This is a genomic window from Sphingomonas sp. CFBP 8760 (assembly GCF_014841615.1).
Classification (GTDB): domain Bacteria; phylum Pseudomonadota; class Alphaproteobacteria; order Sphingomonadales; family Sphingomonadaceae; genus Sphingomonas.
In genome coordinates this window covers 57,672-170,550 of the sequence record NZ_JACYUG010000004.1, presented here as the reverse complement: position 1 = coordinate 170,550, position 112,879 = coordinate 57,672, and the positions used below count along the sequence as shown (strand labels likewise).

The 112,879-nt window shown below is 68.6% G+C and carries 110 protein-coding genes and 1 riboswitch (2 of these 111 only partly in view); of the genes, 46 read left to right on the top strand and 64 right to left on the bottom strand.

Annotated features, from left to right (window positions below):
* Together IFT82_RS07205 and IFT82_RS07200 are read left to right on the top strand one after the other, a co-directional pair.
* On the top strand, positions 1–397 hold the 3' portion of the coding sequence (locus IFT82_RS07205; protein WP_192125653.1) for a DUF1489 family protein. 20 nt of this gene lie to the left of the window's left edge; only the last 397 of its 417 coding nucleotides appear in the window; the start codon falls outside the window, past its left edge; the stop codon is at positions 395–397.
* A gap of 140 nt (positions 398–537) precedes the next feature.
* Positions 538–852, top strand: a complete 315-nt coding sequence (locus tag IFT82_RS07200; protein ID WP_192125652.1) for a hypothetical protein — start codon at positions 538–540, stop codon at positions 850–852.
* 114 nt (positions 853–966) lie between these two features.
* Here the strand turns inward: IFT82_RS07200 and IFT82_RS20790 are convergent, their stop codons facing one another.
* Complete coding sequence (locus tag IFT82_RS20790) at positions 967–2,493, bottom strand: esterase-like activity of phytase family protein (protein ID WP_192125651.1); 1,527 nt, start codon at positions 2,491–2,493, stop codon at positions 967–969.
* 131 nt (positions 2,494–2,624) lie between these two features.
* A complete protein-coding gene (locus tag IFT82_RS07190) occupies positions 2,625–3,494 on the bottom strand; it encodes a 3-hydroxybutyryl-CoA dehydrogenase (protein ID WP_192125650.1) in 870 nt (289 codons plus the stop codon).
* 109 nt (positions 3,495–3,603) lie between these two features.
* On the opposite strand from IFT82_RS07190, the gene IFT82_RS07185 reads away from it, so the two are divergent.
* Positions 3,604–4,680 (top strand): DUF1176 domain-containing protein, encoded by a 1,077-nt coding sequence (locus tag IFT82_RS07185; protein WP_207105748.1) that lies wholly within the window; start codon positions 3,604–3,606, stop codon positions 4,678–4,680.
* A gap of 128 nt (positions 4,681–4,808) precedes the next feature.
* Here the strand turns inward: IFT82_RS07185 and IFT82_RS07180 are convergent, their stop codons facing one another.
* Positions 4,809–6,290, bottom strand: coding sequence for a M23 family metallopeptidase (locus IFT82_RS07180; protein WP_192125648.1), 1,482 nt, complete (start codon positions 6,288–6,290; stop codon positions 4,809–4,811).
* Between the two features lie 205 nt (positions 6,291–6,495).
* On the opposite strand from IFT82_RS07180, the gene IFT82_RS07175 reads away from it, so the two are divergent.
* The 5 genes from IFT82_RS07175 to IFT82_RS07155 all read left to right on the top strand — a co-directional run bounded on the left by IFT82_RS07175 (position 6,496) and on the right by IFT82_RS07155 (position 11,641).
* Complete coding sequence (locus tag IFT82_RS07175) at positions 6,496–9,009, top strand: helicase-related protein (protein ID WP_192125647.1); 2,514 nt, start codon at positions 6,496–6,498, stop codon at positions 9,007–9,009.
* Positions 9,006–9,314 (top strand): S4 domain-containing protein, encoded by a 309-nt coding sequence (locus IFT82_RS07170; protein ID WP_244646573.1) that lies wholly within the window; start codon positions 9,006–9,008, stop codon positions 9,312–9,314. The genes IFT82_RS07175 and IFT82_RS07170 overlap by 4 nt, the downstream gene beginning before the upstream one ends.
* Before the next feature lie 52 nt (positions 9,315–9,366).
* Positions 9,367–9,708 (top strand): ferredoxin FdxA, encoded by a 342-nt coding sequence (gene fdxA / locus IFT82_RS07165; protein ID WP_192125646.1) that lies wholly within the window; start codon positions 9,367–9,369, stop codon positions 9,706–9,708.
* Positions 9,709–9,907: 199 nt separating this feature from the next.
* Positions 9,908–10,441 (top strand): CarD family transcriptional regulator, encoded by a 534-nt coding sequence (locus IFT82_RS07160; RefSeq protein ID WP_192125645.1) that lies wholly within the window; start codon positions 9,908–9,910, stop codon positions 10,439–10,441.
* Positions 10,442–10,900: 459 nt separating this feature from the next.
* On the top strand, positions 10,901–11,641 hold the full coding sequence (locus IFT82_RS07155) for a head GIN domain-containing protein (RefSeq protein ID WP_192125644.1): 741 nt from the start codon (positions 10,901–10,903) through the stop codon (positions 11,639–11,641).
* Positions 11,642–11,719: 78 nt separating this feature from the next.
* Here the strand turns inward: IFT82_RS07155 and IFT82_RS07150 are convergent, their stop codons facing one another.
* The 4 genes from IFT82_RS07150 to IFT82_RS07135 are packed head-to-tail and all read right to left on the bottom strand — an operon-like array spanning position 11,720 to position 14,945.
* Positions 11,720–12,382 (bottom strand): 3-oxoacid CoA-transferase subunit B, encoded by a 663-nt coding sequence (locus IFT82_RS07150; protein WP_192125783.1) that lies wholly within the window; start codon positions 12,380–12,382, stop codon positions 11,720–11,722.
* The gene (locus IFT82_RS07145; protein ID WP_192125643.1) at positions 12,382–13,092 is read right to left on the bottom strand and encodes a CoA transferase subunit A; all 711 of its coding nucleotides are present in this window, start codon (positions 13,090–13,092) and stop codon (positions 12,382–12,384) included. Before IFT82_RS07145 ends, IFT82_RS07150 begins: the two co-directional genes overlap by 1 nt.
* A 30-nt stretch (positions 13,093–13,122) precedes the next feature.
* Positions 13,123–13,944: an ATP-binding cassette domain-containing protein gene (locus IFT82_RS07140; RefSeq protein WP_192125642.1), complete on the bottom strand. Its 822-nt coding sequence runs from the start codon at positions 13,942–13,944 to the stop codon at positions 13,123–13,125.
* On the bottom strand, positions 13,938–14,945 hold the full coding sequence (locus IFT82_RS07135) for a FecCD family ABC transporter permease (protein ID WP_342355069.1): 1,008 nt from the start codon (positions 14,943–14,945) through the stop codon (positions 13,938–13,940). Before IFT82_RS07135 ends, IFT82_RS07140 begins: the two co-directional genes overlap by 7 nt.
* Positions 14,946–15,149: 204 nt before the next feature.
* Here IFT82_RS07135 and IFT82_RS07130 point away from each other — a divergent pair, with 204 nt between their 5' ends.
* Entirely contained in the window at positions 15,150–16,019 is an 870-nt protein-coding gene (locus tag IFT82_RS07130; protein ID WP_192125641.1) for an ABC transporter substrate-binding protein, read from the top strand.
* On the opposite strand, the gene IFT82_RS07125 is transcribed toward IFT82_RS07130, so the two are convergent.
* Positions 16,003–17,958, bottom strand: a complete 1,956-nt coding sequence (locus IFT82_RS07125; RefSeq protein WP_192125640.1) for a TonB-dependent receptor plug domain-containing protein — start codon at positions 17,956–17,958, stop codon at positions 16,003–16,005. The genes IFT82_RS07130 and IFT82_RS07125 overlap by 17 nt on opposite strands.
* 199 nt (positions 17,959–18,157) lie before the next feature.
* Positions 18,158–18,380, bottom strand: a riboswitch (cobalamin riboswitch).
* Between the two features lie 257 nt (positions 18,381–18,637).
* Complete coding sequence (locus IFT82_RS07120) at positions 18,638–19,138, bottom strand: MucR family transcriptional regulator (protein ID WP_192125639.1); 501 nt, start codon at positions 19,136–19,138, stop codon at positions 18,638–18,640.
* A gap of 238 nt (positions 19,139–19,376) precedes the next feature.
* Between IFT82_RS07120 and IFT82_RS07115 the strand changes: the two genes are divergently transcribed.
* On the top strand, positions 19,377–20,282 hold the full coding sequence (locus tag IFT82_RS07115; RefSeq protein ID WP_207105747.1) for a hypothetical protein: 906 nt from the start codon (positions 19,377–19,379) through the stop codon (positions 20,280–20,282).
* A 71-nt stretch (positions 20,283–20,353) separates the two neighbouring features.
* Here IFT82_RS07115 and IFT82_RS07110 read toward each other — a convergent pair whose 3' ends face one another.
* Positions 20,354–21,688: a NupC/NupG family nucleoside CNT transporter gene (locus IFT82_RS07110; RefSeq protein ID WP_192125637.1), complete on the bottom strand. Its 1,335-nt coding sequence runs from the start codon at positions 21,686–21,688 to the stop codon at positions 20,354–20,356.
* 125 nt (positions 21,689–21,813) lie between these two features.
* Between IFT82_RS07110 and IFT82_RS07105 the strand changes: the two genes are divergently transcribed.
* A complete protein-coding gene (locus IFT82_RS07105; RefSeq protein WP_192125636.1) occupies positions 21,814–22,488 on the top strand; it encodes a queuosine precursor transporter in 675 nt (224 codons plus the stop codon).
* A 173-nt stretch (positions 22,489–22,661) separates the two neighbouring features.
* Here the strand turns inward: IFT82_RS07105 and IFT82_RS07100 are convergent, their stop codons facing one another.
* The 3 genes from IFT82_RS07100 to IFT82_RS07095 form a co-directional block, all read right to left on the bottom strand.
* On the bottom strand, positions 22,662–23,228 hold the full coding sequence (locus IFT82_RS07100; protein WP_207105746.1) for a hypothetical protein: 567 nt from the start codon (positions 23,226–23,228) through the stop codon (positions 22,662–22,664).
* A gap of 26 nt (positions 23,229–23,254) precedes the next feature.
* Positions 23,255–23,425, bottom strand: a complete 171-nt coding sequence (locus IFT82_RS20540) for a hypothetical protein (protein WP_207105745.1) — start codon at positions 23,423–23,425, stop codon at positions 23,255–23,257.
* 74 nt (positions 23,426–23,499) lie between these two features.
* Complete coding sequence (locus tag IFT82_RS07095) at positions 23,500–24,096, bottom strand: NADPH-dependent FMN reductase (RefSeq protein ID WP_192125634.1); 597 nt, start codon at positions 24,094–24,096, stop codon at positions 23,500–23,502.
* 131 nt (positions 24,097–24,227) lie between these two features.
* On the opposite strand from IFT82_RS07095, the gene IFT82_RS07090 reads away from it, so the two are divergent.
* Complete coding sequence (locus tag IFT82_RS07090) at positions 24,228–26,339, top strand: transglycosylase domain-containing protein (protein ID WP_192125633.1); 2,112 nt, start codon at positions 24,228–24,230, stop codon at positions 26,337–26,339.
* Positions 26,340–26,496: 157 nt separating this feature from the next.
* Here the strand turns inward: IFT82_RS07090 and modC are convergent, their stop codons facing one another.
* The 3 genes from modC to modA are packed head-to-tail and all read right to left on the bottom strand — an operon-like array spanning position 26,497 to position 28,738.
* Positions 26,497–27,276 carry a molybdenum ABC transporter ATP-binding protein gene (gene modC / locus IFT82_RS07085; RefSeq protein WP_244646572.1) on the bottom strand — a complete coding sequence of 260 codons (780 nt, stop codon included), beginning with the start codon at positions 27,274–27,276 and terminating at the stop codon, positions 26,497–26,499.
* Positions 27,276–27,953 (bottom strand): molybdate ABC transporter permease subunit, encoded by a 678-nt coding sequence (gene modB / locus IFT82_RS07080; protein ID WP_342355068.1) that lies wholly within the window; start codon positions 27,951–27,953, stop codon positions 27,276–27,278. Before modB ends, modC begins: the two co-directional genes overlap by 1 nt.
* Positions 27,954–27,955: 2 nt before the next feature.
* On the bottom strand, positions 27,956–28,738 hold the full coding sequence (modA, locus tag IFT82_RS07075; RefSeq protein WP_244646571.1) for a molybdate ABC transporter substrate-binding protein: 783 nt from the start codon (positions 28,736–28,738) through the stop codon (positions 27,956–27,958).
* A 101-nt stretch (positions 28,739–28,839) separates the two neighbouring features.
* Between modA and IFT82_RS07070 the strand changes: the two genes are divergently transcribed.
* Positions 28,840–29,937 (top strand): beta-N-acetylglucosaminidase domain-containing protein, encoded by a 1,098-nt coding sequence (locus tag IFT82_RS07070; protein WP_244646570.1) that lies wholly within the window; start codon positions 28,840–28,842, stop codon positions 29,935–29,937.
* A 192-nt stretch (positions 29,938–30,129) separates the two neighbouring features.
* Positions 30,130–30,786, top strand: a complete 657-nt coding sequence (locus IFT82_RS20785) for a PEPxxWA-CTERM sorting domain-containing protein (protein ID WP_244646569.1) — start codon at positions 30,130–30,132, stop codon at positions 30,784–30,786.
* Between the two features lie 77 nt (positions 30,787–30,863).
* Here IFT82_RS20785 and IFT82_RS07060 read toward each other — a convergent pair whose 3' ends face one another.
* The 6 genes from IFT82_RS07060 to IFT82_RS07035 all read right to left on the bottom strand — a co-directional run bounded on the left by IFT82_RS07060 (position 30,864) and on the right by IFT82_RS07035 (position 38,284).
* Positions 30,864–31,601, bottom strand: coding sequence for a helix-turn-helix domain-containing protein (locus tag IFT82_RS07060; protein ID WP_192125632.1), 738 nt, complete (start codon positions 31,599–31,601; stop codon positions 30,864–30,866).
* 229 nt (positions 31,602–31,830) lie between these two features.
* Complete coding sequence (locus IFT82_RS07055; RefSeq protein WP_199860364.1) at positions 31,831–32,316, bottom strand: hypothetical protein; 486 nt, start codon at positions 32,314–32,316, stop codon at positions 31,831–31,833.
* Positions 32,317–32,369: 53 nt separating this feature from the next.
* Positions 32,370–33,521 carry an acyl-CoA desaturase gene (locus IFT82_RS07050; RefSeq protein WP_192125631.1) on the bottom strand — a complete coding sequence of 384 codons (1,152 nt, stop codon included), beginning with the start codon at positions 33,519–33,521 and terminating at the stop codon, positions 32,370–32,372.
* A gap of 50 nt (positions 33,522–33,571) precedes the next feature.
* Positions 33,572–36,571, bottom strand: coding sequence for a PAS domain-containing protein (locus IFT82_RS07045; protein ID WP_192125630.1), 3,000 nt, complete (start codon positions 36,569–36,571; stop codon positions 33,572–33,574).
* 234 nt (positions 36,572–36,805) lie between these two features.
* Positions 36,806–37,636, bottom strand: coding sequence for a pyrimidine utilization protein D (rutD, locus tag IFT82_RS07040; RefSeq protein WP_244646568.1), 831 nt, complete (start codon positions 37,634–37,636; stop codon positions 36,806–36,808).
* A gap of 60 nt (positions 37,637–37,696) precedes the next feature.
* Positions 37,697–38,284, bottom strand: a complete 588-nt coding sequence (locus tag IFT82_RS07035; protein WP_342355073.1) for a TetR/AcrR family transcriptional regulator — start codon at positions 38,282–38,284, stop codon at positions 37,697–37,699.
* A gap of 189 nt (positions 38,285–38,473) precedes the next feature.
* Here IFT82_RS07035 and IFT82_RS07030 point away from each other — a divergent pair, with 189 nt between their 5' ends.
* Genes IFT82_RS07030 through IFT82_RS07020 form a run of 3 tightly spaced genes read left to right on the top strand, consistent with a single transcriptional unit; the run spans position 38,474 to position 44,435 of the window.
* Positions 38,474–39,655, top strand: coding sequence for an efflux RND transporter periplasmic adaptor subunit (locus tag IFT82_RS07030; protein ID WP_446740946.1), 1,182 nt, complete (start codon positions 38,474–38,476; stop codon positions 39,653–39,655).
* 6 nt (positions 39,656–39,661) lie between these two features.
* Entirely contained in the window at positions 39,662–42,880 is a 3,219-nt protein-coding gene (locus IFT82_RS07025; RefSeq protein WP_192125628.1) for an efflux RND transporter permease subunit, read from the top strand.
* Positions 42,852–44,435 carry an efflux transporter outer membrane subunit gene (locus tag IFT82_RS07020; protein ID WP_192125627.1) on the top strand — a complete coding sequence of 528 codons (1,584 nt, stop codon included), beginning with the start codon at positions 42,852–42,854 and terminating at the stop codon, positions 44,433–44,435. Before IFT82_RS07025 ends, IFT82_RS07020 begins: the two co-directional genes overlap by 29 nt.
* Before the next feature lie 12 nt (positions 44,436–44,447).
* On the opposite strand, the gene IFT82_RS07015 is transcribed toward IFT82_RS07020, so the two are convergent.
* Both IFT82_RS07015 and IFT82_RS07010 read right to left on the bottom strand, forming a co-directional pair.
* Complete coding sequence (locus tag IFT82_RS07015; protein WP_199860363.1) at positions 44,448–46,742, bottom strand: TonB-dependent receptor; 2,295 nt, start codon at positions 46,740–46,742, stop codon at positions 44,448–44,450.
* 144 nt (positions 46,743–46,886) lie between these two features.
* Positions 46,887–47,516: a hypothetical protein gene (locus tag IFT82_RS07010; protein ID WP_244646567.1), complete on the bottom strand. Its 630-nt coding sequence runs from the start codon at positions 47,514–47,516 to the stop codon at positions 46,887–46,889.
* Positions 47,517–47,660: 144 nt separating this feature from the next.
* Between IFT82_RS07010 and IFT82_RS07005 the strand changes: the two genes are divergently transcribed.
* Together IFT82_RS07005 and IFT82_RS07000 are read left to right on the top strand one after the other, a co-directional pair.
* Positions 47,661–48,332, top strand: a complete 672-nt coding sequence (locus IFT82_RS07005; protein ID WP_192125626.1) for a response regulator — start codon at positions 47,661–47,663, stop codon at positions 48,330–48,332.
* Entirely contained in the window at positions 48,329–49,681 is a 1,353-nt protein-coding gene (locus IFT82_RS07000) for a sensor histidine kinase (protein ID WP_192125625.1), read from the top strand. The genes IFT82_RS07005 and IFT82_RS07000 overlap by 4 nt, the downstream gene beginning before the upstream one ends.
* A 10-nt stretch (positions 49,682–49,691) precedes the next feature.
* Here IFT82_RS07000 and IFT82_RS06995 read toward each other — a convergent pair whose 3' ends face one another.
* On the bottom strand, positions 49,692–49,925 hold the full coding sequence (locus tag IFT82_RS06995) for a hypothetical protein (protein WP_192125624.1): 234 nt from the start codon (positions 49,923–49,925) through the stop codon (positions 49,692–49,694).
* A 134-nt stretch (positions 49,926–50,059) separates the two neighbouring features.
* Between IFT82_RS06995 and IFT82_RS06990 the strand changes: the two genes are divergently transcribed.
* Complete coding sequence (locus IFT82_RS06990; RefSeq protein WP_192125623.1) at positions 50,060–51,877, top strand: ABCB family ABC transporter ATP-binding protein/permease; 1,818 nt, start codon at positions 50,060–50,062, stop codon at positions 51,875–51,877.
* Between the two features lie 3 nt (positions 51,878–51,880).
* Here IFT82_RS06990 and IFT82_RS06985 read toward each other — a convergent pair whose 3' ends face one another.
* The gene (locus tag IFT82_RS06985) at positions 51,881–52,792 is read right to left on the bottom strand and encodes a hypothetical protein (protein ID WP_192125622.1); all 912 of its coding nucleotides are present in this window, start codon (positions 52,790–52,792) and stop codon (positions 51,881–51,883) included.
* Between the two features lie 52 nt (positions 52,793–52,844).
* A complete protein-coding gene (locus IFT82_RS06980) occupies positions 52,845–53,774 on the bottom strand; it encodes a hypothetical protein (RefSeq protein ID WP_207105744.1) in 930 nt (309 codons plus the stop codon).
* Positions 53,775–53,912: 138 nt separating this feature from the next.
* Here IFT82_RS06980 and recQ point away from each other — a divergent pair, with 138 nt between their 5' ends.
* From recQ to IFT82_RS06960, 4 genes are read left to right on the top strand one after another with little or no spacing between them, the layout of a single operon-like run.
* A complete protein-coding gene (gene recQ / locus IFT82_RS06975; RefSeq protein ID WP_192125620.1) occupies positions 53,913–55,685 on the top strand; it encodes a DNA helicase RecQ in 1,773 nt (590 codons plus the stop codon).
* A 34-nt stretch (positions 55,686–55,719) separates the two neighbouring features.
* Complete coding sequence (locus IFT82_RS06970) at positions 55,720–56,160, top strand: TIGR01244 family sulfur transferase (RefSeq protein WP_192125619.1); 441 nt, start codon at positions 55,720–55,722, stop codon at positions 56,158–56,160.
* Complete coding sequence (locus IFT82_RS06965; protein ID WP_192125618.1) at positions 56,157–56,672, top strand: hypothetical protein; 516 nt, start codon at positions 56,157–56,159, stop codon at positions 56,670–56,672. The genes IFT82_RS06970 and IFT82_RS06965 overlap by 4 nt, the downstream gene beginning before the upstream one ends.
* Positions 56,669–57,019, top strand: a complete 351-nt coding sequence (locus IFT82_RS06960) for a hypothetical protein (protein WP_199860362.1) — start codon at positions 56,669–56,671, stop codon at positions 57,017–57,019. Before IFT82_RS06965 ends, IFT82_RS06960 begins: the two co-directional genes overlap by 4 nt.
* 59 nt (positions 57,020–57,078) lie before the next feature.
* Here the strand turns inward: IFT82_RS06960 and IFT82_RS06955 are convergent, their stop codons facing one another.
* Positions 57,079–58,674, bottom strand: a complete 1,596-nt coding sequence (locus IFT82_RS06955; RefSeq protein ID WP_192125617.1) for a cisplatin damage response ATP-dependent DNA ligase — start codon at positions 58,672–58,674, stop codon at positions 57,079–57,081.
* Positions 58,675–58,762: 88 nt separating this feature from the next.
* On the opposite strand from IFT82_RS06955, the gene IFT82_RS06950 reads away from it, so the two are divergent.
* The gene (locus IFT82_RS06950) at positions 58,763–59,602 is read left to right on the top strand and encodes a metallophosphoesterase (RefSeq protein WP_192125616.1); all 840 of its coding nucleotides are present in this window, start codon (positions 58,763–58,765) and stop codon (positions 59,600–59,602) included.
* Here IFT82_RS06950 and IFT82_RS06945 read toward each other — a convergent pair.
* The 3 genes from IFT82_RS06945 to IFT82_RS06935 all read right to left on the bottom strand — a co-directional run bounded on the left by IFT82_RS06945 (position 59,583) and on the right by IFT82_RS06935 (position 60,674).
* Entirely contained in the window at positions 59,583–59,768 is a 186-nt protein-coding gene (locus tag IFT82_RS06945) for a DUF1328 family protein (RefSeq protein WP_192125615.1), read from the bottom strand. The genes IFT82_RS06950 and IFT82_RS06945 overlap by 20 nt on opposite strands.
* Positions 59,769–59,794: 26 nt before the next feature.
* Positions 59,795–60,292, bottom strand: a complete 498-nt coding sequence (locus IFT82_RS06940) for a Dps family protein (RefSeq protein ID WP_192125614.1) — start codon at positions 60,290–60,292, stop codon at positions 59,795–59,797.
* A 61-nt stretch (positions 60,293–60,353) separates the two neighbouring features.
* Positions 60,354–60,674, bottom strand: a complete 321-nt coding sequence (locus IFT82_RS06935) for a hypothetical protein (protein ID WP_192125613.1) — start codon at positions 60,672–60,674, stop codon at positions 60,354–60,356.
* A 210-nt stretch (positions 60,675–60,884) separates the two neighbouring features.
* Here IFT82_RS06935 and rpmG point away from each other — a divergent pair, with 210 nt between their 5' ends.
* Positions 60,885–61,052, top strand: coding sequence for a 50S ribosomal protein L33 (gene rpmG, locus IFT82_RS06930; RefSeq protein ID WP_017977469.1), 168 nt, complete (start codon positions 60,885–60,887; stop codon positions 61,050–61,052).
* A gap of 279 nt (positions 61,053–61,331) precedes the next feature.
* Here rpmG and IFT82_RS06925 read toward each other — a convergent pair whose 3' ends face one another.
* Complete coding sequence (locus tag IFT82_RS06925; RefSeq protein ID WP_192125612.1) at positions 61,332–61,694, bottom strand: response regulator; 363 nt, start codon at positions 61,692–61,694, stop codon at positions 61,332–61,334.
* A 37-nt stretch (positions 61,695–61,731) separates the two neighbouring features.
* On the opposite strand from IFT82_RS06925, the gene IFT82_RS06920 reads away from it, so the two are divergent.
* From IFT82_RS06920 to IFT82_RS06905, 4 genes are all read left to right on the top strand, one after another.
* Positions 61,732–62,004 carry a DUF3572 domain-containing protein gene (locus IFT82_RS06920; protein ID WP_192125611.1) on the top strand — a complete coding sequence of 91 codons (273 nt, stop codon included), beginning with the start codon at positions 61,732–61,734 and terminating at the stop codon, positions 62,002–62,004.
* Entirely contained in the window at positions 62,001–62,633 is a 633-nt protein-coding gene (locus IFT82_RS06915; protein ID WP_199860361.1) for an HAD family hydrolase, read from the top strand. Before IFT82_RS06920 ends, IFT82_RS06915 begins: the two co-directional genes overlap by 4 nt.
* Before the next feature lie 39 nt (positions 62,634–62,672).
* A complete protein-coding gene (locus IFT82_RS06910) occupies positions 62,673–63,149 on the top strand; it encodes a RidA family protein (protein ID WP_192125769.1) in 477 nt (158 codons plus the stop codon).
* 73 nt (positions 63,150–63,222) lie between these two features.
* Entirely contained in the window at positions 63,223–64,356 is a 1,134-nt protein-coding gene (locus tag IFT82_RS06905; RefSeq protein ID WP_192125610.1) for a GNAT family N-acetyltransferase, read from the top strand.
* On the opposite strand, the gene IFT82_RS06900 is transcribed toward IFT82_RS06905, so the two are convergent.
* Complete coding sequence (locus tag IFT82_RS06900; protein ID WP_192125609.1) at positions 64,340–65,944, bottom strand: hypothetical protein; 1,605 nt, start codon at positions 65,942–65,944, stop codon at positions 64,340–64,342. The two genes, IFT82_RS06905 and IFT82_RS06900, sit on opposite strands and share 17 nt — an antisense overlap.
* Positions 65,945–66,013: 69 nt before the next feature.
* Positions 66,014–67,237: an argininosuccinate synthase gene (locus IFT82_RS06895; protein ID WP_192125608.1), complete on the bottom strand. Its 1,224-nt coding sequence runs from the start codon at positions 67,235–67,237 to the stop codon at positions 66,014–66,016.
* A gap of 113 nt (positions 67,238–67,350) precedes the next feature.
* Between IFT82_RS06895 and IFT82_RS06890 the strand changes: the two genes are divergently transcribed.
* Positions 67,351–67,713 carry a hypothetical protein gene (locus IFT82_RS06890; RefSeq protein ID WP_192125607.1) on the top strand — a complete coding sequence of 121 codons (363 nt, stop codon included), beginning with the start codon at positions 67,351–67,353 and terminating at the stop codon, positions 67,711–67,713.
* Between the two features lie 3 nt (positions 67,714–67,716).
* Here the strand turns inward: IFT82_RS06890 and IFT82_RS06885 are convergent, their stop codons facing one another.
* Genes IFT82_RS06885 through IFT82_RS06875 form a run of 3 tightly spaced genes read right to left on the bottom strand, consistent with a single transcriptional unit; the run spans position 67,717 to position 70,486 of the window.
* The gene (locus IFT82_RS06885) at positions 67,717–68,943 is read right to left on the bottom strand and encodes an SAM-dependent methyltransferase (protein ID WP_192125606.1); all 1,227 of its coding nucleotides are present in this window, start codon (positions 68,941–68,943) and stop codon (positions 67,717–67,719) included.
* Positions 68,944–68,990: 47 nt separating this feature from the next.
* Positions 68,991–69,734, bottom strand: coding sequence for a molybdopterin-dependent oxidoreductase (locus tag IFT82_RS06880; RefSeq protein WP_192125605.1), 744 nt, complete (start codon positions 69,732–69,734; stop codon positions 68,991–68,993).
* Positions 69,731–70,486 (bottom strand): cytochrome b/b6 domain-containing protein, encoded by a 756-nt coding sequence (locus tag IFT82_RS06875; RefSeq protein ID WP_192125604.1) that lies wholly within the window; start codon positions 70,484–70,486, stop codon positions 69,731–69,733. The genes IFT82_RS06880 and IFT82_RS06875 overlap by 4 nt, the downstream gene beginning before the upstream one ends.
* 26 nt (positions 70,487–70,512) lie before the next feature.
* On the opposite strand from IFT82_RS06875, the gene IFT82_RS06870 reads away from it, so the two are divergent.
* The 3 genes from IFT82_RS06870 to IFT82_RS06860 all read left to right on the top strand — a co-directional run bounded on the left by IFT82_RS06870 (position 70,513) and on the right by IFT82_RS06860 (position 74,005).
* Positions 70,513–71,124, top strand: coding sequence for a flavin reductase family protein (locus IFT82_RS06870; RefSeq protein WP_192125603.1), 612 nt, complete (start codon positions 70,513–70,515; stop codon positions 71,122–71,124).
* Between the two features lie 272 nt (positions 71,125–71,396).
* Positions 71,397–73,268 (top strand): rhamnogalacturonan lyase, encoded by a 1,872-nt coding sequence (locus tag IFT82_RS06865; protein ID WP_244646566.1) that lies wholly within the window; start codon positions 71,397–71,399, stop codon positions 73,266–73,268.
* Positions 73,269–73,354: 86 nt separating this feature from the next.
* Positions 73,355–74,005 (top strand): PEPxxWA-CTERM sorting domain-containing protein, encoded by a 651-nt coding sequence (locus tag IFT82_RS06860; protein ID WP_192125601.1) that lies wholly within the window; start codon positions 73,355–73,357, stop codon positions 74,003–74,005.
* A 43-nt stretch (positions 74,006–74,048) separates the two neighbouring features.
* Here the strand turns inward: IFT82_RS06860 and IFT82_RS06855 are convergent, their stop codons facing one another.
* The 3 genes from IFT82_RS06855 to rlmN form a co-directional block, all read right to left on the bottom strand.
* Positions 74,049–74,609, bottom strand: coding sequence for a type II secretion system protein N (locus IFT82_RS06855; RefSeq protein WP_192125600.1), 561 nt, complete (start codon positions 74,607–74,609; stop codon positions 74,049–74,051).
* An 80-nt stretch (positions 74,610–74,689) separates the two neighbouring features.
* Positions 74,690–75,457 carry a sulfite exporter TauE/SafE family protein gene (locus IFT82_RS06850; protein WP_192125599.1) on the bottom strand — a complete coding sequence of 256 codons (768 nt, stop codon included), beginning with the start codon at positions 75,455–75,457 and terminating at the stop codon, positions 74,690–74,692.
* Entirely contained in the window at positions 75,450–76,649 is a 1,200-nt protein-coding gene (rlmN, locus tag IFT82_RS06845) for a 23S rRNA (adenine(2503)-C(2))-methyltransferase RlmN (protein ID WP_192125598.1), read from the bottom strand. The genes IFT82_RS06850 and rlmN overlap by 8 nt, the downstream gene beginning before the upstream one ends.
* 167 nt (positions 76,650–76,816) lie before the next feature.
* Between rlmN and dnaN the strand changes: the two genes are divergently transcribed.
* On the top strand, positions 76,817–77,935 hold the full coding sequence (gene dnaN / locus IFT82_RS06840; protein ID WP_192125597.1) for a DNA polymerase III subunit beta: 1,119 nt from the start codon (positions 76,817–76,819) through the stop codon (positions 77,933–77,935).
* A 28-nt stretch (positions 77,936–77,963) separates the two neighbouring features.
* On the opposite strand, the gene IFT82_RS06835 is transcribed toward dnaN, so the two are convergent.
* The 6 genes from IFT82_RS06835 to IFT82_RS06810 form a co-directional block, all read right to left on the bottom strand.
* Positions 77,964–78,977 carry a glycosyltransferase family 4 protein gene (locus IFT82_RS06835; RefSeq protein ID WP_192125596.1) on the bottom strand — a complete coding sequence of 338 codons (1,014 nt, stop codon included), beginning with the start codon at positions 78,975–78,977 and terminating at the stop codon, positions 77,964–77,966.
* Entirely contained in the window at positions 78,974–80,551 is a 1,578-nt protein-coding gene (locus IFT82_RS06830) for an alpha-amylase family glycosyl hydrolase (RefSeq protein ID WP_192125595.1), read from the bottom strand. Before IFT82_RS06830 ends, IFT82_RS06835 begins: the two co-directional genes overlap by 4 nt.
* A 13-nt stretch (positions 80,552–80,564) precedes the next feature.
* On the bottom strand, positions 80,565–81,539 hold the full coding sequence (locus IFT82_RS06825) for a glutathione S-transferase family protein (RefSeq protein WP_192125594.1): 975 nt from the start codon (positions 81,537–81,539) through the stop codon (positions 80,565–80,567).
* A 78-nt stretch (positions 81,540–81,617) separates the two neighbouring features.
* Positions 81,618–82,415: a glutaminyl-peptide cyclotransferase gene (locus IFT82_RS06820; protein ID WP_244646565.1), complete on the bottom strand. Its 798-nt coding sequence runs from the start codon at positions 82,413–82,415 to the stop codon at positions 81,618–81,620.
* Between the two features lie 65 nt (positions 82,416–82,480).
* On the bottom strand, positions 82,481–82,990 hold the full coding sequence (locus IFT82_RS06815) for a CinA family protein (protein WP_192125592.1): 510 nt from the start codon (positions 82,988–82,990) through the stop codon (positions 82,481–82,483).
* Between the two features lie 14 nt (positions 82,991–83,004).
* The gene (locus IFT82_RS06810) at positions 83,005–83,457 is read right to left on the bottom strand and encodes a DUF4126 family protein (protein ID WP_244646564.1); all 453 of its coding nucleotides are present in this window, start codon (positions 83,455–83,457) and stop codon (positions 83,005–83,007) included.
* Positions 83,458–83,601: 144 nt separating this feature from the next.
* Here IFT82_RS06810 and IFT82_RS06805 point away from each other — a divergent pair, with 144 nt between their 5' ends.
* Positions 83,602–84,666 carry an SPL family radical SAM protein gene (locus IFT82_RS06805; protein ID WP_244646563.1) on the top strand — a complete coding sequence of 355 codons (1,065 nt, stop codon included), beginning with the start codon at positions 83,602–83,604 and terminating at the stop codon, positions 84,664–84,666.
* A gap of 81 nt (positions 84,667–84,747) precedes the next feature.
* On the opposite strand, the gene clpS is transcribed toward IFT82_RS06805, so the two are convergent.
* The 3 genes from clpS to IFT82_RS06790 form a co-directional block, all read right to left on the bottom strand.
* Positions 84,748–85,089: an ATP-dependent Clp protease adapter ClpS gene (gene clpS / locus IFT82_RS06800; protein ID WP_192125768.1), complete on the bottom strand. Its 342-nt coding sequence runs from the start codon at positions 85,087–85,089 to the stop codon at positions 84,748–84,750.
* A 198-nt stretch (positions 85,090–85,287) separates the two neighbouring features.
* Complete coding sequence (locus IFT82_RS06795) at positions 85,288–86,088, bottom strand: phasin family protein (protein WP_192125589.1); 801 nt, start codon at positions 86,086–86,088, stop codon at positions 85,288–85,290.
* 88 nt (positions 86,089–86,176) lie between these two features.
* Positions 86,177–87,889 (bottom strand): PHA/PHB synthase family protein, encoded by a 1,713-nt coding sequence (locus IFT82_RS06790; protein ID WP_192125588.1) that lies wholly within the window; start codon positions 87,887–87,889, stop codon positions 86,177–86,179.
* A 128-nt stretch (positions 87,890–88,017) separates the two neighbouring features.
* Here IFT82_RS06790 and IFT82_RS06785 point away from each other — a divergent pair, with 128 nt between their 5' ends.
* From IFT82_RS06785 to IFT82_RS06770, 4 genes are all read left to right on the top strand, one after another.
* Positions 88,018–89,226, top strand: a complete 1,209-nt coding sequence (locus IFT82_RS06785) for an LL-diaminopimelate aminotransferase (protein WP_192125587.1) — start codon at positions 88,018–88,020, stop codon at positions 89,224–89,226.
* A 260-nt stretch (positions 89,227–89,486) separates the two neighbouring features.
* Positions 89,487–89,756 carry a DUF2061 domain-containing protein gene (locus tag IFT82_RS06780; protein WP_192125586.1) on the top strand — a complete coding sequence of 90 codons (270 nt, stop codon included), beginning with the start codon at positions 89,487–89,489 and terminating at the stop codon, positions 89,754–89,756.
* Between the two features lie 37 nt (positions 89,757–89,793).
* Positions 89,794–90,918, top strand: coding sequence for a TonB family protein (locus IFT82_RS06775; RefSeq protein WP_244646562.1), 1,125 nt, complete (start codon positions 89,794–89,796; stop codon positions 90,916–90,918).
* 68 nt (positions 90,919–90,986) lie between these two features.
* Positions 90,987–93,086 carry a RelA/SpoT family protein gene (locus IFT82_RS06770; RefSeq protein WP_192125585.1) on the top strand — a complete coding sequence of 700 codons (2,100 nt, stop codon included), beginning with the start codon at positions 90,987–90,989 and terminating at the stop codon, positions 93,084–93,086.
* Between the two features lie 170 nt (positions 93,087–93,256).
* Here IFT82_RS06770 and IFT82_RS06765 read toward each other — a convergent pair whose 3' ends face one another.
* Genes IFT82_RS06765 through coxB form a run of 7 tightly spaced genes read right to left on the bottom strand, consistent with a single transcriptional unit; the run spans position 93,257 to position 99,581 of the window.
* Positions 93,257–93,436, bottom strand: a complete 180-nt coding sequence (locus IFT82_RS06765; protein WP_192125584.1) for a hypothetical protein — start codon at positions 93,434–93,436, stop codon at positions 93,257–93,259.
* A complete protein-coding gene (locus tag IFT82_RS06760; protein WP_192125583.1) occupies positions 93,436–93,891 on the bottom strand; it encodes a GreA/GreB family elongation factor in 456 nt (151 codons plus the stop codon). The genes IFT82_RS06765 and IFT82_RS06760 overlap by 1 nt, the downstream gene beginning before the upstream one ends.
* 60 nt (positions 93,892–93,951) lie before the next feature.
* A complete protein-coding gene (locus tag IFT82_RS06755; RefSeq protein WP_192125582.1) occupies positions 93,952–95,013 on the bottom strand; it encodes a c-type cytochrome in 1,062 nt (353 codons plus the stop codon).
* Positions 95,010–95,588 (bottom strand): cytochrome c oxidase assembly protein, encoded by a 579-nt coding sequence (locus tag IFT82_RS06750; protein ID WP_192125581.1) that lies wholly within the window; start codon positions 95,586–95,588, stop codon positions 95,010–95,012. The genes IFT82_RS06755 and IFT82_RS06750 overlap by 4 nt, the downstream gene beginning before the upstream one ends.
* The gene (locus IFT82_RS06745) at positions 95,585–95,962 is read right to left on the bottom strand and encodes a hypothetical protein (protein WP_446740945.1); all 378 of its coding nucleotides are present in this window, start codon (positions 95,960–95,962) and stop codon (positions 95,585–95,587) included. Before IFT82_RS06745 ends, IFT82_RS06750 begins: the two co-directional genes overlap by 4 nt.
* Positions 95,959–98,523: a cytochrome c oxidase subunit I gene (gene ctaD / locus IFT82_RS06740; protein ID WP_192125580.1), complete on the bottom strand. Its 2,565-nt coding sequence runs from the start codon at positions 98,521–98,523 to the stop codon at positions 95,959–95,961. The genes IFT82_RS06745 and ctaD overlap by 4 nt, the downstream gene beginning before the upstream one ends.
* On the bottom strand, positions 98,520–99,581 hold the full coding sequence (gene coxB, locus IFT82_RS06735; RefSeq protein WP_192125579.1) for a cytochrome c oxidase subunit II: 1,062 nt from the start codon (positions 99,579–99,581) through the stop codon (positions 98,520–98,522). Before coxB ends, ctaD begins: the two co-directional genes overlap by 4 nt.
* A 90-nt stretch (positions 99,582–99,671) precedes the next feature.
* Here coxB and IFT82_RS06730 point away from each other — a divergent pair, with 90 nt between their 5' ends.
* Positions 99,672–100,061 carry an acyl-CoA thioesterase gene (locus IFT82_RS06730; RefSeq protein WP_192125578.1) on the top strand — a complete coding sequence of 130 codons (390 nt, stop codon included), beginning with the start codon at positions 99,672–99,674 and terminating at the stop codon, positions 100,059–100,061.
* Here IFT82_RS06730 and IFT82_RS06725 read toward each other — a convergent pair.
* Positions 100,058–100,558 carry a GAF domain-containing protein gene (locus IFT82_RS06725; protein WP_207105743.1) on the bottom strand — a complete coding sequence of 167 codons (501 nt, stop codon included), beginning with the start codon at positions 100,556–100,558 and terminating at the stop codon, positions 100,058–100,060. The two genes, IFT82_RS06730 and IFT82_RS06725, sit on opposite strands and share 4 nt — an antisense overlap.
* Positions 100,559–100,695: 137 nt before the next feature.
* Between IFT82_RS06725 and IFT82_RS06720 the strand changes: the two genes are divergently transcribed.
* Positions 100,696–101,076, top strand: coding sequence for a hypothetical protein (locus IFT82_RS06720; RefSeq protein ID WP_192125576.1), 381 nt, complete (start codon positions 100,696–100,698; stop codon positions 101,074–101,076).
* A gap of 19 nt (positions 101,077–101,095) precedes the next feature.
* On the opposite strand, the gene IFT82_RS06715 is transcribed toward IFT82_RS06720, so the two are convergent.
* The 7 genes from IFT82_RS06715 to IFT82_RS06685 form a co-directional block, all read right to left on the bottom strand.
* Positions 101,096–101,746, bottom strand: coding sequence for a UPF0149 family protein (locus IFT82_RS06715; RefSeq protein WP_192125575.1), 651 nt, complete (start codon positions 101,744–101,746; stop codon positions 101,096–101,098).
* Positions 101,747–101,766: 20 nt separating this feature from the next.
* Positions 101,767–101,949: a hypothetical protein gene (locus IFT82_RS06710; RefSeq protein WP_192125574.1), complete on the bottom strand. Its 183-nt coding sequence runs from the start codon at positions 101,947–101,949 to the stop codon at positions 101,767–101,769.
* A gap of 166 nt (positions 101,950–102,115) precedes the next feature.
* Positions 102,116–104,461, bottom strand: a complete 2,346-nt coding sequence (locus IFT82_RS06705; protein WP_192125573.1) for a xanthine dehydrogenase family protein molybdopterin-binding subunit — start codon at positions 104,459–104,461, stop codon at positions 102,116–102,118.
* Positions 104,458–105,456, bottom strand: a complete 999-nt coding sequence (locus IFT82_RS06700; RefSeq protein ID WP_192125572.1) for an FAD binding domain-containing protein — start codon at positions 105,454–105,456, stop codon at positions 104,458–104,460. Before IFT82_RS06700 ends, IFT82_RS06705 begins: the two co-directional genes overlap by 4 nt.
* Entirely contained in the window at positions 105,453–105,998 is a 546-nt protein-coding gene (locus IFT82_RS06695; protein ID WP_192125571.1) for a 2Fe-2S iron-sulfur cluster-binding protein, read from the bottom strand. The genes IFT82_RS06700 and IFT82_RS06695 overlap by 4 nt, the downstream gene beginning before the upstream one ends.
* A 74-nt stretch (positions 105,999–106,072) precedes the next feature.
* Positions 106,073–107,875 carry a DUF885 domain-containing protein gene (locus IFT82_RS06690; RefSeq protein WP_192125570.1) on the bottom strand — a complete coding sequence of 601 codons (1,803 nt, stop codon included), beginning with the start codon at positions 107,873–107,875 and terminating at the stop codon, positions 106,073–106,075.
* Positions 107,876–107,950: 75 nt separating this feature from the next.
* Entirely contained in the window at positions 107,951–108,367 is a 417-nt protein-coding gene (locus IFT82_RS06685; RefSeq protein ID WP_244646561.1) for a hypothetical protein, read from the bottom strand.
* Between IFT82_RS06685 and IFT82_RS06680 the strand changes: the two genes are divergently transcribed.
* The 4 genes from IFT82_RS06680 to IFT82_RS06665 all read left to right on the top strand — a co-directional run.
* The gene (locus tag IFT82_RS06680; protein WP_244646560.1) at positions 108,366–109,625 is read left to right on the top strand and encodes an MFS transporter; all 1,260 of its coding nucleotides are present in this window, start codon (positions 108,366–108,368) and stop codon (positions 109,623–109,625) included. The genes IFT82_RS06685 and IFT82_RS06680 overlap by 2 nt on opposite strands.
* A gap of 72 nt (positions 109,626–109,697) precedes the next feature.
* Positions 109,698–109,904: a hypothetical protein gene (locus IFT82_RS06675; protein ID WP_192125569.1), complete on the top strand. Its 207-nt coding sequence runs from the start codon at positions 109,698–109,700 to the stop codon at positions 109,902–109,904.
* Positions 109,905–110,059: 155 nt separating this feature from the next.
* Positions 110,060–110,575, top strand: coding sequence for a MucR family transcriptional regulator (locus IFT82_RS06670; protein ID WP_192125568.1), 516 nt, complete (start codon positions 110,060–110,062; stop codon positions 110,573–110,575).
* 164 nt (positions 110,576–110,739) lie between these two features.
* Positions 110,740–112,879 carry the 5' portion of a TonB-dependent siderophore receptor gene (locus IFT82_RS06665; protein WP_192125567.1) on the top strand. It continues 23 nt past the right edge of the window, so only the first 2,140 of its 2,163 coding nucleotides appear in the window; the start codon lies at positions 110,740–110,742; its stop codon lies beyond the right edge, outside the window.

Genomic DNA, 112,879 nt, shown 5'->3' with positions numbered 1-112,879 from the left:
AGTGGCGTTCGGCGCGACCGGCGTCGAGCATCTGGCCGACCGCATCCGGGCCCGCGTGGCGGAAGGCGGCATGGTGCTGACCACGCGCTACTTGCCCAAACGGCACGAGGAGGTGGCGGGACCGGTGGGCGAAGGCGGATCGCTGTTCTGGATCATCAAGCACCAGCTGGTCGCCCGCTCCCCCATCCTGCGCTTCGGCGAGGCGGAGGGCGGCCGGGTGGCGATCCATCTCGGGCCGGACCTGGTGCTGGTGCAGGCGCAACCCAAGCGCGCGCATCAGGGCTGGCGCTATCTGGAAGCCGCCGATGCGCCGATCGATCTGGGCGGCGACACTACCGGACTGGCGGCGATGCCACCGGCGCTGGTGGGGGAACTGGCGGCACTGGCGCTGATCTGAGGGGGCTGGCAGCAAGCCGACATCCCTCTCAGATCGGCGCATCAATCAAGCCCTGGCCGGTCTGTCCGGAACAATCTGTCGCATCAATCCTTGATACGAGCTATCGTGGCACGTGCATCCTCATGCCGCAGGAATATCCCATGAAGATTATCGCGTATCTTGTGGCCGCATCACTTCCAACGATGGCCGAGGCACAGGTCTACAATACGCTTCAAGGCGGATTCACCCCATCCGATTACGGTAATTATGCCAGAGGCATATATCCCGAGATCAACAGCTTCGGTCGATACGACTCGGGCGACACACCGACCATGCGCAAACAGCGAGAAAAGCGGATCGCCGCGTTTCGGGCGAAGGTCGCTTATGTGTTGGCCATCAATAACGGAACACTGACGGAAGACACGCAAAAGTATCTCCGTCACGAATTCATCAAGTTGAGCTATCGAAATCGATAGACCGTAAGGCCTCCGGAAGGACCGGGTGATCGCCTATCCTGCTTCAGGCGTTCCTGTCCGCCCCCCGTCAACAGCGGGGCGGGCGATACCGATCGATACCGCCCGCCATTTTGGTCACGCATAGCGAACCCGCGTGCGCTGACGCCGCCGGGCCGTCGCGCCGATCAGGCCGAAACCCAGCACCATCATGCCCCAGGTCGCCGGTTCCGGCACCACACCGGTCAGCGACTGGTACTCGGCCTCGCTCAGGCGGACGCTGTAGATCATGTTGGGGATCAGCGTGGTGCCGGCCGGGCAACCGGCGCCGAGCGCGACCTGCGTGCTGGTGCCGGTGCCGTTCACGCCGCTGGTGCAGACATCGAACTGCGTGCCCGCGCCGTTCTGCGTCACCGAGAAGTCGTTGTCGGTGACGAGGATCAGCGTGTAGCTGCCGTCCGCCAGCCGTGGGCCGAAGGCGAAGCCCTCCAGCTTTTCCGGAATGGCCAGCCCCATGCGGCGCAGCGCGGCGGCGAGATCGAGGAACGGCGTCGCCGCCTTGGCGACCGGGGAGACCCCGGCGGGCAGCGTGTTGGTGCCCGCCAGGCTGATGTCCTTCACATCGGTCGCGCCGGCCAGATCAATGCGATAGACCCGCTTGGAGCCGACCGCGGTGGTGCCGTTGGCGTCCTCCACCCCGAACCCGCGATTGTCGCGTTCCAGCACCAGCAGCGTGCCGTCGCCCACCGCCTGGATCGCCGAGACGCCGATCGAGCGGCCCTGCGCGTTGACGTTGAAGTCATTGGCGGTGCCGGCGATCCGGTCGTTGATGTCCGCGACCGTTTCCAGTTGGTAGATATACTGCGCCTTCTGCGTGCCCGTCGCGACGTCATAGGCGACGATGCGGACGTTGCGGCTGAACCGGCCCTCGCCGTTGACGGTGCCGTTGTTGGTGTTGCGCCCTTCCTCGACCAACGGGTCCTGCAACACGGCATAGGCGGTCTTGCCGTCGGGGCTGACGGTCAGCCCCTCGAACCCGCGATTGTCCTGACGGCCGGTGGCGATGCCGCCATTGCCGCGCCCCGCGACATAATCGACGGTGCCGTTCGCCTGTTTCGGCACGAGGTTGGCCGGCACCTCGAACGCGCGCACGAACGCGCCGGCGGGGGTGAATTCATAGACGGAGGGGCCGTATTCGTCGGACACCAGCAGATTGCCGTTCGGCAACCGCGCCAGCCCCTCCGGGTCGAGCGAAGCGCCCAGCGTCGCGGCGCTGCCGGTCGACAGTTGCGGGTTCAGCCCGGAATAGACCTGCCCGTTCGCCTGCCGGAACAGCACCGTGCTGTTCAGCGCGAAGCCGCCGATCGCGCCGGTCGCCCGGTCGATATCGAGCGTGAAGCCCTGCAACCGGGGCGCATAGGGCAGCACGCCGCCGCCCGGCCCCCGGTCGGTCATGCCCAGGAAACTGTCGGTCGCCGCGTTGTAGATCAGGTCCGACCCGAACCCGCCGAGCCGGTTCTGCCCCGCCCCCGACAGACCCGACAGGTCGGTGCCGTTGGGGATCGCATAGGCCGACACGAGCGTCGCGGCGGCGGCGGGCAACGCCCCGGTCACGGTGGTGATCGCGGTGGCGGCGGCGAGCAGAACGGGCACGAAACGGCGCATGATGGTTATCCCCCTGTTTACCCGATCGGCAGACAGGAGCGACGTTACGCCGGCGTGACGGTTCGGCGAAGGGTTTGCGACAGTGCCATCAAGAGGCACCGCCGCCACGACACCGCGATGATCGCCATACCCTACCGCGTCGGCACCGGTTCCGCGCCCGAATAGTCGTAGAAGCCGCGCCCGGTCTTGCGGCCGTACCAGCCCGCCTCGACATATTTCACCAGCAGCGGCGCGGGGCGGAACTTGGGGTCGCCGGTGCCCTCGAACAGCACGCGCGTAATCTCCAGACAGGTGTCGAGCCCGATGAAATCGGCCAGCGTCAGCGGCCCCATCGGGTGGTTGAGGCCCAACTGGCAGGCGGCATCGATATCGGGGATGGTCGCCACCCCCTCACCCAGTGCGAAGCACGCCTCGTTCAGCATCGGCATCAGCACGCGGTTGACGATGAAGCCGGGCGCGTCGTTGGCGCGCACCACCCGCTTGCCCAGCGCCTGCGCATAGCCCTCCACCGCCGCGACGGTGGCGTCGGACGTGGCGAGGCCGCGGATCAGTTCGATCAGGCCCATGACCGGTACCGGATTGAAGAAATGCACGCCGACGAAGCGCGCCGGATCGGGCGATGCCTGCGCCAGCCGGGTGATCGGGATCGACGAGGTATTGGACGCCAGCACCGCATCGGCGCGCAGCACCTTGCCGACATCGGCGAAGATCTGCCGCTTGATCGCCTCCCGCTCGGTCGCGGCCTCGATCACCAGATCGCAATCGCCCATCGCCGTAACGTCGTCGACCGGCTCGATCAGCGCGAGCGCGGCGTCGCGCGCCTCGGCGGTGATCTTCTCCTTGGTCACCAGCCGGTCGAGCGCCCTGGCGATGCCGGCGCGGCCCTTGTCGGCCTGTTCGCGCGACACGTCCGCCAGCAGGACCCGGAACCCCGCCTGCGCCGATACCTGCGCGATGCCCGCGCCCATCTGACCCGCTCCGATCACGCCGATCGTCCGCATCCCCGTCTCCTTGTTTCCGCCGTTCGCGACGGGCCGCCTTGCCGGCCCGTGTCGATGCCCGGTATCTTCGCCCGCGATACCCCGTCCGGCCCGGGACGGCTAGGAGGCGATGATGAAACCGACGATGGCGGCGACGGTGGTGATGCTGGTGGCATGTCCGGGCGGGGACCCTGCCGCAGCCGCGCCCATGCAAGCCACGACCGGCACGGCTGCCGCCACGGAGACGGCGCCACCGCCGCGACCCGGCCCGACCCGGACGTTCGGCGACTGGTATGTCGGGTGCGACAACAACGCGATCTGCACGATGGCCTCGCTCGGCGGCGAAGCGCAGGTGCCGTTTCCGGCGGTGACGCTGGCGGTGACGCGGGGAGCCGGGCCGGGCGGCGGGTTCGCGCTGGCGTTCGACGTGCCCGGCGACGACACGCAGGTGGTGCCGGTGGCGGTGACGATCGACGGCCGTCGCCTCGCGCTGCCGACGCTGACCGGCGCGGCGGCGGAAAGGGTGATCGCGCAGATGGCGAACGGCCGGTCGCTGGTGGTGCTGGAGGCGGGGGACCGGCCCCGCGCGACCCTGTCGCTGAAGGGCGCGGCGGCGGCGCTGCGTTGGATCGACGAGCGGCAGGGCCGCGTCGACACCGTCACCGCCGCGGTGGCGACGGGTGCACGCGGCGCGGATGCGGTGCCGCCCCCGCCCCGCGCGCCGGTGATCGGGGCGCTGACCGCGACCGGCACCGCCGACAAGCCGACCCGCGTCCAGTTCGCCGCGATGCGCAAGCGCGCGCGGTGCGAGGACCTGCCGGCCGGGGCGGCCAGCTATCCCGAAAGCCATGCGCTGGGGGGCGGCGCGACGCTGGTGATGGTGCCGTGTTCGACCGGGGCGTACAACCTGTCGTCGGCGCTGTTCGTGCTGGAAAAGGGCGCGTGGCGGCCGGCACAGGCCGACGCGCCGACCGGCATCGCCCCCGCCGGCGAGGGGTCGCCGGTGCCCAATGTGGTCAACGCCCGGTGGCAGGGCGGCGAGCTGACCAGCCATGCCAGGGGCCGGGGGCTGGGCGATTGCGGCGTCGCGCAGACCTTCGTCTGGGACGGCACCCGCCTGCGCCTGTCCGAACAGAGCGAGATGGGCGAATGCCGCGGCAACCCGAACTATATCGCGACGTGGCGGGCGCGGGTGGTGCGGCGGTAACGGAAGCGCAGCCCCCACTGATCGAAGTATCGCCGAAACCCTTCTTCCACCCCGGCGCAGGCCGGGGTGGCAGCTTCAACGACTGAAATCCGTTTCGCGGCAGGCAGCCCGGTACGCGAGGAATGCCCCTACCCGCCCGGCTTCACCGCCAGCATCGCCTGCACCTGCCGCTTGAATCCGCGCAGATTCTCGCCCGACAACCGGGCGACGCTGGCGAACGAGATCGAGCGCGGGTTGATCGACTGGCCGTTCCGCCACACTTCCCAGTGCAGGTGCGGGCCGGTCGACAGGCCGGTGGAGCCGATATAGCCGATCACCTGCCCCTGCCGCACCCGCTGGCCGCCGCGCACCGCGATCCGGCTCATATGCCCGTAACCGCTGGAAAGGCCGCCGCCGTGCGCCAGCTTGACGAAATTGCCATAGCCGGCGTTGCGCCCGGCGCTGGCGACGACGCCGTCGATCGCGGCGAGGATCGGGGCGCCATAAGGGGCGGCGATGTCGATCCCCTTGTGCATCCGCATGAAGCCGAGCAGCGGATGCATCCGGAGGCCGAAGTTCGAGGTGACGCGCCCCGCCACCGGCATCCCCATGCCGCCGCGCCGCTCCGCCTGGCCGGCGGCATCGAACCACGTCGCCTCCCGCTCGCCATTGCCGGTCCAGCGCAGCATCCTGAGCGAACGACGGCCCTGATCCAGCCCGGCGAACAGCAGCTCGCCCAGCTTCGTCTCGCCGGTGGCGGCACGGTCGCGCTCGATCACCATGTCGAAACTGTCGGCGGCATGGACGTCGCGGCCGATCGACACGCGCGTCGCCATCGCCTTGATATACGCCTCGACCGCGCGGACCGGCGCGCCGGCGGCACGGGCGGAACGATAGAGGCTGGCGCCGACCAGCCCCTGCAACCGCAAGGGCGTGTGATCGACCGCGATCGGGGTGCGTTCCAGCCGCAGCCCGCCGCCGTCGCGCACCACCGCCACCGACAGGTCGAACCGCGCACGCAAGGCCAGCCGTTCGAGGGGGCGCGGCATCGCCCGGCTGGACCGCCGCCCGAGCGTCAGCGCGATGCGGGTACCGGCGGGAATATCGGCGAGCGACGCGGCACTGCCGACCAGTCGCGCCGCCTCCTGCGCCTGAGGCCGGCCGACGCCGGCGCGTTCCAGCGCACGGCCGAAGCTGTCGCCCTGCCCCAGCGTGGCGGACAGGTCGATCCGGGGCCGCTCCGGCACCTCGGTGAGCGGACGGACGAACTCGGTGGCGGCGGCGACGCGGCCGGTGCCGCTGCCCAAGCCGAGCGGCGCGATGCCCTGCGCCTTTGCCGCCTCCGCATCGGCGCCCGCCAGCGGCGCGGGCACGGTGCCGATCAGCGGCCGGACGCCCGGCGCCAGCGCGATCGTCGCGGCGCATAGCGCGGTGCAGGTGGCGAGGCCACGCCACCAATCGGCGCTGCCGATCCGCATCCCCAGATCGGGCACCCAGTCGATCGCGGCAAGACGCGTGCGCCAGTCCCGATGCGGCGGCGCGGCGCGACCGAACCCGGCGGCGCCCGCCCCCAGCGCCCGCGCGCTGGTGCCGCCGGCCCATTCCAGTCCCTGATCGGTCTTCAGAAACAAACCGCGTCACCTTCGTTACGGATGCCGCGTTTCCTTCGGCGTCGGCGCGGACGGTTGAGCACGCCACCTGCTAAAGTCAAATTAACCGCCTGCTTCGCCCGCCCTCGCTGCGACGAGCGGTGGCGACCCCGCGCCGGTTCGTATCCGCCTGCAAAACCGATGAAAGCCGTTGCACCGGCCGGGGCGAGGCACGATGTTGGCGGGCATGACCAGTCGTGCCACGGGCAACGTGACCGCCGTTCTCGGCCCGACCAACACGGGCAAGACGCACCTCGCGATCGAGCGGATGTGCGCGCATTCCAGCGGGATCATCGGCTTCCCCCTCCGCCTGCTGGCGCGCGAGGTGTACGACCGGGTGGTCGCGATCAAGGGGGCCGAACGCGTCGCGCTGGTGACGGGCGAGGAGAAGATCGTGCCGCCCGACGCGCGCTGGTTCCTCTGCACCGCCGAATCGATGCCCCAGCCGGGAGGCCGGCAGGCCGGAGGCGTCAACAAGAGCTTTCACGAGGCGGCGTTCGTGGCGCTGGACGAGGCGCAACTGGGCGCGGACCCGGAACGCGGGCATGTGTTCACCGATCGCCTGCTGCACATGCGCGGGCGCGAGGAGACGATGATCCTCGGCTCGGAGGCGCTGCGCCCGATGGTGAAGGCGCTGGTGCCGGATGCCGAGATCGTCGGCCGGCCGCGCTTCTCGACGCTGAGCTATGCCGGCGCGAAGAAGATCAGCCGCCTGCCCAAGCGGTCCGCGATCGTCGCGTTCAGCGCGGAGGAGGTCTATGCCGTCGCGGAGATGCTGCGGCGGCTGCGCGGCGGCGCGGCGGTGGTGATGGGCGCGCTGTCCCCGCGCACCCGCAACGCGCAGGTCGAGATGTTCCAGGCGGGCGAGGTCGATTATCTCGTCGCCACCGACGCGATCGGCATGGGGCTGAACATGGACGTGGCGCATGTCGCCTTCGCCTCGCTGCACAAGTTCGACGGGCGGCGGCAGCGGCGGCTGACGGTGGCGGAGATGGCGCAGATCGCCGGCCGCGCCGGCCGCCACCAGCGCGACGGCACCTTCGGCGCGCTGGCGGAGGAAGGCCCCGGCGCGTTCCTGCCCGAGGAAATTCTCAATATCGAGGAGCATCGCTTCCCCCGGCTGGAAAGCCTGTTCTGGCGGGAGGGCGATCCCGATACCGGCAGCGTCGATGCGCTGATCGCCAGTCTGGAACGCCCGCCACCGCCCGGCCCCCTGCGCGGCGCGCCGCCCGCCACCGACCTGAAGGTGCTGAAGCGGCTGGCGGACGAAGGCTGGGTGCGCGATCGCACGCGCCATCCGATGATGGTGCGGCGACTGTGGGCGGCGTGCGGCATCCCCGATTTCCGCAAGCTGGGCCTCGACCCGCATACCCGCTTCGTCGAGCGTGTGTTCCGGTATCTGAGCGAAGGACGCGGGCATGTGCCGCACCAGTGGTTCGCCGACGAGATCGCGCGGCTGGACACGGTGTCGGGCGATGTCGAGACGCTGGCCGGTCGCCTCGCCGCGATCCGCAGCTGGGCCTATATCGCGCAGCGGCCCGACTGGCTGGCCGACCCCGCCGAATGGCAGGCGCGTACCCGCGCGATCGAGGAACGCCTGTCGGACGGCCTGCACGCCAGCCTGACGCAGCGCTTCGTCGACAAGCGCACCACCGCGCTGATCCGCAAGATCGGCGCGGATGCCGGCGCGCTGCCCGTCGTCGTCGGCCCGGAGGGCGAGGTGACGGTGGAGGATCACCCGATCGGCCGGCTCGACGGATTCCGCTTCTCGGTCGAGCCGGGCGCGCGGGCGAGCGACAAGCGGATGCTGCTCGCCGCCGCCGAAAAGCGGCTGGGCGCGGAGCGGGGGCGGCGGGCGGCGGCACTGATGGCGGCGACGGACGACGCCTTCGCACTGGTCGACGGCGAGATACGCTGGACCGGGCACCGGGTGGCGACGTTGGCGGCGGGCGGTTCGCTGGCGCGGCCCCGGCTGGTGGCGGACCGCGATCTCGACTGCCTCGACAAGGCGACGCGCGACCGGATCGCCGACCGGCTGGCGCGCTGGTTCGCCACGACCGCGCAGGCGCGCGTGCCGGTGCTGGTCGCGCTGGCCGATGCCGCGCGCGATCCCGCCGCGACGCCGGCGTTCCGGGTGATCGCCGCCGCGGTGGAGGCGGGGGGCGGTATCCTGCCGCGCCTGCCGCTGCGCACGACGCTGGACGCGCTGACCCCGGACGAGCGACGGCGGTTGCGGCGGATCGGCGTGACGGTCGGCGCGCTCGACCTGTTCGATCCACGCCTGCTGAAACCGGCGGCGGCGGCATGGCGGCGGGCGCTGCTGGCGGTGCGCGGCACCCCGCCGACCCCGGCGCGCGAAGGGGCGACCGTGCTGCCCCGCGGCAGCGACGGGGCGAGCGTGGCGGGCGGCTATCGCCCGTTCGGCTCGCAGGCGGTGCGCGTCGATCTGGTCGAACGCATCGCCCGCGCCGCGCACGATGCCCGTGCCGGCCGCGCGCCGTTCGTGCCCGATGCTGCGCTGGCCACCTCGATCGGGCTGGAGCCCGCGACGCTGGCGCGGCTGATGGCGGAACTGGGTTTCCGCCCGGCGGGCGAGGCGTGGGTGTGGCGCGGTCGCCCGCCCGCCCGCGCCGTGCCGGCCGCACCGGTACAGGGGGGCGGCGCGTTCGCCGGACTGGCCGGGCTGTTCGCGGCCGAATGACGACGGGAGCGGACGCGACGATGCGGCTCGACCGTTTCCTGTGGTGGGCGCGGCTGACGAAAACGCGCGAGACGGCGCGGGTGCTGGCCGAACAGGGCCGGTTGCGGCTGGACGGGCGGACGATCGACCGCGCGCACGCGGCGGTGCGGGTCGGCAACATCCTGACCTTCGCTGGGCCGGGCGGGCGGGTGCGCGTGATCCGGATCGAGGCGCTGCCCACACGGCGCGGCCCGCCGGCGGAAGGACGGGGGTGCTATCTCGACCTGCAAGCTGCTAACGTGTCGCACCAAGACGAGCTTGATTGACGGGCGCGTCCGTGCGGCATAGCAGCACGGGCATTATTCTCCGGAGCTTACCATGACCTACGTCGTCACCGACGCGTGCATCCGCTGCAAGTACATGGATTGCGTCGAGGTTTGTCCGGTCGACTGCTTCTACGAGGGCGAGAACATGCTCGTCATCAATCCGTCGGAATGCATCGACTGCGGCGTGTGCGAGCCGGAATGCCCGGCCGAGGCGATCCTGCCCGATACCGAGAACGGGCTGGAGCAGTGGCTGGAACTGAACACCACCTTCTCCGCGCAATGGCCCAACGTCACGCGCAAGCTGGACCAGACCCCGCCCGATGCCGACGAGCACAAGGGCGCGGAGGGCAAGTTCGACAAGTATTTCTCGCCCGAGCCCGGCCCCGGCGACTGATCGGTCCCGCATCGGGATCGGCAGGCGCATGGCCATGCTGCAATCGATGCGGAATAGCTGGTAATTTTATTGCTGATCTGTTAAACGATGCCCCAGACGGGCATGTCCACGGCTGCCCGCCTTGTTCGACCACAGTCGCGAATCCTGATCGGCCCGCCCGGCCGATATACGGGATGCGATACGATCCGAAAGGCCCCTCATGGCTGCCAAGGCGCTGTTCTTCGACGTCGGCGATTATGTTGTCTATCCCAAGCACGGCGTCGGCCGCGTGATCGAGCTGCAGAAGCAGGAGATCGCGGGTACCAGCCTGGAACTCTATGTCCTGCGTTTCGAAAAGGAGCGCATGACCCTTCGTGTCCCCACCAACAAAGCCGAATCGGTCGGGATGCGCAAGCTGTCGTCCGACAAGACGATGCGCGAGGCGATGGACACGCTGAAGGGCAAGCCCAAGGTGAAGCGCACCATGTGGTCGCGCCGCGCGCAGGAATATGAGGCGAAGATCAATTCGGGCGACCTGGTGTCGATCGCCGAAGTGGTCCGCGACCTGTTCCGTGCGGACGACCAGCCCGAGCAGAGCTATTCCGAGCGCCAGATCTTCGAGGCCGCGACCAGCCGCCTCGCCCGCGAACTGGCGGCGATGGAAGAGGTCGACGAGCCCAAGGCGCAGGAGAAGATCCTCGACATCCTCCGCGCCTCTGCCGCGATCTACAACAAGGACAAGCCCGTCGCCTGATCGGCAACGTGGCCATGACAGACAGGGAAGGGGCGGTCCGGCAACGGGCCGCCCTTTTTCGTCCGGGTTCGGGATGACATCGGCCCGATCCATCCCGTCGTTGCGCGCATGGCGAGGCAATCCGGAACCCCGCCCGTGATGCCCGATTGCTTCGCCATGCGCGCAGCGGCGGCAGGGCGGTTTTCGCGGCATCATGCCCATGGCGGCGATCGACGGCCGGACGATATTCAACTGACCCAAGCCGTCATTGCGAGCGCAGCGAAGCAATCCAGGGCCGGATCAGGACGCCCTGGATTGCTTCGCTACGCTCGCAATGACGGACATCCGGTTCAACCTGATGTCATCCGATCATCATCGGACCGCAGGTACCCGCCCTGTCGATCGCCGCTGCCGGATAGCATCTTGCCTCCAATCTGCATGTGTGTACTATTACACCAATACACGCTTGGGAGGGTTATCATGCCACGTTTCCATCACGCCGCGATCCTGGCCGCCTTGGTTGCAGTGCCGGTGGCCGCCTGTTCGATGACCTTCGGCGACGACAGCGGCGGGGACGGCGTGGCGGCATCGGGCACGGGGGGCGAGCGCAGCTATGCGGTCGACGGCTTCACCGCGATCGCGCTGGGCGCGGCGGGGGATGTCGACGTGCGGGTCGGCCCCGGCTTTTCGGTCAAGGCGGTCGGCACGCCCGCCGCCCTCGACAAGATCAGGGTGGAACGCGACGGCCAGTCGCTGAAGCTGACGCGGCGCAAGGGGTTCAGCTGGGGCAGCGGCGACAAGGTCCGTTTCCTCGTCACCATGCCGCGGATCACCGGCGCGGATATCGGCGGATCGGGCACGGTGACCGTCGACCGGGTCGAGGGCGGATCGTTCGACGGCAATATCGGTGGATCGGGGCGGATCGACCTGCGCGGGCTGAAGGTGACCAGGGCCAGCTTCGCGATCGGCGGATCGGGCGAGGTCGCCGCCGCCGGCACCGCGGAGGAACTGTCGGTGTCGATCGGCGGCTCCGGCCGCATCCGGGCGGAGCCGCTGCGCGCGGGCACCGCCAACCTGACGATCGCCGGCGCGGGCGACATCCGCGCCACCGTGCTGCGCAACGCGGACGTGACGATCATGGGATCGGGCGACGTGACGATCGGCGGCGGCGCCAAATGCTCGGTGACCAAGATGGGCAGCGGCACGGTGCGCTGCGGGTAAGAAGCAGGCAGGTTGGGAGGGGTCATCACCCCTTCGCGACGGTCCCGCCCGGGGGGCGGGCGGGACCGGGGGTTCACGTCACGCCGCCACGCCGTCCACCGCCAGCGGCGCACCGGTCTTGGCGACGATCTCGTCCACCGTCACGCCCGGTGCCAGTTCCACCAATCGCAGGCCGGGCTTGTCGCAGGCGATCACGCCCAGATCGCTGACGATCAGGTCGACCACCGCCTTGCCGGTCAGCGGCAGGGTGCACTCGGGCAGGATCTTGGGGCTGCCGTCCTTGGCGACGTGATCCATCACCACCACGATCCGCTTCACGCCCGCGACGAGGTCCATCGCGCCGCCCATGCCTTTCACCATCTTGCCGGGGATGGTCCAGTTGGCGAGATCGCCGTTCGCGGCCACCTCCATCGCGCCCAGCACCGCCATGTCGATATGGCCACCGCGGATCATCGCGAAACTGTCCGCGCTGGAGAAGAAGGACGAGGTCGACAGCGCGGTGATCGTCTGCTTGCCGGCGTTGATGAGGTCGGGGTCCGCCTCTCCCTCATAAGGAAAAGGGCCGATGCCGAGCATCCCGTTTTCGGATTGCAGCGTCACGTCGATGCCGTCGGGTACGTGATTGGCCACCAGCGTCGGGATGCCGATGCCCAGGTTGACGTAATAGCCGTCACGCAATTCCCGTGCGGCGCGCGCGGCCATCTGGTCGCGGGTCCAGCCCTTGGTCACGGTGGTCGTCATCATGCGTTCTCCCGCGCGCGCGTCGTCAGCTTCTCGATCCGCTTCTCGTTCACCGTGCTCTGCACGATCCGGTCGACATAGATGCCGGGCGTGTGGATCGAATCGGGATCGAGGCTGCCCGCCGGCACGATCTCCTCCGCCTCGACCACGGTCACCTTGCCCGCCGTCGCCATCACGGGGTTGAAGTTGCGCGCGGTCTTGCGGAACATCAGGTTGCCCGCCGGATCGGCGCGCCATGCCTTCACGATCGACAAGTCGGCGCGCAGCCACGTCTCGCGGACATAGTCCTCGCCCTCGAACGTCTCGACCGGCTTGCCCTCGGCCACCACGGTGCCGACGCCCGTCTTCGTGTAGAAGGCGGGGATGCCCGCGCCCCCTGCGCGGATGCGTTCGGCCAGCGTCCCTTGCGGGTTCAGCTCCAGTTCTAGTTCGCCCGACAGATATTGCTGTTCGAACAGCTTGTTCTCGCCGACATAGCTGGCGATCATCTTCGTAACTTGGCGGCTGTCGAGCAGCATCCACAACCCGAACCCGTCGGCACCGGCGTTGTTGGAGATGACGGTCAGGCCCTTCACGCCGCTGGCGCGCACTTCCGGGATCAGGCTTTCGGGATTGCCCGACAGGCCGAACCCGCCCGACATGATCGTCATGCCGTCGAACAACACCCCTTCCAGGGCGGCGGCCGGACTGTCGTAGATCTTGCTCTTCATGCTGCCTCCATCGGGAACGCGGATCGCTGGTCAGGTCGGGACCGATAAACCGGAACGACCGGTGTGGATATGCCGATCCGCGGTCCGCGCCAGCGGCACGAGCAGCGGCTGGCCGTCCACCGCGCCGCGCCATGCCTCGATGCCATAGACCGTGGCGAGCGCCGCATCGGTCAGCACCGTGGCGGGGGGACCGTCGGCGACCACCCGGCCGCCGTCCATCAGCAGCATCCGGTCGCAGAAGCGCGCGGCGATACCCAGATCGTGCAGCACCACCACGACCAGTGCCCCCGCCCGCGCCTGCGCCCGCAACAGCGCCATCACGTCGAGCTGGTGGCCGGGATCGAGCGAGGCGAGCGGTTCGTCCGCGATCAGCGCGGGTGCGCCCGTCGCCAGCGCGCGGGCCAGCATCACCCGCGCCCGCTCGCCCCCCGACAGGTCGGTGGCGGTGCGGGCGGCGAGATGCGCGGTGCCGGTCGCCTGCAATGCCGCCGCGATCGCGTTCCTGTCGGACGGCGCGAGGCGCGAGAACGGCCCGAGATGCGGCAGCCGGCCGAGGCCGACCAGCCGCTCTACCGTCAGCGGCCAATGCACCGCCACCGCCTGCGGCAGATAGGCGACGTGGCGGGCGACCGTGCGGGCGGTCATCCCCGCGACATCCGCGCCGTCGATCGTCACCCGCCCCGCCGCCGGAGGAACGAGGCCGAGCAACGCGCGCGCCACGGTCGATTTGCCCGCGCCGTTGGGACCGACCACGCCGATCAGCGCCCCCGCCGCCAGCGCCACGGTGACGCCGTCGACCACGCGCCGCCCGCCGAGATCGACGCACAGCCCGGTCGCCGCGATCGTCACCACAGCCGTCGTTCCTTCAACAGGTGATGGACGAACACCGGCACGCCGAGGAACGCGGTCAGCACCCCCAGCTTCAACGGCGCGGTGGCGGGGATCAGCCGGGTGCCGAGATCGGCCAGCGTCAGCAGCGTCGCCCCCGCCAGCGCCGACGGGATCAGGATCGCGGACGGGCTGCGGTCGGTCAGCGGGCGGACGAGGTGCGGCACGATCAGGCCGACGAAGCCGATGCTGCCCGCCACCGCCACCACGCCGCCCACCCCGATCGCGATCCCCAGCATCAGCCGCAATCGCACCCACGCCAGATCGATGCCCAGCGTGCGCGCCGCATCCTCCCCCAGCGACAGCGCGTCGAGCGCCCGCGCATCCCACAGCAACAGCGCCGCCCCCGCCATCACGCACGGCAATGCGATCCAGACGTCGGCGGGGGTGCGATCCTCCAGACTGCCGAGCAGCCATGTGGTGATCTCCATCGCCGCGAACGGATTGGGCGCGAGGTTGAGCGCCAGGCTGATCCCCGCCCCCGCCAGCGTCGCCACCGCCACCCCGGCGAGGATCAGGCCGAGCGGACTTTCACCACGCCGCGACAGCCATATCAGGGGCGCCAGCGACACGAGCGCCGCCATGATCGCCATCAGCGGCAGCACCGCGGGATGGGCGCGCGCCAGCTGCCAGTAGATCGCCACCACCGCCCCCAGCGCGGCGGCACCCGACACGCCGAGCACGCCGGGATCGGCCAGCGGGTTGCGCAGATAGCCCTGCATCGCCGCGCCCCCCAGCCCCAGCATCGCGCCGACCAGCAGCGCCAGCACCGCGCGCGGCAGGCGCAACTGCCACAGGATCGCCGCCACCACCGGATCGCCCTGCCCGGTCATGCCCGCCCACAGCGCCGCCACCGGCAACCGCGCCGACCCGACCAGCAGCGCGGCGATGCCGACGGCCAGCGCCAGCCCGATCAGGGCGGGGATCAGCCACGGAGGCTGGCGCCGGGGCGAAGGGTTGGGCACGGCAGACCTTTGTGAGGCGGGGACAGTCCGCCGCGTCGGATCGGCGTTGCCGGCCTCTAGCCGGTGATCGATGCCATCCCAAAGCAATATCCGTCCGCATGGCGGCTACGAAACCGCTGCAACATTCTCCTGCTTCCCCGGCGTCCGCCGGGGAGGTGCCGGGGGGATGAACTGGACCGTGAAGATGCTACCGGGAAACACATCATGCGCCGCCACCTCCTGACCGTCCTCGCCGCAATCCTGGCCTCGTCGTCGGCAGAGGCCGCGCCACGACAGCCGCCGCGCCGGATCGTGTCGCTCGACCTGTGCGCGGACCAGTTGCTGGTCGCGCTGGCCGATCGGGGCCAGGTCGCGGCGCTGACCGAATGGGCGCGCGACCCCGACCTGTCGGCGGTGGCGGACGAGGCGCGGCGCTGGCCCTTCACCCGGCGCAGCGCAGAGGAGGTGATGGCGCTGCGCCCCGACCTCGTCATCGGCGCGCCGTTCCGGACGCGGGCGGCGATCGCGCCGTTGCAGCTGGCGGCGGCGGCGATGATCGACCTGCCGGTGCAGAACGACGTCGGCGGGATCGAACGCGCGATCGTCACGGTCGCGGCGGCGGTCGGCCACCCGGCGCGGGGAAAGAGGCTGATCGCGGCGATGCGCGCGGATTTGGCCGCGATCGGTCCGCCGCCGGGGCGCGGGCGGGTGGCGGCCTATTACCAGCGGCAGGGGTACCTGACCGGCACCGGCACGCTGGTCGACGACATGATGGCCCGCGTCGGGCTGGTCAATCTGGCCCGGCGGCTCGGCCGGCCCCCGCTGTCGACCTTGTCGCTGGAGGAGATGGCGCTGGCACGCCCCGCCTTCCTGGTGATGGAGGCGGATACGCGGGTGACCACCGATCGCGGCACCGCGGCATTGCATCACCCGGTGCTGGACGCGGCAGTGCCGCCCGCGCGGCGGCTGTACATCCCGCAACCGCTGACGGTGTGCGGCGGCCCCGCCTATGCCCGCGCGGTCGCGTTGCTCGCCGCGCAGGTCCGCGCCGCCGACCGGCGCGGCCCCGTGCGCCCGGTCAGAACGACGCCCTGACCCCGCCATAGGCGGCGCGGCCCGGCGTCGCGAAGCTGAACACCTCCTCATAGCGTTCGGCGAGCAGGTTCTCGACCCGGCCGAACAGCGAGAAGCGGTCGGTCAGCCGGTATTCGGCGTTCAGATTGACCAGCGCATATTCGCGCAACGACACGCGCACCGGCACGAAGCTGGGGTCGATGAAGGCCACATCGTCCTGCCGGCCGTTGTAGCGCAGCGTCAGCGTGCCGGCGAAGCGCTTGTCGCGACTGAACACCGTGGTGTTCAGGCTGGCGACGTGTTTCGGGCGGCGCACCTCGACCGTGCCGTCCTCGCGTGCCTTCAGATAGGTATAGGCCAAGTCGAAACGGAGCTGGTCGATCGGGCGAGCGGACACGAACGCCTCCACGCCGTGCTGGCGCGACCGGGTGGTGCGGTTGCTGGGAGAGGCGAGGAAATCGGGGGCGGGGAAGGTGGTGAAGATTTCGTCTTCCAGCCGGCTCTCGAAATACGTCGCGCCCACCGTCGCGCGGCCACCCGCGATCTCCTGATCCAGTCCCGCTTCCCAGCCCTTCGACTTTTCGGGGCGCAGATCGGGATTGCCGATGTACCGGCCGTCCGCGAACCCGAAGAGCTCGAAATAGCCGGGGTTCTTGACGCCGGTGCCATAGGCGCCGCGCGCGCGCAGCCCGAACGGCAACCGGTAACCGGCCTGAAGACGGAAGGTGGTGGGATCGGCGAACCGGTCGTTGCGGTCGTGCCGGACCGACGCGCCGAGCGACAGCGCATCGCCGACATTGCCTTCGTACTGGCCGACAAAGCCCCAGTTTTCGGTCGCGCGGCGGCCGGTGAAGGCGAAGCCGCCGGGGGTGAGGTTGCGGAACGACTCCCGCTCGTAATCGACCGCGCCGGTGATCCGGCTGACCAGCGCCCCGGTATCGATCCGGTAGCTCGTCTCGAACGACCCCTTGTAGCGGCGGCCGCTATTGCCGTTCGCGAGCCCGGCGGCGCCATAGCCCTTGCGGTTCGTGTCGGCGAACTGCCCGGTCAGCGCATTGGTCCAGCGCCCGTCCGCCAGAGCCAGCTCGGCGCGGGCGAGACCGTAGAAGCCCTGCACGCGCGAATGGACGCCCGGGCTGTCGACGGTGAAACCGAACAGCGGCCCGCTGGTCGCCGGATCGTTGTTGTCGGCATCGGTGTAGCTGTAGCGACCGACACCGGTCAGCTTGAAGGTGGACGACGGCGTCCACGTGGCCTTGGCGGTGGTGCCGACGCTGGTCGATCCGATATCGCGGTTGCCGTCGCGCGCGGTAGGCGTGCCGCCGGTGTGATAGACCGAGCCGGACACCGCATAATCGACCGTATCGCCCGCCCCCGCGATCCGCGCGCCGCCGGCGGCGGTGCCGAACGAGCCACCTTCCGCGCGCAGCGAGACGCCGGGCCGCTCGCGGCCGGTCAGCGTGATGTACTGGATCACGCCGCCGATCGCGTCGGAGCCGTAGAGCGAGGATTGCTGGCCGCGCAACACCTCGATCCGCGCCGCCTCGTCCGCGATCAGCGTGCCGAAATCATATTCGCCCTGAAAGGGGTCGGACACCTCGATGCCGTCGATCAGGACCAGCACATGGTTGCTCTCGCTGCCGCGGATGCGCACCTGCGTCATCCCGCCGATCCCGCCGGTGCGGCTGACCGCCAGCCCCGGCACGTCGCGCAGCACGTCGGACACGATCCGGATCTGGCGCTCCTGCAACGCATCGGCATCGAGCAGCGTCACCGAGGCGGGCAGATCGGCGACCGGCGTGCCCTCCCCCGAGCGCGAGGCGGTGACGACGATCTCGTTGCCCGCCGCATCGCGGGTCGGCAGGGTCGGATCGCCCTGCACGGCGGCGGGCCGGGCGGCGGCAGGCGCGGCGGCAAGGCCGATGGCGGCCGACGCCAGCAGTGAAACGATGGTCTTCATGAACAGTCCCCCCGCGCCATCGGACGACGCGGACGCGGGGCCGTTTCCGCCCGCGCCCCGGGGGCACGCACGAACACCGGGACCGATGCATGCCCGGCGGACGCGACGCCCGGCTGCTCCAGTCCCGTCGCGGCCCCGGCCGCCATGTTCGTCGCTCGAACGGAATCCTGTCCGTGCCCCGGCCAACCCCTGGACCTAGGCATGAGCGACAGTGCCGGCAGGTCTCCTGGCTCACGGGTCAAGGCTCGACCTACGCCTTCCCGGATCCAGTGATCCAGTGGCCGCCCGACCGATTGGCCGGGCCCGTACGTCTCGCTCGCCGCTGACAGTTGCAGGGACAGCTGCGGATTGGGAGGGCGAACCCTCCGCACCGCATTCCACATTCAAGCCCCTTTCGGGACACCGGCACGATCAATGGGCCGCGACATTCGTCGTGGCCCGGCGGCGCCCTACCGCAATGCGGCACCGACGCCAACGCGATTCTAGGACGCGACCACGCCCCCGGCGTCATCGCGGGCGGCGCGACGACGAAACCGGGCGCGCCCGTGCCATCATGCCGGTACCATCATGATCGGCACGCCATCCCCCGACCATGACGACACCCGCGCCGGGGGTGTCCCGGCGCGGGTGTCGGTTGATCGGCCGGTCGCGCGGCGACGGACGCCGGCGACCCGACGGGTCATTCGCCGGCGGGGGCGTCCGCCTTGCGACGGCGGGCCGGGGCGGCGGCGGCGGTTTCGTCCGTCTTGCGCGCACCGGGCTTGCGACCGAGGCCGATCTTCTTGGCCATCGCGCGACGGCTTTCCGAATAATTCTCGGCGACCATCGGATAGTCCGGCTTCAGGCCGTAGCGTTCGCGATATTCGGCCGGGGTCAGCCCGTGCGTCGCCAGATGGCGGCGCAGCGTCTTGTACGGCTTGCCGTCGATCATCGAGATGATGTGATCCTTCGACGCCAGCGACTTGCGCGCGGTGACCGCGGGGGTGAAATCACCCGCCGGTTCGGCCGGGGCCGCGGGCTGGACGCCGGTACCGAGCAGCGTCGACACCGTCTCGTGCATCTTGCCAAGGAACGCCGGCACCTCTTCGGCGGAAATGCGAGTGTTGGGATTGCCCAGCCAAGCAATCGTCAGCTCGGTCGCCAGTTCCACCGCGTTGTTGTCAGGGCTTTCGTCGGACATGATATGCTCCTTCATCGCCGTCCCCCGTAACGTAGCGATGGATGGCGTCAATATATAGATATGAAATGAGCGATCCCAATATCGAACGGTAAAAAGGCCGATGCGGTGCGAATAACCACACAGATCGTTCATGTTACCAATAGATGAACACAATGAACGACCCCGATCCCGTATCGCCGGGCCGCAGGTCACCACAGGGCGGCGGGCCGGGGCGGCACGGGATCGCCGCAGCCGGTGCTTGGCGGGATGGCGCGGTATTGATAGAGCGGCGATCCAGCCAGGGGCGACGGCGGCGGGCGGCGCAGGGCGGCACGGTGCCGCCGATCCGGCATCGGGGAGACGGCATATCACTTTTCAGCAGCGGCTCAGGCGGGCGGTGGCCCGGCGGATCGGCCCCTATACCTCGCGGGTCGAGGATGTGCTGGCCGACCGCGCGATCCGGCCGAAGCTGGAACGCCTTCGCCGGTCGTCCTTCTATGCCGGCCTGCCCGGTCTATCGATCCTGGTCGTCGGCGTGCAGTCGCCCCGGCGGCCCGGCTCGCTCGATCGCATCTACGAACAGATGGCCAGCACGCGGCACCGCATGACCTTCGACAGCAAGGGCGTGGAAAAGCTGGGCAAGCTCGACAACGTCAACGTCCTGCTCGAACGCCACGACCTGTCACGGTTCGACTGGGTCATCATGGTGGACGACGATGTCGAACTGCCCGAGCAGTTCACCGACACCTTCATCGCCCTGGCGGAATATGCGGACCTGAAGATCGCCGGGCCGGCGCAGCGCGCCTTTTCCTACTGGAGCCACCGCATCACCAAGCGGCAGCACGGCGTGCTGGTGCGCCAGACCAACTATGCCGAGATCGGGCCGATCATCGCGCTGCGGCGCGAGGTGTTCGACCTGACGCTGCCGATGCCCAGCCTCCGGTTCGGCTGGGGGGTCGACATGGTGTGGCCGGTGCTGGCGGCGAAGCGGGGGTTCAAGACCGGGGTGGTCGATGGTGCCGCGCTGCGCCATGTCAGCCCGATCGCGGCGGATTACGACCACATGGCCGCTTCGGCGGAAGCGGAGGCGTATATGAACCCGCACGGCATCGTCACCGGCGTGCATGTGCTGGAGACGACCACGACGGTGCGGGATATAGCCTGATCCCTGCCCCGTCCGGATGTTTCCCGCGGGAAACATCCGGGCGAGGCGGCTCGGGCGGGGCGGAAGGCCGGTCAGGTCAGCAGCAGTCCCGCCAGCGCTGCCGACATCAGGTTCGCGAGACTGCCCGCCACCAGCGCGCGGATGCCGAGCCGGGCGATCACCGGGCGCTGGTTGGGCGCCAGGCTGCCCGTCACCGCCATCTGGATCGCGATCGACGAGAAATTGGCGAAGCCGCACAACGCGAACGTCACGACCGCGACGGTATGCGGCGACAGGACCGCCGCCTGCTTGCCGAGATCGATATAGGCGACGAACTCGTTCAGCACGATCTTCTGCCCGAACAGGCCGCCGGCGATCCCCGCCTCGCTCCACGGCACGTTGAGCAGCACCATGACCGGCGCGAAGACATAGCCGAGCAGCCCCTGGAACGACAGGTCGGCGATCCCGAACCAGCGCCCCACCCCGCCGAGCAGCCCGTTGGCGAGTGCCACCAGCGCCACGAACGCCAGCACCATCGCGCCGACCGCCACCGCCAGCCGCACGCCGGTCTGCGCACCCTGCGCGGCGGCCATGATGAGGTTGGCGGGCTTTTCCTCGTCGTGGCTCGCCTCGGGCAGGGGTTCGCCCGGCGTTCCCTCGATCGGCAGCGAGGCGGGGCCGGCGCCGCTCATCCGCGTTTCGGCGAGGTGGATCTGCCGGTTCTCGTCGGGCAGGTCGCCCAGCGGCAGTTCACCCTCCGGCGGGACGGTACGGTCGGGCATGATGATCTTGGCCATCAGGATGCCGCCCGGCGCCGCCATGAAACTGGCCGCCAGCAGAAAATCGATGCGGATGCCCATCGACGCATAGGCCGCCAGGATCGTCCCCGCCACGCCCGCCATGCCGCTGGTCATCACCGTGAAGACCTGCGGCGGGGTCAGCCCGGCCAGATAGGGGCGGATGACGAGCGGCGATTCGGACTGGCCGACGAAGATGTTCGCCGCCGCACACAGCGATTCCACCTTGGAGGTGCCGATCACCCATTCGATGCCGCCGCCGACCCAGCGCACCACGAACTGCATCACCCCCAGATAATAGAGGATCGAGACGAGGCTGGCGAAGAAGATGATGACCGGCAGCGCCGCGATCGCGAAGCTGGTGCCGCCGATCGCGGGACTGGCGAGGTTGCCGAACAGGAATTCGGTGCCGCGCTGCGAATAGCCGAGCAGCGCCGCCACCCCTTGCGACGCGGTGGCCAGCGCCGCGCGCCCCGGCCCCCAGTACAGCACCATCACCGCGATCAGCGATTGCAGCGCGAAGGCGGCGCCCACGACGCGCAGCCGGATCGCGCGCCGATCCGTCGACAGGGCCACCGCGATGCCGAGAATGACGAGAATACCGGCGATGCCGATCAGGAAACGATTCATCAGGGTTCCGCGTAAGCCAATGTCATGTGGAACGCGGCCGCCGGCTGCGCGGTGATCCACCATACAGGCGTATAGCGACGGGGCCAGCGATTTGACGTGGCGCCGCGATGCGCTAGCAATCGCCGATGGATAGCCCCGATTCCGCCGCCGACCCGCGATCCGCGCCGACATACGTCATCACCCGGTCGCTGTTCGTGCTGGCGGTGCTGTACGGCGGCATGGTGTGCATGGCGGGCGTGCTGGGGGTGAAGCAGGTCGCGCTGGGACCGCTGGCGGTGGAGGCGGGCATCTTCGCCTTCCTGCTGCTGGTCGCGATGTCGAGCGCAGTGGCGCAGCTGCACGGGCAGGCGACGGCGACGCGGCTGGTGCGGCTGGGGTTCATCCCGCTGCTGGTGTCGGCGGCGCTGATCCAGCTGGTGCTGGCGCTGCCGCACGATCCCGGCATGTACCCACCCGCGATCGAGGCGTTCCCGGTCGTGGTCGGGCAAAGCTCGCGGATGATGCTGGCGGGGCTGGTATCCTATGGCATCTCGCAGACGCTGAACGTCGTGATCTTCGCGCGCCTGTCGCACCGGCCGGAGGGCGGCGGGCGGCTGGTCTGGCTGCGCGGCATGGTCGCCAGCATCGTCAGCCAGGTGGTCGACACGCTGCTGTTCATCACCATCTCGTTCCTCGGCGAACGCCCGATCGCCGCGCTGATGGCGGGGCAGATGCTGACCAAGGTGGTGCTATCGATCGTGCTGGTGCCGCTACTCATCACCTTCTTCGTGAAGCTGGGCCGGTGGCTGGACCGGGCCTGACGGTCCGTTCGATCATGCAACGTCGATGCGATCATCGCGCATCGAGATTATGCATCGGCTATCCGCTTGATGTTACGGCATAGAGCTAATGATGCAGAATTTGTGAATTTTGCATCACAAACACAAACTCGGCCGCCTCTCGAAGCGATCATCGGAGAAGCGGCCTATCGAGATCACTCAGCGGGTACGGATCGCTTGAAGTAGTGAAATGGCACCCAGCTAGACACGTATATCCATCCTGCCTTTTTCATCTCCGCCGTTATCGACGCTGTGCCGATTTTACGTCGATATTCCCACAGGTGGGTAGTTGGCCGAAATACCAGTGTGAGAGCGCCGGTACGGACCAGTTCATTCCCCTTCCCGCCTTCCTCGCGCAGGATGCTCATCTCGTTGAAGGCGGTAGCCCCAAGACGGACAATTTCCTCACCCTCTCCGCTCGCCAGTTCGTCTCCCATTTCGGCAGACTTGAACCGCTGCTGTGCCGCCTGTTTGGAGATGCCAAGGGCGTTTCCGATATCTGTCCAGCTCAAACCGGTTCGCCGTGCTGCGTCGATCCAGCGATGAAGGCTGATCCTTCCCTCATCTGCAACCAGGTGCGCTACCGTAATAGCTTCTGCAAACCCCTCTGCGGTTTCACCGGTAAAAGGAGGCTGACGTGCCGCTGCCCAGTTCAATACGATAGCGGCGGTTTGCTCTCTAACGGCCTGCTGCTCACTGATTTGCACGATCTTCTCCGTCAATTAATTGTTGACGATAGGTCAATCATTCATTGACGAGCGGGAGTCAACACATAGTTGACGATCGTAGCAGAAGGATGATGCAAAACTTTTGCGTTTTGCATCACAGCGAGAGCCGGCATCGAATGGTCAATTACCGCCATCAAGAGCCGTGCTGGAACGCCGTTCGGCGTGGCTTCGACCAGCGGCAAACGCCCCACGCCTTATCGACAGCGCCGTGGCGATCAGGACAGCAACGAGGCGGTCCCTTGATGTCATCGACTGAGAATCGCCCCTAACCCGGCATCGCCGCCGCCAGCGGGGCGAAGCGGGCGACTTGCCGGCCGACCAGCCGCAATTGCTCCACCACCGCCGGGTCGCTGGCGCCGCCATCGTCGTCGAACCGGGTCACCTGCGTGTTGATCGCGGCGGCGAACGGCGTCGGCCAGCCGCGCAGCGCGTGGACGATCGAGCGCAGCGCCGCGATCGTCGATCCGGTCGCCTGCCAGCCATAGGCGGTCGCGATCAACCCGACCGGCATGTCCGCCAGATAGGGCCGCGCGTCCTTCGCGGTCTCCTCCAGCAGGTCGAGCGCGTTCTTGACCACGCCCGAGATCGAGCCGTGATAGCCCGGGCTGGCGATGATGACCGCCGAGGCGCCCCGCACCGCCTCGACGAACGCCTGTTCGTCCGGCGTCCGCGTCGTCGCGCGGGGATCGTAGAGCGGCAACCGCGCCATGTCGGCGCCGCCGAACAGCCGGGTCGCGAATCCCTGTTGCGCGGCCGCGTCGAGCGCGATGCACAGCGCCCGCTCGGTCGACGAGCGTGCCCCGATCGTGCCGCCGATGCCGACCACCAGCGGCTTGCCGCCCTCGTTCGTCTGTCCGTCCATTCAGCCTCCTTTCACGTTTCGGCGGCAAAAGAACAGGGGGCTCGCATCCATTCGTCCCGAGGGGTATGAGCCGACGATTGCATGAGGTGTTCTAGTCGGATAGAACAGCGCCTGTGTCCTGGAACCCGCCGATGCGTCCCGACCCTTTCGACCCCGATCGCCCGCGGCGCTGGACCGACGAGGATCTCGAACGCCCCCATCGCTATACCGCGCCGGAATCGTGGCGCGACCCGTTCGAGCCCGCGCCGGAGCCAGAGCCGGCCCCCCGCTCCTATCGCTGGATCGGCCGCTGGCTGGTGCGCGGTTTCGCCCTGGGCATCGTGCTGCTGGTGGTCGCGATCGCGTGGCTGGCGATCACCGCGCCGCTGTCGCGCTCGCTGAAACCCCCGACGCCGCCGTCGATCACGCTGACCGCGGACGACGGCACCCCGATCGCGCGGCGCGGCGCGATCATCGGCGCGCCCGTCGACGCCGCGAAGCTGCCCGCGCATGTGCGCGAGGCGTTCATGGCGATCGAGGACCGGCGCTTCTATTCGCACTGGGGCATCGATCCGCGCGGCATCGCCCGCGCGGCCTGGGCGAATGTCGGCTCCGGCGGGGTACGGCAGGGCGGCAGCACGATCACGCAGCAGCTCGCCAAGAACGCCTTCCTCGATTCGGACCGGACGGCGGCGCGCAAGATCCGCGAAGTGCTGATCGCGTTCTGGCTGGAGGCGTGGCTGACCAAGGACGAGATCCTGTCGCGCTACCTGTCGAACGTCTATTTCGGCGACAACACCTATGGCATCACCGCCGCGTCGAAACATTATTTCGGGCGGACGCCGCAGGCGCTCAACATCGGTCAGGCGGCGATGCTCGCGGGGCTGGTCAAGGCGCCGTCGCGCCTCGCCCCCACCGACAACCTCAAGGGCGCGCGGGCGCGGCAGCGGGTGGTGGTCGGCGCGATGGAGGATGCCGGCTTCCTCACCCATGCGCAGGCGCGCGCCGTGCAGCCGCAGCGCGTGCTGCCGGCCAAGGCCGGGGCGCTGCCCAGCGGCACCTATTTCGCCGACTGGGTGCTGCCGCAGGCGCGCGACCGCGCGGGCGAGGTGCAGACCGAGGCGACGGTGCGGACCACGCTCGATCCCCGGCTGCAAAAGGCGGCGGAGCGGACGATCAGGGCCGCGGGCTTGCGACAGGCGCAGGCGGCGCTGGTCGCGATGCACCCGGACGGCCGCGTCGTCGCGATGGTCGGCGGGCGCGACTATGCCAAGAGCCCGTTCAACCGGGCGACGCAGGCCCGCCGCCAGCCGGGATCGACGTTCAAGCTGTTCGTCTACCTCGCCGCGCTGCGCGCCGGGATGACGCCGGATACGGTGAAGGACGATACCCCGGTCGAGATCGCCGGCTGGAAACCCCGCAACGACGACGGCCGCTATCTGGGGCCGATCACGCTGCGCCGCGCCTTCGCCCGCTCGTCCAACGTCGTCGCGGCGCGGCTGACGCAGGAAGTGGGCGTGAAGAACGTCATCAAGGCGGCACGCGACCTCGGCATCTCCACCCCCATCGCCAACGAGGCGACGATCGGGCTGGGCACCTCGGAGGTGTCGCTGCTGGAACTGACCGCCGCCTATGCCGCGATCGCCAACGGCCGCTATCCGGTCGAGCCGCGCGGTGTCGATCAGGTGGCAGGCGATCAGGGCGTGGGGGGCTGGTACGCGTCGCTCGCCGGGCGCAGCCGCGCGATCGACGGGCGGGTGCGCGAGGAGATGCTGCAACTGCTCGGCTCCTCGATCCGTGGCACGGGGCGCGAGGCGGTGCTGAGCATCGACGCGTGGGGCAAGACCGGCACCTCGCAGCAGAGCCGCGACGCCTGGTTCATCGGCTTCGCGGGCGACCTGATCGTCGGCGTGTGGGTGGGCAACGACGACAATTCCCCCAATCCCGGCCTGCACGGGGGTGGCATCCCCGCCCAGATGTGGCGGCAGTTCATGCAGTCCGCGCTCGGCATCGCGCCGGTCGTGGTGGCGGAGCCGGAACCGGTGTTCGACGAAAACGCGGTCGACGATGTCGGCAACGATCTGGGCCAGATCGGCGCGGATGCGATCGATGCCGCCGCCGACCAGCTCGGCGAACTGGGGATCGACATCCGGCAGGGCGACGACGGCTCGATCTCGGTCGGCCCCCGCCGGCGCGAACCGGACAATGGCCCGCCCCCCCGCGATGACCGCCGCGCGCCGGACGAGCCGCAGGAGGAATGGTGAGGGCTGGCAGTCCTGTCTCCCGCCAGGTGCAGGCTGTCGGGGAAAGCCTGTTCCCTATCCTCTGATACCTCCCCGGCGGAGCGATGGGTTTTTGCAAAGGTGTCACGTCGGCCGGGGAGGCGAGCGGGATTTCATAAAAGTCCCGCGAGGATCGAGATCACCAGCCCAGCCGCACCGTCGCCCCGACCGGCGCGTCCAGCCCCGCGACCGGCATCGTCGCATCGCCGATCCGCACCACCCCCGGCGCCACCACCTCGCCGGTAATCTCGCGGACCGGCAGCATCGCGGCGACGCTGCCCTGCCCGGTCACGCGGCCCTGCTCGATCCGGACCAGATGATCGCCCAGCAGCCGCGCCTCGTCGGCGCTGTGCGTGACGTAGAGCATCGGCAGCGCGAAGCGGCGTTTCAGGTCGGCGACGAAGCCCAGCACCTCCGCCCGCCGCGCCGGATCGAGCGCGGAGACGGGTTCGTCGAGCAGCAACAGGTCGGGCTGGCTCAGCATCGCGCGGCCCAGCGCCACCCGTTGCCGCTCCCCCCCCGACAGGTCGCGCGGGCGGCGGGCGAGCAGGTGGCGGATCGCCAGCACGTCGATCACCGCATCCGGCTCGATCCGGGGCGCCCGGTCGCGCGCGCGGCGCAGGCCGTATTGCAGATTCCGCTCGACCGACAAATGCGGGAACAGCCGCGCCTCCTGATGGACGATACCGATCCGCCGCCGCTCGGGCGGGACGAACAGACGCGCGGCGGTATCGGTCAGCACCCGGTCGCCGATCGCCACCACGCCATTGTCCGGCCGTGACAGCCCGGCGACGATCGCCAGCGTTGCCGACTTGCCCGCCCCCGACGGGCCGACCAGCATCGTCACGCCGTCTTCCGGCCCCTCGAACGCCACGTCGAGCAGGAAGTCGCCCAGCCGGTGCCGCGCCGCCACCCGCATCAGCGCCGCCGCCAGCGCAGCAGCAGTTCGGACAGCAACAGTCCCGCCAGCGCCGCCGCGAACGAGATCGCCGACAGCCGCGCCGCGCTCGCCTCACCGCCCGGCACCTGCAACGCGGCGTAGATGGCGAGCGGCAGCGTCTGCGTCTCGCCGGGGATGTTGGCGGCGAAGGTGATGACCGCGCCGAATTCGCCCAGCGCCGCCGCGAAGCCCACCACGGCGGCGGCGACCAGCCCCGGCAACGCCAGTGGCAGTACGATGGTGAAGGCGCGGTCCCACGCCCCCGCGCCCAGCGACCGCGCCGCATCCTCCAGTGCCGGATCGACCGCCTCGATCGACAGCCGCACCGCGCGCAGCATCAGCGGAAAGGCGGAAACACCCGCCGCCAGCGCCGCACCGCCGGCGGTGAAGGCCAGCCTGATCCCCCATGCCTCATCCAGCCAGCGGCCGATCGGTCCCTGCGTGCCGAACAGGATCAGCAGCACGAACCCGATCACCACCGGCGGCAGCACCAGCGGCGCATGGAGCAGCGCGTCGAGCAGTACCCGCCCCGGAAACCGCGTCCGTGCCAGCAGCCAAGCGAACCCGGTCGCCGCGATCAGCCCCCAGAAGGTCGCCATCCCCGCGATCCGCAGGCTGAGGGTCAGCGCCGCCCATTCCTCCGGGGTGAGCGCCACCGTCAGCGTAATGGGCGGAAGCGATAGCGGCGGAAGATCGCCATCGCCTCGCCGCCGCCCAGAAAGCGGTAGAACGCGACCGCCCCCGGCTTTGCACCCTTCACCACCGCCGCCGGATAGACGATCGGGGGATGGCTGGCCGCCGGGAAGGTGCCGACGATCCGTACCGCCGGCTCGGCCGCCGCATCGGTCTCGTAGACGATCCCCAGCGGTGCCTCGCCCCGCGCGACATAGGACAGCGCGGCGCGCACATCCTGCGCGGGAGCGAGGCGGGTGGCGACCCCGCTCCACACCCCCAGCCGGGTCAGCGCCGCCTGCGCATAACGACCCGCCGGCACCGATCGCGGATCGCCGACCGCGAGCCGCCCCCGTTCGCCCAGCGCCGCGGCGAGCGCGAAGCCCGGCCGGATCGCGAGCCGTACCCGGCTGGAGGCGGGCGCCACCAGCACCAGCCGGCCGCCGAGCAGATCGCGGCGCCCGCCCGGCACCAGCCGCCCGGCCGCCTGCACCTGATCCATCCAGCCCGGCTCGGCCGATACGAACAGGTCGGCCGGCGCCCCGGCGACGATCTGGCGCGCGCCGGTGCCGCTGGCCGCGAACGAGAAGCGGACCGGCTGGCCGCTGCGCTTGGTCCAGGCCCGACCGACCGCCTGCAACGCATCGGTCAGCGAGGCGGCGGCGAACACCGTCAGCGGCGCCCTCGATTGCGCCACCGCCGATGCCGTGCCGGTGATCGTCAGCCACGTCGCCACGATCCCGCCGATCATCCCCCGTCGCGTCAGCATCCGCCGCCCTTCCTCTATTCCCGCCCGGCTATACCGCCCCCGCCCCGCCCGGCAAGCCGCGGCCGCTGGACAGCCCGCAGCCGCTGCGCGATGCCCGACCGATGACCGCCCCCCCCCCGCCACCGATGTCCGACACCATGCCCGAGCTGGGCATCATCGAGGGATTCTTCGGCCCGCCCTGGTCGTGGCGGGAACGGATGGCGGTGGTCGACCGGCTCGCCCCGGCGGGGTACGGTTTCTATCATTACGCACCCAAGGGGGACGCGCATCTGCGCCGCGCCTGGCAAGTGCCGCACCCGCCGGAGGAGGCCGCCGCGATCGCCGCCTTCGCCGCGCATTGCCGCGCACGGGGGCTCCGCTTCGGCATCGGGCTGACCCCGTTCGACCTGCACCGCGACGTCGACGACACGGGGCTCGCGCGGCTGGCGGCGCGGCTGGCCGATCTCGACGCGATCGGGATCGACGATCTGGCGATCCTGTTCGACGACATGCGGGGCGACCTGCCCGATCTGGCGGCGCGACAGGCTGCGATCGTCGATTTCTGTGCGGAACGGACCCGTGCCACCCGCCTGTATGTCTGCCCGACCTATTACAGCGACGACCGCGTGCTGGACCGCGTGTTCGGCGAACGCCCCGCGGATTATCTGGAGACGCTGGGGCGGCGGCTGGACCCCGCCATCCGCATCTACTGGACCGGCGAGGAGGTATGCGCGCGCGAGATCGGCCCCGGTCATCTGGCCGATGTCGCCGCCCGCCTCGGCCGGCGGGTGTGCCTGTGGGACAATTACCCGGTCAACGACGGTCCCCGGATGAGCGGGCACCTGCACCTGCGCGGCTTCACCGGGCGCAGCGCCGCCAATGCCCCGCTGCTCAGCGGCCATGCGATCAATCCGGCGCTGCAGCCGCACCTTGGCTGCATCCCCGCGCTGACGCTGCCGATGCTGTACCGGAATGGGACGGCCTATCGGTACATGGCCGCATTCCGTGCCGCAGCGACCACCGTGGCGGGGCCGGCGCTGGCGGCGATGCTGGAAGCCGATCTGTTAGTCATCGAAGATGGTGGTCTGGGCCGGCTGGCGGCGCGGCGTGAAGCACTTCGTTTACGATATGCGGCCTATGACGACGATATCGCACAGGAGGTGATTCGCTGGCTCGATGGCGGGTTCAGTGTGTCGCCAGAGGATGTCCAGACACAATAAGACGTTTTTCTTGTGCCATTATGATACGGCCACGGAACCTTTTTTTAGTAAATGCGTGCGAAATCAATGCTGCGCTGCAACCAATCCAACAGGGCGACGTTAGGCGCTCGGATGGACGGCACGCGACCGTGCGCTCTGGCGAGTTGCCGGACCGGCGATTGGCCTTCTTCCGCGTAAAAGGGAGTAACGATTATGAACAACAAGCTATTGCTGGCCGCCGCCACGCTCGTCGCCACCGTCGCAACGCCGGCTTCGGCCGCCCGCATCATCGGCAACACGCCCGGCAGCACGGCCGCCTATGCCGCGCCCGTGGGTGATGCGATCACGTTCGACGGCACCCTGCCCTCGACCTTCAGCTACAGCTTCCTGGAAGCCGGCATCGTCAGCGGCGACGCGATCACCCGCTATGCCGCACCGGCGTTCGGCCCGACGGGCACTGCCTATCTGGCCGTCCTGAACGGCGGATCGGCGTCGATGATCACCTCGACCGCGGCCGCCTATGACAGCGTCAGCTTCTTCCTCGGCTCGATCGACACGTATAACGCCGTCGAGGTGCTGAGCGCGACCGGCAGCGTGATCTCGCGCTTCACCGGCACGGATTTCGTGGCCAATGCCAACGGCAACCAGGACCTGCCGAACACCAACCGCCGCATCACCATCGGCCGTGACGTGAACGACGTCGCGATCGGCGGCATCCGCTTCCTGAGCAACGGCAACTCGCTCGAAGTCGACAACGTCGTCTTCGCCGTGCCGGAGCCGTCGACCTGGGCGATGATGTTCCTGGGCTTTGGGATGATCGGCACCGCCGCCCGGTATCGCCGTCGCAACCGGAACGTCTCCTACGCCTGATCGCTTCGGCGAACGGCAATAAAAAACGCCCGGCCGACCTTTGTCGACCGGGCGTTTTTTGTGCCTGCGCGACCGGATCAGCCCATGGCCGCCTCTGCCGGCATCGCCATGGCCGGGTGCAGGTAGTTGTCGTTGAAGCCGGCCATCTCCTTCAGCCCCGGCAGGTCGAGTATCGTCAGCCCGCCCCGCCGCGAGGTGATGAGCCCGCGCCGCCGCAGTTCGTTGAGCACGCGGTTGACGTGTACCGCGGTCAGCCCCAACGCATCGGCGATCTCTTCCTGCGTCAGGGGGAAATGCGGCGGCTGGTCCGGCACGTCGCTCACGACGGCCAGCCGGGTCGCCAGTTCGCAGAACAGGTGCGCCACCCGCTCCAGCGCATGACGCCGCCCCATGTTGACGATCCATGCCCGCGTCGTCGCCTGTTCGACCAGACAGTGCCACAACAGCGCATGGGCGATGGACGGCCGCGCCCGTTCCAGCCGGGCGATTGCATCGGGAGGAACGAAGGCGACGTGGACCGGCGTCAGCGCGACGATGCCGTCATCCATCCGCGCCAGCATCGAACAGCGCAGGTCGCACAGATCGCCCGGCAGCAACAGCGCGGTGATCTGGCGCGAACCGTTGGGCAACAGCTTGTACCGCGCCGCCCAGCCGGACAGGATCAGATGGATACGTTCCACCCGCTCCCCCTCGCGCACCAGATTCACGCCGCGCGATACATCGCGCACGTCGGTGCACAGATGATCGATCCGATCGACATCGGCCGCGTCGAGGTGGCATTGCCGCCGCAACCTGACGATCAGGGGATTGTCCACGCCATCATCTCCCTGGACGCCCCCCTGTCGACGAGGGGTCGTCCATAATGGCCGACGGGCTGACTGATCCCGTCGGTGTTCCCGGCACCGCCACCATAGACGATACCGACGAGTACGCCCGGCATGCCGCCCGGACGACGAGTCGCAACGATGCTAGGCGCTATCGAACCGAAATGCCAAGTATCGCAGCGATCAGGACAAACTTGATCCAGCCCGTTCCCGTTTGGCGTTAACGGTTGTGGTGCGATGGCAGTGGTGGTTCGATCAGCGCGCGCGCGGTCCGGTAGCAATCGTCGATATGGCCGTTGCCGATCGCCTTCATCGCGCCGAAGCTGATCGTCGCGGCGACGGCCGATCCGATGAACGGCACGAACTTCGCCATCGATCCGGTCGCGATGCGGACACCCATGCGCTTCAGGAGCGCGGTCACCACCCTGCGCGTCACCATCCGCCCGATCACGTTGTTGCCCAGGCTGGACGCCATCACCAGCACCTGCTGACCCAGCCGCGGTTCGAGCTTGTTCACCTGCGCCTCGTCCAGTTCGAAGCGGGTGCTGATCGCGGGCAGCAGGTTCGACAGCAGCCCGACATCGGCGACCACATCCGCCCCCGGCACCGGCACCACCGCCGCCCCCGCCGACATCAGCGACCGCTTGGTCACCATCGTGCGGCATTCGTCACGGATACGATCCAGCTCGGCTATGGTCGCGATCAACGTAGTTCCCTTTCCCTGTGTCTGCGCGCCAACGCACGGGAAGGCGGATCGGCTCAGGCCGCCAACTGCCTTCCCACCGCCGTCAGCATCCGCTGATGCGCGCGGTCGACGATCTCGTCGAGCCAGGGGGTACGCGCGAACAGCGTCCGCGCCTCCGCCAGCAACGCCTCGCGCCCCGGCAATTGCGGATGGTACCGGTTCCACATCTGCGTCGCCGCCGTGGCCGGATCGGCCAGCATGGCCCGCAGGCCCGCCAGTTCGGGTTCAGGCCATGCCGCGCGCAGCCGCGCCGCGATCCGTTCGGCACAGAACCGGTCGGCCAGTTGCTCGGCGGTGCGGGCGATCACCTTCGCGCCCAGCCGCTGCTCGCCGCGGATCACCCCCGCAGGCGGGTTCTTCAATCCATGCACCGCGCCCGTCAGCGCCAGCAGCTTCAGGAGATAGAAGGTCATGTCGACCTCCCACCAGCGGAAACCCTGGCGCGCGCTGCTCTGGAAGGCGTGGTGGTTGTTGTGCCACCCCTCTCCCATCGTCACGATCGCGAGAACCCAGTTGTTCCGCGAATCGTCGCCGGTGACGTAGCGACGCGAACCGCGGACATGCGCCAGCGAATTGATCGCGAAGGTCGCATGATAAACCAGCACCGTGCTCCACACGAACCCGACCACCAGCCCCGGCCAGCCGGCGACGGCGAGGCTGAGCAGCGCCAGCCCGATCGCGGGGACATGTTCGTGGCGGTGCAGCCAGACCAGTTCGGGCCAGCGGGTCAGGTCGGGCACCACCGACAGGTCGGCCTGATCGTGCTGGCGCGCGAAGATCCAGCCGAGATGGCTGTAGGCGAAGCCGGCGTGGCGCGGCGAGTGGACGTCCTGGGGCGTGTCGGCATGGCGGTGATGGTGGCGATGCTTGGCCGCCCACCACAACACGCTCTTCTGCGCGGTGCTCTGCGCCAGCACCGCCAGCACCAGCTGCATCCCCCGGCCGGCGGCAAAGGCACGGTGCGAGAAATAGCGGTGATACCCCGCCGTCACGCCGAACATCCGCACCACGTACAACACCGCGCACAGCACCAGTGCCGAGGGGGTGATCCCGGTCAGGATCGCGGCGAAGGCGGCGAGATGGATCAGCAGGAAAGGGACGGCGGAAGGATAGACGATATCGTCGTCCGCGACGGGCGTGGCGGTATCGCCGGGCAACTGGGTCATCGCCTGCGCCGGTACAGCCGGATGCAGGACAACGGAAGATGCCGCCGTGCCTAATCGAGCATTTCGCGTATCTTGGCGGTCAGGCTGGCGACCGGGAACGGCTTGGTCAGCACCCCCATGCCGGGTTCCAGCCCGCCCCATGATCCGGCATGGCCGACCGCGGCGATATCCGCGAACCCGGTGATGAACAGCACCCGCAGGGTGGGGCGGGACAGGCGGGCGGCATCCGCGACCTGCCGGCCGTTCATGCCGCCGGGCAGGCCGACATCGGTGACCAGCAGGTCGATCCGTACCCCGCTTTCCAGCACCCGCAGCCCGCCGGCCCCGTCACCCGCCTCCAGCACCCGGTATCCCGCCTCCACCAGCACCTCGACGATCAGGGCGCGCAGCACCGGTTCGTCGTCGATCACCAGCACCGTCTCGCCGGCGCCCTGTTCGTCGGTCGCGACCGGATCGGCGGCATCGGCCGCGGCATCGAGGGTGCCGTGGAAACGCGGCAGGCACAGGCAGATCGTGGTGCCCTGCCCCTCGACCGATTCGATCCGCACCTGCCCGCCCGATTGCCGCGCGAAGCCATAGACCATCGACAGGCCCAGCCCGGTGCCGTGGCCGATCGGCTTGGTGGTGAAGAACGGGTCGAACGCGCGCTGCATCACCTCCGGCGGCATCCCCGCGCCGCCGTCGATCACCGAGATGCGGACATATTCCCCGGCCGCCACGTCACGACGCAGCACGTCACCCTCGTCCAGCATGACATTGTCGGTCCGGATATTCAGGCGACCGCCATCGGGCGCCATCGCATCGCGCGCGTTGACGCACAGGTTGAGCAGTGCGTTCTCCAGTTGCGAGGCATCGACGTTGATCGGCCACAGTCCCTCTGTCGCGGCGATGTCGAGCGCGACGGTCGGGCCGACGCTCTGCCGGATCAGATCGGTCATGTCGGCGATCAGCCGGTCGGCATCGGTCGGGCGCGGGTCGAGCGTCTGCCGCCGGGAAAAGGCGAGCAGCCGCTGGGTCAGCGCCGCCGCGCGCCGCGCGCCCTGCGTCGCACCGTCGATATAGCGCGCCAGCCCGTCGATCCGCCCCTGTGCGATACGCCGTTCCAGCAATTCCAGATTGCCGCTGATCGCCGCCAGCAGATTGTTGAAATCATGCGCCAGCCCGCCGGTCAGTTGCCCGACCGCCTCCATCTTCTGCGCCTGGCGCAGCGCATCCTCGGCACGGACACGCGCGGTGATCTCGATCGCCTCGGACACGATCGCCACCACGTCGCCCGCCCCGTCGAAAGCGGGGCGCAGGGAATAGTCATAGACCCGCGCCCCGGTCGGCAGGTCGAGCGCCAGATGCAGGCGGACGCTGTCCCCCGCCGCCGCACGGACGATGGCGGCACGGACCTGATCGGGGGCGCCGGGGGTGGCGGCGAACCACGGTGTCGTCGCGAACGGCCGGCCGATCACATCGGCGGACACCGCCTCGATCCCGGCAAGCGCGGTGGCGTTGACATAGACCACCTCGCCCGTCGTCGAGAGCAGGGTCTGGTCCATGAATGAATTCTCGAACACGGTGCGGATGGTCTGTTCGCCCTGCTGCACCGCCGCCGCGCGTTCCGCGACGCGCGCCTCCAGCGTCGCGTTCAGGTCGCGCAGCGCCGCCTCGGCTCGCACCCGCTCGACCAGTGCCCAGGATCGCATCGCCGCCTGCCGTATCACCAGCACCTCGGCGGTGGACCAGCGCCGCGGCTTGGCGTCATGAAGTGCCAGCAGCGCATGCAGCCGGCCGTCGCGGATCAGGGGGATACAGACCGACGCCCGCACACCCAGCGCTTCGAACGGCGCGGTGCCAGGCATTTCCGTCGATGCGTCGCCCACGATCAACGGCTCCCCCGCGCGCAGCAGCGCGACCGCCGCGGCCCCCAGATCGATCAGGCGGTGCCATCCGCAAAGCGGGACGCCACCCGGCAACACCCAGCCACCGCCGACCCTGCAGCCCTCGCCATCGGCATCGATATCCGCATAGACGCAGCGCGACGCGCCAAGGTGCGCGGCGATCAGTTCGGTGGTGACCGCCATGATCGCATCGGCATCGCCCAGCGGCACGGTCCGCTCGCCCAGCTGGTCGAGGAAACGCAACCGCGCCTCGCTGTCGCGCAGGTCGCGTTCTGCCACCGCACGATCGGTGACGTCGGCCCCCTCCACGAAGATACCGGTCACCGTTCCCGCCGCATCGCGGATCGGCTGGAGCACGAAATCGATCACCCGTTCGTCGACCTGGCCGTCCGGGTCCGGTTCGACCGCGTAGATCGCGCCGTTCGCGTGATAGGGTTCGCCGCTGCGATACACCTCGTCCAGCAGCGCCAGATACCCTTGCGTGACCGCATCGGGCAGCGCCTCCGCCATCGTCAGCCCGATGACTTCGCGATGCCCGATCAACTGGCTATAGCCGGGATTGACCAGTTCGAAACGGTGCTCCGGTCCGCTCAACAGTGCCATGAAGGTCGGCGACTGCTCGAACAACTGCTCCAGCCGGCCATGCTCCGCCGCGATGCGGCGCCGGGCGAGTACGGTGGCGGTCGTCTCGACGATCATCGCCAGCACGCCGGCCGGTCGCCCCGATTCGTCGAACGTCGGCGAATAGGACAGGTTCATCCACACATCCTGCAAGGTACCGGTGCGGTTGAGCTGCATCAGGTGATCGCGATATTGCAGCGACCCGCCGGCCAGCCCCGTCCGCAGGACATGGGTATTGAACTCGACCACCTCGGGCCAGCCGGTATGGACGCCCACCCCCAGCTGATCCAGATGCCGTTCGCCCGCGAACAGGGCATAGGCGTCGTTGTGGATCATCGTGCCCTCTGCCCCCCACAGCAGCACCATCGCGGTCGGCGAATGGAGCAGCAGGGCGGTGGCGGCGACCAGCCCGGCCGACCAGTCGGCGATCGGGCCAAGCGGTGTCAACGACCAGTCAAAGGCACGGATGCGATCGCCCATCAGGCCACCGCCGCGCCGCAGCGCCGGTGGCAGGCCGTGATCGGGTACAGGGGCATCAGCCATAATGGATTCGGGCGCGCATCCGCCGCCATCGCTGGACGACAGGCTGGCGTGATCCTTCACATGACCCAATATCGTCCGCCCCTTTGCCGCCCCCACGGCGTTTGTGGTCAGGATTTACTCCCATCGCGGGCCTTTGCCAATCGCGGATCACGACGCCGCGCCGCTTGCCCTAGCGAATTCAGTCCGTTGCGGCGGGAAGCGGGGCCGTATCGGACGGTAAGGCGAAAAGTGCCGCTATTCGCTGTCCAGCCAGTCGAGCAGCCAGCGGTTGAAATGCTCCGCGCGGGTGACGGTGCAGGCGTGGCCGCCCTCCGCCAGCCGTGCCAGCTCCGATCCCGGCAACCGCGCCTGCATCCGTGCCGAACAGGCCGGAGGCACCAGCATGTCGTCGTCGCTGGAAACGAACAGCGTCGGCGCGGCGATCTGCGCCAGCCGCTCGACCACGTCGAACCGGCGCGCCGCGGCGATGCGGCGCTCGATCATGGTGGCGCCGGGGAACCGCGTCAGCCCCTCCTCCTCGTCCGCGAGCAACCGGTCGTGATGATCGCTGATCCATTGCGGCGGATAGAGGAACAGCGGCTGGGCGTGCAGATAGGCGCGCGGTCCGCTGGCCCGCAGCAGTGCCAGCTGGGTATCGAGACAGCGCGCGGTGTGCCGGTCCAGCCGCGCCCAGCCGTTGATGACCACCAGCCGCTTGACCCGGGTCGGCGCGGTCAGTGCCAGGGTCATGCCCGCCATGCCGCCGGTCGCGTGCCCGATCACCGTCGCGGCCGCCGTGCCCGTGGCGTCCAGCAGCATCGCCATGTCCGCCGCCAGACTGTCGATCGTGAGGATGCCGTCCACCGTCGGTTCGGAGCGGCCGGTGCCGCGCTGGTCGTACACGATCACCCGGTGGCGGGCCGCCAGCGCGGGAAGGTTCGGCGACCAGTAGCCCGCCTCGCCGCCCAGCCCCGAAGCGAGCAGCAGCACGGGCGCCCCTTCCGGCCCATGGATTTCGTGATGAAGCCCGCCGAGGACGGGCATCAGGCCGGACGGATCGACAGCCACCGCCAGCCGGTGGAGCAAATGTCGGGCGCGCGTGGCGGATGGTTCATCGCGCCATGATTGTGCAACCGCGAGATTTGTTCAAGCATCCGCATGGTCAGCGGCGGCGGCGCCATCGTCATGGGCGGTCAGCCAGGCGATCTGCTGATCCAGGAACCGCGCCATGCACCCCTCCAGGAACGGCCAATCCCCCTCAACCAGCGCCATCCGCCGGCTGCATCCGCCCATCATCAGCGTCATCATCAGTTCCTCGACACAGCGGGCGCGCTCCGATTCGGCGCGCGGTGCCAGTATCGCCAGCGCGGCGGCGACATGGCGGCGGATACGCTGATCCCCCTCGCGCATGATCGCCGCCACGCGGGGATTGCGCGATGCCTCCGCCAGTATCTCGGGCAACAGCGTCGAGTCGTTGGGCTGCTGCTTGCGGATCATCAGGTCCAGCACCCAGCGGCGGACCCGCTGCCGGTCGCCCACCGTGATCGCCCGTGCCAGCACCGCCTCGTCGAGAAAATCGGACAGGTCGATCGCCACCATCGCGGCGATGATGTCTTCCTTCGATTCGAAATCGCGATAAATCTGCCCGACACGGATGCCTGACGCATCGGCGATCTGCGCCATGCCGGTGCCATGGAAACCATGCTCGCCGAACAGAATACGAGCGGCTTCCACCAATTTATTTCGCCGAAGCGTCGCTTTTTCGCCACGGGATGCAGGTAGTCCCGGATCTATCTTCACGTTGTGCACCGCACCATCCTTCTTGACGAACGCTATACCCAGGCTTAGCTGCGGGCCGATGTGAGTGAACGTTCGCTCTCTTTGTCGCCGAGGACCCCGATGGTCAAGTATGCCGCCCCCACGATGATGTCCGCCCCTTGCCTGTTGGTGGCGTCCCTGCTGCTGGCGAGCTGCGGCGGCGGCGGCGATCAGCAGGCGGGACCTCCCCCCGGCCCGCCCCAGGTCAGCGTGATCGAGGTCCGCCAGCAATCGGTGACGCTCAGCACCGAACTGCCCGGTCGCACCAGCGCCTACGAGACATCGGAAGTCCGGCCGCAGGTCAACGGCCTCGTCCTCGCCCGGCTGTTCCAGGAAGGCGATTTCGTCCGTGCGGGCCAGCCACTCTACCGGATCGATCCGTCGCCGTATCAGGCGCAGGTCGCCAGCGCGCGTGCCGCCGTCGCCCGGGCCCGCGCCGCGATCGCCTCCAGCCAGGCGCTGGCGCGCCGCTACGGCGAACTGGTGAAGATCAACGCGATCTCGCGGCAGGATTTCGAGAATGCGACGACGAGCGCGCAGCAGGCGCAGGCCGATGTCGCCGCGCAAACCGCGGCGCTGCGCACCGCGCAGATCGATCTTGGCCGCACCACCGTGCGCGCCGCGATCTCCGGTCGGATCGGTCGTTCCACCTTCACCACCGGTGCGCTCGTCACCGCATCGCAGACCGAACCGCTGACCACGATCCAGCGGCTCGACCCCATCTATGTCGACATCCAGCAGTCGAGCGCCGATCTGCTTCGCCTGCGCCGGCAGATCCTGTCGGGGGCGCTGTCGCGCGGCGGCGGTGCCGCCCGCGTCAAGCTGAAGCTGGAGGACGGGTCGGACTATGGCTCCGAGGGCACGCTGAAATTCGCCGACGTGACGGTCGATCCGACCACCGGCAGCCAGGTGATCCGGGCGCAGTTCGCCAATCCGCGCGGTCTGCTGCTGCCGGGCATGTTCGTTCGCGCCGTGCTGGTCGAGGGCACGCAGGCCAACGCCATCCTCGTCCCCCAGCGTGCGGTATCGCGCAACGAGAAGGGCGAGGCGACCGCGCTGGTGGTCGGCCAGGACGGCAAGATCGCGCCCCGCCCGCTCGTCACCAGCCGCACGATCGGCGCCGACTGGCTCGTCACCGGCGGGCTGAAACCCGGCGACAAGGTGGTGATGGAGGGCGCGCAGAACCTGCAGCCCGGCACCGCCGTGAAGACGGCTCCCTATAGCGACAAGGCGCCCGCCCAGGCGCCCGTCCAGGGGGCAGCCGCCCCCGCGGCACAGGCTAAGTAACCCGAAATGGCCCGTTATTTCATCGATCGCCCCATCTTCGCATGGGTCATCGCGATCATCCTGATGCTCGCCGGCGTGCTGGCGATCCGCAGCCTGCCGATCGCGCAGTTCCCGACGATCGCGCCGCCCGCGGTCTCGATCACCGCGACCTATCCGGGTGCGGATGCGACGACGCTGGAAAACACGACGACGCAGATCATCGAGCAGCAGCTGAAGGGGATCGACAATCTCCGCTACTTCTCGGCCTCGTCCTCGTCGGCCGGCACCGTCACGATCACGCTGACGTTCGAACAGGGCACCGATCCCGACATCGCGCAGGTGCAGGTCCAAAACAAGCTGCAGGCGGCCACGCCACTACTGCCGCAGGAGGTCCAGCAACAGGGCATCCGCGTCGCCAAGGCGACCAACAACTTCCTGCTCGTGATGGCGCTCTATTCGGACGACGCCTCGCACAGCGCGGTCGATCTGTCGGACATGGTCGCCGCGCAGTTGCAGGACCCGATCAGCCGCGTCTCCGGCGTCGGCGACACGCAGTTGTTCGGCTCGCAATATGCGATGCGCGTCTGGGTCGATCCGACCAAGCTCAACAGCTACCAGCTGACGATCGCCGACGTGACCGCCGCGCTCCAGTCGCAGAACGCGCAGGTTTCCGCAGGACAGATCGGCGCGCAGCCGGCCCCCAAGGAGCAGATGCTGAACGCGACCGTCTCGGTCCAGTCGCGGCTCCAGACCCCCGCACAGTTCGGCGAAATCCGGCTGAAATCGGATGCCGGTGGCGCGGTCGTGCGCCTGCGCGACGTGGCGCGGGTGGAACTGGGCGCCGAAAGCTACGGCTTCGACACCAAGTACAACGGCAAGCCCGCCTCCGGCTTCGGCATCAAGCTGGCGCCGGGTGCCAACGCGCTGGCGACCGCAGATGCGGTGAAGGCGCGCGTCGGCGAGATCGCCAAGGGCTTCCCGTCGGACGTCCATGCCGAATTCCCGTACGATACGACGCCGTTCGTCCGCCTGTCGGTGGAACAGGTGATCCACACGCTGGTCGAGGCGGTGATCCTCGTATTCCTCGTGATGTTCCTGTTCCTGCAGAACTGGCGCGCCACGATCATCCCGACGATCGCGGTGCCGGTCGTGCTGCTCGGCACCTTCGCGGTGATGGCGATCGCAGGCTATTCGATCAACACGCTGACGCTGTTCGGCATGGTGCTGGCGATCGGCCTGCTGGTCGATGACGCCATCGTCGTGGTCGAGAACGTCGAACGCCTGATCCAGACCGAGGGGCTGTCCCCGAAGGAGGCGGCGCGCAAGTCGATGGACGAGATCACCGGCGCCCTGATCGGCATCGCGCTCGTCCTGTCGGCGGTGTTCCTGCCGATGGCGTTCTTCGGCGGATCGACCGGCGTGATCTATCGCCAGTTCTCGATCACGATCGTGTCGGCGATGGTGCTGTCGGTGCTGGTCGCGCTGATCCTGACGCCGGCCTTGTGCGCCACCATCCTGAAACCGCACGATCCCAAGAAGCATGAGGGCAAGGGGCCGCTGGCGCGCTTCTTCCGCTGGTTCAACGAGCGGTTCGATCACGCCACCACCGCCTATGAAGGCACCGTCAAGAAGACCGCGACGGGGTGGAAGCGGTCGATGCTCGTCTATCTGCTGATCGCGGGCATCATGGGCTTCATGTTCTGGCGTCTGCCGACGGGCTTCCTGCCCGACGAGGATCAGGGCACCGTCATCGCGCTGGTGCAGGGGCCGGCCGGCGCCTCCACCGCGCGGACCGACAAGGGCCTCGACCTGGTTCGTGACCATTTCCTGAAGAACGAGAAGGCCGTGCAGATGGTCTTCACCATCAACGGGTTCAGCTTCGCCGGACAGGGTCAGAATGCGGGCCTCGCCTTCGTTCGCCTGAAGCCGTGGGAGGAGCGTCCGGGTGCCGAGAACAAGGCGCAGGCGATCGCGGGGCGCGCGATGGGTGCGTTCTCGCAATACAAGGACGGCATGATCTTCGCGCTGGTGCCGCCGGCCGTGCAGGAGCTGGGCAACGCCACCGGCTTCGACGTCCAGCTGGTCGACCAGACCGGTCAGGGCCACGACAAGCTGCTTCAGGCGCGCAACATGATGCTGGGCATGGCGATGGGCGACAAGAGCCTGGCGCAGGTCCGCCCGCTCAGCCTGGACGATGCACCGCAGTTGAAGGTGGACGTGGATCAGGACAAGGCGCGCGCGCTCGGCCTCGACCTCGGCGTCGTCAACTCGACCATCGCCACCGCCTGGGGCGGCGCATACGTCAACGACTTCATCGATCGTGGCCGCGTGAAGCGCGTCTACGTGCAGGCGGACGCCCCCTTCCGCCTCGCGCCCGAGGATATCGGCGACTATTACGTCCGCGGCGCGACCGGTGCGATGGCGCCCTATACCGCCTTCTCGACGCTGAACTGGGCGCAGGCACCGGTGCAGCTGACCCGGTACAATGGCCAGCCGGCGATGCAGATCCAGGGCTCTCCCGCCCCGGGCCTGAGCACCGGCGCGGCGATGGCGGCGATGGAGGCGATCCACGACAAGCTGCCGCCCGGCACCGCGCTGGAATGGACCGGTCTGTCGTTCGAGGAAAAGCTGTCCGGCGGGCAGGCCCCTGCCCTCTACGGGCTGTCGCTGCTGCTCGTGTTCCTGTGCCTTGCCGCGCTGTACGAAAGCTGGTCGGTGCCGATCGCGGTGCTGCTGGTGGTGCCGCTGGGCGTGATCGGTGCGCTGCTGGCGGCGACGCTGACGGGCCTCAACAACGACATCTATCTGCAGGTCGGCCTCATCACCACGATCGGTGTGTCGGCGAAGAACGCGATCCTGATCGTGGAGTTCGCCGAGGAACGCATCCAGTCGGGCATGAATGCCTTCGATGCGGCGGTGGAGGCGGCGCGGCTGCGGCTTCGCCCGATCCTGATGACGTCGCTCGCCTTCGTCTTCGGCGTGCTGCCGCTGGCGGTATCGACCGGTGCGGGCGCGGGCGGGCAGAACGCGATCGGCCGGGCGGTGGTGGGCGGCATGTTGTCGGCCACGATCCTCGCGATCTTCTTCGTGCCGATGTTCTTCGTCGTCGTCAGCCGCCTGTTCGGGCATGGCAAGGGCGACGGGGGCAAGCACGACGGGGAACACAAGCCGCGTGCCAACGCCGACGTCGCACCCGATGCCGGCAACCGATCCTCCGATGGCGGCACCGCGCCGCAGGGAGCGTGATTTCGTGAACAGGTCTATCCTTACCGTGGCGCTGGCCACCACGACGATGCTGGCCGGCTGCAACCTCGCGCCAACCTATGTACGGCCCGCGGGCGCGATTCCAGCGACGCTGCCGCAGGGCGGCGCCTATCCGGCCGCGTCGACCGATGCGCGCGACGTGACCGCGATCGGCTGGCGCGACTTCTTCACCGATCCGCGCCTGCGGCAGGTGATCGAGACGGGGATCGCCAACAACCGCAACCTGCGGATCGCCGCGGGCAACGTGTTGCAGGCGCGCGCGCAATACCGCGTCCAGCGCGCCGATCGTGTCCCCTCCACCACCGTGTCGGGGCAGGGCATCTATACCAACAACATCTTCGGCGCGGCGGGTGCGGCGAGCGGCGGCACCGCCGGCGGCGGCACGGGCACGGGCGGCACCGGCGGCACGGGTACGGGTGGCACGGGCGGCGGCGGCACCGGCGCGACCGGTGGTGCGGGTACCGGGGCCACCTCGTCCAACATCGAGGCCTATACGGTCACCGCCGGCTTCTCACAGTTCGAACTCGACCTGTTCGGCCGCGTCCGCAACCTGACCCAGGCCGCGCAGGAACAGTATTTCGCGACCGAGGAGGCACAGCGGTCGACCCGCATCAGCCTGATCGCCGAGATCGCGACCGCATGGCTGACGATGGCGTCGGATCAGGAACAGCTGCGGCTGTCGCAGGAGACGCTGAAGACGTTCCAGCAGACGCTGGACCTGACCCGCGCGCAGTTCCGCGTCGGCGTGGGGTCGGAACTGGAGGTGCGGCAGGCGGAAACCAATTACCAGGCCGCGCGCAACGACATCGCCACGCTGCGCACCACCATCACCCGCGACCAGAACGCGCTCAACCTGCTGGTCGGCACCACGGTGCCGCTGGAACAGTTGCCGACCGATCTGGGCACGAACAGCTACACGCTGGATTCGCTGCCGAGCGACCTGTCGTCGCAGGCGCTGCTGCGCCGGCCCGACGTGTTGCAGGCCGAACACCAGCTGATCGCGCAGAACGCCAATATCGGGGCGGCGCGCGCCGCCTTCTTCCCGACCATCTCGCTGACCGCGACGCTGGGGACGATCAGCACCGCATTGTCGGGCCTGTTCGGGGGCGGCACCTTCACCTACAACGCCACGCCCGGCGTGGCGTTGCCGCTGTTCGACGGCGGCCGGCTGAAGGGCAATCTCGACTATGCCCGCGCCTCGCAGCAGGTGGCGGTCGCCACCTACGAACAGGCGATCCAGACCGCGTTCCGCGAGGTCGCCGATGCGCTGGCGCAGCGCGGTACGATCGGTGAACAGTTGTCGGCGCAGACCGCGCGGGCCGATGCCGCAACGGGCGCCGCCCGCCTGTCCGACGCGCGGTTCCGCGCCGGGGTCGATTCGTTCCTGACCACGCTGGATGCGCAGCGTACCGCCTATGCCGCGCGGCAGAACCTGGTCACGACCCGCCTGACGCGCGAGAACAACCTGATCGAACTGTACCGCTCGCTGGGCGGTGGCCTGAACGACCGGGCGCCCGTCCCCCCGCCTGCGGGGTGACGGGCGGGCCGATCAATAGGTGAAGCGGATCATCCCGCCGATGATCCGTGGTTCGTTGATCATGCCGGTCAGGTTGTTGAAGTCGATCGCGCTGATGCTGCGGATCTGGTTCAGCAGATTGCGCCCGAACACGCTCAGTTCCAGATTGTCGGCGGTCTTGTAGCCGATCTTCAGGCCCAGTTCGGTCGAGGCGCGACCGCGGAACTCCGCCGCCTCGTACAGGAAATAATTGATCTTTCCGCGATAGGCGACGTCGCCATAGGCGAACAGCTGGTCGCCATTCGCCAGCGGTATCGCATAGCGCGCGGTGGCGTTCGCGATCCAGCGCGGCGCCTGCGGCAGGTCGTTGCCGTCAATCACCGCGAGGCCGGCAGCGTTCAGCGGATCGCGCACCGTACATAGCCCCGATCCGCACGGCGCCACCGCGATGTCGCCGTCGCGGATTTCGGTGAAGTTGTACGAGCCGCTGGCGGTGAAGGTCAGGTTCGGCATCGGCCGCGCCTCGATCTCCGCCTCCACGCCGTAGCCGATCGCCTTGTCCGCGTTCAGCAGCCGCGCCGAATTGGTCGCGCCGCCCACCGCGGTCAGTTGCAGGTCCTTGGTGCGGTTCCAGTACCCGGTCAGGTCGAAGCGGAACACGCGGGACAGCTGCGCCTTGATGCCGCCCTCACCCGAGATCGTGGTCTGCTTGGCGGCGGTGGTCGGCAGGCTGCCGAACGTTACCCGGTCCTGGATCGCCGGCCCCAGATACCCGGTCGCGAACCGGCCATAGACATTGACCGCGTCGGTCAGCGCATAGGTGGCGCTGGCATCCCACGACACGTTGTCGCCCGTCACCCGCGTGGTGACCGGCAGCCTGAGACCGGGGGTCAGGCCGGGGGAGAAGCCCTCGACCAGATCGCGCCGCTTGTCGTGCGAATAACGCACGCCGCCACGTACCGTCAGGTCGTTGACGGGCTTGTATTCGGCCGAGGCGAAGATGCCGTAATTCTCGTTGCGGTTGCGGTGGCGGATATCCTGCGTCGAGACGGTCGAATCCGAAAATGCATATTCGTCGTAGTTCAGCCGCTGCCGGAAATAATAGCCGCCCGCCTGCAACCGCACCCCGCCGAGATCGTCGGTGGCGAAGCGCACCTCCTGGCTGAATTCGCGTGGCTTGGTGCGGCCGCCGGTGTTGGACGGGAACAGGCCGACGTTCAGTTGGCCGATCGTGCCGCCGCTGAACGGATAGCGATCGCCGCCATCGATATCGCCGACGCTGTTGACCGTCGCCCGTTCATAGGCAGTGATCGAGTAGAGCGTGCCCAGACCCGCCAGGTGATAGTCGAGGTGCAGGTTCGCGCCCCACTGGGTCAGCGACTGGTCGGTGATGCCGTCAAGCGCCGCCACGTCCTTGTCGAAACCGAGGGTGAAGCGGTTGCTGCCGCGCTGGGACAGACCGGCGCGGAAGATACGCGGGCTGCCCTCCAGCTCGCGGCCATGGACGTTGGCGAGCGCATTGAAATCGCCGCCGCTGTACGCGATCTGGACGCGCCCGGCATAATCCAGATATCCCTCCAGCCCGGGGCTGGCGAGTGGACTGGTGCTGCTGTTGCGCACCCAGTCGTCGCGGCGCTGGAGCAGCGTCGACACGCGGTAGCTGAAGCCGCCACCGATCGGGCCACCGGCCGCCGCCTCCGCATTTACCGTATTGTAGGTCGCGACGCTGAGGCTGGCATAGGCAGACGGCGTCTCGGACGGCCGGACCGAATCAAGCTTCACGACACCGGCCGGCGTGTTGCGTCCGAACAACGTGCCTTGCGGCCCGCGCAGCACTTGCACGCTTTGCAGGTCGAACACGGGGAAGGATTTGAGCATCGGGCTTTCCAGCGCGACATCGTCATAGACGACCGACACCGGCTGCGCGGCATTGGGATCGAAATCGGTGTTGCCGAGACCACGGATGTAGAACCGCGGAAAGGTGCGCCCGAACGAGCTTTCGACCTGCAGGCTGGGCACCCGTGCCGCCAGGAAACGCACGTCGAGGCCGCTGGAATTGAGCACGTCGAGTTTCTCGCCCGCGATCACCGCGACCGCGACGGGCACGTCCTTGGCCGATTCCTCGCGGCGCGATGCGGTGACGACGATCTCGCTCAGCCCGTCCTCGTGCGCGGGCTGGCCGGCGGGGGCGGCGGTGGCCTGTCCGTCCGCGGGGGCGGCGCCGATTGCCTGCGCCTCCGCACCACCGGCGGCAAGCGCGAGTGCGAGGCTGCCGAGCGCGGTGCCGGCCCAGACGAGGTTGCGGGTGATCGAACGACGACGTGACATGACGGACCCCTTGCCGGTGGCGGCATCCCCGTCCGATCGTATCCATCGCCTCTGTCCTGCCGGGCGATTGCCCCTTGCCTAGCAGGACGCGGACCGGGGGCAAGCCGGCAGCAGCCGACCCGCCCCCGATCGCGCGGTTTCACGTCACCGCTGTGGCGTCGGTGCCGCACCGGCGGGGCGCGGCGTCGCGGTGGCGCCGGCGGCGGGGATCGGTGTCACTGCACCGGTTGCCGGGGGAGGCGGTGCCACGCCATCGGCGGGCGGCGGGGGCGGCGGACCGTCCGGCGCGCCGCCCGGCCCCCGATCCGGTCCAGCCCCGGGGCCATGGCGAAGCCCCTTCGGTCCGGGGCCACCGGGGCCATCGCGTCCCGGCCCGCCCGGTCCGTGGCGTGGGCCGACCTCGGTGACCTGCCCGGCGGGATCAACCAGATAGGCGGCGCGCAGCTGGCCGTCGTCATAGCGGCCCTGCACCATCACCGCGCTGCCGCGCGTCAGCGTGGCCGCCACCTCGCGGTTGCCCGCCACCATCGTCCGCCCGGTGGCATCCTGTACGATCATCCGGTCGCCATAGATCTCGGCGACACGACCTTTGACCGTCACGACGCCGCTCGACGCGGCCAGCCGGGCGATCGGGGTGGCGACGGTCGGCGCCATCGTGACCGCCGGTCGCGTCATCGACACCGCGCCGGCACCGCCCGCCGCACCTGCCGCCACCAGCGCCGCCGCCGTCAGTCCCATCCGCGTCCGCGGCGTCCACCATGTCATCCTGCTCATCATCTGCTCCTCATGTTCGATGCCCCTTCCTACCGCCTTGCCCCCGATGCCCCCTGAACCGCACCGTTCAGTCTCGGTTTAGGCCGCGCCGTCAGGAGCATCGGGGATGGTTCCCCACCCGCAATCGATGCTAGCCCGGCCGTCATGCGTATCCTGCTAGTCGAGGACGATGCCGATCTCGGCCCCGCGATCGCCCGCGCCCTGCGCGCCGAACATTTCGCGGTCGACCTCGCCACCGACGGCATCGATGGCGCGCATCTGGGCGAGACGGAGGCGTTCGACGCCGCCGTCCTCGATCTCGGCCTGCCGGGGAAGGACGGCATCGCCGTGCTGGCCGAATGGCGTCGCGCCGGCCGCACGATGCCGGTGCTGATCCTGACCGCGCGCGAGGCGTGGTCGGACAAGGTCGCCGGGTTCAAGGCGGGCGCGGACGATTATCTGGTGAAGCCGTTCCGGGTCGAGGAACTGGTGATGCGGCTGCGCGCTCTGGTTCGCCGTGCCGCCGGCCATGCCGCCGCGCGCATCGCCTGCGGTGCGATCGGCTTCGATACCCAGACCGGGCAGTTCGAGCTGGACGGCCTGCCGCTGAAGCTGACCGCGTTCGAATGGCGTGTCCTGTCCGCGCTGATGCTGCGCAAGGAGACGGTGGTCGAACGGCTCGACCTGCTGGAGCGGGTGTACGAAGGCGATGCCGATGTCGATTCGAACAGCCTGGAGGTGATCGTCGGCCGGTTGCGCAAGAAGGTCGGCGCGTCGTCGATCGAAACGGTGCGCGGGCGCGGCTATCGCCTGACCGCGGACGGGAAGGCGCCATGAGGTGGTGGCCGCGCTCGATCGGGGGGCGGCTGGCAGCGCTGTCCGCGCTGGCGACCGTCGTGGCGCTCGTGGTGGCGGGCTGGGCGATCGCGGGGGTGCTGGAACGCTTCGTGACGCGCGGGATCGACCAGCGGCTGGACGCGCAGATCGCACTGCTCGCCAGCACCGTCGGCGCGGACGGGCGGATCGACGGGCGACAGGTGCGCACGCATCGCGGGCTGCTGGCGATGGGACGCGACTGGCGGTGGCTGATCCGCACCCCGCGCGAGGTGGTGGGCGATGCCGGGCTGGCGACGATGACGGTGCGCGCCATGCCCCGTCATCACGGTCGCGATCACCGGCCGGGTCCGGCGGGCGGACCGCCGATGCCGGTGGAGCCGGCGGAGGCACCGGTTCCGCTCGACGGTATCGGCGCGGACGGCGTGGTGCTCCACGCCCGCCGCCATGTGCTGGCGACCACCGGCGGGGTGGTGACCATCACCGTCGCCGCCCCCCAAGCGGTGATCGCGCAGCCGATCCGGGAAGCGGTGACGCCGCTGCTGCTGACGCTGGCCATCCTTGGCGGACTGCTGGCTGCGGTGACGTGGGTGCAACTGCGGATCGGCCTGCGTCCGCTCCGATCGTTGCGCGACGCGGTGGCGGCGTTGCGGGCGGGGCGGATCGACCGGATCGACGAGGATCAGCCTACCGAACTCCGGCCACTCGCCATCGAACTCAACGCATTGGCCGCCGATACGCAGGCCGCGCTCGCCACCGCGCGCCTGTCCGCCGCCAACCTGGCCCATGCGCTCAAGACTCCGGTGGCGACGCTGGCGCTGGCGATGGGCGACGATCCCGTCCGCCGCCGTCAGGTCGACCGGATCGACGCCACCATCCGTCACCATCTCGGCCGCGCCCGTGCCGGGGGCAGTCGTCCACCCTCGACGCCGCTCGCCCCCGCGCTGGCCGATCTGGCGCAGGTGGTGACGCGGCTGCACGCCGACCGGGGCATCGCCGTCATCCACGACATCGATCCCGACCTGACCGTCCGGCTTGATCCGCACGATCTGGACGAGCTTGCCGGCAACCTGATCGACAACGCTGCCCGCCACGCCCGCCGTCACGTACGCGTGACCGCCGATCGGGGCGAACGGATGGTGACGTTGCGGGTGATCGACGATGGTCCCGGCATCCCCGCTGCGGACCGCGCGCGCGCGACAGAACCGGGCGTCCGTCTCGACGAACGAGGGGACGGCCATGGTTTCGGGTTGAGCATCGTGCGCGACATCACGACGTTGCATGGCGGGACGCTGATACTGGAAGAAACGCCGGGGGGCGGGCTGACCGCGATCGTCACGTTGCCGGCCTGACCGGCGGGAGTTAACCGCGGTTGCGGGGTTTGCCGGCGGCCTGTGCCATCTCGACGCCCTGACGACGGCAATCCGCGCCGATCACGGGAAACGGCACATCGGTGTTCGCCGCAAGCTGCGTCGGCAGCGCAGCGCGGCATTGCGCCATGGTAGTGTAGTGGGTCGGCACGATCCGGGCATCGGTGCACTGGCCGTTGCCGTCGCCGCATCCCAGGATCGCCATCACGAAGAACATCGGTTCCATGTGCTTCTCCAGTCGCCGGATAGAACGGATGGTGCCGTCCGGATGTTCCGTCCGTGCGATGGAACGGCTTGACCGACGACGATGATGCTGTCGGGTGTTGCGCCCGCGCCCCGCACCCACGACATGGGATACAGATGCCTCCCGTCACCGGTCCCGCCACCCTCGATCAGCCGCTGATCCCCACGCTCCGCCGCTTCCTGCCCTATCTGTGGCCGAAGGATCAGCCGGGGGCGCGGCTGCGTATCGCCGCGGCGATGATGCTCGTGCTGTGTTCCAAGCTCGTGCAGGTGTTCGGCGCGGCCTATACGCTGAAATACGCGGTCGACCGGATGGCGGGCGGCGACCGGGGCGTCGCCACGCTCGTCGTGTTGCTGGTCGTCGCCTATGCCGCGTCGCGGTTCGGGACGACGTTGTTCGACAATCTGCGCAACGCGGTGTTCGAGCGGGTCGGGCAGGACGCCACCCGCCGCCTGGCCGCCGACGTGTTCCGCCATCTGCACGGCCTGTCGCTGCGCTTCCATCTGGAACGCCGCACCGGCGCGGTGACCAAGGTGGTGGAGCGCGGCACCAAGAGCATCGATACGATGCTGTATTTCCTGCTGTTCAACATCGCCCCGACGCTGCTGGAACTGGTGCTGGTGCTCGGCATCTTCTGGCACAGCTTCGGCGTGTGGCTGGTCGCGGCGACCGTCGCGATGGTCGCGGTCTATATCTGGTTCACCCGGATGGTCACCGACTGGCGCAACGCGCTGCGCATGAAGATGAACGACCTCGACACCGGCGCGGTGGCGCACGCGGTCGATTCGCTGCTCAATTTCGAGACGGTGAAGTATTTCGGGGCGGAAGAGCGCGAGGCGCGTCGCTACGAAACCGCGGTCGACGCCTATGCCCGCGCCGCCACCAAATCCGAAAATTCGCTGGCGTGGCTCAATGTCGGGCAGGCGGCGATCACCAACACGATGCTGGGCGGGGGCATGGCCTATGTCGCGTGGGGATGGAGCCGGGGCAGTTTCTCGGCGGGCGACGTGGTATTCGTGTCGACGCTGCTGGCGCAGTTGTTCCGGCCGCTCGACCTGCTCGGCATGGTCTATCGCACCATCCGGCAGGGCGCGATCGACATGGGCAGCATGTTCGCGCTGGTCGATACGCCCGCCGAGATCGTCGACGCGCCCGGGGCGCCCGCGCTGGCGGTGGCGCGCGGGCATGTCCGCTTCGAAGGCGTGTCGTTCGGCTATGATCCCGGTCGGCCGATCCTGCACGGGCTCGACCTCGACGTGCCGGCCGGCACCACGCTGGCGGTGGTCGGATCGTCGGGGGCGGGCAAATCGACGCTCGCGCGGCTGCTCTACCGTTTCTACGACGTGGAAGGGGGCCGGATTACCATCGACGGACAGGATATCGTCGCTGTCACGCAGGCCAGTCTGCGCGCCGCGATCGGCATCGTGCCGCAGGACACCGTGCTGTTCAACGACACGATCGGCTACAACATCGCCTATGGCCGTGAGGGATCGGACGAGGACGAGGTGCGCCGCGCCGCCGCCGGGGCCGCGATCGCCGGCTTCATCGAACGCCAGCCCGACGGCTACGATACCCGCGTCGGCGAACGCGGCCTGAAACTGTCGGGCGGCGAGAAACAGCGGGTGGCGATCGCGCGTACCCTGCTCAAGAACCCGCCGATCCTGATCCTGGACGAGGCGACCAGCGCACTCGACAGCCGGACCGAGGCGGATATCCTCGCCACGCTGGAACAGGTGGAGCGCGGCCGCACCACCATCGTCATCGCCCACCGGCTGTCCACCGTGGTCCATGCCGACCAGATCGTCGTGCTGGAGGGCGGCCGGGTGGCGGAACGCGGCAGCCATGCCGACCTGCTCCGTCGTGGTGGCCTTTATGCGGCGATGTGGGCACGACAGGCCAGCGAGCGGGACGAGGCACTGGCCGCCGCGGAATAGCGGCTACGTCACCAGACAGCTCAGTTCGATCGTCCGCGCCCGCTTGTCGAACACCAGGGTCGAGCAGGGGCGCAGCACGTCCGCCCCCAGCGACAGCCGGTCGCGTTCGGGATCGTAGCGCTTGTCGCGCGCGACCACGACGATCTCGTCCGGGTCGGGCGGTGGCGTGCCCGCCTCCGGCACCGCGGCGCTGCTGCCGACATCCTTGGTCCGCACGCCGATCATGGTCAGGGCCAGCGGCCCGACCGTCACGGCGCGTGCCAGCCGCATCGGCCGCACCGGCCGTTCGATCCCGAACGCGATCTCGGTGGTGAACGGGTCGCCGTCGAACTGCCCGCCATAGGCCTGAGCCAGCCGCCGCCCGGCATTGGCCGTGGCCAGCGTGTGGGGATGATGCGGATCGAACCGCACCCGCATCGGCTCGCCCCCCACCTCGATCAGCGCGAACAGGCTGCCCCAATTGCCCAGCGGCCCGTCCTGCCCGATCATCGGCAGCGTCACCGTTCGTTCACCGGGGCGGGGATGGCGGAACACGAAGCGCACGCGCTGTTCCGCCAGCCCGCCCGGCCCGACCACGCCGTCCAGCCCCGCGGCATAAGGGCGCGGGAACCAGGCGACGGTCGATCGCCGCGCGCCCTGCACCGTCGCCAGCCCGGTGTCGCCGCGCACGATCTCCGGCCCGACCGCGTACAGCAGCGTCACGTCCCCCGCCCGCAGCTTGGCGCGGCGCGCGGCCTCGGCGGACAGGAACGGCATGTTGAACGCCGCCGGATCGATCCGCCATCGCATCGGCTGGCGGTTGATCCGCACATCGACCTCGCCAAGCCCGGGCACCATCCGCTCGGCGACGGGCCGGTCCGCCGCGATGGCGGTCGCGCCCAGCATCGTCCCCAGCATCATGGCCGCCCTGCGCATCGCCCTCTCCCGTCTGTTGCCACCATCCTATCCGGATCGGCGGCGGGGGCAATCAGCCGCAGGTCAGGCGGATCACCTTGGCGGGCTTGTCGAACACGATCGACGAACAGCGCCCAAGATAGTCCGCGCCGAGCGACAACGTATCCCGCCGCATGTCACGCTTGCCGTCCTTCGCCGTGACCACGATTTCGTCCGGATCGACGGGATCGATCGGCGCACCTGCTTCCCTGATCGAGGTGGTTCGTCCTTCGTCCCGGATGCGGACGCCCAGCGTTGCGATCGACAATGCCCCCAGCGCCAGTGGACGGGCGAGCATCATCGTCCTGACCGGACGTTCCACCCCGAAGAATATCTCGGTCGGTACGGCATCGCCGGACAGGGTGCCGCCCTGCGCCGACGCCAGTCGTACCGCCGCCCCCGCCGTCGCCAGCGTGCGGGCATGATAGGGGTCGAAGCGCAGCCGCATCGGCGCGCCACCGACCATGATCTCGGCAAAGGTAGCGCTGAAATTGCCGAACATGCCGAACAGCCCCGTATCGTGAAGAGTCTTGAACGTCGTCGTCGTCTCGCCGGGTCGCGGCGCGCGCAACTGGAAGCGAACGATCGGTTCCGGCATCGCCCCCGGGCCGACGCTGGCATCCATACCTGCTGCGAACGGCCGCGTCGCCCAGCCGACGCGGCGCTTGCCTGCCTTACCGTTCATGCCCGATCCCGTTCCCCATTCCACCGGCACCGTCTGCGTCCGCGTGTTGATCGTGATGCCACCGACCAAATAGCCAATGCCGATCCCCCAGCTTCCTTCCATCTTCAGCTTGGCGCGTTCCGCCAGCGCCTGATCGATCAGCGGCATCGCCGGCGTGGCGGGATCGATCCGCAACCGGGCCGGCAAACCGGCGATCCGTGCCGCCACCACCCCATCACCGCCGACGACCCGTTCCTGCGGGGGGTTCGCCGCACCAGCCAGCAGAAAGGTCGTCGCCATGATCGTCAAAGCCGTCCGCATGTCCCGTTCCCCCGTCGTCATGCCTGGCATCCTGACCCACGACTATGTCGCCACGGAGGCGAAACGATCGTCTTACCCGGCTCGACCGGGCGGGCGCATGGCCCTACAGACACGTCGATGGTCGCAGACCCCCTTCCCGTTCTCCAGCGCGTCTTCGGTTTCAACGGCTTTCGCGGCGTGCAGGCGGATGTCGTCGCCCGCGTGCTGGACCAGAAACGCACGCTGGCGGTAATGCCGACCGGCGCGGGCAAGTCGCTGTGCTATCAGCTGCCCTCGGTGATGATGGAGGGGACGTGCGTCGTCGTCAGCCCGCTGATCGCACTGATGCACGACCAGTTGCGCGCGGCCGAGGCGGTCGGCATCCGCGCCGCCACCCTGACTTCGGTCGACCAGAACCGGGGCGAGACGCTGGCCCGGTTCCGTGCGGGCGAGCTCGACCTGCTCTACATCGCCCCCGAACGCGCCTCGACCGGGCATTTCCGCGATCTGCTGGGCGAGGCGAAACTCAGCCTGTTCGCGATCGACGAGGCGCATTGCGTCAGCGAATGGGGCCATGATTTCCGGCCCGACTACCGCCTGCTCGAACCGCTGATGGATGCGTTTCCGGACGTACCCCGCCTCGCGCTGACCGCCACCGCCGACGCGCATACCCGCGCCGACATCGTCAAGCAGCTGGGCATCCCGACCGAGGGCATGATCGTGTCGGGGTTCGACCGGCCCAACATCCGCTATTCGATCAGCCCGAAGGCGAACACGTCGAAACAGATCGCCGACCTGATCGCCGTCACTCCCGGCCCCGGCATCGTCTATGCCCAGACCCGCGCCGCGACCGAGAAGCTGGCGGAAACGCTGGCGAAGACCGGTCGCCCGACCCGCGCCTATCACGCCGGGCTGGAGGCGCACATCCGCGCGAAGAACCAGGCGGATTTCGTCGCGTCGGAGGACATGGTGATCTGCGCCACGGTGGCGTTCGGGATGGGGATCGACAAGCCCGACGTGCGCTTCGTCGCCCATGCCGGCCTGCCCAAGTCGATCGAGGCCTATTATCAGGAAACCGGCCGCGCCGGGCGCGATGGCGATCCGTCGGTCGCGCACCTGTTCTGGGGGGCGGAGGATTTCGCCCGCGCGCGCCAGCGGATCGGCGAGGTCGAGCCGGAACGCCAGCCGGGCGAGCGGCAGCGGCTGGCCGCGCTCGGCGCGCTGGTCGAGACGGGGGGATGCCGGCGGCGTATCCTGCTCCAGCATTTCGGCGAGACGCTGGCCGAGGACTGCGGCAATTGCGACAATTGCCTGGGCAGCCCCGATGCGGTCGACGCGACCGAGACGGCGCGCAAGTTCCTGTCCGCCGTATTCCGCACCGGGCAGTTGTTCGGCGCCACCTATATCGAGCAGGTGCTGCTGGGCCAGTCGACCGACCGCAGCATCGATCGCGGGCATGAAGGGCTGTCGGTGTGGGGCATCGTCGACGGTGAGGAAACCGCGCTGGTCAAGCCGGTGGCGCGCGCGCTGCTGCTGCGCGACGCGTTGCGCACCAACGCGCATGGCGGGCTGGAATTCGGCCCCGCCGCGAAACCGCTGCTGAAAGGCGAGGCACGGCTGTCGATCGTGATCCCGCCCAAACGCGAACGCCGCCGTCGCGGCGAGACGCCGGTCACCGCCAACCCCGCCGACAATCCGCTGTTCGAGGCGCTGCGCGCGCGCCGGCGCGAACTGGCGCAAGCGGCGGGCGTCCCGCCCTATGTGATCTTCCACGATTCGGTGTTGCGCGACATGGCGGCGCAGCGGCCGGACAGCCGCGCCAAGCTGTCGATCCTGTCGGGGATCGGCGCGCGCAAGCTGGATGCCTACGGCGACGCGTTTCTCGACGTGATTCGCGACCATGAGGGCTGACGGCGCGACAAAGCTCGCCTAAGGTCGCGTCATCATGATCCGCCCCCTCAACGACCGCGTCGCCGTGGCGCCCCAGATCGCCCCCGCCGACGTGCCCGCGATCGCCGCCGCCGGCTTCGTCGCGATCGTCAACAACCGCCCCGATGGCGAGGAACCAGGCCAGCCGACCGGCGACGAGATCCGCGCCAGCGCGGAGGCCGCCGGGCTTGCCTATCACGCCATCCCCGTGACGCAGGCGGGGTTCAGCCATCCCCAGCTGGAGGCGATGGCCGCCGCGCTGGCGGCGGCGGACGGGCCGGTGCTGGCCTATTGCCGCTCGGGCACGCGCTCGTGCAACCTGTGGGCGCTGGCCGCCGCGCGGGTCGGGCGCGATCCAACCTTGCTCGTCGCGCAGGCGGCAGGCGCAGGCTACGACCTGTCGGGCATCCGGCCGATGCTGGATACGCTGGCGGCCGGCAAGGCCGGAGGGGCATGACCATGACGGCGTCGCTGGCGGTTGCCGGCGTCGCGGTGCCGGCGGTGGCGGCTTACGCCATCATCGGTGTGGTCGTGCTGGGGCTGGCGGCGTCGCTCGGCTGGTTATGGCGGCGTGGTCGCCACAACCATCGCATCGGCACGCCAGAGGATGCCGCCGAGGCGGTGGAGGCCGCACTGGCCGGCGTCCGCGTCGCGGGTGCGGTGGTGGGCGCGGACGGGGCCGGCGCGCTCGCCGTCACCGACGATGGCCGGGTCGCGGCGGTGAAGCGGCTGGGCGCGCGGTTGATCGCGCGTGAGATCGCGTGGCCCAGCGTGCGGTCCACCGCGACCGGCATCCTGATCGAGACCGACGATCCCCGCCTCGGCACGATCGCGCTGGCCGGGGTCAACGTGCTCGACATCCGCCGGCTCGCGCCGCAACTGGGGTCGCGTTTCCGTGCCGCCTGCGCGGCGGCGTCTCCCTCGCTTGCCGGCCCCTCCTTCTCTGGTTCGAAAGCGATCGCGCATTGATCGACAATTCCGGTGCGGCGGCGGCGGCGGACGCTCCCGCCTTTTACGCGCGGTTCATCCTGTGGCTGGGCGACGGCACCGGCCTGTCGGATACCGTGCTGCATATCCATGCCGGGATGGCGGTGCTGATGCTGGCCCGGATCGTCACCCGCCGCTCGCTCGGCAGCCTCGTGCCGCTGTCGGTGGTGGTGGTGGCGGAATTGTTCAACGAGGTGATGGACCGGCTCCATTACGGATCGTGGCGCTGGTCCGATACGCTGGGCGACATCGCCAACACGCTGTTCTGGCCGCTGGCCATCTGTCTGGCGATCCGCCTGCGCCCGATGATCGAGCGGCGCTGGCGCTGAAAGCGGGGTGGCATCGGCGATACCCGGCCTGTCGTTGCGCGTAGCAACGGCAGGAGATTTCACGTCACCAGCTTCTGCAAGGTCGCCAGCCGGTCCGCCTCTTCGGCGGGCTTGTCGAGCCTGATCCGCGCGATGCGGGGAAAGCGCATCGCCACCCCCGACTTATGCCGGGTGGAGGCGTGGACCGAATCGAACGCGATCTCCAGCACCAGCGTCTTCTCCACCTCGCGCACCGGCCCGAAGCGGTTGAGGGTGTGGTTGCGCACGAACCTGTCGAGCATCTTCAGTTCCTCGTCGGTGATGCCCGAATAGGCCTTGCCGACCGGGGCCAGTTCGCCCTCCTCCGTCCAGCAGCCAAAGGTATAGTCGCTGTAGTAGCTCGATCGCCGGCCGTTGCCGCGCTGCGCGTACATCATCACGCAATCGGCGGTCAGCGGATCGCGCTTCCATTTGTACCACAGCCCGACGCGACGCCCGCCGACATAGGGCGAATCGCGCCGCTTCAGCATCACCCCCTCGATCGCGGCATCGCGCGCACGGGCGCGGATCGTCTCCAGTTCGGTGAAATCGGCAGCGGCGATCACTTGGCTCAGGTCGAACCGGTCGGGGTCGAGACGCGGCACGAACGCCTCCAGCCGGGCGCGACGCTCGGTCCAGGGCAGCGCGCGGACATCCTCCGCACCGTCGACCAATATGTCGTAGAGGCGGACGAAGGCGGGATACTCGGCCAGCATCTTCGCCGACACCGTCTTGCGCCCCAGTCTCTGTTGCAGCGCGTTGAAGCTGGCCGCGCCGCCGCCGTCCTCCAGCGTCCCGCCCTGCGCCTCGCCCCGCACCAGCAACTCGCCATCGACCGCCCCGGCCTCGGCGAAGGCGGCGGCGACATCGGGGAAGCTGCCGGTCACGTCGTCGCCGGTCCGGCTGTAGAGACGGGTCTGCCCGGCGACATGGACGATCTGGACGCGGATGCCGTCCCATTTCCATTCCGCCGCGTAATCGGCCAGATCGACGCGCGCATCCTCCAGCCCGTGCGCCAGCATGAAGGGGCGGAACACCGGCACGTCCTCGGCGGTCGGTTCGTCGCCCTGCCCCTCGATCCAGGCGAACAGCGGCGCATAGGGTGGTTTCAGCGCGTGCCAGAGCTCCTCGATCCGGTCGAGATCAAGCCCGAACGCATCGGCCAGCGCGGTCTTGGCCAGCCGCGCGGACACCCCGATGCGCAAGCCCCCGGTCGCCATCTTGAGCAGGGCGAAACGTTCCTCCGCGTCCAGCCGGTCGAGCATCCGTGCCAGTTCGGCCGGCGCGTCCGCCCGCGACAGATGCCGCAGCCGGTTCACCGCCCCCGCCACCGTCAGCGGCTCGGCGGCCTCGGGCGGGACGACGGGTGCCGGCCACAACAGCGCCACCGTCTCCGCGGTATCGCCGACATAGTCGCGGCTCATCCGGAACAGCACCGGGTCGACTCGTTCCTCGATCAACGCGCGGATCAGCGCCGGCTTGACGCCGGGCAGGTCGAGATCGCCGGTCAGCGCCGCCATCGCCCAGCCGCGATCGGGATCGGGCGTTTTCCGCAGGTAATCGGCGATCAGCTTCAGCTTCGCCAGCCGGCTGCGCGTATAGATCAGCGAATCGAGAAGCGCGGCGAAAGCGTGCATCCGGTGCCAACGCGCATGATGGGGATTGCGCTCCACCCGCACGCGCCGGCCAGTGGCATCGTGCGCGACACCCCGCTATCGGGTCATCATGCGCAGGCTGCTGGCGGCGGGGGCCGCGCTCTTATCGATCGCGACGATCCTGGCCGCCGCGATGCTGTGGCAGGCACGATCGGCGCCACGGGTGCGGGAAACCACGGTGATGCTGCCCGACTGGCCCGCCGGTGCCCGCCCGGTCACGGTCGCCCTGCTCAGCGACCTGCACGTCGGCAGCCTGAGCATGGACGCGGCGCGGCTGACCCGGATCGTCGCGCAGGTGAACGCCCTGCACCCCGATCTGGTGGTGCTGGCCGGCGACTTCATCGCCGGGCACGCGCCGGTCGATGCCGATGCCGCGCCGCAGCTTGCGCCGCTCGCCGGCCTGACGGTTCCGCTCGGGACCGTCGCGGTGCTGGGCAACCACGATTACTGGACCGATCCGGCGCGGGTCGCCGCGACGTTGCGCCGTGCCGGCGTCACGCTGCTCGCCAACGAGGCGGTAAAGCGCGGACCGCTGGTGATCGGGGGAATCGACGACGAGCCGACCGGGCATGACCGGATGGATGATACCGTGGCGGCGATGCGCGCCTTGCCCGGTGCGAAGCTGCTGCTCGGCCATTCGCCGGACAGCGCCCCGGCGCTGCCCGCCGACCTCGCGTTGATGCTGGCGGGGCACACGCATTGCGGCCAGATCGTGCTGCCGTTTGCCGGCGCCATCCATACCGCCTCGCGTTTTGGCCGCCGCTACGCCTGCGGCGTGGTGCGCGAGGGGGTACGTACCGTCGTCATCGGTGCCGGGCTGGGCACCAGTGTATTGCCACTCCGTTTCGGCGCACCACCCGACCTGTGGCTGGTGCGCCTGCACGGACCGGTCAGTGTATCGCGTTCTTGACCTTCTTGCCCGCGATCAGCCCCAGCACGAGGAAGATCACGAACAGCGCCAGCGCAACGAAGAACAGGATCTTGGCGATGCCGACAAAAGCACCTCCGATCCCGCCGAAGCCCAGCGCCCCGAGCACCAGCCCGGCGACGAGGAAGATGATGGCCAGTTTCAGCATGTCGTGTCTCCTTCAGCGCTCGGGGTTCAACCGTTGCGGCTTGCCTCGAACAGGAACCAGGCGCGTTCCTCCGCCTGGTCGATCCAGTCGTCCGCCAATGACGAGGTAGCGGTGTCGCCCGCCGACTCCGCCCGCTCGCGCGCATCGCGGAGTGCCTCGACCAGCTTCAGGTTGTCGTCACGCAGTTCGGCCAGCATCTCGGCGGGACCGACGAAATCGCGGTCGTTGTCGGCGATCTGCTGGCGACGGGCGATATCGCCGATCGAGCGCAGCGTGGTGTTGCCGGTCTTGCGGACGCGCTCGGCGATGGCATCGGTCACGCCCAGCACCTGTGTCGCCTGATCGTCGAGCATCAGGTGATAGTCGCGGAAGTGCGGGCCGGAGACGTGCCAGTGGAAGTTCTTCGTCTTCAGGTAGATCGCATAGCAATCCGCCAGCGCGGTGTTGAGCGCGTCGGCGACGGTGCGGGTGTCGTTGCTGTTCAGATCGCTCGGGGTATCGAGCGCGGGATTGATGTCGGCCATGCAAAGCTCCGGATCGGGTTCGGTTGCGCAACGATCCGTCCGGCAAATGGCTCCCGCGCTTCTACCCCGCCAGTCGTACCGAACAGGCGGCGGCGAACGTCTCGCACGCGGCGACATCCTGTCGCTCGCTGCCGATCGCATCGGCGAGCAGCGACAGCCAGCCATGCACCAACGGCCCGCTTTCGCCCCGCGACAGTGCCGAATCGAGGAAATGCGCCACGGTGACGGCGGGGTTCAGGCCATTGCGGTGCGCGATCACCCGGATCGCGTCGACATCCGGTGCCAGTTCGCAGGATCGCGCATAGGGCGCCCGCACGTCGATCGCTGCCAGTCGCGAGGCCAGTTCGGCCCGTACCGCATCCAGTTCGCCCATCTGTGCCATCCTGTCCTCGTCCGTTCGTCGTTGCGATGGCGTGGATGCTGCACCCTTTGGGTTAAAGGGCCGTGAACCGACCGGCACGATCGGTCCGCACGAGTGACGCGCACGGTTGACTGCACGGTTGACTCAGGCGCGCGATTGCATCATTGGCGGCGACTGATCGAGCGGGGGCCTTGCGGCTGGCCGCTCTCTTCTTTTTCAGGATTAGGGCTCATGGCCAAGCCGACCACCGTCAAGATCAAGCTCGTCAGCACCGCCGACACCGGCTTCTTCTACGTCACCAAGAAGAACCCGCGCACCAAGACGGAAAAGCTGAGCTTCAGCAAGTATGATCCCGTCGTGCGCAAGCATGTCGAGTTCAAGGAAGCCAAGATCAAGTAAGCCGCGCTGGCGGTCCGCCGCCACGCTGGATTACCGATACGAAAGCCGCGGGCGACCCCCGCGGCTTTTATCGTTACATGTTACCGTCGGCTGGACCCGTTCGTATCGGGGGCGATCGAGTGCGCATATTCATTGACACCGCAATGGCGCTCGGTCCCGAGCGTGATGATGTGGCAGCCGCCCTATCGTCATTGCGAGGTAATTGATCGCTCCCCCTCGACGATGCCAACGGACACACGGTCAGGGCGGGTGATCCGAAGACCGCCGCCACCCCGCCCGTCACGTCAGCGCGTTCACCGCCTCCATGAAGCGCGCCAGGCTGATGGGCTTGGAGACATAGGCATCCGCGCCCGCACCGCGAATACGCTCCTCGTCCTCCCGCCCCGAATAGGCGGTCACCGCCATGATCGGGATCGCCTTCAGCGTCGGGTCAGCCTTCAGCGCCAGGATCAGTTCATACCCGGTGACGTGGGGCATCTGGATGTCCATCACGATCAGGTCGGGCAGGATTTCCGCTGCCCGCGCCACCGCCGTGCGACCGTCGCGCACAGGCTCCGCCACCCACTCATGCGCGCGCAAAAGATCGCAGAACAGCTTCAGGTTCAATTCGTTGTCCTCGACAACGAGTACCTTTTTCGCCACGCGGTGACCGACCCTTTCTATATCCGGATGATACGCAATGCGCGGCCCCGTTACAATCGACGCCGCTCGCGCGGTCGCCCTGCATGCACTGGGATGGACGTTGGCTGAACCGGACCGGGCAGAACGCCTGCTGGCGACGACCGGCCTGACACCCGCGGACCTGCGTGCACGAATCGAACACCCTCAAATGCTTGCAGCGGTACTTGGGTTCCTTCTGGCGCACGAACCCGATCTGATCGCCTGTGCCGCCGCCCTGGACGAGGCACCGGAAACGCTGGTCGCCGCCCATCATCTGCTGGAAAACGCATGACGCCCCCGATCAAGCCGCTGCTCATCACCGATTGCGACGAGGTGCTGGTTCATATGGTCCGCCACTTCCGCAGCTGGCTGGACGAACACCACGCGATCGACTTCCGCATCGGCGCGGGCGATTTCGCGACCAGCATGTCGCGCCGCGATGGCGGCCCCGTCCTCGACCAGGCCGAGATGTGGGGGCTGCTCGGCGGCTTCTTTCCGGGAGAGATGGCCCGGCAGACGTTGGTGCCCCATGCCGCCGAGGCGATCGCCGCGCTGGCGGCAACCGCGGACATCGTCATCCTCACCAACCTGACCGATGCCTGCCAGCAGGCCCGGATCGACCAGCTTGCCGCCTTCGGCATCGATCACCGCGTGGTCTGCAACCAGGGCGGCAAGGGCGAGCCGGTCGCGCGTCTGGTCGCCGAACATGGCAACCCCGTCACGGTGTTCGTCGATGATCTGGCGGTCCACCATGATTCGGTCGCGCGCCACGCGCCGGGTGTCCACCGGCTGCACATGATCTCCGAACCCGAACTGGCGGTGGCGACGCCCGCCGCCCCCGCCGCCCATGCCCGGATCGACGACTGGCGCGAGGCACAAGGATGGATCGCCGACCGCTTCGCCGCAGGGGTGCCCGCCTAAGGCTTGACCGCATCCGCGCCGGCGGGCACCCGTGGCGGCATGACGACCCAAATCGACCGCACGCTCGCCGATCTCGGCCTGACGCTGCCGCAAGCCGCCGCGCCCGTCGCCGCCTATGTCCCCGTCGTGGCGGTGGGCGATGTGCTCCATCTGTCGGGCCAGTTGCCGTTCAGGGACGGCACGCTCGTCACCGGCCGGCTCGGCGATACCGTGTCGCTGGAAGAGGGGCAGGAGGCCGCGAAGCTGTGCGGGCTGATGATCGTCGCGCAGTTGAAGAAGCATCTCGGCGATCTGTCGCGGGTGCGCCGGATCGTGAAGCTGGGCGTGTTCGTCAACTCGACGGCCGACTTCACCGACCAGCCCAAGGTCGCCAACGGCGCGTCGGAACTGATGGTCGCACTGTTCGGCGATGCCGGCCGCCATGCCCGCTCCGCGGTCGGCGTCCCGGTGCTGCCGCTGGGCGCAGCGGTCGAGATCGATGCGATCGTCGAGATCGGCGAGCCGCTCGCCGGGTGAAGAGGGTCATTCCCTGCCGAAGGAATGCCATGACGTCTTCCTACGACCGGTCCGCCACCCCAATTAGGGGCCGATGACCAGCATCACCGCCCGCCTCGCCGATGGCGTCCGTTCGATCCCGGCGACGGACTGGGATGCGTGTGCGGGGACCGGCAATCCGTTCGTCGGCCATGCCTTCCTCGCCGCACTGGAGGAATCGGGCAGCGTCGGCGGTCGGTCGGGGTGGCAACCGATCCCGATCGTGGTCGACGACGGCGATGGCCGCCCCCTCGCCATCGCCCCCGCCTATGCCAAGGCGCACAGCCAGGGCGAATATGTGTTCGATCATGGCTGGGCGGATGCGTGGACGCGCGCAGGCGGCGATTATTACCCCAAGCTTCAGATCGCGAGTCCGTTCAGCCCGGTGCCCGGCCCCCGGCTGCTGCTGCGCGACCCCGCCCATGCCCCGGCGCTGCTTGGCGCGCTGGAGGCGGTGGTGGACCGGCATGGCCTGTCCTCCGCGCACGCCACCTTCGTCGATGCGGATCAGGTGCCGGCGTTCGAGGCCGCAGGCTGGCTGATCCGGCAAGGGACGCAGTTCCACTGGGCCAATCGCGGCTATGGCTCGTTCGACGACTTTCTCGGTGCCCTCGCCTCCCGCAAGCGCAAGGCGATCCGCAAGGAACGCGCCGCCGCCGTCGAGGGGCTGACGATCCGTCACCTGACCGGCAAGGCGATCGAGCCACGCCACTGGGATGCGTTCTGGGAGTTCTATCAGGACACCGGCGCGCGCAAATGGGGGCAGCCCTATCTGACGCGACCCTTCTTCCCGCTGCTGGGGGCCTCGCTCGGCGATCGGGTGCTGCTGATCCTGGCGGAGCGGGACGGGGTGCCGATCGCCGGCGCGCTCAACCTGATCGGCGACGATGCCCTCTACGGTCGCTATTGGGGCGCGATCGAGGAGGTGCCGTTCCTCCATTTCGAACTCTGCTATTATCAGGCGATCGATGCCGCGATCGCGCGCGGGCTGGCGCGGGTGGAAGCCGGCGCGCAGGGCGAGCACAAGCTGGCCCGCGGCTACGAACCGGTGCCGACTTGGTCGGCGCATTACCTGCCCGATCCGAACTTCCGCCGGGCCGTCGCCGATTTCCTGACCCGCGAGCGCGAGGGCGTGGCGGCGGAGGCGGACTATCTGGCGGCGCTGACGCCGTTCAAACGGGCGGGTTGATCGGCGCCCGGTCAGCCGCTGGACGCCGATCGTCGATCCGGAACAGCGTGCTCGTCCCGTCGCGCCATACCGGCGTCATGCCTCTGACCAGTGCCGGATCGTACCGGGGCGGCTGGAGCAGCCAGACATAATCGAACGCATCGCGCGGCAGCTTTTCCAGCGCCATGTCGATCGGCCGCCACCATTCGCCGCGACACCGCCGGTCGGTGACGATCTGCGAGGGGTCATGCGCGAAGCCGCGCGCGGCATAGTATCGCGCGGTCAGTTGCTGCGCGCCGGCCATCGACCACTGATCGTTGGTATAGGCCAGCTTGCGCACCAGCAGCATCCCCGGAATATGCTCCAGCCGCGAATACGCCCAGTCGTCGCGGCACCGCCGGCCGACGAAGCTGACGACACGTGCCCGTTCCGGCACATGCGCCAGCGCGGCCAGCGTGCGATCATAGCTGCGGTCGTACAGCCAGTAGCTCCACGTCGTCCCCGCCAGCCGCGCCCCGAAGAACACCAGCCCCAGTGTCGCGAAGGTCGCCGCCCCCCGGAACGACAGGCCGCCGCGCGGGCGCAGCGCGATCACCGCGATCGCCAGCGCGAACGGGGCCAGCCGCATATCGGCATAGGCGGACCCGAACACGATGCGCGGCAGGATCAGGAAAACGGCGAACAGGAACGCCGCCGACAACCCCAGATTGCGCGAATATTCGATGCGCCGGTCGCGCACCCCCTTCAACAGGATCAGGAACAGCACCGTCGCCGACGCCACGTCCCACCATTGCCAGCGGTCGCGCAGGACCATGATGACCCAATTGTATTTCGCCTGCCAGTTGAACCAGTCGGCGGTCTGGCCGGTGACGTGATCGCCCGATCGCCAGAAGACCATCAGCACCATCGGCAGCGCCAGCGGCAGGCAGCCCAGCCCGGCGCGGACCAGCGAGGCGAACCAGTGGCCCCCACTCGCCCCACTGCTCGCCCCGCTGCCCGTGTCGCGGCGCAGGTCGTGCTGGCGGATCAGTTCCGCCGACAGCGCCAGCACGCCCAGCACACCCCAGCCGAAGGTGTGGCAGACCCACAGCGCGCACGACAGCGGCACGAACACGATCGCCCGGAACCGCAACCGGCCGAGTCGCGCCAGCCGCAGCCACCACGCGAACAGGTTGAGCGCCAGCGCCATCGACAGCGCGAAGTTGATGAAGCCGAACTGGAAGGGATAGCTGTACGCCAGCGGCAGCGCGAACAGCGCGGTGGCGGGGATGCGGCCATGCACCTCGCGCGCGATCCACAACAGCCCGGCGACGGTCAGCGCGGGGATCGCGATGACGATCAGCTTGACCGTCAGTTCCAGTCCGAACAGCGGCGCGAGCGGTTCGATCAGCAGGTCGATGCCGAGATTGCCGATCAGCGACCAGCTGAAATCGAACCAGCGATGCAGCCAGGGATTGTCACCGATCGCCAGTTGCACGCGGTATCGCGCCATGTGGCCGGGCAGGTCGACGAGCGGCGGAATATCGGGCCAAAGCAAAGGTATGGTCGCCGCGACCACCATCGCCGCCACGAACATCCGCGTCTGCCACCAGTGCAGCTTTTCCCCCATGCCCGAAGCCTTAGGCGCGGCGCCCGGGCGACGCAACGCATCGCCGGGGCGCCGTGCGGCGAAACGCGATCAGCGGTCGCGCCGGCCGAGCAGGCGCAGCCGCAGCGCGTTCAGCTTGATGAAGCCGGCCGCGTCGCGCTGGTCATAGGCGCCCTGATCGTCCTCGAACGTCACGACCTTCTCGCTGTACAGCGAATGGGGCGAGCGGCGGCCGGTGACGATGCACGATCCCTTGTACAGCTTCAGCCGGACGGTGCCGGTGACCTTTTCCTGGCTGTAGTTGACGGCGGCCTGCAGCATCTCGCGCTCGGGCGAGAACCAGAAGCCGTTATAGACCAGCTCGGCATAACGCGGCGCCAGTTCATCCTTCAGGTGCGCGGCGCCGCGATCGAGCGTGATCTGCTCGATACCCCGGTGCGCCATCGCATAGATGGTGCCGCCCGGCGTCTCGTACATACCGCGGCTCTTCATGCCGACGAAGCGGTTCTCGACCAGATCGAGCCGGCCGATGCCGTGCGCGCGGCCCAGGTCGTTCAGCCTGGCGAGCAGGGTCGCCGGGCTCATCCCCTCGCCGTTCAGCGCGACGCCGTCGCCCCGCTCGAAATTGATCGTGATCGTCTCGGGCACGTCGGGCGCATCCTCGGGGTTCACCGTGCGCGAATAGACATATTCGGGCACCTCGTCCCACGGGTCTTCCAGCACCTTGCCTTCGGACGAGGTGTGGAGCAGGTTCGCGTCGGTCGAGAACGGCGCTTCGCCGCGCTTGTCCTTGCTGACCGGAATCTGGTGCGCCTCGGCGAATTCGATCAGCTTCGTGCGGCTGGTCAGGTCCCATTCGCGCCACGGCGCGATCACCTTGATGTCGGGCGACAGCGCGTAATAGCCCAGTTCGAACCGGACCTGATCGTTGCCCTTGCCGGTCGCGCCATGGCTGACCGCGTCGGCGCCGACCTGCTTGGCGATCTCGATCTGGCGCTTGGCGATCAGCGGCCGCGCGATCGAGGTGCCGAGCAGGTACGTCCCCTCGTACAGCGCGTTGGCGCGCATCATCGGGAAGACGTAATCGGCGACGAATTCCTCGCGCAGGTCGTCGATGAAGATGTTCTCGGGGCGGACGCCCATCAGCTCCGCCTTGGCGCGGGCGGGTTCCAGTTCCTCGCCCTGCCCCAGATCGGCGGTGAAGGTCACCACCTCGCAGCCATAATGCTGCTGGAGCCATTTCAGGATGACGCTGGTGTCGAGCCCGCCCGAATAGGCGAGGACGACCTTGTTGATGGCGGGCTTGTCGGTCATGTCCGCGCCCCTAGGGAAGCTGCGCGCGGGGCGCAACAGCACAAACGTGCGTTCAGTCGCGGTGCAGCCCGTCGCCGCTATCCGGCGGCGGCCTTTTCCCGGAGAGATTCCCGATGCGTATCCTTGCCTGCCTGCTTGCCGCCACGCTTGCCGTACCCGCCGCCGCGCAGGACACGCGCGCCTCCGCCGCCGCGAAGTTCGACGCGGAATTCACCGCGTCGGACACCAACAAGGACGGCGCGCTGACCCGCGCCGAGGTGCAGGCCCGAATCGGACGGATGGCAGCCGGCCCGAAGAAGATCGATCCCGTCCGCGCCAAGCGCCTGACCGACCTGTGGTTCACCAGCGCCGACGCGAACAAGGACGGCAAGGCGACCAAGGCGGAGGCGCAGGCGCTGCTGAGCAGGACGTTCGACCGGTACGAGGCGACCCAGAAGGCCGGGGCCGCCGGCCCGGCGGCGAAGGGCGGCCGGTAACGGTCAGTCGCGCCGCAGCGCCCGTTCCGCCTCGCCCATATAATCGCGGGTCAGCGGCACGGCGGTGCGGCTCTTGCTCAACTGCACCTGATAGTTGACCATCCCGCCGGTGCGGAACGCCGCCGCCGCACCGGCGAGGTAGAAGGTCCACAGGCGATAGAAGCGCTCGTCGTACAGCGCGACGATCTGGTCCCTCGCCGCCACGGTGCGGTCGTACCAATGGTCGATCGTCATCGCGTAATGCAGGCGCAGCACCTCGATATCGGTGGGGATCAGCTTCGTCCCCTCATAACCGCGCACGATCTCCGACAGGGCCGGGTTATAGCCGCCGGGGAAGATGTACTTCGTCGTGAAGGTGTCGGTCACCCCCGGCCCGCCCATCCGCCCGATCGTGTGGAGCAGCATCACCCCGTCATCGACCAGCAGATCGCGGCATTGGCGGAAGAACGTGCCGTAATGCGCCGGGCCGACATGCTCGAACATGCCGACCGACACGATCCGGTCGAAATTGCCGCCCAGGCTGCGATAGTCGATCAACTCGAACCGCACCTTGTCCGCGACGCCCGCCTCCTCGGCGCGGCGACGCGCGACCTTCAGCTGTTCCTCCGACAGGGTGACGCCCAGCACCTCCGCCCCCGTCTTGGCATGGAGATACAGCGCCAGCCCGCCCCAGCCGCAGCCGATGTCGAGCACGCGCATCCCCGGGCGCAGCAGCAGCTTGGCGGCGATGTGCGCCTTCTTGTCGGCCTGCGCGCGTTCCAGCGTGTTGCCGGGATCGGTGAAATAGGCGCAGCTATATTGTCGGTCGGCGTCGAGAAACAGGTCGTAGAGCCGGTCCGACAGGTCGTAGTGATGCGCGACGTTGCGTTTCGAGCGGCGGGCCATGTTGACCCGGTCGAGCCGGTGCGCGACCGCCCCGAACATCCGGATCGGCAGCGTCGGGCGCAGGCTGCCGCCGCGTTCCCACGGGCTGTTGCCCTTCAGCAGGTTGACGAGATCGCGGATATCGCCCCGGTCGATCACCAGCCGCCCGTCCATGAACGCCTCCGCCGCGCCCAGTGCGGGATGGCGGACGATGCGGTTCGCCGTACCGCGATCGGTGAAGCGGATCGCCACGTCCGGCAACGCCGGATCGGGGGTGCCGAAGGTCCGGACCATGCCGTCGGCATGGGTTACGACGAGCTGCCCGCACTTGACCTGGGCGGCGAGAAAACGATCGATCAATGCCATGCGATATCGGTGCTAGGGGCGCGGACCGCCCCTTTCCTTGATGTATATCAGATGCCTGCATACCAATCGTAGTCGACATTGTCCTCCCAATATCCGCCTTTCCCCTTGCCGATCCCGGTCAGGCTGGCGACGGCATCAATCCGCATCAGGTATTTGGCGTGCTTGTAGCCAAGCTGCCGCTCGACGCGCAGCCGCACCGGCGCCCCGTGCGCCACATCGAGCGGGCGGCCGTTCAGCGCCCACGCCAGGATCGTCTGCGGATGGAAGGCATCGATCAGGTCGATCGATTCGTAATAGGGCTGGCCGCCGTACCGGTCGGCGCAGGTGAAGACGATGTAGCGCGCCCGCTCGCTCACCCCCGCCGCCTTCAGCACATTGCCCAGCATCGGCCCGGTCCACTGCCCGATCGCGCTCCATCCCTCCACGCAGTCGTGCCGGGTGATCTGGCGGCGATTGGGCAGCGCGCGCAGATCCGCCAGCGACAGCGACAGCGGCGTCGCCACCAGCCCGCCGACCCCCAGCCGCCAGTCGGCGAACCGGTTGGCGACCATCGCGCCATATTCGGGCGTGCCGGGATCGCGCGTGCCGTTCGACCGGAACACCGGCGACATCTGCGCCGCGGTGTATTCGGGCGCCAGCGCGGCCCGGTCGACCAGCGCGCGTTGCAGGCCACGCTGCATCTCCTCGCCCGCGAACAGGATTTTCCGCGCCGCCGGGATCTGCACGATCCGGTCGCATCCGGCGAGCAGCAGGCCCGCGCCGCCGGTCAGCAGGGAACGCCGCGCGATCATTCCGGCACCCGCCACCAGCCGGTGACCATCGAGCGCATCTCGTTGCCCGCCCCCGCCAGGATCACGAGGACGAGGTGAACGATGGTGAACAGCCCGATCGCGGTCGCCGCCACGAAATGGATCGACCGCGCCGATTGCCGCCCGCCCAGCACGTCCAGCACCCACGGCCAGCCCGCGTTCATCCCCGGCGACAGCGCGATCCCGGTCAGGATCGCCAGCGGCAGCAGCACGAACAGGATGCCGATATAGGACAGCTTCTGGAAGACGTTGTAGTCGCGCGGCCGCGCCGGATCGTGGAACCGGAAGTTCCAGTGCGCGCGCACGTCCGCCCACAGATGCGCGGGCCCCAGTTCGCGACGGCGCAGCGTCAGGTCGCGCCGGAAATGACGGTTGGCGATGCCCCAGATCATGTAGCCGAGCAGCCCGAACCCGAGCACCAGCGCGAAGAACAGGTGCCAGCGGCGCGAGATGGCGAGGTTGTAGCTGGCGGGAATCGTGATCCACGCGGGAAAGCGCGGCAGTTCCAGCCATGCCGGATCGAAGTTCGCGCCGTACCGCCCCCAGTACAACCGGGGATGCGCATTGGAGATGCCGAGGCCGGAGCCGAGCAGCACGATCACCGCGACCGCGTTGACCCAGTGCCACAGCCGCGTGCCCACCCCGTGGCGGCGGATCGCGGTGCCCGGCGGAACGGGTTCGTCGGCAAGGGTGCCGGCGACAGGCGGATCGGCCGGGACGGGACTTGTATCCATTTCTCCGCTCTAGCAGTTAAGCCGCCATGACCGAATGGCATTTCTACGAACCCGCCGCGGGCCACCGCCTGCCGCACGATCCCCTGAACGCGATCGTCGCACCGCGCCCGATCGGGTGGATTTCGACCGTGTCGGCGTCGGGGCAGCGCAATCTGGCGCCGTACAGCTTCTTCAACCTGTTCGGGTATCGCCCGCCGCTGATCGGCTTCGCCTCGACCGGCTGGAAGGATTCGGTCGCCAATGTCGAGGCGACCGGCGAGTTCGTCTGGAACCTCGCGACCCGGTCGCAGGCGGAGGCGGTGAACGCCAGTTCGGCGACCACCGATCAGGACGAATTCGTACTGGCGGCGGTGGAGACCGCCCCTTCCCGCCTCGTCGCGCCGCCGCGCGTCGCGGCCAGCCCGGTGGCGTTCGAATGCAAGCTGACCCAGTTGATCCGGCTGGAAACGAAGGAGGCCCGCGCGCTCGACCAGTGGCTGGTGATGGGTGAGGCGGTGGGTATCCATATCGACACCGCGATGCTGGAAGACGGCATCTACCAGACCGCCCGCGCCCGCCCGATCAGCCGTGGCGGCGGCCCCGCCGACTATTTCGAAACGCGCGAGGATGCGCTGTTCAAAATTCACCGACCGGATTGAGCGGCATCCGGGCACACCGGTCGTCCACTGATTCGCATTTACCGGCGAGCTGGAAACAATATTTCGGCGTTTCAATCATTTCGCGTTATTCGCCAGCATTCGATTGCAGTGTCGAGATCATCCTAATCCACGATGTGAAAGCATAATTCACTTCTTGAACACGCGTTAACCATGCGTCATCATCCGGTCGAGCGAGGCGGACATCCCGCACCGCCGGCTGAGACCGTTGCCCGGGCGCCATGCCACGAGGCGACGACCGGGAGAGGATGAGCATGACGAATAAACGTCTCTGGAGGATCGGTGCGTGCGTATCGATCGTGGCGATGAGCGGCGCCCTGGCCGCCGTACCCGCCACGGGTGCCCGGCAGATCGAACGGCTCGATCGCGGTGTGGTCGCGGTGCCTGCGATCGACGGCGGCAATCTGGTGAGCTGGCGATTGCTGGCGACCGATGCCACGACGGTCGGGTTCAATCTCTATCGCGACGGGGTGAAGCTGAACGCCGCGCCGCTGACCGGCGCGACCAATTACCGCGACACGACCGGTACCGCCGCCGCCACCTATGCGATCAAGGTCGTGGTGAACGGCCGCGAACAGGATCGCGCCTTCTCCGCCCGCGTCTGGCAGGCGGGCTATGGCAACGTCCCGATCCAGCAACCCGCCGCCGGCACCAACCCGGACGGCAGCACCTTCACCTACACCGCCAACGACGCCAGCGTCGGTGATCTGGATGGCGACGGCCGGTACGAGATCGTGCTGAAGTGGGACCCGACCAACTCCAAGGACAATTCGCAGAGCGGCGTCACCGGGCCGGTGATCCTGGATGCCTATACCCTTGACGGCCGGCGGCTGTGGCGGATCAATCTGGGCCGCAACATCCGGGCCGGCGCGCACTACACGCAGTTCATGGTGCAGGATTTCGACGGTGACGGCCGCGCCGAGGTGGTGATGAAGACCGCCGACGGTACCACCGACGGCGAGGGCCGCGTGATCGGCGATGCCGCCGCCGACCATCGCAACGCCGGTGGCTATATCCTGCGCGGCCCCGAATTCCTGACTGTGTTCCAGGGCACCACCGGTCGCGCGCTCAGCACGATCAAATACGTGCCCGGCCGCCATCCCAACACCGAAAACCCGACGCCGGCTCAGATCCGGACGATCTGGGGCGACGATTACGGCAACCGGGTCGACCGGTTCCTGGCGGGCGTCGCCTATCTCGACGGATCGCGCCCCAGCATCATCATGGGGCGCGGCTATTACACCCGCTCCACGATCGCCGCGTTCGATTTCCGGAACGGCCAGCTGACCCAGCGCTGGTTCTTCGATTCCGCCGCGCAGAACACCACCGACTATGCCGGGCAGGGCAACCACAACCTGTCGATCGCCGATGTCGACAATGACGGCCGCGACGAGGTGATCTACGGATCGATGGCGATCAACGACGACGGCACCCCGATGTGGTCGACGAAGATCAACAACCTCAAGGTCGGGCATGGCGACGCCCTGCATGTCGGCGATCTCGATCCGAACCGGCCGGGGCTGGAACGGTTCGGGGTGCATGAGGACTTCAACGGCAATGGCGGCATCGCCGCGACGATGACGGACGCCCGCACCGGGCAGGTGCTGTGGTCCGTGCCGGGCAACCGCGACAATGGTCGCGGCCTCTCCGCCGATATCGATCCGCGCTATGTCGGCGAGGAGAACTGGTCGGGGCGTCATCTTGGCCTGATGACCGCCGGCGGCACCGTCATCAGCCCCGCCAAGCCCGGCCCGACCAACTTCGCGATCTGGTGGGACGGCGATCGCCTGCGCGAATTGCTCGACGGCAACGTCATCAGCAAATGGGACTGGACGAGCGGCACCACGAAGACCGTGCTGACCATGACCGGTACCGTCTCGGCCAACGGCACCAAGGCGACGCCGGCCCTGGCCGCCGACATCCTGGGCGACTGGCGCGAGGAGGTGGTGATGGCCGCCGCCGACAACCAGTCGCTGCGCATCTACGCCACGCCCTATGCCACCGACACCCGGCTGGTCACGCTGATGCATGACCCGGTCTATCGCAACAGCGTCGCGTGGCAGAACACCGCCTACAACCAGCCGACCCACACCGGCTTCTATCTCGGCGAGACCACCGCCCGCTGAGCGGACGCGATCCGGCGCGCCCGGCGATGGGCGCGCCGCTTCATTATCACCACCGGCACCATGGCCGGATATTCGGGAGACATGCGATGACCCAGTTCAGGGGCCTGACGACGCTCGGCCTGCTCGCCGGCCTTGCCCTCGCCGCGCCGGCATCGGCGGCGACGCTCACCACCGCGTTCGATGCGGACAATTTCAACGACGGCGTGATGTTCGACGTATCGGTGCTGGGCGGCCCGCTGTCGCTGCAGGGGATCGGCATCAACGCCGATGCCGGCACGTTCGACTACAGCGTCTATTATCGCGCCGGCGGCATCGGCGATGCCGTGAACACCCCCTCGGCGTGGACGCTGCTGGGCAGTTTCGCCGCGCTGACCACCGCCGGGCCGGGAGTGGCGACCTTGCTCGACATCGCCGATATCGAACTGGCCGGCGGCGCGACCTATGGTTTCTACGTCACCGATGCCGGGGCGTTTTCGGTCCAGTACACCACCAGCACGGGTGCGGTGGGCGATGTGCTGGCGGCGGACGACGCGCTGGCGGTTCGGGTCGGCTACGGCGTGACCGGGGTGTTCGGCGAGGCGTCGTCGCCACGGGCGTTCAACGGCACGCTCGCCTACGCCGCCGTGGTCCCCGAACCGGCGAGCTGGGCGCTGATGATCGCGGGCTTCGGGCTGGTCGGCGCGGCGATGCGCCGCCGGTCGGCGCGCACCCGGTCGGTACGGGTTTCGTTCGGCTGATCGCGTCGCTCCCCTTCCCGGTGGGGAGGGGAGCGATCCTGCGTCATCGCCCCGCCGCTTCCTCTTCGGGCGTCCTGCGGACCGCTACCGCCCCGGCGGCGGTGGTGCGCGCGATCAGTTCCTCCGCGCTCAATTCGCCCGAGGGGCGGGTCGGTTCCGGGTCCAGCCCCTGCCGCGCCGGGTTCGCCACGGTGCGTGCGCCGCCGGCTAGGTACAGGTCGCTCGACACGCCGTTCTCGACCAGCACGACATGATCGTCCAGCACCGCGGCCAGCGTTACGCCGGGGGCCACCTGCTGCCCGATCCGCCAGGTCGCCGCCGGCTGCCCGCCCGCCGCGATCGTCGCGGAGGAGGCGGCGGGGGACCCGCCGACGAACACGCTGCGCAGTTCCAGCCCGACATGGGTCGCGGGCAACGCCGCCGCCGGTGCATCGCCCGCCACGACGACCACGCCGTCGCTGGTGGCGGGCGCTTCGGTCGGGCCCTGATGCCAATAGGTGACCAGCGCGGCCAGTGCGCCGCCCAGTATCACGACCACCGGCAGCGACCGCCGGCCGCGCCGCGGCGGCAGCGATCCGGTTCGCAACGCATGGTTCACCCGCATCCCATCGCTCTCCTGTCATCCCGGCGGTTTATTTCCGCTTATGTCATTGACGCTACGGACTTCATCGGGACCGGGCAAGACTATAGAAGGCCGCCATAGGCACGGTGGAAGAAGACCAGCGTCGTGGTCGCGGTGACCAGGATCGTCCAGCCGCGCACCAGCCCGGGCGACAACCGCTTGCCCACCATCGCCCCCAGCCAGCCACCGACGATGCCGCCCGCCAGCATCGGCAGGCACGCTTCCCACCGCACCAGCCCGGCGATGACGAACACGATCGCCGCGGCGAAATTGGCGGTCGCCAGCATCAGCGTGCGCGGTGCGAACATCGTCCGCGGGCTGGTGCCCGCCAGCAGGCCATAGGTCGCGGTCATCATCATGCCGATGCCGCCCCCGAAATAGCCACCATAGACGCCCAGCACCGCCTGCGCCGCGACCAGCATACGCGGCCCGATCGTCACCCGTTGACGCAGCCACACCGCCACACGCGGCCCGAACACGATCGCCAGCGTCGCCACCAGCAACAGCCACGGCACGATCCGGTCGAACGCCGCCCCCGGCGTCCACGCCAGCAGCGCGCTGCCGACCAGCGCCGCCGCGAAGGTGATCGCCGCCAGCAACCGCACCGGCACGCCGCCGACCGGCGCCAGTTCGTCGCGGAAACTCCACGCACTCGCCGCCGCCCCCGGCATCAGCGCCAGATTGGAGGTCGCGTTGGCGATGTTGGCGGGCGTGCCCAGCGCCAGCAGCGCGGGCATCGTCGCGAAGGTGCCGCCCCCCGCCAGCGCGTTCATCGCGCCGCCGACCAGCCCCGCCGCCGCCGCCAGCGCCAGCGACGTCGGATCAAGCAACCGTCAGGGCCGCCGCCTCGCGATCGCGGTCCGCCCGGCTCTTCTTCTCGGCGGCGGTCTTCAACTGGCCGCAGGCCGCATCGATGTCGCGCCCGCGCGGGGTGCGGACGGGGGCGGAGATGCCGCCCTCGAACACGATATCGGAAAACGAGCGGATGCGATCCGGCGTCGAACATTCGTAGTTGGCGCCCGGCCACGGATTGAACGGGATCAGGTTCACCTTGGCGGGCAGGTCGTAATGGCGCAGCAGCCGGACGAGTTCGTGCGCGTCCGCATCCGAATCGTTCTTGTCCTTCAGCATCACATATTCGAACGTGATCCGTCGCGCGTTGTTGGCGCCGGGATAATCGGCGCACGCCTGCAACAGTTCCTCGATGCCGTATTTGCGGTTGAGCGGCACGATCTCGTCGCGCACCTCCTTGGTCACCGCGTGCAGTGATACCGCCAGATTCACGCCGATCTCCGCCCCCGCGCGCGCCATCATCGGCACCACGCCACTGGTCGACAGCGTGATCCGCCGCTTCGACAGGGCCAGCCCGTCGCCGTCCATCACCAGCTTCAGCGCGTCGCGCACCGCATCGAAATTATACAGCGGTTCGCCCATCCCCATCATCACGATGTTGGTCAGCATCCGCCCCTCGGGCTGGCTCGGCCACTCGCCCAAGGCGTCGCGCGCCAGCATCACCTGCCCCACGATCTCGCCCGCGGTCAGGTTGCGCACCAGCCGCATCGTGCCGGTGTGGCAGAAGGTGCAGTTGAGCGTGCAGCCCACCTGGCTCGACACACACAGCGTGCCGCGATCGGCGTCGGGGATAAACACCGCCTCGTAATCCTGCCCGTCGGGCGAGCGGAGCAGCCATTTGCGCGTGCCGTCGGTCGATACCTGCGCTTCCACCACCTCCGGCCGCCCGACCACGAAGCGTTCGGTCAGCCACGGATGCTGCGCCTTGGCGATATCGGTCATCTGCGAAAATTCGGTGGCGCCGCGATTGTACAGCCAGTGCCAGATCTGCTTGCCGCGCAGCTTGGCCTGTTTCAGCTCCATGCCCGCATCCAGCAGCGTCTGGCGCAACTGGTCCTTGGTCAGCCCGATCAGGTCGATCCGCCCGTCCGCCCGCAACGATGGTGCGCGCGGCACGGGCACGGGGTCGACGTGCCCCGGGATGGGCATCAGGTTCGCGGCTGTCTGCATGGTCGCGCCCATAGCGCAAAATGCGGGGATTTTCCACTCCCCGTCGCGCTTCCCGTCACGTTCTGCGGCGTACCTCCTGCCACAGACGCTTGCCCTGCCCCCTTTTTCGGCTAGGACTGACGACCAATTTGCCGGCGTCCGTGAATCGGGGCCGTGGGGGATACCGCATGAAGGCGACGATCGAACGCGCGACGCTCCTCAAGGGACTGAGCCATGTCCAGTCCGTGGTGGAACGGCGCAACACCATTCCCATCCTGTCGAACGTGCTGCTGGAAGCGACCGCCGAAGGCACGCTGAAGATGATGGCGACCGATCTCGACCTCCAGATCAACGAATCGGTGCCCGCCGCGGTCGATCAGCCGGGCGCGACCACGGTGTCCGCCCACACGCTGTTCGATATCGCCCGCAAGCTGCCCGAAGGATCGCAGGTCCAGCTGTCCGCGGCCGAGGGACGGATGACGATCATGGCCGGCCGCGCGCGCTTCTCGCTCGGCACCCTCCCGCGCGACGATTTCCCGGTAATCGCCGAGGGCGAGCTGCCGACCAAGTTCGAACTGCCCGCCGAGACGCTGAAGCAGATCATCGACAAGACCCGCTTCGCGATCTCGACCGAGGAGACGCGTTATTATCTGAACGGCATCTTCCTGCACGTCGCCGATGCCGACAGCGCGCAGCCGGTGCTGAAGGCCGCCGCCACCGACGGCCATCGCCTCGCGCGCGTCACCCTGCCCCGGCCCGAGGGTGCGGAGGGGATGCCCGACGTGATCGTGCCGCGCAAATGCGTAGGCGAACTGCGCAAGCTGCTCGACGAGGTCGACGGCTCGGTCGGCGTTTCGCTGTCCGGCACGAAGATCCGGTTCGATCTGGGCCGGGCGCTGCTGACGTCGAAGCTGATCGACGGCACCTTCCCCGATTATTCGCGCGTCATCCCGACCGGCAACGACAAGATCCTGAAGCTCGACCCCAAGAGCTTCATGGAGGGTGTCGACCGCGTGTCGACCATCGCGACCGAAAAGACCCGCGCGGTGAAGATGGCGCTCGATCGCGACAAGATCACGCTGTCGGTCACCAGCCCCGAAAACGGCACCGCCGCCGAGGAAGTGCCGGGCGACTATGCCGCGGCACCGTTCGAGATCGGCTTCAACAGCCGCTACCTGCTCGACATCCTCGGCCAGATCGACAGCGATCTGGTGGAGGTCCACCTCGCCGATGCCGCCGCCCCGACGCTGATCCGCGAAAACGACCAGAGCGCGGCCCTGTACGTGCTGATGCCGATGCGGGTGTGACGAAGGCCCCCCGCGATCAGGCCCGCGATCAGGGGAGCCCCGTCACCGTCCGGTACAGCGCCAGATAATCGTCCGCCATCCGCTCGACCGAGAAGCGCGCCGCCACCGCACGGCGGCAGGCGTGGCGGTCGAGATCGGCGGCGCGTTCGATCGCCACCACCGCCTCGGCCGGCGTATCGACCAGAAAGCCGGTCACGCCGTGGTCGATCAGTTCGGGCATCGATCCGCGCCGGGTGGCGATGACCGGGGTACCGCACGCCATCGCCTCCACCACCGACAGGCCGAACGGCTCCTCGAAGTCGATCAGGTGGAGGAGCGCGCGGGCATGGCCCAGCGCGTGCAGCCGATCCGCGCCGCCGACCGGCCCGTGATAGCGGATGGTGGTGCCATCCACCCCCGGCATCACCTCGCGCTCGTGATAACCGGCGTCCTGCACGATGCCGTACAGATCGAGCCCCCGGCGGCTGGCGCGCGCGGCGGCGATCGCGGCGGCTGCCCCCTTGTCGGGGTGGATGCGGCCGAAGAACAGCAGGTCCTCCGCCCCGTCCGCATCGAAGGGAAAGTCGTCCAGCGGGATGCCGTGATGGATCGTCGCGGCGTACCGGAGGTCGGGATGCCGGTCCGCTTCGCTGATCGCGACATAATGGACCCGGTCCTGATAGGGCCGGTACATCGGCATGATCCGGTCGGACGAGAAGCCGTGGATCGTCGTCACCATCGGCGTATCGACCAGCGGCGCGAAGGCGTGAGCGGGGAAATCCGCCTGGTTATGGATCAGGTCGAACCAGTCCGCCTGCGCGAACAGGTGGGAGAGGTGGCGGAACTCCCACACCTTGGCGTCGATCGACGGGTCCTCGGAATAAGGCGCGGGCACCACCCCGTCGAGCGTCGCGGCGGTGAGGCTGTCGAGCGTCGCGAACAGCGTCACGTCCACCCCGCGCGCGACCAGCGCCTCGGTCAGCAGACTGGTGACGAGTTCCCATGGCCCGTACTGGCGCGGCGGCGTGCGCCACGCGATCGGGGCGAGCATCGCGACCTTCATGACAGGATCAGTCCTTCGTTGGCGCGGAGCATCCCAGGCTCTGGCTCGCCGTCCAGCGTCGAGAGCATGACCGTTCCCGGCCAGTCGACCCCCGGCCCGTCGACGGTGACGGCGGCGTCGCGCAGGTTGAGCAGGATACGCAAGCGTCGATCCCCCTCGATACGGTCATAGGCCAGCACCCCGGCCGGCGCGTCGACCAGCGCGAACGATCCCATCGACAGCGCCGGTTCGGTCCGGCGTAGCGTCAGCAGACGACGATAGAGCGACAGTATCGATCCCGGATCGCCGGTCTGCGCGGCGACGTTGCGCACCGGCCAGTCGGGGTGGAGCGGCAGCCACGGCTCGCCGGTCGAGAAACCGGCATGAGGCCCGGCATCCCAGGCCATCGGCGTGCGCGACCGGTCGCGCCCGATACCCAGACCGGGCTGACGCAAATCCTGCGGGTCGCGGATACGATCCTGCGGTATGGCGACACGCCCGATACCGATCTCGTCGCCCTGATACAGGGTCGGCGTGCCGCGCAGCGTCAGAAGCAACATCGCCGCGACCCGCGCCTGCGCCTCGCCGATCCGGGCGGCGATGCGCGGGGCATCATGGCTACCGATCACCCAGTTGGGCCAGCCATGCGGCGGCAGCGAGGCTTCATATGCTGCAATCATGCTGCGCAGCATTTCCGCGTTCCAGTCGTTCTCGATCAGCTGGAAATTGAACGGCAGATGCACCTGCGGCCGTTCCGGCGTGCCGTACCAGCGGGCATGGCGATCATTGGGCAGGAATATTTCGCCGACCAGCACCCGGTCCCCGTAGCCATCGGCCAGCGCGCGCATGTCCGCGGAGATCGCATGCGCCTCCGGCTGGTCGGTGGAGTGACGCTGGATCACGCGGTCGCGTTCGGTGCGGTCCGGGGTCCAGTCGGGATTCGGCGGATTGTCGGGCAGTCCTTCCGCCTTCACGATGTGCCACAACACGTCGATCCGGAACCCGTCGACGCCGCGATCGAACCAGAACCGCATCGCCTCCATCATCGCTTGGCGCAGGTCCGGGTTACGCCAGTTGAGGTCGGGCTGTTCCTTTAGGAAGGCGTGGAGGTAATATTGCCCGGTCGCCGCATCCCAAGTCCAAGCCGATCCGCCGAAGTCGCTGATCCAGTTGTTGGGCGGGCCGCCATGGGGCGCGGGATCGCGCCAGATATACCAGTCGCGCTTCGGATCGTCGCGCGACGACCGGCTGGCGACGAACCACGGGTGCCGGTCCGAACTGTGATTGGGGACGAAATCGAGCAGCAGTTTCAGCCCGCGCGCATGGACGGCGGCGAGCAACCGGTCGAACCCGGCGAGATCGCCGAACATCGGCTCGATCCCGCAATAATCCGCCACGTCGTACCCGAAATCGGCCATCGGCGAGGGGAAGACCGGCGACAGCCAGATCGCATCGACGCCCAGGGCCGCGACATGATCCAGTCGCGCCTCGATTCCGGCAAGATCGCCGATCCCGTCGCCATCGCTGTCCTGAAAGGAGCGGGGATAGATCTGGTAGATCACGCCGCGTTCCCACCAGGGGCGGCTGGCCGTCATGCCCAGGGCCCCGTCATTTGCCGTTCCGCACCAGCCCTGCCCATGGCAATGCCGGCCCGACCGGCACGATGCCGCTGGGGTTCAGATCGCGGTGGCTGCCATAATAATGCGTCTTGATGTGATCGAGATGCACCGTCGCCGCGATCGCGGGATCGGCCAGCATCCGTTCCAGATACGTCTCCAGCACGGGATAGTCGGCGATCCGGCGGATGTTGCATTTGAAATGGCCGACATAGACCGGATCGAACCGCACCAGCGTGGTGAACAGGCGGATATCCGCCTCGGTCATCGCGTCCCCGACCAGCCAGTCGCGCGTCGCCAACCGCTTCTCCAGCGTGTCGAGCGTCGCGAACAACGGCCCGACCGCCGCCTCATAGGCATCCTGCGTGGTGGCGAAGCCGGCCTTGTAGACGCCGTTGTTGACCCGGTCGTAAATCTCCGCGTTCACCGCATCGATCTCGGCGCGCAGCGCGGGGGGATAGAAATCGCCCGGCGTCGCGCCGGCATCGTCCCATGCGCCCGTCAGCATCCGGATGATCTCGGACGATTCGTTGCTGACGATCGTGTCGCGTTCCCTGTCCCACAACACCGGCACCGTCACCTTGCCGGTATAGTCGGGACGGGCGCGGGCGTAGAGTTCCCACAGATATTCCGCATCGTGCAGCGGATCGCCAGTGCCGCCGCGTGCGGTATGGAACGTCCAGCCATCCTCCAGCATCAGCGGATCGACCACCGATACGCCGATCGCGTCTTCCAGCCCCTTCAGCGCCCGGACGATCAGCGTGCGGTGCGCCCACGGGCAGGCATAGCTGACATAGAGGTGATAACGCCCGGCCACCGCGGGCCAGCCCTGCTGCCCATCCGGCCCCGGCCCGCCGTCCGCCGTCACCCAGTCGCGAAGCCCCGCGTCCTGCCGTTTGAAGCTGCCGCCCTTCGCGTCGTCCGTCACCTTGCCCGCGTGCCAGCGGCCATCGATCATCCTGCCCATGCGTCCGTCCCGATCATGCTCCCGGCCAAGGCCGGCGCGGTAAAGAGGTAATCGGCAGGGAATACGCCCCAGCGCCGCTCAACGATCCAGTTTGATCTCGAACAGCGTCGGCCACAGCTTGCCGGTGACGAACAGCCGCTTGTCGCGCGCGTCCCACGCGATGCCGTTGGCCACCGCCTCCGGGTCGCGTGCGCCGACCTCATTCACCAAGGCGCGCAGATCGTAGATGCGGGTGATCGTGCCGCTGGCGGGATCGATCCGGACGATGAAGGGCTGGTGCCAGACATTGGCCAGGATCGTACCGTCCATCCATTCCAGTTCGTTGATCTGGTCGAGCGGGCGGCCGTTCAGCGTCACGGTGATCCGCCGCCGTTCCTTCAGCGTGACGGGATCGAGGAAGCGCAGCGTCGACGTCCCGTCCGACTGGATCAGCGCGCGACCGTCGCCGGTCAGGCCCCAGCCTTCGCCGGTGAAGCGTGATTCGCCGCGCTTCGCCAGCGTCGCGGCATCCCAGCGATGAGCGATCCCGTCATGCCAGGTCAGGCTGACGAGTTCGCGCCCCCACGCCGCCAGCCCCTCGCCGAACTGTTGCGGCGGGACGGTGGCGCGGGCGACGATCTTGCCGTCCGACAGGCGGACCCGCCGCACGTCAGATTCGCCCTCGCGCCCGACGCTTTCGTACAGGGCATCGCCGTGCCAGATCAGCCCTTCGGTGAAGGCGGTGCGATCATGCGGGAAACGCGCGACGATCACGACGCCGACGATCGGTGCCCGGTCCGCCGCCGCCGCCGCGGGGGCGGGTGCCCGTTTCGCCTGCGGGATCGCCCCCGCCGGGGCAAGCGCGAGGAACAGGGCGGTGAGGCGAGCAAGGGGCATGGGAGTCATCCGCTGAAGGGCGCTGAAAGGCTTGGCCCCGTTCCTACCCCGATCGAACGCCGCCGTCATGCATCCAGCGCGGCGATCATCATCTCCAATGCCACGCCCAGACACGCCACCCGGACCTCGCCGCGACCGATATCGCCGAAATGCTCCTCCCGATGGCCCGTCTCGCGGCCATCGCGCGCGCAGGCGAAATGGACGAGGCCGGGTTCGTCGTCCGGCGCGCCGGGGCCGGCGAAACCGGTGATGGCGAGGGTAATCTGCGCGTCGGAGGCGGCCAGCGCCCCCTCCGCCATCGCCACCGCCACCGGCCGGCTGACCGCGCCGCACCGGTCGACCTGCTCGGGCGCCAGCCCCAGCAACTGGCACTTGGCCGCCTCGCTATAGACGACGAAGCCGCGGTCGAAGACATGGCCATAACCATCCACATCGGTCAGCAGCGACGCGAGCATCCCGCCGGTGCAGCTTTCGGCGGTCGCCAGCATCACGCCGGCGGCATCGGCGCGTTCCAGCAGCGTCGCGGTCAGGCGTTCGATCCGGTCGGGCAGGGCCGCCGACAAGGTTTCGATCATGCCGGCATCTCCCATCACGCACCTGCCCGGCGCACGACCGCCGCCGCCCCGGCGAGCACCGCCGCATCCTCCGCGAAGCCGGTCGGCGTCTGTCCATGCCGTCGCATCGACGCCATCCGCAGCCGCCAGCCGGGATAGGACGCCGCCACCGCCACCACACCGCCGACCGCTGCCGCCAGCCAGCGTTGCCGCCGTGGCGCCAGCGCCGCCCCCGCGATGGCGGACGTCACGAAGCGCGCGGCCAGCCCGATCGGCACGATACGATCGGGCGCGGTCTTCTGCTTGTCGCCCGCCATCTCGCCGATCGCCAGCAGCACCGCCCCCGCCGCGACCAGCGGATGGCCCAGCAGTTTCGGCGCGCCATTGTCCGCCGGCAATTCACCCCGCGCCGCCGCCACCGCGACGGTGGCGAGCGGCGTCATCGCCCGCTGCCCGCCGATCAACCCCATCTGCACTGTCGCCAGCATCGCCATCCTCCTGATAATCAACGCAGAACCGGCAACGCGCGGATGCGGCGTTCCGCTCCGGCGGCCTGAACAAGCTGGCCCGCCGCTCGTTCGACTGAGGTGGCTTCCCTTGTTCCGACCCCCGCCCCTTCCCGTCGCGGTGCCGTGTGGCGGCCGCGCCGCGTGATCGTCACCCATGCCGCGCGCGGCTTCGACCATGGCCGCGCGATCATGGCGCGGGCGGCGGCGGCGGGAATCGAGGTGCTGGAACTGGCCGGCGACCGGCTGGGGCTCGACCGGCTGGGGCTGGTCCCGGCCGACGATCCCGCCCGCGCCTATCGCGAAGCGAAGGCCACGCTCGCGGTGGTCGTCGCGCCGCCGTCGAAGCGTCGGCTGCAACCGATCGCGCCCAGCGCGGACTGGCGCGTCGACCTGGCCGAGGGATGCCCGGCGCATTGCAGCTACTGCTATCTGGCGGGATCGCTGAAGGGTCCACCGATCACCCGCGCCTATGCCAATCTCGACGAGATACTGGACGGCCTGCCGGCCTATCTGGGGCAAGGCACGATCACCTCGCGCGATGCCGCGCGCGTCACGGAGGGCACGACGTTCGAGGCATCCTGCTATACCGACCCCCTCGGCATCGAACCGCTGACGGGATCGCTGTCGGCGGCGATCGCGTGGTTCGGGCGCTGGAATGCCGATGCGCAACTGCGGTTCACCACCAAATTCGCCGATGTCGAACCACTGCTCGCGCTGGACCATGGCGGGCGGACGCGGATGCGCGCCTCGATCAATCCGCGCGCCTTCGCCCGGTTCGAGGGCGGCACCGCGCCGGTCGCCGACCGGCTCGCCGCGATCGCCCGGATGGCACGGGCAGGCTATCCGATCGGGCTGACGATCGCGCCGATCATCGCCGCGCCGGGCTGGGAAACGGCCTATGGCGCGTTGATCGACGACACGGCGGCGGCGCTCGCCGCGCTGCCCGCACTCGACCTGACGATCGAACTGATCACCCACCGCTTCACCACCGGATCGCGCGCCGTGCTGGACAGCTGGTATCCCGGCTCCGCCCTCGACATGACCGGTGCGAACCGGGTGACGAAGCGGACCAAGTTCGGGACCGAAAAGCAGGTCTACGATGCCGACACGATGCGTACCCTGCGCCGGTTCTTCGAAGACCGGCTGACGGCAGCACTGCCCGCCGCGCGCATCCTCTACTGGACGTGACGACCCAAATCGCGATGGCGGTAGCTGTCACATTCCATCATGGCGAGCGTGGCGACGCAATGACGGTAGAGGTGCCCTGTCCTACGCCTTCTCCAGCGTGCATTGCAGCGGATGCTGGTTCTGCCGGGCGAAATCCATGACCTGCCCGACCTTGGTCTCGGCCACCTCGTAGGAGAAGACGCCGCAGACGCCGACCCCGCGCTGGTGGACATGGAGCATCACCCGGGTCGCCTCGTCCATGTCCATGCGGAAGAACCGCTGCAGGCACAGGACCACGAACTCCATCGGCGTGTAATCGTCGTTCAGCATCAGCACGCGGTAAGGCGTCGGCTGCTTGGTGCGGGTGCGCGTCTTGGTGGCGAGGCCGGTGCCCGTCCCGTCGTCGGGGCCGCCGTTCCCGTCGCCATCGCGACGTTCGGCCATCATGGTCGCGGGCATGGTCACAGGCATGATCGCGGGCGTCGGCGCGGGGATGTTTGCTGGGCTGGGCATGTGTCGCCGAAATATGGCACGCCGTCGTCCCGGGGCAAGCCCTGTGAACAGGAAAGTCCGATACGGAAAAGGGCGGCCCGCGACTAAATCGCGGACCGCCCCTTCAGACCGGATGGGTAATCCCCGCTGTTACGCGACGACCTTCATCTTCTCGGCCGCCACCGCAACGCGGTTCGAGATCGGCTGCGCGACGTCGCCGGCCAGCTTCAGCGAAGCCTCGGTCCCGCGCGAGGTGTGCGCGACCATCGAGTCGAACATCGAGCGGACATAGTCGGCCTGGAACTTCATGAACTCGGTCGGCGACTTCAGCGTGGCCATCGTGCGCATCGCTTCCGACGCGCTCTCGAACGAGGTCTTGGCATAGGCGGCCGCATCCTGGCCCATCGTCTCGAAACCGCGTGCCGCGATCTTCGACGACTCGACGATCGCCTCGACATTGCCCTTCGAGAACTCGGTCACTTCCTGGAAGAACTTCGTGCTCTTCTCGACCGCCCCACGGGTACGGTCGCTGGCATCGGCGAAGAATGCCTGGGTCTTCTCGGTCGTGGCGGCGGCGGCGTTGTTGACGTCCATGATGCTATCCTTCTGCGTGATGACGATGGCGGGGGGGGTGATGGCGTGGGCGACCGGCTCGACCGTGACGGCGGCGGGCGCGATGGATTCGGCGATCAGCTCGACCGGCTCGACGACGGCCTCGACCTTGGCCTCAGCCTCGGCAGGGGCGACCGTGACGGGCACGGGATCGGGAATGGCGGCGAGTGGCGCGGCGGCGATGTCGGTCAGCGGCATCGCCGGGGCCGCCTCGACCGCGGTCATCGCGTCGGTGGCAGGCATGTCGGCCGTCGGAATCGGGGTCACAGCCTTCGGGGGTGTCGCCACCGCCTTGGGAGGCAGCTTGCGCGCAGGCCGCTTGGCACCATAGGTCGCCATGTCCGTTTCCACTCCTTTGTTGCAGCGCACAATAAACGATGGACCGACCCGGTTCAATAACATTTATTGTGCACCGCAACAAATATGGTCAGCGCGTCCTGACGTACAACCCCGGCGCCGGTTCGATCGCGGGCAATTTCCCGTCGCCGGGGACGCGGGCGCCCACCGCCTCGACCGTCTCCGCGCCGCGTTCGTCCAGCCAGCCGCGCCAGTCCGGCCACCAGCTCCCCTTCGTCTCGGTCGCGCCGGCCACGAAGTCGGCGAGCGAGGCCGCCCCCGAATCGCCCGTCCAATACTGGTATTTGCCCGCCGAGGGCGGATTGACGACGCCGGCGATATGCCCCGATCCGGCGAGTACGAACTTCAGCGGGCCGGCGAAGTGATGCGTCAGCTTCCACACGCTTTCGGCCGGGGCGATATGATCCTCGCGCCCCGCCTGCACATAGCTGGGGGTGCGGACGATCGACAGGTCCAGCGGCGTGCCGTCCACCGTCATCGCCCCCGGCTGCACCAGCCGGTTGTCGCGGTACAGGTCGGTCAGGTACGACAGGTGCCAGCGCGACGGCAGGTTGGTGGTGTCCCCGTTCCAGTGCAGCAGGTCGAACGGGGCATAATCCTTGCCCAGCAGATAATTGTTGGTGACGTAGTTCCAGATCAGGTCGCGCCCGCGCAGCAGGTTGAACGTCATCGCCATGTAGCGGCCGTCGAGGAACCCGTCGGGTGACAGCTTCTCCACCATCTTCAACTGCTCGTCGTCGACGAAGTGGAGCAAATCGCCCGCCGCCGCGAAATCCACCTGCGCGGTGAAGAAGGTGGCGCTGGCCACCCGGTCCGCCTGCCCGCGCGCGGCCAGCACCGCCAGCGTCGCCGCCAGCGTGGTGCCCGCGACGCAATAGCCGATCGCATGCACCGCCGGCACGTCCAGCAGGTCGCGCACGGTATCGATCGCGTCGAGCTGCGCACGGACGTAATCGTCCCACGCCACATCCTTCATGCTGGCGTCAGCGGAGCGCCACGACACCATGAACACGGTGATCCCCTGCTCCACCGCCCAGCGGATGAAGCTCTTCTCCGGTGTCAGGTCGAGGATGTAGAACCGGTTGATCCATGGCGGGAAGATGATGAGCGGCGTCGCCAGCACCTGCGGCGTGACCGGCGTGTACTGGATCAGTTCGAACAGGTCGGTGCGCTTCACCACCTGCCCCGGGGTCATCGCCAGGTTGCGGCCCAGTTCGAACGAGGTGCCGTCGGTATGCGTCAACTGCCCGCGCCCGATATCGGCGAGCATGTTCTGCAACCCCTTCAGCAGATTGTCGCCGCGCGTCTCGATCGTCTTCTCGATCACCTCCGGGTTGGTCCATGCGAAGTTGGTCGGGCTCATCGCATCGACGAAGGTCTGGGTGGCGAAGCGCAGCTGCTCGCGCTGCTTGGGCTCCACCCCCGTCACCGCGTCGACCTGGCGCAGCATGTGGTCGGCGATCGTCTCGTAGCTCTGGCGGACCATGTCGAACACCGGCTCGCGCCACGCCGGCGCGCGGAACCGCTTGTCCGATGGCGGCGGGGCCGGGGCGGCGGCGGCACCCGGCGACAGGAACCGGGTCCACAGCGTCAGGCTGTCCGCCCAGAAATCGCGCACCCGCTCCAGCGTGGCGGGATCGTTCAGGCCGGGCACCACCGGCATCGCCGCCATGCCCTGTTCCATCATCATCTGCTGCGCGCGGCCCATCACCCACGTCCAGTGCTGCATCTCGTCGAGGCTGGGGGCGGCGGCCCCGGCAGCGGCGTCGGTCTGGTCGGCCATGGCATCCTCTTCACTGATGCCAGGGGTTTAACCCAGTCGGGCGCGCGCGCCTACACTCGCTTTCACCCGGTCGCTTTCACAGGACGACTTTCGGGCGTAGGAGGCGGGGCTCACGAAGAAGGTGAACCATGTCCGACGACTTCTACCGCATCAAGCGCCTGCCGCCCTATGTCATCGCCGAAGTCAACGCGATGCGGGCCGCGGCGCGCGCGGGGGGCGAGGACATCATCGATCTGGGCATGGGCAATCCCGACCTGCCGCCGCCCGACCACGTCATCGAGAAACTGATCGAGGTGACGCGGAAGCCCGATGCGCACGGCTATTCCCAATCCAAGGGGATTCCCGGCCTCCGCCGCGCGCAGGCCAATTATTACGGCCGCCGCTTCGGCGTCGATCTCGACCCCGAAACCGAGGTGGTGGTGACGATGGGGTCGAAGGAGGGGCTGGCCAGCCTCGCGACCGCGATCACCGCACCGGGCGACGTGGTGCTGGCACCCAACCCCAGCTATCCGATCCACACCTTCGGGTTCATCATCGCCGGCGCCACGATCCGCGCGGTGCCGACCACCCCGGACGAGGCGTATTTCGAAAGCCTGAAGCGGGCGATGGAATTCACCATCCCGCGCCCGTCGGTGCTGGTGGTGAACTATCCGTCCAACCCGACCGCCGAGACGGTCGACCTCGCCTTCTACGAACGCCTCGTCGCGTTCGCGAAGGATCAGGGGCTGTGGATCCTGTCCGACCTCGCCTATTCCGAACTCTATTACGACGGCAAGCCGACCGTCTCGATCCTGCAGGCCAAGGGCGGCAAGGACGTGGCGGTGGAATTCACCTCGCTATCCAAGACGTACAGCATGGCCGGCTGGCGGATCGGTTTCGCGGTCGGCAACGCGAAGCTGATCGCGGCGATGACGCGGGTGAAGTCCTATCTCGATTACGGCGCGTTCACCCCGATCCAGGCCGCCGCCTGCGCCGCGCTGAACGGCCCGCAGGACATCGTCGAGAAGAACCGCCTGCTCTATCACAAGCGCCGCGACGTGCTGGTCGAAAGCTTCGGCCGCGCGGGCTGGGACATTCCCGCCCCGCGCGCGTCGATGTTCGCCTGGGCGCCGCTGCCGCCCGCGCTCGCGCATCTCGGCAGCCTCGAATTCTCCAAGCAGTTGCTGACCGAGGCCAAGGTCGCGGTCGCCCCCGGTGTCGGCTACGGCGAGAACGGCGAGGGTTTCGTCCGCATCGCGATGGTCGAGAACGAACAGCGCCTGCGCCAGGCCGCGCGCAACGTGCGCCGCTACCTGCAATCCATGGGGGTCAACACCCCGGCGCAGGGGGCGGGATAAGCGCCGCCATCATCGCGCCGAGACGATAATTCCTTTCGTCCCCTTTCATCGTTGCGGGCGTAGCGAAGCAATCCAGGGTCAAGCGCGCATGACGCCCCGGATCGCTTCGCTACGCTCGCAACGACGGGATCAGCGGAGTCGGTATCGCTCATCCCCGAGACCCACGCCCGCGCGATGGTTTATCTTGGCCGCCCCCTCGCCGGCATTGTTCGCCTCGCCTTCACTCCCGCCCTATCGGCCGATGTTGAGGAGACGCCCCGATGTTCCTGTTCAACGGTCTGGAAAGCCACCCGCGCTCGCTGGTGAAGGCGGTGTCGTGGCGGACGGTGGGGTCGATCGACACCTTCGTCCTCGGCCTGCTGTTCACCGGGGGTGATGCGAAGATCGCCGGATCGATCGCCGGGACCGAGGTCGTCACCAAGATCGCGCTGTTCTATTTCCACGAACGCGCATGGTCGCTGGTGCATTGGGGCCGCCGCCCCGCCGCCCCGGACGAGCGGCCTGCCGACGGGGTCGCGCCCGCCGGCTGACTTGCGCCGGTCATGAACGGGGGTCATCCTGCCGTGCATGATCGCCGTCCTGTCCGCCGCGGTGGCCGCCGCCCAGCTTGCCGCCCCCGCGCGCCCTGCCGCATATGTCCCGCCGCCGATCGTCTCGACGCAACCCGTGGGCGCGGCCCGGACCCTGTTCGCCTGGATGCCGGGCACGGTGGCGTGCGACGGGATGACGGTGGCACCGGTGGCGATGCGGCGGCCGCTCACCTCGCTGGCCTGGTCGGGCGCCGACGGTACCCGCACCGTCACCTATCGCTTCCGGATCGACGCCGCCGGCCGGCCCTTGTCGATCGCGAGGGACGTCGGCGGCTATAATATCCAGACGGAGGATATCGCCCCGTCGCTCGCCGCATCGCGCTTTCCCGCCGGGGTGGCGCGGGCCGATTGCGCGATCACCTATACCACAAGGTCGACGCCGCTGGCCGAGGCGCCGGTCGCCGATCTGATGTCCTACAGCATCACCCCCATGACGGGGGCGCTGCCCCGCGCCGGCTGGGACCGGATCATGCCCGTCGGCACCAGTTGCCGTACCGATCCGCCCCCGCGCATCCTGCTGCGCGCCTATCCCAATTTCCTCGCATTCCCGCCGACGCCGGGGGTGCGGGGCTGGTCGATGGTCGGCTACGACCTCGATGCGCGTGGCCGGCCGATCAGGGTCCGTACCGTCGGCGGCACCGGCAACCCCGCGCTCGATACGGCCTCGGTGAAGGCGGTGGCGGCGTCGCGCTTCACGCCGGGCGCGCGGGCGGGATGCCTCTATCCCTATTGGCAGAACCCGGCGACGATCGCGGCCCCGCCGCTGCCCGACCGGGTCGGGACCGTCGACACGGCGAACCGGTGCCCGGCCGGCGACTGGAGCTATCGCCCGGCGCCGATCTATCCCCAGCCATGGCATCGTCGCGCGATCGAGGGCTGGGCGGTCGTCGCCTTCGACGTCGCGCCATGGGGCGATATCGGCAATGTCCGCGTCGTCGCCAGCGAACCCGGCGCCGATTTCGGCATGGAGGCGCTGCGGCTGTTGCGCGGCGCGCGCAAGCCGGTGTCCGCGACCGGCCATGTCGGCTGCGTCGAACGCATCCATTTCGTCATGAAGGCCAAGGCCCCCGCGCCCGCCGATCCCGTCGTGACGGACGATTGACGCAGCCGATTGCACCAAGCGGATCAATTATGTTGCAAAACAGCGCACGCACCCGCCATCTAGGGTAAGTGCTCAGGCAATATGAACTGGTCGATCGGGTCCTGGACTACGATCCCGACGCCGACGAGGCGCTGCTGAACCGCGCCTATGTCTTCTCGATGCACGCGCACGGGTCGCAGAAGCGCGCATCCGGCGATCCCTATTTCAGCCACCCGATCGAGGTGGCCGGCATCCTAACCGACCTCAGGCTGGACGACGAGACGATCGCCACCGCGATCCTCCACGACACCGTCGAGGATACGGTGGCGACGCCGGAGGAGATCGAGCGACTGTTCGGCGCCAACGTCGCGCGGCTGGTGGACGGCGTGACCAAGCTGTCGCGGATCGAGGCGCAGACCGACAACGAGCGCGCGGCGGAGAACCTGCGCAAGTTCCTGCTCGCCATGTCGGACGATATCCGCGTGCTGCTGGTGAAGCTGGCCGATCGCCTCCACAACATGCGGACGCTGCATCACATCGCCAAGCCGGAGAAGCGGCGGCGGATCGCGCGCGAGACGATGGATATCTACGCCCCCCTCGCCGAACGGGTGGGGATGTACGAGTTCATGAAGGAGATGCAGACGCTCGCCTTCCAGCAGCTCGAACCGGAGGCGTATGAGAGCATCGCCCGCCGGCTCGAACAGCTGAAGCTGGGCGGGGGCGACCGGATCGCGCGGATCGCGTCGGGCGTGAACCTGCTGCTGCAACGCGCCGGGATCGATTCGAGCGTGACGGGGCGCGAAAAGCATCCCTATTCGATCTTCCGCAAGATGAACGAGCGGCACATCAGCTTCGAACAGCTGTCCGACGTGATGGCGTTCCGCGCGATCGTGCCGACCGAGGAGGATTGCTACCGCGCGCTGGGCGTGATCCACCGCCGCTGGCCGATGGTGCCGGGGCGGTTCAAGGATTACATCTCCACCCCGAAACGCAACGGCTATCGCTCGCTCCACACTACGATCATCACCGCCGAGCAGACCCGCGTTGAAATCCAGATCAGGACCGACGCGATGCATGCGGAGGCCGATTTCGGGCTGGCCGCGCACTGGAGCTACAAGCAGGCGACCCGGCATGATGCGCAGGTCAGCTGGATCCGCGACCTGGTCGAGATCCTCGACACCGCTGACACGCCGGAGGAACTGCTCGAACACACCCGCATGGCGATGTATCAGGATCGCATCTTCGCCTTCACGCCAAAGGGCGAACTGATCCAGTTGCCCAAGGGCGCGACCCCGATCGACTTCTCCTATGCGGTCCATACCGATCTGGGCGATCAGGCGGTCGGCGCCAAGATCAACGGCCGCGTCGTGCCGCTGTCGACCGTGATCGAGAATGGCGATCAGGTGCAGATACTGCGCTCCGCCGGACAGACCCCGCAACCCGGCTGGCTGAACGTCGCGGTCACCGGCAAGGCGCTGGCCGCGATCCGCCGCCACCTGCGTCAGGCCGAACGCGCCGAACAGGTCGCGCTGGGCAGCAAGCTGTACGAGGGGATCGCCGCCCGCCTGCCCGCCCCGCTCGGGCCGGATGCGATGGGCCATGCGCTGAAACGGCTGAAACTGCCCGACGAGGCGGCGCTGATGGTCGCGATCGCGCGGCGCACCCTGTCCGATGCCGATGTGATGGAGGCGCTGATGCCGGGATCGGCGGGCGCGGACATGGCCGCACTGGCGCCGCAGTCCAGCGCGCTGTCGATCAAGGGGCTGACCCCCGGCGTCGCCTACGACCTCGCGCATTGCTGCCATCCGGTACCGGGCGACCGCATCGTCGGCCTGCGCCGCCCCGATGCGGGGATCGAGGTCCATTCGATCGACTGCGCGGTCCTCGCCGACCTGGCCGACCGGTCGGATGAGGAAACCGACTGGGTCGATGTGTCGTGGGGCGAACGGACCGAGGGCGCGGTGGCACGCATCTCCGTCACGGTGAAGAACGAACCCGGCGTGCTCGGCCTGCTGGCGACGGTGATCGGCCAGCACAAGGCGAACATCATCAACCTGCGGCTCGACACCCGCGACATGCGCTTCCACACCAACATGATCGACGTGGAGGTCCACGACGTCCAGCAACTGATGCGCCTGATCGCCGCACTGCGCGCGCTCGACGCGGTAAACGCGGTGGAGCGGATCTAGGGTTCGATGGCATCATGTTGCATCGGGCGTCCGTCATTGCGAGCGTAGCGAAGCAATTCAGGGCGTCCTGATCCGGCGCTGGATTGCTTCGCTGCGCTCGCAATGACGGATTGAGTCAAGCCAATGGCGTTCCGCTACAGACAAAACGAACGACCGATGCCCGCCACGCCCTATCGCAGCTTGGCGATCGTCAGCCCGTCCGCCTTGGCGCGGTCCTTCACCGATTCCTCGCTGCGGGTCAGCGCCTTGGCGATCGCCTTCAGCGACATGTCCTTCTTGGCGAACTGGTGCAGCTTCTGCACCTCCTCCACCTTCCACGGCTGGCGGTGGCGTTCGAACTTTTCGGCCATCAATGATTCTCCACGGCGATCACCTCGATCGCCTCGCTATGCCCTTGAAAATCGGCGAGATCGCCGGGGCCAGTGCCCATCAGCGCGCGGGCCAGCGGCGCGGCGAAGGCGATGCGCGCCTCCGCATTTGCCTCGTCATGGCCGACGATGGTGATGGTGCGCGTCGCGCCGTTCAGGCGGAACGTCACGCGGCTGCCGATCCCCGCCTCGTCATCGGCGGGCGGGGCGACGACCTCGGCGGTGGCGGCGCGGGTGTGCCAGTAGCGCAGCTGCCGCAGCAGCGCATCGCGATCCTCGCCGGTCGCGGCGGCGACCGCCGCTTCCAGCTCGGCCACCCGTGCCGCGATCAGGGCGGGGCCGGCGGCGGTGACGAGGTTGGCGCCCGCCGGGATCGGCAGTTCGAACCGCGGCTCGCGATGTTCCTCGTCGCTGTCGCGGCGGAAGGCGACGCTCATGGGGATGTTCCGTTCATCGTGGAGAGATAGGGGCGCCACCGCCCGAACGGAAGCCGCCCGTCAGCGACCGGTGCCGGCTAGATAGGCGGCGAGCGGCTCGATCATCTCCTCCGGAATGCGCCGCGCGATGACGGGCATGGTCGCATGGCTCTTGCGGGCGTCGACCACCTCCTTCTCACCACGCCAGTGGCGCAACCGCTGCGCCAGATACGACGCCCGCTGGCCGGCGAGTACCGGGTACGGCTTGCCGCCGGCATGGCAACTGGCGCAGGCGGGCAGTTGCACGGCGGGCAAGCCCTGCTCGACGATCCTTCGCGCCGCCGCCGATCCGGCCGGAGCGACGGTGCCGATGCCGGGCAGCGCCGCGAAATGCGCGGCCAGCGCACGCTTCTGGTCGTCGGTCAGGTCGGCGGCGGCGTTGCCCATCACCGCACTGGCCCGCGCGCCGCTGGCATAGGCGTTCAGCGCGGCGAGCAGATAGGCGGGACGCTGGCCACCCAGTACCGGGATATCCGGCTGGCCCCGCCCGCGTCCGTCCGCACCGTGGCAGGCGACGCAGCCGGCCAGCACTCCGTCTCCCAGCGCCGCCGCACCCGTGGTGCCGGCACCCCGCGCGGCCCCGCTCAGCGCGCGATATTCAGCCGGCGACATCGTCGGCAGGCGACGGACGAAGGCCACCATGCGCCGGATTTCGTCGGGCCGGTCCTTCGCGCCCCAGGCCGGCATCCCGGTATATTTGACGCCGTGTTCCAGAATCCAGAACAGCTGCTTGTCGGTCCATTGCTTCGCATTCACCGACAAGTCGGGCGCGGGTGGCGTGGCGGCGTGCATCACCGGTGAGGGGCGACGGCCCGGCGCGCCGTGACAGGCGGCGCAGGACGCGGCGAAATGCCCCGCCGCACTTACCAGTTCCTGATCCGCGCGGGGGTTGGACGGGGCGGTGAAGGCGGCATGGGTGCGCACCGAATTGCGCATCGTCCAGTGCAGGAACCAGTCGGTGATCGGCCAGTGCCCCGACGAGGCGGCGATGTTGAACACCCCCGACCAGGCGAACAGCAACCCCGCCGCCGCCAGCGCGACCAGCGCCGCCACCGCGCGCGCCCAGGTGATCCGGATCGTCATGCGTGCCCTTCCCCGCTGCGCAGCAGCGTGCCGAGCATCGCCAGCCCGCCCGCGAAATAACTGGCCGCGCCGACCATCAGCATCACGACGCCGCCCAGTTGCTGATCCTCGATCCCGTGATGATGTGCATAGAGCGGCCGCGGCGCCAGCCCGACCAGCGCGCCCAGCAACGTCATGTGCATCGAGGTGAGCAGCAGCGCGCCGACCCCGCCCGCGCGCCGTTCCGGCCCCGTCCCCAGCACCGCCGCCCACAGCAGCAGCCCGGCGGCGGCGAACATCGCCTGTTCCACCACCAGCACTGTGACCGACGTATCGGCCAGCGCCCGCAACACCGGCAGGTGCCAGCCCCACACCACCGCCAGTTCCACCACCATCATCGCCATCGGCGTGACGTGGCGGGGAAACGCCCGCGCGGGATCGAACCGGCCGCCGCCGATCCCCCAGGCGATCAGCGGCGCGGCGACCGCGACCGCGATCATGTGCCCGGCCATATGCCCGGTCATGCCCCCCGCCGCCGCCATCGCCCAGCCGGCGGGCAGCAGTGCGATGCCCGCAATCGTCGCAGCCCGCCTCATCGGCAATCAGTCAGGAACACGACCGGCGCGGCGGTGAAGATGACCGCGACGAAGCTGAGCCCCGCCAGCAACAGCGTCGATTTGGCGAGGAAGCGCAGCCGGTCGACCGCGGTGCCCTGTTCGTGCGGCGGATCGTCGCCCGGCGTGCGCTGCTGCACCCATGCCACCGCACCCGCCGCGAGGATGACGACCAGCGCCATCACCGTGCCCACCGCATAGAGCGTGGGGAACTCGGCGAACCGCCCCACCTTCGCACAGCGCAGCGCCGCCCACAGGTACGAGAACAGGAAATGCGCCGCCCAGACGGTCGGCGGCACGATCAGCGTCCACAGCGAGACGCTGAGCTTGCGTACCCGGTCGGCCAGCCGCTTCACGATGCCGCCCCCGGGAACAGCCCGATCGTCGCATAGGTGACGATGCCGGTGAACAGCAGGAAATGGAGATAGACGGTGATGTTGCGCAGGTCCGCGTCATAGACGGGCGTCATCCTGCCCGCCAGGCTGCGCGCCAGCGTATAGGCCTGCGCGATGCCGCCGATCCCGGCATGGACTGCGGTCCAGATCGCCAGCGTCCACACGATCGCGGGGTAGACATGGGACTTGGGGTCCAGCCCCGTCGTCCACGGCCCCGCCAGCCCGGCCACCGCGCTGCCCAGCGTCGCGACCAGCGCGACCACCAGCAGCACCCGTGCCGGCCCGACCCGCCCGCTCGCATGGATGCCCCGCGCCGCCACGGTCGCCCCCCAGCCGGCGACGGTCAGCGCCAGCGCCGTCATCGGCCAGAACACGCCCGGCCCCATCGCATCCGGCGGCGGGAAATCGGCATGGACCGTCCAGAAGAAATAATAGCCGAAGACGAGGCCCGAAAACGCGGTGGCATCGGCCATCATCGTGATGAACATCGCCCACCACCCACTGGCCGACGGTCCCGACAGGTACAGCGGCACGGTGATGCCGTGGCCGATCGACTTGGCCGGTTTCTCGGGGATTTCGGCGGTGCCGGTCCACAGCCAGTACAGCACGCACGCCAGCGTCACGACGCCGCCGACCAGCGCCGCCCAGTACAGGTGATAGGTGGTCAGGATGAACACGCTGCCCAGCGATATCGCGGTCAGCATCGGCACCACGCTGGGCGTGCCCAGCCGCGCGACCTGGATCGGCCGCGCATCGATGACGGAGGTGATGATCGTCTCGCGCCGCATCTCCGGTGCATCGGGCAGGAAGAAGCGGCCCTCGTCCACCTTCTGCACGAAACCGGGCTGGTCCCAGATCGGATAGCGCGTCTCGATCAGCGGGACCGAGCGGATGCCCCAATTCTCGTCATCGGGCTTGGCCAGCCATTCCAGCGTCCCCGCCGCCCATGGATTGCGCGGCGCCTTCGCACGGGTCGGCGACAGCGCGAGATCGATGCACACCATCAGCACCCCCGACGCGAACAGGAACGCGCCCAGCGTCGAGGCCATGTTGAGCCCGCCTATGCCGAGCGCGGCCGGATAGGTGAACACGCGGCGCGGCATCCCCTCCAGCCCCGACAGGTGCATCGGCATGAAGGCGAGATTGGCCCCGACGAACATCACCCAGAAGGCGGTGCGCCCGATCCGGTCGCTCAGCCGCTTCCCCGTGACCAGCGGCCAGTAATAATAGAGGCCGCCGAACAACGGCAGCAACGTGCCGCCGATCAGCACGTAATGCAGGTGCGCGACGACGAAATAGGTGTCGTGCGCCTGCCAGTCGAACGGCGCGACCGCGACCATCACGCCGGTCAGCCCGCCGATCGTGAAGATCGCGAGGCTGCCGACCGCGTAGAGCAGCGGCGTCGACCATTTCACCTTGCCCGCCCACAGGGTGGCGATGAACGCGAAGATCTGCACGCCGGTCGGGATCGCCACCGCTTCGGAGGCGGCGGAAAAGAAGGCGAGGCTGATCTTGGGCAGCCCGGTCGCGAACATGTGGTGGACCCACAGGCCGAAGCTGAGGAACGCGGTGCCCACCGCCGCCAGCACGATCCACGGATAGCCCAACAGATGACGCTGCGCGAAGGTGGGGATCATCATCGCGAACAGCGCGATCGAGGGCAGGAAGACGATATAGACCTCGGGGTGGCCGAAGATCCAGAACAGGTGCTGCCACAACAGCGGATCGCCGCCCTTGCTGGCATCGAAGAACGGCCAGCCGAGCAGGCGCTCCATCTCGAACAGCACGTCGCCCGCGATCAGCGGCGGGAACGCGAACAGGATCATCACCGCCACGACCAGGATGTACCAGGCGTACAGCGGCATCAGGTTCAGCCGCATCCCCGGCGGCCGGCATTTCAGCACGCCGACGATCAGTTCGACCGCCGCCGCCACCGACGACACCTCGATAAACGACAACCCCAGCATCCAGATGTCCGCGCCGAGGCCGGACAGGTCGGTGCGCGTCGTCAGCGGCGGATACATGAACCAGCCGCCATCGGGCGCGGCGTTGAAGAAGATCGATCCGCCGACGAACACGCCGCCCAGCAGGAAGCTCCAGTAGCCGAACGCCGACAGGCGCGGGAACGGCAGGTCGCGCGCGCCCAGCAACTGCGGCAGCAGGATGATCGACACCGCCTCGAACATCGGCACCGCGAACAGGAACATCATCATCGAGCCGTGCAGCGTGAACAGCTGGTTGAAGGTGTTCGCGGAGACGAGGTCGTTCTCCGGCACCGCCAGCTGCGTGCGCATGACGAGCGCCAGCACCCCGGCGAACAGCATGAACGCGAACGCGGTCAGCGTGTACCATACGCCGACCCGGTTGTTGTTCACATCGGTCCAGCGCAGGAACAGGCCCGATGGCGGCTTCCACACCGCGCGCAGCCGTTCCTCCTGCGCGGCGCGGACGGCGGGATCGTTCTGGTCGGTCCGGTCCTCCGCATAGAGCGTATCGTTCGGGGTATCGGCGGGCGCGCTCATTTCAGACCTTCGAGATAGCGCGCGATGCGGATCGCCTCGGCGTCCGTCATCTGGGGGAAGGCGGGCATCCGCACCCCCGGCTTGGTACGTTCGGGATGGCGGACGAAGCCCGCGATATTGGCGGTGGTCATCGGCAGGACGCCGGCGGCCAGCGTGGCGCGCGCGCCGAACCGGGTCAGGTCGGGGCCGATCGTGCCGGCCTGCGCGGTGCCGCGGATCGCGTGGCACCCGCCGCAGCCATATTGCGCGAACAGCGCCGCGCCGGGATGCGCCATGGCTGTCGCCAGCGCCGGTCCCCGCTCCGCCGTCAACCATGCGTCAAAGGCGGCGGCGGGCATCGCCACCACGTCGAACGCCATCAGGGCGTGGCTCAATCCGCAGAATTCGGTGCAGACGCCGCGATACCGCCCCGGCTTCGTCGCGCGCGCGACCAGCGTGTTGGTGCGGCCGGGGATCATGTCCATCTTGCCCGCCAGGCCCGGAATCCAGAAGCTGTGGATCACGTCGCCGCCATCCAGATCGAACTGCACGGTGCGGCCGACGGGAATCCGTATCTCGTTGGCGGCGACCACCGGCGCCTGCCCCGGCGGGGCATAGGTGACGCGCCACCAGAACTGCTCGCCCTCCACCTTCACCCTCAGGTCGGCGGGGGCGACCGGCAGCGGCCGCATCGCCGGCAGTTCCGACACCAGCAGCGTGAACAGCAGGATCGTCGGCACCACCGCGCCCAGCCACAGCACCAGCCGCATCCCCTGCCGGTGCGTCAGCCGACCGCCCGGCGTGCGGATCGCGAACCGGATCAGCGCGGTCAGCCCGCCCGCGATCACCACCGCGGCGACGAGCAGCACGATCATCAGCGTGCGCGTATCCCGCGCCTCCACCCCGAACGGCGCGAGCGTCGACTGATGCCGGTTGCAGGCGGCTATGGCGAGGCACGCCCCCGCTGTCCCGGCACCCCGCAGGATGGAGGCAAGATTGATCGAGATGGTGTCACTCCCCGCTGACGACGATGGTCTAGCCGGGGTGGCGCGTCCCCGTCCACCCCGGGGAAATACCATATCTACCAGTCGATTGCATGGTACGGGTGGGCCTCTGGCAGGCGGGCGATGGCGTTAGCGCCGGCGGTGCCGCCATGCTATGATGCGGCCATGACGACGATCCCCCATGCCTATGCCATCGCGGTCGATCCGGCGGACATCGATTTCATGGGGCATGTCAACAATGCCAGCTATCTGAAATGGGTGCAGGAGGCGGTCGTCAGCCATTGGCAGAAGCTGGCGCCCGCCGATGCCGTCGCCGCGCATCTGTGGGTCGCGATCCGCCACGAGATCACCTATCGCAAGCCCGCCTTTCTCGATGACGAGGTGATCGCGACCGTCATCCTGGAAAAGGTGCAGGGTGCCCGCGCCTTCTACGAGACGATCATCCGGCGCGGCGAAGAGGTGCTGGCCGAAGTGAAATCGAGCTGGTGCTGCCTCGACGCCGAAACGCTGCGCCCGGCCCGGCTGGCCCGCAGCGTGGTCGATCGCTTCTTCTAGCCCGACCGCGACGGGATATGGGTCACCGCGATGTCATGCGCGAAGTCGCGCAGCAGCATCGCGTCGTCATCGGTGAAGGAAGCACGCGGGGCATTGTCGGTGATGCACAGCGCGCCGATCGCATAGCCGGCCGCATCGCGGACCGCCGCGCCCGCGAAGAAGGCGACCAGACCGTTATCGACCGAAGGATTGCCGGCGAACCGTTCGTCGTTGGGGGCATCCAGCACGACGAAGACATGGTCGGGATCGCTGACGACATAGCTGCACAGCGACGTGGAACGCCGGTACATGCCCAGCAATCCGCCGGACGAGGCGACCACGTACATCGTCTCGCTGACGATCAGCGTGATCCCGCACCATCGCATGTTCATGACATGGCGGATATGGTTGGTGATCTGCGACAGCACGGGATCGGCGATGCGGTTCATCAGCCCCGATGCCCTGGCGGCGTCGCTGCGCTGGCGCTCGTTGAGCGGCAGCGGCGCCGGCGTGAACATCGTTATCCCCATGATATCCTGACCATGTGATAGGGGATGACAGTCTAACGGCGATGGCCGCCGTCAGCCTAGCGAAATCGGCTACCGTTTCGGTTCGACCGGCGGATGGCGCCAACAGGGCGAAGGACGATGACCGGATGACCGACAAGACCTCGACGAACGACAGGACATCGACGGCATGGAATGCGGACGGCGTGCGGGCGTGGCTCGATGCCCGCGTCGCCGCGTCCCGCGCGGATCAGGTCGTCGCCGAACGTGGCGGCCGTGCCCGGCAGGACGATTGCGACCAGGCGACGGCGGAGGAAATGGTCTGCACCCTGTTGCGGGGCAAGGCGTCGCTCGACGATCAGGCGACGTTCGCGGCGGCGCTGCGCGCGCTGCTCGATCGCGACGAGTATATCTGGCGCGGCGTGTATGACGATACCCGGTTCGACCGCCATGTCCGCACCTATATCCGCAAGCTCGTGAAGATGGCGAAAACGACCACCGGGTTCGACCGGACGGGCCATTATCAATAAGGCGGGGCTGACGAACCCGTCACGGGCAGCAGCGCTTGGCCTTCCTGCCCGATCCGCAGGGACAGGGATCGTTGCGCCCGACCTTGGCCAGTGACGGCATCGGCGCGTTCCCGGCCACGGCACGCGGGCGCGAGGCATGAAGGCGCAGCACCGCGTCGATCAACCGGCCGGGTGCCTCCACCTCCAGCGCGTTGATCTCCATGCTGTCGAGCGTGCTTTCCTGACGCGCCACGTCGATCAGCAGCGACAGCCGCGCCCTTGCCTCCACCACCGACGGGTCGTCGGTCGGCGCGGTCCAGGCGTCGGGGCGCAGCGCCATCGCCTCGGCGAAGCCGTCGATCCACAGCTCCCACAGCACGTCGCCGTTCCGCTCGTCGATGTCGAAGATCGGCTGCAGCTTGCCACGATCCAGGTCGCGGACGATCGCGTCGTGCCGCGCCATCACCGCATCGGCGAACCACTGCACGTCGATCGGATCGTCGAACGGCGCGACGCCGCCGTCATCGATCCCCCAGACATTCTGCATCCATTCCGCCGGCACCACCGGATCGGGACACAGGATCACCCCGGTCAGGAAGCCGTCCAGCTCGGTCAGCAGCATCGGTTCCTCGACCGGCAGGTCGGCGAGCGCCCCGTCGAGCCGACGATAGCGGGAAGGAAGCTGTTTCATCGTCCGTACGACCTTGAGCGTTACAGGCGGAGATCGCGCTTGCGCATCTCGGCCGCCGCCAGATCCCATAGCGGCGTCGGCGTCGCGCCCCGGAATATATCGGCGAAGTCGAGCAGATCCTCGTCGCCAAGCGCCACGATCGACGCCTGTATTTCATCCAGCCGCGTGACCGCCTGCTCCGCCACGGCCGTCTGCCGCCTCATCCGACTTCTCAACATCGCCGCTGGATAGCAGCATCGCGCCGGAGGCGACAGAGCGGAAGCCGCGTCATGCGACCCCGCGCTAGAGTCGGAGATATCAGGTTAATCCGTCATTGCTTCGCTGCGCTCGCCATGACGAACATCCGGATCAACCTCATGTCATCCCGCGCTATGCCAGCAGCTTGTCGAGCGTGATGGGCAGGTCGCGGATGCGCTTGCCGGTCGCGTTGAACACCGCGTTGGCGACCGCCGCGCCGACGCCGGTGATGCCGATCTCGCCCACGCCGCGCGCGCCCATCGGCGTGTGCGGATCGGGGATGTCGGTCCACATCACCTCGATGTCGGGCACGTCCATATGCACCGGCACATGATATTCGGCGAGGCTGGGGTTCATGATCCGGCCGCTGCGCTCGTCGAACTGCGTCTCCTCCATCAGCGCGAGGCCGAGGCCCATGATGATGCCGCCGCGGAACTGGCTGGCCGCGGTCTTGGGGTTGAGGATGCGGCCGCAATCGAACGAGCCGAGGAAACGGCTGACCCGCACCTCGCCCGTCACCGCGTTCACCCGCACCTCGCAGAACATCGCACCGTGCGAATGCATCGACCAGTGCATCGTCTCCAGCGGCGCGGGCGGCGTCGCCTCCACCACCACCTCGTCCCGCTGCGCGCGCGACAGGATCGAGGCGTAGCTTTCGCGCGCGGCCGGATCGTCGATCCGGGCAAGGCCACCATCCACCCCGACGACCGCGTCCGCATCGAGACCCGCCAGCGGGGAATCGTTGCCCGCCAGCTTCAGCAACTCGGTCACCAGCGCGCGGTACGCCGCCATCACCGAGGCGCCGATCGCCGCGGTCTGCTGCGATCCGCCCGCCATCACCGTGCCGGGCAGCGTGCTGTCGCCGTAACGGAACGTCACCTGCTCCATCGCGAGGCCCAGCCGGTCGGCGGCGACCTGGGTCTGCGCGGTGGCGGTGCCCATGCCCATGTCGTGCGCGGCGATGTCGATCGTGGCCCCGATCGTGGAGTCATCGTCCCGCGCCAGCGTGATCCGCGCCGCGCCGCCGGGCATCCGGTAATAGGGATAGGTCGCGGTGGCGACGCCGGTGCCGATCAGCCATTCGCCCTCGCGTCGGCTGCCGGGCGCCCCCCGCGCGGCCCAGCCGAACCGCGCCGCGCCATCGCGATACGCCTTCTCCACCTCGCGCGAGGAAAAGGGCGCGCCGGTGGTCGGGTCCTTGTCCGGCTCGTTGCGCAGGCGCAGCTCGATCGGATCGATGCCCATGTCGACCGCCAGTTCGTCGATCGCGCTTTCCAGCGCGAAGGTGCCGACCGCCTCGCCCGGCGCGCGCATGAAGGTGTTGGCGACCATGTCGAGATACGCGACCTCGACATCCAGCGCCATCGTGCCCGCGGCATAGGCGCTGCGGGTCGGCAGGATAAAGGGTTCGGGCAGCACGTTGTGATGGCTCATCGCCACCGTGCCGGTATGGATCAGCGCCTCGAACCGGCCGTCCGCCGCCGCGCCGATCGCCACCCGCTGTTCGGTCACGGTGCGCCCGCCGACGATCCGGTACACGCCCTCGCGCGTCAGCATCAGCCGCACCGGCCGGCCCGCCAGTTTCGACGCGGCGGCGGCCAGCACCTGATGCTGCCACAATCCCTTGCCGCCGAACCCGCCGCCGACGAACGGCGAGGTGACGTGCACCTTGTCCTCGTCGATCCCGAACACATGCCCCAGCGACCACGCCATGTGCGCCACCATCTGCGACGCATCGTGGACGCGCAGCGTGTCGCCCGTCCACGTCACCGTCACCGCGTGAAGCTCGATCGCGTTGTGGCTGTGACGCGGCGTCGTGTAGGTGCGATCGACCTGGTGCGCCGCCGCCGCCAGCGCCTTGCCCGCATCGCCGCTCGCGAATTTCAGCGGCTGGCCCATGAAGGTGCCGGGTTCGGTGCCCTTGGCCTTGGCCGCCGCCATCGCGGTCACCGACGGATCGACGTCATAGGCGATGCGGATCAGCGAGGCGGCGTGATCCGCCTGTTCCTGGGTGTCCGCCAGCACCAGCGCGACCGGCTCGCCATTCCAGTAGACGCGGTCGTCCTGCATGATCGGCAGGTCGTTGCCGCCGCACGCCTTTTCGGATGTCATGAACAGCGGCATCGGCGCCATGCGCGGGGCATTGCGATACGTCATCACCAACGCGACGCCGGGCGACGCCTCCGCCGCCGCCGTATCCAGCGTCGCGATCCGCCCCTTGGCGATCGTGCTGAACACCAGCGCGGCATACAGCATCCCGTCCAGTGGAAACTCCGCCGCATAGGTCGCCTCGCCCCGCACCTTGACCGGGCCGTCGAGGCGGGAGATCGGCTTGCCGATATGGCCATGCTGCGCGCGGATCAGCGGATCGGGGCGACCGCCGGGCATGAAGCTGTCGGGGGCGAGCTGGATCGCCTTCTGCATCACGCCCTGCACGGCGCCCTGCACCGCCTGTTTCGCGTCGTCGAGGATGCTCATGCGTCCATCTCCGCTGTGTCGGGTGCCAGTTCGGCCAGCACGGCCGCGATCGTCCGCGTCGCCAGTTCGATCTTGAAGCCGTTGTCGCGCAGCGCCCGCGCCTCGGCGAGTTCGGCCGTCGCCGCCGCCCGGAACGCGTCGATGGTCGCGGGGCCGCCGCGCAGCACCGCCTCCGCCGTCAGCGCCCGCCACGGCTTGTGCGCCACTCCGCCCAGCGCCAACCGCACATCGACGACGCGGCCGTCGCGCACCTCCAGCGCCGCCGCCACCGACACCAGCGCAAAGGCGTAGCTCGCCCGGTCGCGCACCTTGCGATAGGTCGAGCGCGCGGCAATTGGCATCGCCGGCAGTTCGATCGCGGTGACAAGGTCGCCGGGCGCCAGCACCGTGTCGAGATCGGGGCGGTCCCCCGGCAACCGGTGCAGGTCCGCCAGCATCACGGTGCGCGTTCCCGTGGCGGTGGCCAGATGCACCACCGCGTCGAGGGCGACCAGCGCTACCGCCATGTCGGACGGATGCGTCGCGACGCAGTCGGGCGACGCGCCGAGGATCGCGTGGATGCGGTTGAACCCGCCGATCGCGTCGCACCCTGTGCCCGGCGTGCGCTTGTTGCAGGCCGATCCTTGCGTATCGTAGAAATAGGTACAGCGCGTCCGCTGGAGCAGGTTGCCGCCCGTCGTCGCCATGTTGCGGATCTGCGCCGACGCCCCCGCCAGGATCGCCCGCGCCAGCACCGGATAACGGGTGCGCACCGCGCGATGTTCGGCCAGCGCGGCGTTGGTCGCGGCCGCGCCGATCAGCAGGCCGCCCTCCTCCGTTTCCTCGATCGCGCTCGACAGTCCGGTCACGTCGATCAGCCGGTCGGGCCGTTCCACCGTCTCGCGCATCAGGTCGATCAGATTAGTGCCGCCACCCAGATATCGGCCGTTCGGCGCTTCGGAAAAGCGCAGCGCCGTCGCGACATCGCCGGCGCGGTGGAAGTCGAACGGGGTCATGCCGCGTCCTCCCCGACCAGCGCCGCATCGCGGGCCGGCACCGGTGCCCCGGCGTACACGTCCATGATCGCGTCGACGATGCCGTTATGCGCGCCGCAGCGGCACAGATTGCCGCTCATCCGCTCGCGCAGTTCGTCGCGGTCGAGCGCGATCGTCGCGGCGGACAGGTCGGCGGTGACATGGCTGGGCATCCCCCGCCGCACCTCCGCCGCCATGCCGATCGCCGAACAGATCTGCCCGGGGGTGCAGTAACCGCACTGGAACCCGTCATGCTCGACGAACGCGGCCTGCAACGGGTGCAGCGCGCCCGCCCCGGCCAGTCCCTCGATCGTCGTCACCGCGGCCCCGTCATACTGCACCGCCAGCGCGAGGCAGGACACGATCCGCCGGCCATCGACCAGCACGGTACACGCCCCGCAGGCACCCTGATTGCAGCCCTTCTTGGTGCCCGTCAGGCCCATCCGGTCGCGCAGCATATCCAGCAGCGACACGCGCGGATCATCGGGCAGCGGCACCGACGATCCGTTGACCGTGATAGGCATGACGCATTCCTCCCGATGATATGATCGCAGCCTAGATCAATGATATCGCTCCCGCAATCGCGCAGGCGCGGGGTTCATCCGCCGCGCTGGATCACCCGTTCCAGAATGGCGAGCGGCATCGCCCCCTTCAGCAGCACGCCATGGAACTGCTTCAGGGTGAAGCCCGGCCGCTTCTCCGCCTCGGCGCGCAGCCGGGTCCAGACGGTATGGCCGATCTTGTAGCTGCACGCCTGCCCCGGCCAGACGGTGTAGCGGTCGATCTCGCCCTGGCTGCGCCCGCGCGCGATGCCGGTGGTGGCGATCAGGTAATCGGTCGCCTGCTCGCGGCTCCACCGTTTGGCGTGCATCCCGCTGTCGACCACCAGCCGCGTCGCGCGGAACAGCAGCGATTGCAGATAGCCGACCTGTCCCAGCGGATCGCCCTGATACATTTCCATCTCGTCCGCCAGTTGCTCGGCATAGAGCGCCCAGCCCTCCGAATAGCCGCTGAAGAAACCCCGACGGCGGATCAGCGGAATCTCGGTGCTTTCCAGCGCCAGGCTGACCTGCAGGTGATGGCCAGGCACCGCCTCGTGATGGGTCAGCGTGGCGAGGCCGAACTTCGGCCGGTCGAACGTATCGCGCAGGTTGATGTAGTAGATCGCCGGCCGCGACCCGTCGAGCGAGGCGTTCTGGTAATAGCCGCCCGGCGCGCCCGCCTGGATCGTCGGCGGCACCCGCCGCACCTCGACCGGGGCCTTGGGCAACGTGTCGAACGCCTCGGGCAGCCGCGCCTGCATCGCGACGATCTGGCGGTTGAGCTGCGCCAGCAGCGCCTCGCGCCCCGGATCGGTGTTGGGATAGAGCTGGTCGGGTCGCTGGTTGAGCGCGACCAGCCGCTGGCCGACGCTGCCCTGGCTCATGCCCTGCGCCTTCAGGATGGTATCGATCCGCGCCGAAATCTCCGCCACCTGCGCTAACCCCAGACGGTGGATCTCGTCCCCGCCCATCGCCACCGTCGTCGCGGCCTCCGCCGCCGCCGCGTAATAGGCGTCGCCATCGGGCAGGCGCCAGCAGCCGGCGTCATGCACCGCCTTGCCCCGCAGTTCCTGCACGAAGGCGCGCTGGCGCTCCAGCGCCGGGAACACCTCTTGTGCGACGATCGCCGTGGCGCGGGCCACCCGATCGGCGGGCAGGTTCGCCGCCTTCAGCTTGGCGGCGAAGCTGGCGACCATCACCGTCTGGTCGGCGGGGCGCTCCATCGCACTGCCCAGCTGTTTCAGCGTGGTATCGAGGATGTAGTCGGGGGCGAACACGCCGCGTGCGGCATCGCGGCGCTGCCGGTCGGTGCTGTCGTCTATCGCCTTGGGAAAGGCGGCGAGCCGCGCCAGATAGGCGTCGGCCTCGCCCGCGTCGCGCACCCGCGCCTGCGATTCCAGGAAATCCGGCACGTCGCGATACGGCCCGGTCAGCTGGCTGAGCACATAGGGCGCGAACCGGCCGAGGCTGTCGCCATAGGTGAACCGCTGCGCCCCCGCGACCGCGCGGGTCAGCTGATAGGTCACGATCTCATGGTCGAGCGCGGCGGCGGGTGACAGGCCCGCCGTGCCGAACGCGCGCAGTTCGGCCAGTTCCGCCTTCGCCCGCGCCACGTCCTCCGCCTGCCCCGCCGCCGACACGTCGTCCAGCTTCGCCTTCAGCCCGGCGCGCTCTCCGCTGTCCAGGCCGAGCCGCGTCGCCTGCTCGGGCGATGAATCGAGCCGCGCGTAGAAGAACCGGTCGAGCATCGCGCGCAGCGCCGCGTTGCGATCCGCCGGGGCGGCGGCGGCAGCGCGCATCGGCAACGTTCCGGCAGCCGACACCGCCGCGGCACCGGCGAGAAAGTTGCGACGATCCATGACTGTTCCTTCGATGGGTTAGCGATCCTGTCGTACCACCCTACCGCATCGTCGCGGGAAATCGAGCGCGGCGTCTCAGGAATCGAAGGCGATCACCCATTGCGGATAGCCGTCCGGCGTCATCACGATATCGGCGCGGGCGACGGGATCGCTGCCCGTCTCGATCCAGCCGGCGCCGTGGCACTGGTCGCAGATCGCGCGCTTGCAGCGGAAACTGACCAGATCGATCTCGGTGTTCCACTGGCCATGGCCGCGACAGACCGGGCATTTCGCATCGAGGCTGCCGTTGCGCGGTTGCAGCGGGATGATGTCGAATGCGTGGGGACTGTCCGGTCCGTCGCAGTGGACGATGTTGCTGGCGTGGCCGATCGTACGTCTCCCTCGCCGCCCGAACGAGCGGCGGGCGACGGGGTTGCGTGTACCCGGTCGCCCGCGTGACCGGCATCGGGCCCGCTTGGTGGATCGGCCCGGCGGGGCTAGGGCGACGACCATGACGATGTCTTCCGGGTCTGCCGGTGATGCGACCGCCGCCACCGCGCTGGCGGCGGGGTCCGTCGCCTATCGACGGTTGACGCTGGCGATGCTGTTCGCCGGCTTCGCGACCTTTTCCACGCTCTATGCAGTACAGCCGCTGCTCCCCCTGCTGGCGGCGCATTATGCGCTCAGCGCGGAGGCCGCGTCGCTGGCGGTGCCGCTCGCCACCGGTCCGCTGGCGCTGGGCATCTTGGTGGCGGGCGCGCTGTCCGACCGGGTGGGGCGACGGCCGCTGATGGTCGCGGCGATGATGGCGGCGGGCATCCTGACGCTGGCCGCCGCCGTCGCGCCGGGCTGGTACATGCTGCTCGCGCTGCGGCTGCTGGCCGGGCTGGCGCTGGCGGGCGTGCCCGCGGTGGCGATGGCCTATGTCGCGGAGGAGGTGGATGCCGCCTCGGTGGGGTCGGCGATGGGGCTCTACATCGCGGGCAGCGCGCTCGGCGGCATGGGCGGGCGGCTGATCGCCAGCCTGGTCGCCGCGGTCGCGGACTGGCGCTGGGCGATGGCGGTCGTCGGACTGGCGGGGCTGGCGATGGCGGAGACGTTCCGGCGACTGGCGCCGCCGTCGCGCCGCTTCGTCGCCAGCGCGGGCGGCTGGCTCGCCCTGCCGCGCGGGGCGCCGATGCTGTTCCGGGATGCCGGGCTGCGGCTGCTCTATGCCGAGGCGTTCGTGCTGATGGGGGCGTTCGTCACCATCTACAATTATGCCGGGTTCCATCTGCTCGCCCCGCCCTATTCGCTGGGCCAGGGCGCGGTGGGGGCGGTGTTCCTGCTCTATGCGTTGGGGTCGATCAGTTCGGGCTGGTTCGGGGCGCTGGCCGGGCGGGTCGGGCGGCGGCGCGTCTTCTGGATACCCGCGACGATCCTGATGGCGGGCATCGCGCTCACCGCCGCGCGGCCGTTGTGGCTGGTGGTGCTGGGCATCGCGGTGGTGACGATCGGTTTCTTCGGCAGCCATTCGATCGCCAGTGCCTGGGTCGGCCGCCGGGGCGGCGCGGCGCGCGGGCAGGCCGCCGCCTGGTATCTGTTCTTCTATTATCTGGGATCGAGCGTGCTGGGATCGGTGGGCGGGATGGCGTGGACGCGCGCCGGCTGGCCGGGGGTCGTCGGTTTCTGCCTGGTGCTGGGCGCCCTGGCGCTGGCCGGCGGCCTGCTGCTCCGCCGGGTGGAACCGCTGGGATCGACCCCGGCGCCGCCGGAACCGGTCGAACCCTGATGCACGGGCGGGGCATCGGAGCAACCACCGCGCCGCTGCGCCGTTGATGCGGACAACAATGGGGACAGGACGATGGGCTGGACGAAGATCGACGAGGCGAGCGTGCCGATCAACCGTCCGGTGCTGGTCCGCACCGTCGAGGGCGACGAACCCGTCGTCGCGTTCCTGAGCGCGGAACGGATCTGGTATGCCGGCGGCGCGATGGTCCAGAATTCGTCGACGCTGCTCGGTGCCACGCCGACCGAATGGTGCGAGCCGCAGGGCGACGATCGCCTGTAGCATTCGCGATCATTCGTTTTTTGTGCTGATAGGGACGATATCGCGGCACGATGTTCGTCGCCAATCATTGACAGTGGCGGAGATATTACCACTTACGCGGCAACCGAAACATATTCGGTGCGCCATACCTTCTTTTTCTGACTATCGGACTATCCATGACCACCGAGATCAACAGCGTAGAACTTGCCACCGACCTCACGATCGCCTGGCTGAGCAATCCCAACACCCGCACGTCGGCCGACGACGTGCCCGCATTCCTGCAGTCGATGTATGCCGCCGTCGAAAAGCTTGGCGGATCGCCGGCCGCCGAAGCCCCCGAGCAGGATACGCAGGAATATGTTCCCGCGGTAACCGTCCGGAAGTCGCTGGCCGGCCGGGATCACATCATCAGCCTGATCGACGGCAAGCCCTATCGGACGCTGCGTCGCCATCTGACCAGCAACGGCCTGACGCCGGAAGAATATCGGGCGCGCTACAATCTGAAGCCCGATTATCCGATGGTCGCCGAATCCTATAGCGAGGCGCGCCGCGCGATGGCCAAGTCGATCGGTCTCGGCCGCAAGGCCGGCCACAAGGTCGAACAGGCCGCGGAAGGCGTCGCCACCAAGGCGAAGCGCGGCGGCAAGGCCGCGCTCGATGCCGCCAAGGAAGCGCTCGGCACCAACGATTGATACCGTGTGTTCGGGGCGGCGGCATCGTCGCCCCGGATGCCGTTCCGCGACCGATCGGCACCCGCATCGCGGCAAGGCCATGATCCGGCGCCGATCTTTTTCGATAATGACTTGCAATAACGACAACCTGACCGGTAGGAGCGCCTCCGTTCAGGGAGTTCAGAATGATGACCGCGATCATGGCGTTGCTGGCGAGTGCCGCCGCCGTTTCCACCACGCCGGCCCCGGCCCCCATGCCGCCCCGTGCCGCCGAACCGCAACGATCGGCCGACCCGCAGACCGCCGACGAGATCGTCGTCACCGGTGCGCAGACCGCGGGCAGCGACGATTACACGATCAACGGCCAGACCACGGCGACCCGTTTGCCGCTTAGCCTGCGCGATACGCCGCAATCGGTCAGCATCGTCACCCGGGCGCAGATCGAGGACTTCCAGCTCAACGACATCAACGCGCTGCTGACGACGGTGCCGGGGATCAACGTCCAGTTCTCCGACACCGACCGCGTCTATTATTCCGCCCGCGGTTTCGACATCCAGACGTTCCAGATCGACGGCATCGGCGTCCCCTTCGCGTTCGGCATCCAGACCGGGTCAATCGACACCGCGATCTACGATCATATCGAGGTGGTGCGCGGCGCCCCCGGCCTGTTGTCGTCGACCGGCAATCCCGCGGCGGTCATCAACTTCATCCGCAAACGTCCGACCCGCACCCTGACCGCACGGGCCAGCGCGCAATATGGCTCCTACGACAATCTCCGGCTGGAAGGTGACGTCAGCATCCCCCTGACCGCCGATGGCAGCATCCGGGCGCGGGCGGTGGGCGTGTATTTCGATACCGACAGCTATCTCGACCGCAACCATCTGCGCCGCTGGACCGGCTATGGCATCGTCGAGGCCGATCTGGGTCCCGATACCGTCGTCAGCGGCGGTTACGGCCATCAGGATCACAAGAGCAACGGCGCGCTGTGGGGCGCGGTGCCGCTGCTCTACACCGACGGCACCCGCACCGAGCTGGACCGATCGAGCAGCACCGCGCCCGACTGGTCGAGCTGGGGGGTGATCGACCGGCAGATCTTCGGCGACCTGACGCACAAATTCGGCAATGGCTGGGTCGCCCGGGTTAGCGCGATCCGCCGCGCGACCGACGAGGACAACGAATTGTTCTACGTCTCCGGCAATCCCGACCGGACGACCGGCGTGGGCCTGCTGACCTATCCCGGCGCGTTTCGCGCACCCACGCGCAACCTGACGCTGGAGGCTTATCTGACCGGACAGGTGTCGCTGTTCGGGCGCGACCACGACGTGATGCTCGGCATCAACCGCAGCGCGCAGCAATATCGCCAATATTCCAGCTATGGCGCCACCAACCAGCCGGTCATGCTGGATGCGATCCTGGCCGGCAATGCCGTCCGCCCCGACTTTCCGGCCAGCTACGACCTCAGCCTCGACCGGCATACCCGGCGCGAAACCGGCTATGGCCTCGTCCGCTTCAATCTGGCCGATCCATGGAAGCTGATGGTCGGCGGCAACGTCACCCATGCGACCAGCCGGGGTACGTCCTATGGGACGGCGGTGAACTTCGACAATACGCGCTTCCTGCCGTTCGTCGGCTCGACGCTCGACCTGTCACCGACGATCAGCGCCTATGCCAGCTTCGCCACCATCTTCAATCCGCAGGTCGAGATCGATGCCGCCAACCGCGTGCTGGATCCGATCAAGGGCAACAATCTGGAAATTGGGCTGAAGGGCGAATGGTTCGGCGGCCGGCTGAACGCGACCGCGGCGCTGCTCCAGACGCGGCAGGACAATACCGCGCAGTTCGACGCGTTCCTGCCGTTCACGCAAGCCGATGGCACCACCATATCCCGCAACACCTATATCGGGGTCGATGCCCGCGCGCAGGGGATCGAACTCGATGTCGGCGGGCGGATCGCCGATGGTTTGCAGGTGACGGGCGGCTACACGCTGATGCGCGTCGACGGCAATGACGGCGATCCCGTCCGCACCTTCGTGCCGCGCAACACCGGCCGCCTCAACGTCAGCTATGCGCCACCCGCGCTCGACCGGCTGAAACTGGGGGCCTCGCTGCAATATCAGAGCCGCATCTATTACGATGCGACCACCGCGACCGGCGTCCGCGCCCGGATCACGCAGGGCGATTACACGCTGCTCGACCTGCTCGCCAGCTATCGCCTGACCGATCGGGTGGCGGTGAGCGCCAATGTCCGCAACGTGACCGGTACTCGCTATCTGACCGGGCTGACCTATGACCAGAGCTTCTACGGCGCGCCGCGCACCGTGCTGG

Coding starts and splice junctions, on each gene's coding strand:
- IFT82_RS07200 (WP_192125652.1), top strand. CDS start 538: ATGAAGATTATCGCGTATCTTGTGGCCGCATCACTTCCAACGATGGCC.
- IFT82_RS20790 (WP_192125651.1), bottom strand. CDS start 2,493: ATGCGCCGTTTCGTGCCCGTTCTGCTCGCCGCCGCCACCGCGATCACC.
- IFT82_RS07190 (WP_192125650.1), bottom strand. CDS start 3,494: ATGCGGACGATCGGCGTGATCGGAGCGGGTCAGATGGGCGCGGGCATC.
- IFT82_RS07185 (WP_207105748.1), top strand. CDS start 3,604: ATGATGAAACCGACGATGGCGGCGACGGTGGTGATGCTGGTGGCATGT.
- IFT82_RS07175 (WP_192125647.1), top strand. CDS start 6,496: ATGACCAGTCGTGCCACGGGCAACGTGACCGCCGTTCTCGGCCCGACC.
- IFT82_RS07170 (WP_244646573.1), top strand. CDS start 9,006: ATGACGACGGGAGCGGACGCGACGATGCGGCTCGACCGTTTCCTGTGG.
- fdxA (WP_192125646.1), top strand. CDS start 9,367: ATGACCTACGTCGTCACCGACGCGTGCATCCGCTGCAAGTACATGGAT.
- IFT82_RS07160 (WP_192125645.1), top strand. CDS start 9,908: ATGGCTGCCAAGGCGCTGTTCTTCGACGTCGGCGATTATGTTGTCTAT.
- IFT82_RS07155 (WP_192125644.1), top strand. CDS start 10,901: ATGCCACGTTTCCATCACGCCGCGATCCTGGCCGCCTTGGTTGCAGTG.
- IFT82_RS07150 (WP_192125783.1), bottom strand. CDS start 12,382: ATGACGACCACCGTGACCAAGGGCTGGACCCGCGACCAGATGGCCGCG.
- IFT82_RS07145 (WP_192125643.1), bottom strand. CDS start 13,092: ATGAAGAGCAAGATCTACGACAGTCCGGCCGCCGCCCTGGAAGGGGTG.
- IFT82_RS07130 (WP_192125641.1), top strand. CDS start 15,150: ATGCGCCGCCACCTCCTGACCGTCCTCGCCGCAATCCTGGCCTCGTCG.
- IFT82_RS07125 (WP_192125640.1), bottom strand. CDS start 17,958: ATGAAGACCATCGTTTCACTGCTGGCGTCGGCCGCCATCGGCCTTGCC.
- IFT82_RS07120 (WP_192125639.1), bottom strand. CDS start 19,138: ATGTCCGACGAAAGCCCTGACAACAACGCGGTGGAACTGGCGACCGAG.
- IFT82_RS07110 (WP_192125637.1), bottom strand. CDS start 21,688: ATGAATCGTTTCCTGATCGGCATCGCCGGTATTCTCGTCATTCTCGGC.
- IFT82_RS07105 (WP_192125636.1), top strand. CDS start 21,814: ATGGATAGCCCCGATTCCGCCGCCGACCCGCGATCCGCGCCGACATAC.
- IFT82_RS07095 (WP_192125634.1), bottom strand. CDS start 24,096: ATGGACGGACAGACGAACGAGGGCGGCAAGCCGCTGGTGGTCGGCATC.
- IFT82_RS07090 (WP_192125633.1), top strand. CDS start 24,228: ATGCGTCCCGACCCTTTCGACCCCGATCGCCCGCGGCGCTGGACCGAC.
- modC (WP_244646572.1), bottom strand. CDS start 27,276: ATGCGGGTGGCGGCGCGGCACCGGCTGGGCGACTTCCTGCTCGACGTG.
- modA (WP_244646571.1), bottom strand. CDS start 28,738: ATGCTGACGCGACGGGGGATGATCGGCGGGATCGTGGCGACGTGGCTG.
- IFT82_RS07070 (WP_244646570.1), top strand. CDS start 28,840: ATGACCGCCCCCCCCCCGCCACCGATGTCCGACACCATGCCCGAGCTG.
- IFT82_RS20785 (WP_244646569.1), top strand. CDS start 30,130: ATGAACAACAAGCTATTGCTGGCCGCCGCCACGCTCGTCGCCACCGTC.
- IFT82_RS07050 (WP_192125631.1), bottom strand. CDS start 33,521: ATGACCCAGTTGCCCGGCGATACCGCCACGCCCGTCGCGGACGACGAT.
- IFT82_RS07045 (WP_192125630.1), bottom strand. CDS start 36,571: ATGGCTGATGCCCCTGTACCCGATCACGGCCTGCCACCGGCGCTGCGG.
- IFT82_RS07030 (WP_446740946.1), top strand. CDS start 38,474: ATGATGTCCGCCCCTTGCCTGTTGGTGGCGTCCCTGCTGCTGGCGAGC.
- IFT82_RS07025 (WP_192125628.1), top strand. CDS start 39,662: ATGGCCCGTTATTTCATCGATCGCCCCATCTTCGCATGGGTCATCGCG.
- IFT82_RS07020 (WP_192125627.1), top strand. CDS start 42,852: ATGGCGGCACCGCGCCGCAGGGAGCGTGATTTCGTGAACAGGTCTATC.
- IFT82_RS07015 (WP_199860363.1), bottom strand. CDS start 46,742: ATGTCACGTCGTCGTTCGATCACCCGCAACCTCGTCTGGGCCGGCACC.
- IFT82_RS07010 (WP_244646567.1), bottom strand. CDS start 47,516: ATGAGCAGGATGACATGGTGGACGCCGCGGACGCGGATGGGACTGACG.
- IFT82_RS07005 (WP_192125626.1), top strand. CDS start 47,661: ATGCGTATCCTGCTAGTCGAGGACGATGCCGATCTCGGCCCCGCGATC.
- IFT82_RS07000 (WP_192125625.1), top strand. CDS start 48,329: ATGAGGTGGTGGCCGCGCTCGATCGGGGGGCGGCTGGCAGCGCTGTCC.
- IFT82_RS06995 (WP_192125624.1), bottom strand. CDS start 49,925: ATGGAACCGATGTTCTTCGTGATGGCGATCCTGGGATGCGGCGACGGC.
- IFT82_RS06990 (WP_192125623.1), top strand. CDS start 50,060: ATGCCTCCCGTCACCGGTCCCGCCACCCTCGATCAGCCGCTGATCCCC.
- IFT82_RS06985 (WP_192125622.1), bottom strand. CDS start 52,792: ATGCGCAGGGCGGCCATGATGCTGGGGACGATGCTGGGCGCGACCGCC.
- IFT82_RS06980 (WP_207105744.1), bottom strand. CDS start 53,774: ATGGCGACGACCTTTCTGCTGGCTGGTGCGGCGAACCCCCCGCAGGAA.
- recQ (WP_192125620.1), top strand. CDS start 53,913: ATGGTCGCAGACCCCCTTCCCGTTCTCCAGCGCGTCTTCGGTTTCAAC.
- IFT82_RS06970 (WP_192125619.1), top strand. CDS start 55,720: ATGATCCGCCCCCTCAACGACCGCGTCGCCGTGGCGCCCCAGATCGCC.
- IFT82_RS06965 (WP_192125618.1), top strand. CDS start 56,157: ATGACCATGACGGCGTCGCTGGCGGTTGCCGGCGTCGCGGTGCCGGCG.
- IFT82_RS06955 (WP_192125617.1), bottom strand. CDS start 58,674: ATGCACGCTTTCGCCGCGCTTCTCGATTCGCTGATCTATACGCGCAGC.
- IFT82_RS06950 (WP_192125616.1), top strand. CDS start 58,763: ATGCGCAGGCTGCTGGCGGCGGGGGCCGCGCTCTTATCGATCGCGACG.
- IFT82_RS06945 (WP_192125615.1), bottom strand. CDS start 59,768: ATGCTGAAACTGGCCATCATCTTCCTCGTCGCCGGGCTGGTGCTCGGG.
- IFT82_RS06940 (WP_192125614.1), bottom strand. CDS start 60,292: ATGGCCGACATCAATCCCGCGCTCGATACCCCGAGCGATCTGAACAGC.
- IFT82_RS06935 (WP_192125613.1), bottom strand. CDS start 60,674: ATGGCACAGATGGGCGAACTGGATGCGGTACGGGCCGAACTGGCCTCG.
- rpmG (WP_017977469.1), top strand. CDS start 60,885: ATGGCCAAGCCGACCACCGTCAAGATCAAGCTCGTCAGCACCGCCGAC.
- IFT82_RS06920 (WP_192125611.1), top strand. CDS start 61,732: ATGCGCGGCCCCGTTACAATCGACGCCGCTCGCGCGGTCGCCCTGCAT.
- IFT82_RS06915 (WP_199860361.1), top strand. CDS start 62,001: ATGACGCCCCCGATCAAGCCGCTGCTCATCACCGATTGCGACGAGGTG.
- IFT82_RS06910 (WP_192125769.1), top strand. CDS start 62,673: ATGACGACCCAAATCGACCGCACGCTCGCCGATCTCGGCCTGACGCTG.
- IFT82_RS06905 (WP_192125610.1), top strand. CDS start 63,223: ATGACCAGCATCACCGCCCGCCTCGCCGATGGCGTCCGTTCGATCCCG.
- IFT82_RS06900 (WP_192125609.1), bottom strand. CDS start 65,944: ATGGGGGAAAAGCTGCACTGGTGGCAGACGCGGATGTTCGTGGCGGCG.
- IFT82_RS06895 (WP_192125608.1), bottom strand. CDS start 67,237: ATGACCGACAAGCCCGCCATCAACAAGGTCGTCCTCGCCTATTCGGGC.
- IFT82_RS06890 (WP_192125607.1), top strand. CDS start 67,351: ATGCGTATCCTTGCCTGCCTGCTTGCCGCCACGCTTGCCGTACCCGCC.
- IFT82_RS06885 (WP_192125606.1), bottom strand. CDS start 68,943: ATGGCATTGATCGATCGTTTTCTCGCCGCCCAGGTCAAGTGCGGGCAG.
- IFT82_RS06880 (WP_192125605.1), bottom strand. CDS start 69,734: ATGATCGCGCGGCGTTCCCTGCTGACCGGCGGCGCGGGCCTGCTGCTC.
- IFT82_RS06875 (WP_192125604.1), bottom strand. CDS start 70,486: ATGGATACAAGTCCCGTCCCGGCCGATCCGCCTGTCGCCGGCACCCTT.
- IFT82_RS06870 (WP_192125603.1), top strand. CDS start 70,513: ATGACCGAATGGCATTTCTACGAACCCGCCGCGGGCCACCGCCTGCCG.
- IFT82_RS06865 (WP_244646566.1), top strand. CDS start 71,397: ATGACGAATAAACGTCTCTGGAGGATCGGTGCGTGCGTATCGATCGTG.
- IFT82_RS06860 (WP_192125601.1), top strand. CDS start 73,355: ATGACCCAGTTCAGGGGCCTGACGACGCTCGGCCTGCTCGCCGGCCTT.
- IFT82_RS06855 (WP_192125600.1), bottom strand. CDS start 74,609: ATGCGGGTGAACCATGCGTTGCGAACCGGATCGCTGCCGCCGCGGCGC.
- rlmN (WP_192125598.1), bottom strand. CDS start 76,649: ATGCAGACAGCCGCGAACCTGATGCCCATCCCGGGGCACGTCGACCCC.
- dnaN (WP_192125597.1), top strand. CDS start 76,817: ATGAAGGCGACGATCGAACGCGCGACGCTCCTCAAGGGACTGAGCCAT.
- IFT82_RS06835 (WP_192125596.1), bottom strand. CDS start 78,977: ATGAAGGTCGCGATGCTCGCCCCGATCGCGTGGCGCACGCCGCCGCGC.
- IFT82_RS06830 (WP_192125595.1), bottom strand. CDS start 80,551: ATGACGGCCAGCCGCCCCTGGTGGGAACGCGGCGTGATCTACCAGATC.
- IFT82_RS06825 (WP_192125594.1), bottom strand. CDS start 81,539: ATGGGCAGGATGATCGATGGCCGCTGGCACGCGGGCAAGGTGACGGAC.
- IFT82_RS06820 (WP_244646565.1), bottom strand. CDS start 82,415: ATGCCCCTTGCTCGCCTCACCGCCCTGTTCCTCGCGCTTGCCCCGGCG.
- IFT82_RS06815 (WP_192125592.1), bottom strand. CDS start 82,990: ATGATCGAAACCTTGTCGGCGGCCCTGCCCGACCGGATCGAACGCCTG.
- IFT82_RS06810 (WP_244646564.1), bottom strand. CDS start 83,457: ATGCTGGCGACAGTGCAGATGGGGTTGATCGGCGGGCAGCGGGCGATG.
- clpS (WP_192125768.1), bottom strand. CDS start 85,089: ATGGCCGAACGTCGCGATGGCGACGGGAACGGCGGCCCCGACGACGGG.
- IFT82_RS06795 (WP_192125589.1), bottom strand. CDS start 86,088: ATGGCGACCTATGGTGCCAAGCGGCCTGCGCGCAAGCTGCCTCCCAAG.
- IFT82_RS06790 (WP_192125588.1), bottom strand. CDS start 87,889: ATGGCCGACCAGACCGACGCCGCTGCCGGGGCCGCCGCCCCCAGCCTC.
- IFT82_RS06785 (WP_192125587.1), top strand. CDS start 88,018: ATGTCCGACGACTTCTACCGCATCAAGCGCCTGCCGCCCTATGTCATC.
- IFT82_RS06780 (WP_192125586.1), top strand. CDS start 89,487: ATGTTCCTGTTCAACGGTCTGGAAAGCCACCCGCGCTCGCTGGTGAAG.
- IFT82_RS06775 (WP_244646562.1), top strand. CDS start 89,794: ATGATCGCCGTCCTGTCCGCCGCGGTGGCCGCCGCCCAGCTTGCCGCC.
- IFT82_RS06765 (WP_192125584.1), bottom strand. CDS start 93,436: ATGGCCGAAAAGTTCGAACGCCACCGCCAGCCGTGGAAGGTGGAGGAG.
- IFT82_RS06760 (WP_192125583.1), bottom strand. CDS start 93,891: ATGAGCGTCGCCTTCCGCCGCGACAGCGACGAGGAACATCGCGAGCCG.
- IFT82_RS06755 (WP_192125582.1), bottom strand. CDS start 95,013: ATGACGATCCGGATCACCTGGGCGCGCGCGGTGGCGGCGCTGGTCGCG.
- IFT82_RS06750 (WP_192125581.1), bottom strand. CDS start 95,588: ATGAGGCGGGCTGCGACGATTGCGGGCATCGCACTGCTGCCCGCCGGC.
- ctaD (WP_192125580.1), bottom strand. CDS start 98,523: ATGAGCGCGCCCGCCGATACCCCGAACGATACGCTCTATGCGGAGGAC.
- coxB (WP_192125579.1), bottom strand. CDS start 99,581: ATGGTATTTCCCCGGGGTGGACGGGGACGCGCCACCCCGGCTAGACCA.
- IFT82_RS06730 (WP_192125578.1), top strand. CDS start 99,672: ATGACGACGATCCCCCATGCCTATGCCATCGCGGTCGATCCGGCGGAC.
- IFT82_RS06725 (WP_207105743.1), bottom strand. CDS start 100,558: ATGTTCACGCCGGCGCCGCTGCCGCTCAACGAGCGCCAGCGCAGCGAC.
- IFT82_RS06720 (WP_192125576.1), top strand. CDS start 100,696: ATGACCGACAAGACCTCGACGAACGACAGGACATCGACGGCATGGAAT.
- IFT82_RS06715 (WP_192125575.1), bottom strand. CDS start 101,746: ATGAAACAGCTTCCTTCCCGCTATCGTCGGCTCGACGGGGCGCTCGCC.
- IFT82_RS06710 (WP_192125574.1), bottom strand. CDS start 101,949: ATGAGGCGGCAGACGGCCGTGGCGGAGCAGGCGGTCACGCGGCTGGAT.
- IFT82_RS06705 (WP_192125573.1), bottom strand. CDS start 104,461: ATGAGCATCCTCGACGACGCGAAACAGGCGGTGCAGGGCGCCGTGCAG.
- IFT82_RS06700 (WP_192125572.1), bottom strand. CDS start 105,456: ATGACCCCGTTCGACTTCCACCGCGCCGGCGATGTCGCGACGGCGCTG.
- IFT82_RS06695 (WP_192125571.1), bottom strand. CDS start 105,998: ATGCCTATCACGGTCAACGGATCGTCGGTGCCGCTGCCCGATGATCCG.
- IFT82_RS06690 (WP_192125570.1), bottom strand. CDS start 107,875: ATGGATCGTCGCAACTTTCTCGCCGGTGCCGCGGCGGTGTCGGCTGCC.
- IFT82_RS06680 (WP_244646560.1), top strand. CDS start 108,366: ATGACGATGTCTTCCGGGTCTGCCGGTGATGCGACCGCCGCCACCGCG.
- IFT82_RS06685 (WP_244646561.1), bottom strand. CDS start 108,367: ATGGTCGTCGCCCTAGCCCCGCCGGGCCGATCCACCAAGCGGGCCCGA.
- IFT82_RS06675 (WP_192125569.1), top strand. CDS start 109,698: ATGGGCTGGACGAAGATCGACGAGGCGAGCGTGCCGATCAACCGTCCG.
- IFT82_RS06670 (WP_192125568.1), top strand. CDS start 110,060: ATGACCACCGAGATCAACAGCGTAGAACTTGCCACCGACCTCACGATC.